Origin of the sequence: Shewanella sp. SR44-3, from assembly GCF_014163735.1 — a bacterium.
GTDB lineage: Bacteria > Pseudomonadota > Gammaproteobacteria > Enterobacterales > Shewanellaceae > Shewanella.
Genome location: NZ_JACJDV010000007.1, coordinates 1 through 115343, shown reverse-complemented (window position 1 = coordinate 115343; position 115343 = coordinate 1). Strand labels below are relative to the sequence as shown.

Below are 115343 nucleotides of genomic sequence, written 5' to 3'. Positions count from 1 at the left end.
TACCAATTTCACCACTCCCGCACAACACCTCAGTTTACATCTGAGTAGATGGAGAAATGGTAGCAATAGCGGGATTTGAACCTGCGACCCCAGCATTATGAGTGCTGTGCTCTAACCAACTGAGCTATATTGCCACTAATTTTTCTCTGTCCCTCTTGGCGAGGAACGGGGCGTATTATGCTTATTCGAAGTATCTAGGTCAACTGCTTTTTTCTGCTATTTTTCTATTAGTGGATCGTTCGCCTATAACTTCACCAAAATGTTTGCCGAATCGACAAATTCAGCTATTTTTGGCGACTCTTCAATAAAAAACGGGCCAGATGCTAATCATAACTAGGGCCTGTTGACCTTTGCCGGTTGAATTTTGTTCGAGATAAAACCGTTTTAATCGCGGCGAGTGAATTGCAGCCTAGTAATCTAAGAAAAATTCGCTTAACAAAGAGTAAAACGGTTTTAGCCGAACCCTTTGGGCAGCGTTTGTTGGTCATTTCTACTGCGTTATCGGCTTTTTATGTAGAATAACTACACCGCAAAGCCTCTGCCTTGTATAAATGACCAACAATTCGCTGCAAAACAACCTTGAAAGATCAACAGGCCCTAGCCACCCAAGCCCATTTTTCAACATCAAGGCTATAGGCTTAGCCTAGTTTGCAGCTTAATAGATTAAGCGACAACGGTTGCACTTATACGTTAAACAAGAAGTGCATCACATCGCCGTCTTTAACGATATAGGTTTTGCCTTCCACTTTAAGCTTGCCCGCATCTTTAGCGCCCGCTTCACCTTTGTAGGTAATGAAGTCGTCATAGGCCATTACTTGAGCACGAATAAAGCCGCGTTCAAAGTCAGTGTGGATAACGCCAGCAGCTTGTGGAGCACTAGCGCCGATGGGTACAGTCCAAGCGCGCACTTCTTTAACGCCTGCGGTAAAATAGGTTTGCAGGTTAAGCAATGAGTAACCGGCGCGGATAACTCGGTCAAGACCAGGCTCTTCTATGCCCAAATCAGCCATAAATTCATCACGCTCATCGGCCTCCATTTCGGCAAGCTCAGATTCGATAGCGGCGCATACGGCAACCACAACGGCATTCTCAGTCGCGGCAATGGCGCGAACAGCATCAAGATGTGGATTATTTTCAAATCCATCTTCAGCTACGTTGGCAATATACATGGTTGGCTTTAAGGTTAAGAAGTTAAGGTAGGCCACCGCCGCCAACTCTTCTTTGCTTAAGTCTAATGAACGCAGCATTTTCGCTTCATCCAAGGTTGGGCGCATTTTCTCAAGCACCTCAATTTCAAACTTAGCCTCTTTATCGCCACCTTTGGCTTTCTTTTGCTGTCTGAACACGGCGCGCTCAAGACTATCAAGATCCGCTAAGGCCAATTCTGTGTTGATCACTTCTATATCGCCTGCTGGATCAACCTTGTTCGCCACGTGAACAATATTGGGATCTTCAAAACAGCGAACCACGTGACCGATTGCATCAGTTTCACGGATGTTAGCGAGGAACTTATTACCAAGACCTTCACCTTTAGAGGCACCTGCCACTAAACCTGCGATGTCCACAAACTCCATCGAGGTGGGTAACACACGCTGCGGATTCACAATGGCAGCTAGCGCGTCTAAACGCGGATCCGGCACTGGCACTACGCCTGTATTTGGCTCAATAGTACAAAACGGAAAGTTTGCCGCCTCAATACCCGCTTGTGTCAGTGCATTAAACAGGGTCGACTTACCCACGTTTGGTAGACCAACAATGCCGCATTTAAAACCCATATCTGTACCTTTCTATAAAAGTGATTTACCAAATGATTCGGTAAAAGTGTCAATGTTTAATTAATGTTTAGTTAATGCCGAAGCTTTTGGCTTACGCAAGGCTATTCGGCTTTAAAACTGTGTAATCTGTTCATGGCTTTTACCATGTCTTGTTTAAATAATATTTCAGTGGCGCGCACGGCTTCATCAATTGCCGCATCGATTTTTTCTTGCTCACTGGCAGGTGCTTTACCTAGTACATAGCCGCTGACTTTATTCTTATCACCGGGATGGCCTATGCCAATGCGTAAACGGTGAAAGCCTTTATCATTGCCCATCTGGGCGATGATGTCTTTAAGGCCATTGTGCCCGCCATGACCACCGCCAAGTTTAAATTTGGCAACCCCGGGCTCCATGTCTAATTCATCGTGAGCCACTAAGATTTCTTCTGGCAAGATGCGAAAAAAATTGGCTAATGCCGCGACTGACTTGCCGCTTAAATTCATAAAGGTGGCTGGAATAAGCAAGCGCACATCGCGGCCATGCAGTGTCGCTCTAGCCGCCAGGCCATAATACTTACTCTCTGGCACTAAGGTCACATTGCAGACTCGGGCCAATTCATGCACATACCAAGCACCCGCATTATGGCGAGTCTGGGCGTATTCGGCGCCGGGATTAGCCAGTCCGACGATAAGTTTTATATTGCTCATTAGCACTCAAATCTAGTCATTAGGGCGGTATTATCAAAAACGCGGCATTTTAGCACTCAAAGGCCTTAGCAACAAATCGTCATTTTAGATAAAAGAAGATCTACAAACCTAAGGCATGCTTAAGCACTTGTCGTTTAATGGGAGAGTCAAGGTTCGCCACTTTCAATAAGCCGTTACGCAACAGTTTAAGCGGCAACAAATCATTGCTAAAGGCGCTGTAAAAGCCGTCCATCGCTGTCATCATCAAGCTATTTTCACCGCGCCTTGCTTGCTGGTATTTCGCCAACGTATCAAGCTGCCACCAAATTTTGCCATTACCTATAGCGCTAGCCACAGTGTTTAACAAGGCATCCACATCTTTAAAGCCGATATTAACACCCTGCCCCGCTAACGGGTTAATGGTATGGGCAGCATCACCTAAAATCACTAGATTGGCTTGGTAATAACACTGGGCGTGTCTGCGAGTAAGAGGGAAACTACCGCGGGCACTGACGCTAAACTCTGGCGCCAAACGGCTAGGAAAATGAGCTCTAATTTGTTCAGCGAGTTGTTCATGACTTAATTGCATTAATTGACTTATGCGGTTGGCATCATCGTACCAAACAAGCGAGGCATGGTTACCAGGCAGCGGCAGCAAGCTGCGTGGCCCTTGGGGAGTAAATTGTTGCCAAGTGATGTCTTGCTGGGAAGCCTCTGTGTCGATATTAATCAGCATCGCAGACTGAGCATAATCCCAACCAGTAACACCAATACCTGCCCACTGGCGCACTTGTGAGTTGGCCCCATCAGCGCCAACCAATAACTTAGCTTCAAGTTCAGTGCCATCATCGAGTGTGACAGCTATGCCATCGTCATGGCAGCGGCTAATTTGCTTAACCTTGTGCGGGCAATACAGCTTCACTTGGCTTAATTGCTCGATTTGCTGCCACAGAGACAACTGGATCAATCGATTTTCAAAGAAGTAGCCTAAATGGGGGACGTTAAGATCTTTTGCGTGAAAACGGGTGATGCACTCTGGCATCTCCCAAGTTTCAAGCCCAAGGTATGGGGCGTGGCGCCACTGCTTTAATTGATCCATGGCCCCTAAACGGCTAAGCAGTTGTTCTGAAGCGATATTGATAGCGCTGACTCTTAAGTCTAGCGCTTGACTGGGATCATAAGCCTCTGGTCTTTGAGACTCAATCAAGGCCACCTTAAGCCCAAGTTGACCCAGTCCAAGGGCTGTCGCTGCCCCCACCATGCCGCCGCCAACCACGATAACATCGACCACTTTATTCCCTAAAGCTTGGCCTTGTTCATCTTGCCCCTGCTCATCTTGCTGCATAGTGTTCTCCATCTAGCCGCGACCTGTATTTAAAGGTACCAAAACTGTGTCCAAAGGTAACCAAAACTGTGTTTAAACATGTCCAAAATCAGCCAAGCGTGAGCAAATGTAACCAATAGCACTTTTACTCACACTTACTTACAAGCCCATCAACAAGACAGAAAATAAGGCTCTTATACTCACTCCATGACAAATAAGCTCACTTGCTGAACAAGCCACTTTTTAATCTGATAGGCCAAAAAGAGAGAGAATAGTATGAATACCTTATCAAGCTCAAGTTCTACCTTTATTCGCGCCTGTAAAACCACAGCTTTTGCTCTTTCCATAGGCTTAACCGCTGCATTAAGCGCATTTTCTGCCAATGCCGATTTAGCCAGCGCTCAGGTGACTTCAGCCCCTGTAAGTGCAATGGAAAGAATCGCTGTGGGTAATCGCAGCCCTTTTGAATACGCACTTTACCTAAGAACCAATGAGATGTTGGCTAATTTCCACACTCAACTAGAGCAAAAGAATCTACAATATGTTCGCAGTCAAAATCAGGCCATGGCGAAAAAATTTAGCCGATTTACAGCCAGTTCCGCCACTTTGAGCGTCAGTAATAAACACTTAGATAAAAAGCGGGTATTGCAGGCCGCACAATAAAAGCCGAATAAAGCAGCATGAGTGCTAGCCAGCGCGCCGAACTGCAGTTAAAATATCGCGCTATTTTTACTGTGGTACTGGAACGGCGAACTGATGAGTAAAAAACTACATATTAAAACCTGGGGCTGCCAAATGAATGAGTATGACTCATCCAAAATGGCAGATTTGTTAGACGAATATCAAGGCTACACCTTGACCGACGATGCAACAGAAGCAGACGTACTGCTACTGAACACTTGCTCGATCCGCGAAAAGGCGCAAGAGAAGGTATTCCACCAGCTTGGTCGCTGGAAAACATTGAAAGATAAAAAGCCCGGTTTAATCATTGGTGTCGGTGGCTGCGTGGCGTCTCAAGAAGGCAAAGCCATTAAAGACCGTGCCCAGTGCGTAGATATCATCTTTGGCCCGCAAACCTTGCATCGTTTGCCCGAAATGATAGGCCAAGTCCAGCGCGGCGAAAAAGTCGTTATCGATGTCAGCTTCCCAGAGATCGAGAAGTTCGATCGCTTGCCGGAGCCACGCGCCGACGGCCCAACTGCGTTTGTGTCTATCATGGAAGGTTGCAGTAAATACTGCTCATTCTGTGTAGTGCCATATACCCGCGGTGAAGAAGTCAGCCGTCCTCAGGATGATATTATTCTTGAAATCGCGCAACTTGCCGAACAAGGCGTGCGTGAAGTCAACCTATTAGGTCAAAACGTTAACGCTTATCGCGGTGCAACCCATGACGACCAAATCTGTACTTTCGCCGAGTTATTGCGTCTAGTTGCCAGCATTGACGGTATCGACCGCATTCGTTTCACCACCAGTCACCCCATTGAATTTACCCAAGACATTATCGATGTCTACGAAGACACGCCAGAATTGGTGAGCTTCCTGCATTTACCGGTTCAATCAGGCTCAGACAGAATTCTGACCCAGATGAAGCGTGGCCACATGGCTATCGAATATAAATCGATTATCCGTCGCCTGCGTAAGGCCCGTGAAGGTATTCAAATCAGCTCAGACTTTATCATCGGCTTCCCAGGCGAAAGCGCTGAAGATTTTGCCGACACCATGAAACTGATTGAAGATGTGGCCTTTGATCATAGCTTTAGCTTTATCTATTCAGCACGCCCAGGTACGCCAGCTGCCGATTTACCTGATGATGTCAGCGATGAAGAGAAAAAGCAGCGCTTAGCCATTTTGCAAGACCGCATCACTCAACAAGCTATGCGTTATAGCCGCCAGATGTTAGGCACAGTGCAACGTATTCTGGTTGAAGGCCCTTCGGTGAAAAATCCGATGGAGCTACGCGGACGCACCGAAAACAATCGGGTGGTGAACTTTGAAGCCCCCCACACTCACATCGGCAGTTTTGTTGACGTAGAAATTGTCGACGTATACACCAATTCGCTACGTGGCATCTTTATCCGTGGTGAAGCTGAGATGGATTTACGTCGCAGTTTACGCCCAGCGGATATCTTAGCTAAACATAAGCAAGATGATGAGCTAGGTGTAACCCAGTTTAAGCCATAGGGTTATTGGCCTCTTGAGCCAAAGCGGAGCGGTTTAATGTGAAGGCGGCGTTGTCGCCTTTTCTTTTACACGCTGGTATGCACTTAGGGCACTGGTAATTCCCAGTAGACGAACGTACACTGTTTTTAATTGCTAATTAAACCCGTTTAGGAGCCTTATTTGTCCACCAAAGTCACCACGATGAACCTGTATCTTGAACCTTCTGATACCCGCCGCCTCGCCTCTTTATGTGGCCCATTTGATGATAATATCAAGCAGATTGAACGCCGCCTAGGTGTTGAAATCATACATAAAAACAATCACTTTACTATTGTTGGACTGCCTAGAAACGCCCTCAGCAGCAACAATTTACTAAAGCAATTGTATATCGAAACTCAGACGGTTAAAGGCAGCACCCCTGACTTAGCCCCTGAGATGGTGCATTTAGCCATTCAAGAAGCGGTTGCATTAGAAGCAGACAGCAGCATCGATGACTTAGGCTTACACATTAAGACTAAACGCGGGGTGATAAAGCCGCGCACCCCCAATCAAAGCCTGTATATGCACAACATCAGCCGCCATGACATTAGCTTTGGCATTGGCCCTGCCGGTACGGGTAAAACCTACCTTGCGGTTGCAGCCGCCGTGGATGCCTATGAGCGCCAAGAAGTACGCCGAATTTTGCTCACCCGCCCTGCGGTTGAAGCCGGTGAAAAGCTCGGCTTCCTGCCAGGGGATTTAAGCCAGAAGGTCGACCCCTATCTGCGTCCACTTTACGATGCGCTGTTTGAGATGATGGGCTTTGAAAAGGTCGAGAAACTTATCGAGCGCGGGGTGATTGAAGTGGCGCCATTGGCCTACATGCGTGGCCGCACCTTAAACGATGCCTTTATTATTCTTGATGAAAGCCAAAACACCACAGTTGAGCAGATGAAGATGTTTTTAACTCGCATCGGCTTTAACTCTCGCACTGTGATCACCGGCGACATCACCCAAATTGACTTGCCTCGCAGCCAAAAATCTGGCCTAAGACACGCCATTGAAGTCTTGAGTGAAGTGCCCGACATCAGCTTTAACTTCTTCGTTGCCCAAGATGTTGTCCGTCACCCTATCGTTGCTAAAATTGTCGAAGCCTACGAGGCGTTTGAACATCAAGAGCAAGTCATCAAAGCGGAAAAAGAAGCCAATTACAAATTTCAGCAACAAAGGTTGCAAGCCCAAACTCCTCAGGAAAGCCCAAATAATGAGTCTTGATCTGAACCTTGATTTACAAATTGCAGTAGAAAATAATCAACTGCCAAGCCAAGCTGATTTTGACACTTGGGTGAGAACGGCGCTGGGCAATACCTTAGACACCGCCGAACTCACCATACGCTTGGTAGAAATCGCCGAGAGCCAAGCATTAAATCTTGGCTACCGCGGTAAGGACAAACCCACCAATGTGTTGTCCTTCCCTTTTGAGGCGCCGCCAGGCATGGAACTGCCACTGCTAGGGGATCTGGTGATCTGTGTTGCCGTGGTAGAACAAGAGGCACTTGAGCAAAATAAACCTCTTCAAGCCCATTGGGCCCATATGGTTATTCACGGCTGCTTGCATTTGCTGGGCTATGACCATATTATCGACCAAGAAGCCGAAGAAATGGAGTCATTAGAGACTCAACTCATTGAAGGCTTAGGTTTTTCAAATCCCTATAAGGAAGCATAAATAAACAATGTTTTGCCTTAGGCAACACAGGTTTAGAAAATTACTATGAGCGATGACAACCCCCCGAGTACAAGCGCCTACAAGAAAAACTGGTTCGAACGTGTTGGTCAGTTATTTCAAGGCGAACCTCAAAACCGTGAAGATTTAGTCGACGTGATCGATGGTGCTGAAATGCGCGATCTCATCACAGAAGACACCCGAGAAATGATCAAAGGCGTGTTAGAAGTATCAGATCTTAGGGTTCGGGATATCATGATCCCCCGCTCGCAAATTGTGACTATACAAATCAACAGCAGCGTCGAAGAATTACTCGACATTGTTATCAACTCTGCCCATTCCCGCTTTCCCGTTGTTAATGAAGACAAAGATCATATCGAAGGCATATTGCTTGCTAAAGATTTGATTAAATACGGTTTTAATCATGCCGGCGAAGACTTCTCTATTGAGAAAGTGATCCGCCCTGCTGTGGTTGTCCCCGAAAGCAAGCGTGTTGATGTACTACTAAAAGAATTCCGCTCTCAGCGTTATCACATGGCCATCGTTGTCGATGAATACGGCGGTGTATCAGGTCTTGTGACCATCGAAGATATTCTTGAAGAAATCGTTGGTGAAATTGAAGATGAATTTGATCACAGCTCAGCTGAAGACACCGAAATCAAAAAAATCAGCAACACAGTGTTTATGGTCAAAGCCTTGACCCCCATTGATGATTTCAATGATGCCTGTGGCACTAAATTTAGCGATGAAGAATTTGATACCGTCGGTGGCTTTATTTCTCACGCCTTTGGCCATCTGCCAGAGCGCAATGAAATCATTGTCATTGACGACATAGAATTTAAAGTCACCAATGCTGATAATCGCCGTTTGATCCAGCTTAGGGTTAAACTGCCCGATCCCAATATTAATGAAGAACTCGATAATTAATCTGTGCAAACACTCTCAACTTTAGGCTCTAACAAGAGCCTGCTAAGACTGGTATCGGCTTTTGCAGCCGGTGCCAGCACAGCCTTATCTTTCGCCCCTTACGGCATCTGGATTATCTACCCTCTCGCTTTAGGTCTAAGCCTGTTATTGGCTAAAAACTTAAGCCCCAAGCAAGCCTTTAACCATTGGCTCAGTTTCGGCTTTGGCAGTTTTGTATTTGGCATTAGCTGGGTGCATGTCAGCATAGATACCTTCGGCGGTATGCCGCTTATCGTGTCCATGAGTTTAATGGCATTGCTGGCTTTATATTTGGCGCTTTATCCCGCCCTTGCCGGTTACCTCATGGCAAGGCTTACGAATCACAAAAACACCCGCATTGGCAAACTGAGTAACCTCGCGTTATTTCCCGCGCTATGGGTGCTCACAGAGTGGCTACGTGGCTGGGTGATGACTGGGTTTCCTTGGCTATGGGCAGGTTACAGCCAAACTCAAGGGCCATTGAGCGCCCTTGCCAGTGTGATTGGCGCTTTGGGCTTAAGCTTTGTGATTGCGCTGGTTGCCGCAAGCCTTGCTTATGCTTGCGCTCGACCTAAATCGTTAAGCCACTTATCACCCAGCATTATGATTCTGGCAGTGTTGGCAGTTTGCACTTGGCTTACCCCAAAGCTTGAGCAAGTCACTCCCAGCGGTGAAACCGTTAAGGTCGCCCTAGTGCAAGGTAATATTGCCCAGAGCATGAAATGGCAACCTGATGCATTGTGGCCCACCATGCTTAAATACATGGATTTGACCCGTAACAATTTTGATGCTGATATTATTATTTGGCCTGAAGCGGCTATTCCAGCACCTGAATCCATGGTGGGGGATTTTCTGGCTAATGCCAATAAAGTGGCCAACCTCAATGACAGCGCCATCATTACTGGCATTATCAGCCACAGGCAAGATGAGTTTTATAACTCACTGATAGTACTAGGAAACAGCAACGCTAAACAGCAAGATAGTGGTGACTACTTGGTCGCAAGGCATTTCGCTGATGCCAATGCTGAAACTGATGCAACCAAAGGTAGGAATGAATTTAGAAAGCATCATTTACTGCCCATAGGCGAATTTGTGCCCTTCGGTGATTTACTGCGCCCAATCGCGCCGCTGTTCAATTTGCCCATGTCTTCTTTTACCCGCGGCAATTATTTACAGCCCAATTTAAATGCTGTGGGTTATCAAATTAGCCCGGCAATTTGCTATGAAATCGTCTTCCCCGAACAGGTACGCGCCAACGTCAATGATGATACTGACATGCTGTTGACTGTGTCCAACGATGCCTGGTTTGGCAGTTCCAATGGGCCGTTGCAACACATGGAAATTGCCCAGATGCGCGCCATAGAAATGGGCAGACCGCTGCTTCGCGGCACCAACAATGGCGTTACCGCCGTGGTCGATCACCACGGAGTTATCCAAGCCAAACTGCCACAATTTGAAACTGGAGTATTACGGGCTGAAGTCGTCTTGGTCACAGGGCAAACTTGGTTCCAGCGTATCGGCCAAGCTCCATTACTGTGGCTGTGCGGCTTACTCGTTTTCGCGGCCGCGCTAATTCGCCGCCAGCAGTCAATAGTCACGACTCCCCTGTGATTGGAACCTGTGCAGTCGTCGATGATCTCAGTAATAAGGCCTAGCATTGAGCTAGGCCTTATTGTATTCAATGATGTTTCCATAAAGGCAATGTGTGCATATCCCCATTAGCCTTTATCTTGGTTGTTTTTTCTTGTACCCCAAATATCTTGATTGACGGGCTTATTACTCGCGGCGCTTGAGAATGCACCTGAGTTTGAGCGTCTTGGCGCTTTGTTTTTCACTGGCGTGCGAGCTTTAGTCGTGTGTCGCTCGCTCGTGCGCTCCTGATAGCCATCACGTTTTTGAGCGGGCACGAAACTTAAATCTGATGTTGGCAGTGGCTTGCTCGGCTCAAAACCTGCGATGACTCTGCGCTCTATCTCATGACCCAATAAACGCTCAATGGCGCAAAGATTTTTAAAATCATCTCTAGAGACAAAGCTAATAGCTTCACCCTGGGCACCTGCACGACCGGTTCGGCCAATGCGGTGAACATAATCTTCTGGCGGGAAGGGCAAATCGTAATTGACCACCCTAGCTAAATCATCAATATCTAAACCGCGAGAGGCGATACCTGTCGCCACAAGATATCGCACTTTGCCGCTTTTAAAGTCGGCTAACACTTGCTCACGAGAGGCTTGGCTGCGGCCACTGTGGATGGCTTCAGCTTGAATATCACGCTTTTCAAGTTGGCTTACAAGCTTGGCTGCACCATGTTTGGTTTCGATAAATATCAGTGCCTGTGGCCAATCATTTTCTTTGATAAGTTGGCTGATTAGCGCCGACTTCTTGTCTTTATCTACCGCCGTGAGCCACTGCTCAATCTTAGGCTTGCCTACCTTGGCCGAAATAGAGATTTCTTTGGCATGCTGAACCGCAGTTTTAGCAAGAAAACGCACCTGAGGTGACAAGGTGGCTGAAAACAGCAGGTTTTGCCTTTCTTGAGGCAATTTATCGATGATTTTATTGATGTCTTCAATAAAGCCCATGTCGAGCATTCTGTCGGCTTCATCTAACACAAGGTGAGTCAGCTCATCAAAATGCACTGCCCTTTGGGTATACATGTCCAGCAAACGCCCTGGCGTTGCCACCAGTATATCTACCCCATCGATTAAACGCTGTTTATGGGGCGCAGCATCTACGCCACCATAGATAGCAAGGGATGTTAGGGAAAGGTGTTTACTGTACTTTTCAATATTATCAGCAACCTGCACTGCAAGCTCGCGGGTTGGGGTTAAAATAAGCGCCCGAATACGCTTAGGCCGTACTTTGACAGTGTTATCTAGGCTGGTGCTATTTATCAGCTCAAGCAAAGGCAGCACAAAACTTGCCGTTTTACCTGTGCCGGTTTGCGCTGCGGCAATTAGGTTGTGGCCTTTTAAGATCACCGGAATGGCCTTTTCCTGAATAGGAGTCGGCGTTTGATAACCTAACTCATCTAAGGCTAATAAAATGGGTTGGCTCAATCCAAGTGTTGAAAAAGGCATGTTGGGTCTCAATTATTGAAATAAACGAAATAAATAGGGCAAAAGTGCGCTGCAGCGGCGATTATAGCAGGACTTAAGTCAGCGACAGACACTAAGTTTTACTTTATGCTAGCAATTGTCTTATTGGTTATCAGCATTACTGGAACTTATCTATGTTTATCAAATTACTAGCTAGCATGTCATCGCGACTGGGCGGCGGCAAACTCTGTTGGCCTTTGCTGTTGTGTTTGCCCTTAATTTTGCCCCTAAGTGGCTGCATCAGCTTAATTGCTCCCAAAGTTACCCCAGAGCTTGCAGCGCTTAAGCCTGGGCAATATAAGCTTGACCCAAATCATGCTTCATTAGTATTTAAAATCGAACATTTAGGTTTGTCGACTTATGTTGGGCGCTTTAATCAATTAAACGCCAATTTAGACTTCACGCCCGATAATATGGCGGCCGCCAAACTTGAAGCCGAAGTGGACATAGCCTCCATCGATGTGAATAACCTAAAACTTGAGCAAACCCTGCAAAACAGCACTTGGTTTGACAGTGAGCAATTTCCTAAAGCCTATTTTATCAGCGAGTCGGTAAGCGCCAGTGATAATGGGGAGTTTGTGTTTCATGGCAAGCTCACCCTGCATGGCATAACGAGGCCAGTCAGCTTTAACGCCCGCTTTCATGGCGGCGCCGATAATTGGATGACGGGTAAATACACCTTAGGCTTTAGTGCTTATGGCAGCATCAAACGCGCCGACTTTGATATGGCAAGTTACATCCCCATCGTCGGCAATGACGTTCAACTTGAGATCCACGCCGAATTCTTACGAGAATGAGTTGAGGGAATAAGTTAAGAGAATAACGTCATCGAGTCGCGCAACCCCATAAAAACCAGCAGCACTTTACCCGCTGAGCAACTATGGGTAACATGCCAGCAAGCGTTAACATCCTTTAATGAATACAACATCTACCATCCCAATGAGGTCCAAATGAAAGTATTACTCGCCGCAATAGTGATTGCCTGCGTGATTTTTTATTTTTACAGCAATGCCAATAATCAAAAGCTCGCCGCCGCTAACATAGAAGCGGGTAAAGTCTTTCTCGCCGACAATGCCAATAAAGAAGGGGTATTCACAACCCTTTCTGGGCTGCAGTTTATGGTACTCACCCAGGCCGACACTGCTGACACCCAAGAGGCTATCAAGCCTAAAGCCAGCGATACCGTCACAGTGCATTATCACGGCACCTTGATTGATGGCACTGTGTTTGACAGTTCAGTGGAGCGCGGTGAAAGTATTGCCTTCCCACTAAACCAAGTGATCAAAGGTTGGACTGAAGGGCTGCAATTGATGAGTGTAGGTGACAAATTCCGCTTCTTTATTCCAAGCCAACTTGCCTACGGTAATCGTTCAACCGGTAAAATCTCAGGCGGTTCAGTGTTGATATTTGATGTAGAACTACTTAAGATCAACTAAATGTCTGTTTTATAGATGAAAGCCTCCATTTTTGGAGGCTTATAAGTCCAAACAGTTGTTAACAAATTTCGACATCCTTTCTAACAGCTATAAGCCGCTAGCTAATCGCAACTTACACTCTAAAAAACATTTCAGTTTACTTATCACACAGTTATACTCACTAAAACACAAGGGAAGGTATACATCATGGATTTAGAGATATTAGAATTTGTAATTCAAAATGAACACAGGCATTTAGCCGAAGCAGTTGCACAATCCAGATCAAATTTAGATGCGGCAATAGGTGTTGCTAAGTTTTTACTCGGACATGGTGGTGATATATCGCAACTGAAAGGCGGCCAAATATACGTTTATGAACACTGCATAAAGCCAATTTTTAGTGTTCCATGTGAAGGTGTGTTTGGTGAAGACACATGCACAGGAAATGGTTTTGTCGATGAAGAATCACTTATGGGTTGTTACATTGAAGATGATTTTCAATGTCAATTTTGCCAACATGATGCAAGCAGAATGACACGAGACTAAAGGTAACGACTATGTTTTCTATGTTTAAAAGCAAGAGTAGAGCACAGAGAGTTCAAGAACGGCTTGAGAAATGCCTTGAGCCTTCAGCATTAGCAGTGACTGTAACAGGACGCATTACATCATCTCGGCATAATAAATTAATGAAATTTGCTGTTAATGAATACAACCAAGAGCATTCTAAGAAGGTATTCAGTGAGTAAGGAATACAATCAGGTATATGAAAAGCTTGTAAAAAATCAAAATGACTTTACGGGCATGATTGCGTATTGCATTTATAAACATGAAAAGCGTTTATGGATTTTGAAAGGTGAAGACGCAGAACAATTTGTTAAGCTAAAATTACAACCACACGAAATTAAAAAATATAAAACTCAAGCTGACAGTCTCTTAACAATAGCGTATCAAGCTAATGCTGATGAAGAAATTGAAAGAATCCAACAATCGTTAGCTCAAGAAATGATTAATTTTGCTAAAAAAACAAAGTTTGAAGGAAAATTTTCACGCTTATGTTCATGGCATAATAGTGGAACCTCCGGAATTGTAGGCAATTTTTATACTGGTGCTGTAGTAGCTGTCCTTGCTTGGATTTTTTCATCTCCAGAAGCATGGTCTAATGTAGTAGACAGTGCATTAGCCACTGTAAAACAATTCTGGCATGCCCTTTAAAAAACTGTTTATAACCAAATAACTAATCAGTTAAATTAAACTGTAGTTGTTATTACAACAGCACTTTAGTTGATGGCACAGTGTTTGACAGCTCAGTGGATCGCGGCGAAAGTATTGCCTTCCCTCTTAATCAAGTGATCAAAGGTTGGACTGAAGGGCTACAACTCATGAGTGTAGGCGACAACTCTCCTGAAAAACTGGGCGCTTCTTTATCCCAAGCCAACTCGCCTATGGCAATCGCTCAACGGGCAAAATTGAGGGTGGCTCAGTGCTGATTTTTGATGTAGAGCTACTTAAGATTAACTAGTTAACAATGATAGAAGCGTAAACATTAAACGTTAACCAAGTCATCGCAGGTTGGATCTAAGGGCTGCAACTCATGAGTGTTGGCGACAACTCTCCTGAAAAACTGGGCGCTTCTTTATCCCAAGCACCCTCGCCTATGGCAATCGCTCGATGGGTAAAATTACCGGCGGCTCAGTGCTGATTTTTGATGTAGAGCTACTTAAGATTAACTAAGAGTCTGCTCTATTATTAGATGAAAGCCTCCAGTCACCGCTGGAGGCTTTTTAATTGACTAAATGTGCGGGTTGGAACGGATAATCCATCAATTTTGTCTGTGCGATAAGTCACTTAGCACTTATTCATTTCACACAATTGTTGACACTGCTAGCCAACGATTCAAGAAGCATTCGAAGCTCTGAAGAAAGTGGATGAAACAACTAGAAAAAGCATTCTTGAACAACTTTTTATAATAAAGTGAAAGCCAATTATCCATCCATGCTTTGAATTTGATTTTGATTTTGATTTTGATTTTGATTTTTTAAAATCTTAAAAACTGCACAAAATTTAATAGTCGCATCAGGGTAGCTTGTGAGACGACCTTCTGAGACAGGACGTCGAAGAGAGCTATAGGGACATATTAACGCGTGTCGGCAAACAAATGCCATGATGGGACAGTGGGCTAAGCTAATATTATTGCTTGTACGTGTTAACAACTAAAATCTTTATAGGTAGTGAGTTAGTCATAATGGTTAACGATTAAACTCTTCATTAAAAAAGCCTCCAGATGGAGGCTTTTGCGTTTCTGCTATTAGCGCTGTGAGCAATTCAAAGCGGTACTAGCAAGCTAAGTCGAAAGGGTCGTCTATTAAGTGAGCAGGCTCTGTGAACCACTTAGGGCCAGTGCCTGTCATGTAGAAATGATCTTCGTGACGAATGCCAAATTCACCCGGTACGCACAGCATGGGCTCGTTACTAAAACACATACCCATCGCCAGTGGCGTCAAGTCATTGAGTACCAAGTAAGGCCATTCATGGATGTCTAAGCCTATGCCATGCCCCGTCCTGTGGGGCAGCCCTGGCACCGCATATCCTGGGCCAAAGCCTGCGGTTTCTAATACTTTTCGCGCTGCTAAATCCACTGACGCGCAAGATGCACCCAATTGCGCTGCATCGAAGGCGGCCAGCTGAGCCGCTTGCTCTAATTGCCACAGCTGGCGCTGACGAGGACTTGCGTCACCAAACACATAAGTGCGGGTAATATCTGAGTTATAACCTTGTAATTGACAACCTGTGTCTATCAATACTGTGTCATTACGCTCAAGTGATTTGGGCGACTTAACCCCATGAGGGTAAGCCGTGTCTTCACCAAAGAGTACTATGCAAAAATACGAGCCTTTAGGCGCGCCGACCGCGTAATGAGCGCGGTCGATAAAATCTTCAACCTCAGCAGTAGTTATTCCCTCAACCAAGATGCTAGCCGCAGCCTTATGCACCTCAAGGGTCATGTCCATGGCCCGCTGCATTAGCGCTATTTCGGTGGCTGATTTTATCATTCGACAGCCTGCAGTGACGGCCTTAGCGCTAACGCATTGAGCCGCTGGCAAGGCTTGAGCTATGCCATCTGTGATAAAGAAAGGTGTCGATTCATCCATGCCGAGTTTAAATTGAGCATTCACGCTTTGCTCTGTCTGTGCTGTTTCAAGCGGTATTTGGCCAACAATCTTTGCCACCAGCTCATAGGGGCTTTGATCTTCATGCCAAGTGTGAACAGGGCCTTTTATGGTCATATAACCTTGCAAGGTATCAAGCTCAAACGCGGGGGCGACATATTGAACCTCGCCTTTGGCTGGAATAATTGCCCCCACTAGACGTTCACTAGAAAACCATCGAGTACCGGTAAAGTAATATAAATTAGTGCCAGCATTAACATAAATCGCCCCAAGGCCCTGCTGCTGCATGAGTTGCTGCGCCCGTGCGATACGCTGTAAAAACTCCGCTTGCGTGACTGGCGCTATATCTTGCGTCATATCAGCCAGTTTGGCTAATGCTGCTTGCTGGCTCACGCCACCGACACCGATTGTCATAGTTTCTCCCTGCATTAATTTGAATGAATTATTTTGGTATTGTATACAATATCACGTTACCATTTACGCAATAACAGTCAGTAAGCATTGTTGCAGGGTCAATACCCGTTAATCTTTCGCCTCAATCTACTCGAGCAAGGTTAAATAAGTTAACAATAGAGAGCCCATTCATTCGTCGCCTTCCATGGAGTCAGCATGCCAAACCCAGCTAGCCAAGTGATCGCCGAGCGCTTAAGCGCCATACGTCGCCAACTCAAATCAGCCCAAGTCGATGCCTTTATTATTCCCCGTGCCGATGAATACCTTGGCGAATACGTGCCAGAACGGAATGAGCGCCTGTACTGGGCCACTAATTTCACCGGCTCTGCCGGCATGGCCATAGTACTAACGGATAACGTAGTTGCGGGCAAAGCCGCTATTTTTACCGACGGCCGTTATACAGTGCAAGTCCCCAAACAAGTGGATGCCAGCTTATATGAATATTTAAGCCTTACCGACACACCGCAAATTCAGTGGTTAATCGATACCTTAAGCCCAGGTGCCAAAATTGCTATAGACAGCCGTTTGCACACGCTAGCTTGGTTTGATAACGCCAAAGCCTTGCTTGAAAAGCATCAAATGAGCCTAGTGGAATTAGCAAGTAATCCTGTGGATGACAACTGGCATGACAGACCCGCACCTTCTAAAGCCATGATAACCTTGTTTAGCCATCAAGGCGCTGGCAGAGACAGTGTTGAAAAACGTCTGCAGGTAGGTCAACTCGTTAAAAAACAAGGCGCCGATGTGGCGCTGATTTCGGCGCTAGATTCGTTTTGCTGGCTGCTTAATATTCGCGGCGGTGATGTGCCGCGCTTACCCGTCACTTTAGGCTGCGCTTTACTTGCAAGCAACGGCGATATGAGTGTATTTGTCGATTTAGACAAGTTGCCAGAAGGTATACATGAGCATGTGGGTGCTGGCGTTATTTTTAGGCCTGAAACAGAGCTTGCCCAAGCATTAAGTGATTTAAACGGCGTTAAGTTACTTGCCGATCCTAACTCTGCCAATGCTTGGTCTCAACGTCTAGCCCTCAAGGGTGGCGCTAAATTAATTGCAGGCCTTGACCCTGTCGCCTTGCCTAAGGCGCAGAAAAACAGCGCTGAGCTTGCTGGCATGCGCGCAAGTCATGTGCGTGATGGGGTTGCGGTTAGCCGCTTTTTAGCTTGGCTGGATGCCGAGGTCGCTAACCATCAGTTATATGATGAAGCCGTGCTGGCGGACAAATTAGAGAGTTTTCGCCTAGAAGACCCGCTTTATCGTGAGCCAAGCTTTGATACCATTTCAGCCACAGGTGCTAATGCTGCCATGTGTCACTACAACCACGCGGATGGCACCCCAGCAACAATGACCATGGACAGCATCTACCTAGTGGATTCTGGCGCCCAGTACTTAGATGGCACCACGGATGTGACCCGCACTATCGCTATCGGCAAGGTTACTGACGAGCAGCGTAAAATGGTGACCTTAGTGCTTAAAGGCCATATTGCCTTAGATACCGCCCGCTTCCCTAAAGGCACTAGCGGTCAGCAGCTAGATGCCTTGGCGCGTCAATACCTATGGCAGCACGGGTTTGATTACGACCACGGTACAGGCCACGGGGTTGGGCATTTTTTAAATGTTCACGAAGGCCCCCAGCGCATAGGTAAAAATGTCAATAACGTGGCCTTATTGCCAGGTATGGTGCTCTCCAATGAGCCCGGCTATTACCGCGCTAACGAGTTTGGTATTCGCATCGAAAACTTAGTGGCCATCATTCCCTGTGAAGCTCTTAAGGGAGCCGAGCGTGAGATGTATCAATTTGATGCTTTAACCTTAATTCCTATTGATGTGCGCTTAATTGATAAAACCCTGCTGACAGAGTTTGAGCTCAACTGGCTCAATAACTATCACAGCCAAGTGTTCACCACCTTAGCACCCTTGATGCAAGGCGCTGAACTTGACTGGCTAAAACGGGTAACTAAAGCGATTTGACAGTGAGTTATCAATGACTTCATGCCAGAGGAATTCATTCCTTTGGTGTGTTGTTTAAGCGCTTTTGTTGCCCTTTAATTCCCCGCCCCGCTAGCATAATCGGCTAAACACTTCATTAGCCTGCCTTTGCTGTTAAAATAAGCTCTGACTCAGGCTAAAACTTTGCTATACTCCGCCGCCGCTTAACTGCAACAAATTGCGGCACTGCTTGGGGCCGTTATCTTGACCCAAAGCAGAGATTAGCCAGATTAACAGCCATCTTGATTTACTCTGTTGGCTGGCATATTCGAGACCGCACATTCGAAACAGATATATTCGAGAAATAGCCCTCGACCTTTTGCTCCATTTGACGTACATACAGGACCCACAAGATGAAATTCGAATCTTTTAGCTTCGCCCCAGAAATTTTACGCGCGATCGCTGAGTGCGGTTATCAGAATATGACGCCAGTGCAGCAACAAGCGATTCCAGCGATCCGCCGCGGTGAAGACGTATTAGCCAGCGCCCAAACCGGCACAGGCAAAACGGCTGCATTCGCCCTACCTATTCTGCAAAAAATGCATGAAAGGCCCATGACGGTGCAAAACTCTAATGCTCGCGTACTCATTTTAACCCCAACTCGCGAGCTCGCCGCCCAAGTTGCCGATAACATTACCGCCTACAGTAAGCACATGAACATCAGCGTGCTCACCATATATGGCGGCATGAAAATGGCCACCCAAGCGCAAAAGCTTAAGCAAGGCGCCGACATCATAGTGGCAACCCCAGGTCGATTACTCGAACACATAGTGGCCTGTAACTTAAGTTTGTCTAATGTCGAGTTTTTAGTGCTCGATGAAGCTGACCGCATGCTCGATATGGGTTTCAGCACAGATATCCAAAAAATTCTTCAAGCTGTGAATAAAAAGAGACAGAATCTATTATTCTCGGCCACCTTCTCAAGCTCAGTTAAAAAACTGGCTAACGATATGCTAGACAAGCCAAAAATTATCAGTGCCGACAAGCAAAACACCACAGCGGCCACCGTAAGCCAAGTGGTGTACCCGGTTGAGCAGCGCCGTAAGCGCGAATTATTGTCAGAACTTATTGGCACCAAAAATTGGCAACAAGTTTTGGTATTTACCGCCACCCGCGCCGATGCAGACAAATTAGTCACAGAGCTTAACTTAGATGGCATTCCCTCTGCCGTGGTGCATGGCGAGAAAGCCCAAGGCAGCCGCCGCCGCGCCCTACGTGAATTCATCGAAGGCAAGGTACGGGTCTTAGTGGCAACCGAAGTTGCCGCCCGTGGTCTAGACATTCAAAACCTAGAATACGTAGTCAACTATGACTTACCCTTCCTTGCTGAAGATTACGTACACCGTATTGGCCGTACCGGCCGCGCGGGTAAAACAGGGGTTGCCATCTCATTTGTCAGCCGCGAAGAAGAGCGCACCCTTGCCGACATAGAAAAGCTTATCGGCCAGAAAATTCGCCGTATTACCGTGCCAGGTTATGAAGTCAGCAGCCGCGAGCTACTGCTTAAAACCATAGAGAAGCGTCGCAGCTTTGCTAAAAAGCAAGAGCGCAGCGATAACGTCGGCGCTCAAGTTGTGGGCGAGAAAAACATGCAAGGTCGCCGCGTCAAAGTGGGTAAACCTACCAGCGCAGTGAAGTACAAAAAAATTAAGTAACCTCCCTTTGGGTGAGCACTTAGCTTAAATACCAACAAGGCGCCTCGGGCGCCTTTTTTATTGCCTTCCACCGTGTTTTTCATAACAAATTGAAGTGTACGGGTCTCATTCAACTCCAATTCTTCAAACTAAGGTCATTGCTAGATGAAATCGTTATTACGCGCCCTCACCCTAGGCACTGTTTGTACTCTGTTAAGTGTAAATTTAAGTGCCAAACCCATAGCCATGGGTGAGCTATCTGTCATGCCCTTGATGAATGGCCAAGTGTTGCCCGAGGTGACACTTAAAGATCTTGATGGCGCAGCGGTTAATTTAACTGAGCTTGTTGGCCAAAAACCGACTATTTTCTTTTTCTATCGCGGCGGCTGGTGCCCATTTTGCAATACTCAAATGGGCCAATTGAAAGCCATTGAACCTAAGCTTATCGACATGGGCTTTCAGTTAGTGGGGATTTCACCAGATACCCCAGCGCAATTAAAGACCTCTGTGAGAGATAATAAGTTGGATTATTTGCTGTTATCTGATGCGGATATGCTGGCATCACAAGCCTTTGGTTTAGCGTATTTTACCAGCCAAGAGGTCAGCCAAAGATACACCCAGAAAATGAAACTCACCAATCCGTTATGGCTAACCCCTGAAGGTGACAAGCGCTTAGTGCTGCCAGTACCTGCGGTGTATTTAATGGATAAAAGTGGTTTAGTGCATTTTCAATACGTTAATCCTAATTTTAGAGTCAGACCCGCGCCAGAGCTTATCTTGACTGCCGCAGAATTATTAAAGAAATAACGGCCAGATAGGAAAAACTGTCACGCTTTATTTCGCTTCTTGATACAATCACTTCGCCGCAACTTTTCCCTTTTCTTCGCGGCGGAGTGACTATGCCATCTGAAACCCAAGCGCTACCTGAAACAACAGTGCAATCTCAAACTTACAATCAAGCGATGCTGGCTTTAGCTCAGGCTGGGCTTGAGGCATTGGCGAACTCGGCTTCACAACATAAAGCCAAGCGCACCCCTGCACAAGAAAGCCATTTTCTGTGTAACTGGATGGTGGAGTCCCTAAAAGAGAAGCGTTTCTCAAAGCTTGTGGCCGAGGATCTCACCCAATGGATCCGCGCAGCCAGAAGCCAAGGCGCAGGCGCGCAGCTGCCCAATTTATTCAGCCGCATTGTGCGTCAATATCAAGTGGCCACCAGCAATACTCAAGGCTTAGGTAATGCACTATTACAACTTATAGAAGCCATGAAAGCCTTAGGTTGGTTGGTGATTACCGAGTCACAGATTGATACCAAGCTCAAGCTCGATGGCCAAGGCCAATCTAGCCTGATTATCAATGCCAAAGAGCTTACTGAGCACCTTGCCAATGGCGAACTTATCAAGCCGATTAGCTTGTATCTCAGAGGGGATGAAAATACACTTGCAGAGCAGGCTCTTGCTCAAGGATTGATCCTAAGCCAAGGTAACAAAAAGACCACACTTATCAAGCATCACAAGGCTTACATCTTAAAGCCTGGTAATAATTTAATTAAATTATGCTTACTCATAAATTAATCTTAAACTGATATTTTTTATTTGAACCTGAACAAGGCTTTGATTTTCCACTGGTATCTGATATACCTTTAATTCATTGTTTTATTATTTAGAGTAATTATCTTGCTGAGTTTTAGGCCTTTATTAGTTATCTCTTGGTGCATCTTCTCGCTCTTAACCGCGACTCCACTGGCGGCTAAGGCCGCCATGCCCGACGCTGAAGTTATACTAAATTACAACGTTAATGCCTCCAATAGCTGGTACCCCTATTACATAGCCCAAACACCTGAAGCACCGGGAGTATTAGGAGAAATAATCCCCAAAATATTGGCTCTGGCAAACATTAAATCTCGCAAACATAACTTCCCGCCTAAGCGTACCAATCAAGCTTTAGAAAAAGGCTTTCTCGATTTTGACGTGGTCAGCCCTAGCTGGTTTGAAGAGAAACAATTAGCCGATACCTTTGTTGCCTCAAATCCTATCATGCCCATTATGGAGAACATTGTGGTGCTGGAAAAAAATCAGCAGCGTTGGCAAAGATTAAGCCAAATAAAAGGCCGTAACATAGGTACTGTGCGCGGTTACCTCTACCATGATGACAATGAATTTACTCGAGTGGATTTTAAGTCTGAGCGTGAACTGATCCTAGCCTTACATAAAGGTCGAATTGAAGCGGCTATCTCAGGGGATTACCCTGCACTTTATTGGGCGAAAGAGCTCAACTTACCCATTAGTCTTGCTGCAGTGCATTCCAGTGGCGATTTAGTGATCCGTTTAAGAAAAGAACATATCGCGTTGCTTCCTGCTATTAATCAGGCGATTCAAACCCTCAAAGACAGCGGTGAGTTACAACAAATTATCGATAAATATACCCTGGCGACACCTTAGCCCCTTTGCCCCTAAATTGAAATCCATCCCCTACTTGAAGAAACCTTAAAGCTCATAGGAACCAGAGGTATCTTGGTGTGTAAGCTTTGGTTATAATAGCGCCTTTATATTAACAAGACTGTGGTTCACGTGCCGATACAACTGCGTCCAATCAAACTCAATGACTGGCCTGAAATCTTAGCCATTCAAGCTCAGTGCTATACTGAGCTGGAGCCAGAGTCTTTAGCTGTATTGCAAAATAAAGTGCAACTTGGCGCAAATACCTGCTTTGCCATCACCCATAAAAACTTACTGATTGGCTATTGCCTTGCCCATCCTTGGAAGAAAGGCCTCAGTATCGCCCTAAATAAGCAACTCTGTGGGCTAGACGAAACCGATTGCCTCTATTTACACGACATCGCATTGCTACCCAGCGCCCAAGGGTTAGGCATAGGAGAGCGAGTGCTTAATGCATTAATTGATGCAGCCCATCAGCTAGCCCTAGACAGTATTTGCTTAGTTGCAGTGCAAGGCGCCCAACATTATTGGCGCAGGCATGGCTTTAGCCCACAGCAAACCCAGACTCTTTTAGCTCACAAACAAACCCGCAGTAATACTTTAAGGGACGCTCAACTCATGAGCTACCCAAAAGATGCTTGTCCCATGAGTTTGTCATTAGACACAGTAAAAGAGTACCGACTATGAATCCTACGTTGACGACCATAGGGTTACTTTGTTTAAGCAATATTTTTATGACCTTTGCTTGGTACGGGCATTTAAAAACCCTTAATTCTAAACCTTGGATTATTGCCGCCTTGGTGAGCTGGGGAATTGCCTTTTTTGAATACCTATTACAAGTCCCTGCCAATCGCATTGGCTATACAGTGATGAATGTGGGTCAACTTAAAATTTTACAAGAAGTCATCACCTTAAGTTTATTCGTCCCCTTTGCCGTTTGGTACCTTAAAGAGCCGCTAAAGCTTGATTACCTTTGGGCTGGTTTGTGCATATTAGGGGCGGTATTTTTTATTTTCAGAAGTGAACTCTCGGCCTCTTAGGCCCTGAGTCCGTAATTAGTTAGGAGCCACAATGGCACGCACAGTTTCATACATCTTTAAAGGTAAAACCAAGACCATGGCATTTAGCTATGACAAGCACCATGACTTGTACGAAGCGGTTGCAGAAGCTGAAGGCATAGATCTTAAAGGCTTTCTCGCCATGGAACAGCAAATAGCCATGACGTCTCGTAAAGGGGCCAAAGCTGAGAAAGACTATCGTAAAACTGAGTTCATTCGCTTTGGTTTTAGTAATATTCATTTTGTCCGTGATGAGGATGAATAACCATGATAACGCCAGAACACGCCAATGCACCTAGAGCCAGCTTTATGCGCCGCCTTGGTGCTGCGGTGTATGACTTATTGCTCGCCGTCGCAGTGTACATGTGCGCTGGCGCCCTAGGTTTTGGGCTATTTTTGCTGCTCACCACAAGCGGCATGATCTCTATGGCTGGTCATGAGCATATCTCAGACTTATTGAATGCGACACCAATCTACCACGGCTTGTATCAGCTATGGCTTGTACTCTGTGTGGGAGGTTTTTATGCCATTTTTTGGAGCCGTGGAGGTCAGACGTTAGGAATGCGCGCTTGGCGTCTTAAGGTCCAGCACCCTAACGGGCAAAACTTAAGTTTTATTACCGCCTGCGCCCGAGTGGTGTGGTCATTATTAGGGATTGGTAATCTGTGGATTTTAATTAATCCAGATAAGCTAGCACTGCAAGACAGCCTAACTCGCTCTGAAGTCGTAGTGTTGAGCATAGAAGAAAACCAAATGCGCAACTGGCATGGAGCTTAAGTAACCCTGATTGAGCACTCGTTTGCCAATATATGCAGTTAAGCTTTAGCTGAACACCTAAAGCTTAACGGTATACTTAATGCTCCGACAGTTTTTCAGCAACCGCTAAACGCAGTTCATCAAGCTGGACCTCATCTATGTTTAAAAACGACATTAAGGGATCTTGTACCTTAAGCCATTCTTGTGAGTCATACTCACCGCACAATAAACCATCAACCGATGAGCGCGCCAATTTAACAATGGCTAGTAGATAAAGCGAAATATCCGATAATTCACCAGAAGTAAAAATCCCATCAGTATCATGTAAATAATAGATCACTTCGACCATAGGTTTTGGCAGCTCCCATTGTTGGGCTAATAAGGCTCCAAGTGTGGTATGGGTGGTTTTATATTCATGAAACTCCATGGCGGTAATGTTTTCCCAACCTTGATTCATCCCCAGTGCCAACACCCCTTGATATCCTGTAAAAGCCTGGAGCATCACAGGAACCCCAGCATTATGAAATAACCCCAACATGTAAGCATTGTCACTAAGGCTTGGTTTATCTAAAAGGCTTGCGTATAAGGTACAGGCGCTAGCTACTAGCGCTGAGGATTGCCAAAATTTGTTAAGTACTGGATTTTCAGGTAACGCCCCCTTAAGCGCAACGGCTTTAACCAAAGGGAATACTTTTTTTATCCCCAAAGTCATCACGGCTTGATGAATTGAAGATATTTCACTGTTTCGCCTAAATGCGACCGAATTAACCACTTGTAACATAGCCGCAGAAATTCCCACGTCTTGTGAAATCGCCTTAGCAATTTTTCGCACATCTGGGTATTCCTGCTTGGCTTCTCTGGCAATATCTAACAAAGCTTGAGGTCTTGGAGGAATAATGACCCCAGCCAAAATCTGTTTTTCTTCTGCGGTAATTGAAATTGCCATATCTATTTTTCCAATTAATGTCATTCATTATCAAGCCGTGGTAGTTAAGCTATGCCTATCAATATTTACTACGGTTAATACTGCGTAGGATCACTTGAGACGCATGAATATTTAGCCTAGTCAATATATCTAAGATCACCCAAGTATATTTTCTGCCCCTAGCTGCTTAATGATTTAAAATAGCGCATAGTAGTGTGATCTATATCCTAAACTTTACAACTTTACGTTTCCCGTAGTCATGCACCACAGGAAACCCATTAGCCCCCATGGGCACACAAGGAGTACTATGAAGCCGTTGTTTTCCCTTGTACTTGGCTTAAGCTTAGTCATCCCCCTATCGGGGCATGCCAAAGAGCCAACTACAGCAGTTAGTCAGCAAGAACAAATCAAGACTCAGCCACTTGATAAAGCCGCTATTGAAGCCAGTTTTATTGCAGATGCTGAGCTTATTCGTAACACTTATGAGCCCAAGCTGTATTCTTTCCCTGCCTATGTGATTGGCCATTACGGCTTAAGAATGTACCGTCAAACTTTAGATCCTAAATACGCCATGTCAGTATGGATGGACATGGCACGTTTGACGACTCGCTTAGATAAATTTGCCGCTGAAGTGAGCAGCCCAGAACAAATTCAAAAGTATATCGACAAGCGCATCGGGGGTTACGAAGCGGTTTATGGTAAGCGAGGGAAACGTGGCAAATTAAGATACAAGGTCACGAAAAAAATGCCTGAGTATCTGTTCGTTGCCTTAGACTTACTCAGCCCATTAGCTCGTGCCAATGAATACGGTTTAAAGCACAAAAATGATGCGAAGTTCCGTGAAATCTTACGCAGCTATGATTTTAAAAAGTATGCCACTGACAAAAATATGATCAGAGCCTGGGCAGCCCAACTTGCCAACCAAGTGTATTGGTTGCGACAAATGGGCGAACAAGATGTGGTCGATGATTTTATTAAGAAGTTTAGAAAGACTTATCCTGATAGCAAGGATAAAAAACTGTCTAAAAAGCAATATAGTAATAAAATTTATGGCATGACTCACATCATCTTTGCGGCCTCTGAATACTACAAAAAACCCGTTGCCGAGAAAGATTTTCAGTGGATTTATGACTATTATCGCAAGAATTTTGACTACATTGCCGAGCATTCGACTAAGGATGTGGTCGCTGAAGTGGGCATTAATTTTTTACTTGCGGGATTGGAAGACGATCCAATAGTGTTCAAGGCTCGCCAAACCATTCAAGCTTATATCAATAGAGAGCATGGTATGGTTCCTTCCCCTAGAGGCAATACCGACCTTATCAGCGGTGAGCACAGAAACACCTTATCGATAATGCTATTAGATTGGCGCGGCGTGCACGATGCTCCTACCTATCTTAACAATCCTAAAGTATTTAAAGAAATGCCTTATGGTTTACAACCACTTTAACGCCGTGAAGTACTGACGCGTTACCCATAAAAAAGACAGCCTAAGCTGTCTTTTTTAATCTCTAGGTTCGGTGATAAATTATTTTCGTATGTAATAGACGGCTGCAACGGTAAATAGCAAACTCGGTGCCATAGCGCCAACCACTGCGGGTAGCTCATACACTATGCTCATAGGGCCGAAGATTTGATTGCAAATATAAAAACTAAACCCAGCCACCACGCCTAATAATACTCGAGCGCCCATTGTCACTGTGCGTAAGGGACCAAATACAAAAGATAACGCCACTAGCATCATCACAGCAATAGTGACCGGCTGCATGATCTTACGCCATAAGGCCAAATTGTAGCGACTAGGGTCTTGTTGATTCACTTCTAAATAATCTAAATAATCCAGCAAACCTTGAATCGATAGCGCCTCAGGTTTAACCGATACCACCCCAAGTTTATCTGGGGTTAAGCTTGAGTCCCAACTCTGCAGCGCTTGTTCAACTAAAGTAATTTTATCATCGCTAAACCCTGTGATTTTTACTTGCTGCAACTGCCACAAATTATTTTTAAATTCAGCTTGTTCCGCATGTGTCACCTTAACCAACTTCATCTCGCCATTAAACTCATACAAGGTGATATTTTTTAAAGATTCAACGGTTTCGACTTCACCAATATTAACAAATAAGTCACCGTCTTTAGCCCAAATCCCTCGGTGAGATTTAATCAAACTGCCACCAGACAACTTAACCGCTTGCAGTTCTTTAGCACTGCGTTCGGCAACGGGGGCGCCCCATTCACCGAGCAACATCACCAAGATCATTAACGGCACAGCGGTTTTCATCGCCGACATGCTTATCTGCAATCGTGACATGCCAGAAGCTTGCATGACCACCAATTCAGAATTTGAGGCCAACATGCCCATGCCGATTAAAGCCCCTAAAAGCACCGCCATGGGAAAGAACATTTCAATATCTCGAGGAATAAGAAACAACACATAAATACCTGCATCAAGCATGGTATAAGCGCCGCGCCCCACAAGCCTTAACTGATCAACCCATTTAATAATGCCTGATAAGCCTGTAAGAATAAGCAAACACAGGGATGAGCTCGCTAAAATAGCCCTAGCAATATACAAATCTAAAATCATTATGCAGATACCTTATTCTTTTTTAGCGACACAGAGAGCCTTGAAAATAATGGCCGCTCTTTACCCAATAAGAATATCCCCATCAACAGGGCCGAGCAGTGGATCCACCACATACCCAAGTACTGAGGAATCACCTCATCCTCCAATGCTTTGCGCCCTGCTATCATTAAGCCAAAATAGCCCAAATAGAGTAAAATCGCGGGGAAAACCTTAGCAAACTTACCTTGGCGCACATTAACTCTAGCAAGGGGCACCGCAATTAACGTAAGTAGTGGAATAGATAACGGAATAGCAAAGCGCCATTGAAACTCAGCCGCTGCCTCTGGGCCTTGGGTGTCATTCAATTGCTCCATCGACAGTGCCGATAGCTTACGCCGGCGTTCATCAACCTCTTGCTCTTTAATTTCCATTCGGTAACCGCCGAACTCTATGACTTGATAGGCCAGCCCTTGGGGGCTACCTTGGTAGCGCACGCCACGCTCAAGTTGCAACTGCTGGCTACCTATGCTGTCTTCAATCACTCGCCCTTTTTGCGCTACAACCACATTGCTCATGCCTTCTTTATCACCAGGCTCTGGTAACTGAGCAACGAAAACTTTCCTTAATTGGTTGTCTTTACTTATTTTTTCAACAAACAATACCGCGCGGCCATTGGGACTTGCCTGAAACCGCCCTTGCACCAATGCTGCAAGCCCAGCTTCAGCCTGCGCTTTTTCTAATACTTGATTTTGTCTTTCTTCCGCCCATGGACTCACGTACATGGATAACACGCAAGTAAACACTAGGTTTGCAAGCGCCAGTAATAATGTCACTCGGGCGACATACCACTCGCTTACTCCAACACTGTGAAGTACCACCATTTCATTTTCGGCGTACATGCGGCCGTGAGCCAATAAAATTCCCAAAAAGAAACTTAATGGCAGTATGAGTAAGGTTAATTGCGGCAGGTTTAATCCCAATAAAGTCAGGACTAATGTAGCAGGAAACTCACCATTTGAGGCGTCAGCTAATACACGAACAAATTGTTGGCTAATAAAAATAGTTAACAGCACTAAAAGTACTGCAAATTGCGCCTTTAAAACTTCAGCTATCAGGTATCTAAATACAATCACAAGTGGGATCCGCTGGGTTAACTTATCTTTTTACTGGTATCAGAGTAACTTTCATGTAAACTGTGTTTTTTAGCAGTTTTTAAGAGTTTTCTGGCCAGTTCGTAGGTCTGTTGCAACGCTAAGTCTTTGGTTACAAAAGGCGGCGATATTCTAAGGTGTATCAACACGCATCCTCTTGCCGCAAAAATGTACTCAGACTCAGGTGCAAACACGTTACTCGACTATAATGAACCAACTCGTTGCCGCATCAGGATAACCCAATATAGGCGATATCTTGAAGCAACCTTTTGAAACAAGTTGTTGAGTCAATCAGTGTAAGGATTGCGACCTTAAGGTGGTTCTCTTGGCGTTAGCCGCCAAATGCTAACATTATCTAATAAATATAAAATTTTGTCTTTAAGAATCTAGGAGTGCTCATGGAGTTTAGCGTAAAGAGCGGCAGCCCAGAAAAGCAACGTTCAGCTTGTATCGTTGTTGGTGTCTACGAACCTCGCCGTCTGTCAGGTATCGCCGAGCAATTGGATAAGATCAGCGAAGGTTACATTAGTAACTTACTACGCCGCGGCGATCTCGAAGGAAAGCCTGGGCAGATGTTACTACTGCATCATGTTCCTAATGTATTGAGCGAACGCGTACTACTTGTGGGTTGCGGCAAAGAGCGTGAGCTCGATGAGCGCCAATACAAGCAAATCATCACTAAAACCATTAGCACCTTAAACGAAACGGGTTCTATGGAAGCTGTGTGTTTCTTGACAGAATTACATGTTAAGGGCCGCGACACTTACTGGAAAGTACGCCAAGCGGTTGAGACTACTCAGGCGAGCCTTTACAGTTTTGATGCCTTAAAAACCCGCAAGGGTGAAACCCGTCGTCCTTTACGTAAGATGGTATTCAACGTACCAACGCGCAAGGAACTGACAATTGGTGAACGCGCTGTTGAGCATGGTATGGCCGTGTCTGCGGGCATGCATTTATGCCGCGATGTTGCCAATATGCCACCAAACATCTGTAATCCAGCCTATTTAGCTTCTCAAGCTCGTCAAATGGCAGAGCACCATGACAAGCTAAAAGTCACCACCATAGGTGAAGAGCAAATGGCCAAATTGGGCATGAACTCCTACCTTGCTGTGGGCCGTGGCAGTAGCAACGAATCCATCATGACTGTGATGGAATATAACGGTGCTATCGACAGTGCAGACAAGCCGATTGTACTGGTAGGCAAAGGCTTAACCTTTGACTCAGGCGGTATTTCATTAAAACCAGGCGAAGCCATGGATGAAATGAAATATGACATGGGCGGCGCAGCAGGTGTTATTGGTACAATGAAAGCGTTGTGCGAAATGAACTTACCTATCAATGTGATAGGTGTACTTGCTGGCTGTGAAAACATGCCTGCTGGTAATGCTTATCGCCCAGGTGACATCTTAACCACTATGTCAGGTCAAACGGTTGAAGTGCTTAATACTGATGCTGAGGGACGTTTGGTGCTATGTGATGTATTAACTTACGTTGAGCGCTTCGAGCCAGAATTGGTTATCGACACCGCCACCTTAACTGGCGCTTGTGTGATTGCATTAGGCAAACATGCATCAGGGCTATTTAGCTCTCACAACCCACTGGCACATGAGCTATTAAATGCCGGTGAGCAAAGTGGTGACCGCGCATGGCGCATGCCATTGTGGGAAGAGTATCAAGATATGCTCGATAGCCCATTTGCTGACATGACTAACTTAGGTGGCCGCCCAGCAGGTTCGATCACTGCAGCTTGTTTCTTATCGCGTTTTGCCAAGAAATATAACTGGGCGCATTTAGATGTTGCTGGTACAGCTTGGAACAGCGGTGCTAACAAAGGCTCTACAGGTCGTCCTGTACCTATCTTAAGCCAGTTTTTGATCAACCGCTCAGGCGTTGAAATCAGCGAATAATCCGTTTTCGCCATTCAATATCGGCGTTAACAACAAAAGGGTGAAGCATAACTGCTTCACCCTTTTTTCATCACTCAAATAGCCATTATTCAATACGCGTAATCGTCAGCTTAATGCTGCCATGATTATTGTTATACAAAGACCAAACATCGTTAGCGAAAGCATAAAAGTAACCACTGTCTTGTACCTCAATGCCATGTTGCTCATGGGCAGGTAAAGCAAAATATTGATGCGGAGCTGGGCTACCATCATTGTTTACTGCCACAGCGGCGCCATTATCATTGGCAATGCAGCCTACGGCAATAAACCACTCTAGCGTCTCAACCCGCTTGGTTCCCCAAAAATCGGTAGACTTATTTCGGGTTATCTTCATAAATGCCCGCTCTGTAATCCCCCATAGGGATGAAGCTGCCCGTACTATATCCCCCCTAGTGAGATTACCGTCTTCTGTGCCTTTCCAATCACAGGTATCTTTACTGTCTTGCCATTGGCCCGTTGCACTAAAACAATATTTTTGACCTTTTTCCATATACAAATTAGCCGGGTTCCAATGTTTTTTAGCAAACACATCCACAGCCAAAGATTCTCCCACCGCCAGTGACTGAGTGGGCCAATAGGCGGGATAGGCTAATGGTGAGGAGGCTTGACGAGCAAAGACGCTGGAATGAAAATAAGCTTCATTATCAGGATGCACTGCTCGTATGTTTCGGGGTCTGGAACGTAATTTACTGAATACCCCTTTATAAGAGTTATGCAGCACCCCATTGGGATCAGGTTTTATTAGGGAGTCAATGGCGGGTCTAAAAGCCAACTTATGCTCTTGAGCATTTCCCTTGGCCGCTTCTTCAATCATCCAATGCAGGGCGATATCCGCAAGTCCGCTATCAGCATAGCCACCACCAACATCACTGTGCACACCGGGAAACCAGATTTCTTTGGCGTTGTGATGAACATCTACATTAGACCAACGAGTCACAGTGAAACTGCTGCGTTTTTCATCCAGAGCCATAGCATGGCGCGCGATGTTGACATTATCGCCTAGCACAGTGTCATGAAAACGCCAACGCTCTGGGTTATCAAACAGATTCAAAAACTCCAGATCATTAGGGATCCCCAAGGCACCAACAGTATCCCAAACGCCTAAAAAATGGATCTTAAAAGCCGCGGCATTATCGATAAAGAAACTCGGTGCCAGCGCCGCACCGACCCTTTTATAGTAGTCATATAAATCGTGCGTACGCTGCCATGACTCTTGCTCCGATAATCCAGATAAATCCAATAAGCCATGTTTTAGTAATCCGCATAAGCTGCGAGCGGTAAAAGCGCCACGGCTGAAGCCGAAAATGTACACCTTGTCATCGGAGTTATAATGAGTGGCAAGCCAGTGATAAGCACTGGAAATATGCCGCTTGATGCTGACCCCTAGGGCACCATCTATAATGGCATCTTTAAGCCCTGAGTCTTCACCACCTAAACCAGGGTGATAATAGATCAACTGAGGTTCACCGTTGGCATCCTTAGAAGCGATAGCATTAGCGAGTTTATAAACATTGGTTGGAGCGGGAACCCCATTATCCTCTTGCTGGGGATTATTCCAAGTTCCATCACAGCAAATAATTAAATTAGCCATTTTAGGCCTCCATGCAGAAAATGAGTAAACCCTTAAGTTATAGTCGAAGCTTGGATGCTGGTAAACATACTCCATGCTCACTGGATGCCAGCTACGACAGATTATTCCTTTCCTTGCTCAGCCTCAACGTTTAGCAAAGTACTTAACTGACAACCCATAGCAAAAAACGTCTCAAGGTCAATGGATTAAGTAACTCATACTTTTATTTAGATTAACAACCGCTTACTCACTATTTTGCAACAGCTTAACACTAAGGAACGCACCATCGATGGACATGCTAAATTAATTCGAGGGAAACACAGCTTGAATTAGGTATAATTAGCACCATATTAATATTCTATTCATGCTTAAGCTCAGAGAACCCAGATTATGCTAAATACCAGCTTCGATGATGTCATGGAGTTTCCTAACTCTTGCCCTTTTAAAGTCATAGGTGATGCGGACGATACCTTGGTTGACCGCGTGGTTGCCGTTGCTCAGCAATTAGCACCCGGTGACTATGCCCCAACAACTAAAGCGTCAAGTAAAGGCACTTACTACTCTATTACTATACGCATCACTGTCACCAGTAAAGAGCACATAGAAAAAGCTTATATGGACCTTGCAGCCATTGAAGGTGTAAAGAGAGTTTTATAGTCCGCACATTATCAGTATTGGCCTAGGACTTACATTTACTCAACTGGCGAGTATAATGAGCCAACTTTTTTACAAGGGAGAGGCCGTGTTGCTACCTCAAACGCTACATATCAGGCACCTTGGTCAGCAAGATTACCAAACCGTTTGGCATGCGATGCAAGCCTATACCGACAATCGTGATGCAGACAGCCAAGACGAGCTGTGGATTGTTGAGCACTTGCCAGTGTTCACCCAAGGTCAGGCAGGCAAGAGCGAGCACATACTTAACCCAGGTGACATTCCTGTTATTCAAGTCGATAGGGGCGGCCAAGTGACCTATCACGGTCCAGGGCAATTGGTAGCTTATCCTTTAATTGATATTAAGCGCGCCAAATTAGGTGTACGCCAGCTTGTGAACCATATCGAGCAGAGCATCGTTGATATGTTGGCCCCCTATGATATTAAAGCCTACGCTAAAGCAGACGCCCCAGGGGTATATGTGGACGAGCGAAAAATTGCCTCATTAGGCCTTAGAATTCGTAAAGGCTGCTCTTTTCACGGTTTGGCATTGAATGTCGACATGGATTTAGCCCCTTTTAGACGCATCAATCCGTGTGGCTACGCTGGCCTTGAGATGGTGCAATCAAAAGCATTAAATGGACCTGAGAGCGTTGTTGAAGCAGGCGATAAACTTATCGAAACCTTCAGTAAAATATTAGGTTACCAAGAAGTTATCCATCACCAAGGATTAGCAGAATAAAATGAATAGGCCTGAAAGATTACAACCTGGTGTCAAGCTGCGCGATGCAGAAAAAGTGGCACGTATTCCGATAAAGATTGTTCCTTCCGAACGCGAAACCATGTTGCGCAAGCCTGATTGGTTAAGGGTAAAGTTACCAGCGTCCAATCAACGTATCTTAGAAATTAAAGATGCCCTGCGTAAGAATGGCCTGCACTCAGTATGTGAAGAAGCCTCGTGCCCGAATCTCTCTGAATGTTTTAACCACGGCACGGCGACCTTTATGATCTTAGGTGCCATCTGTACCCGCCGCTGCCCATTTTGTGATGTCGCCCATGGCCGCCCGCTTAAGCCTGATGCCGAAGAGCCGGTCAAACTAGCGCAAACGATTCGCGATATGAAGCTTAAATACGTGGTAATCACCTCTGTAGATCGTGATGATTTACGTGATGGCGGCGCGCAACACTTTGCAGATTGTATTCGTGAAATACGTAAACTCAATCCAGAGATTAAAATCGAAACCTTGGTGCCAGATTTCCGCGGCCGCATTGATGCAGCCTTAGACATTCTCGCCACAGAGCCACCGGATGTGTTCAATCACAACCTAGAAACCGCTCCTGCTCATTATCGCAAAGCAAGACCGGGGGCTAACTATCAGTGGTCATTAGATTTACTTAAACGCTTTAAAGAGCGTCACCCACATATCCCGACTAAGTCGGGCTTAATGATGGGCTTAGGTGAAACCAATGAAGAAATCGCTGATGTACTGAGGGATTTAAGAACTCACAATGTGGAAATGCTGACTTTAGGTCAGTATTTACAGCCGTCTAAATTCCATTTACCAGTAGTACGTTACGTGCCACCAGCAGAATTTGATGAGTTAAAAGTGTTAGCCGACGAACTAGGATTTACTCACGCAGCTTGTGGTCCTATGGTGCGTTCAAGCTACCATGCTGACTTACAAGCTCAAGGTAAAGAAGTTAAATAGTTAACTTGTCCTCTGGGGCAATATATTCAGTTTGCTGAAAATAAATTAAAAATAGCGCCTTAGGCGCTATTTTTTTGTCAACTCAAGTACGCTTAAGTAATAGATAATAATCTCGCCGTTCAAAACCAATAAAATCCACCACCTGCATCTCTGCTTTAGCCGTATGCGCAGCAAATGAGCGGCTATTATCTTCAGCAATAAAAGTCAGCATATAGGGATATTTGTGCTTCACTGCATCATTAAGCTCAGCGACTAGCGGGACAAAAATCCCTTTACCTCGATAACTAGGACTTATCCAGATCGGGCCATATTGACAGCAATTTTTCACCGTTAGCTTAGGGCCTTCATGCTCGATTCTATCTAAGCGTTTAACCAAAGCTGAATATATGCCCTGCCCTGCAAAAAAATCCCAACCCGCAGCAATCACATAACCCACAATCTGCTGATTAACTTCGGCAAGTAACAAATAGTGCTGATTAATCAAAATAGTGAGCTCTTTGATGCTGAAACCTTGACCCGCTAACTGACCCACATCAGCCGCGGTCAGTTCATCACTGACGTGCTGAGCCTCCAGCTGGGCTAATCTAGGCACATCACTTAGGCTTGCTTTACGGTAGGTAAACATCAATGATTATCCATCTTAGTATTGCCTGCTCTAGTACTGCCTGTTTTAGAATCATCAATATCATCGCTGATATTTACAGCGATTTTATTCATGTCTTGCTGCTGTGCCCACTGCAGAAACTCTACTATGGGATAAGGACTCATCAACATCAAACCAACACCAATCAAACTTGAAAGCACCAGCATACCTGATAATTCAAGGCTCAATTGCGTAAAAAAATAACCGCATCCCCCAATAAGAAACATAGCTAATCCAATGAAATGTAATGCTTTAAATAGTGTTAACAACTTCATTATTATCACAATTATCCAGAAGGAATTATGCCGCTATGATAATCCAATGAGGTTATTCAAGGTAGTAATTCATGAGGTTATAATCCTTCATCAGCAGACAAGGTCATCCGATCGTTTGTATTAGTACTGCCACTGCCTAGCCAGTGATATTCAAGCTGTTTATGTGATAATTTAGCTAACACTCTCCATTATATAGGCTCACAATGAAAATAAGAAAAGGTCAACTCACTGATTTAAATGCCTTAGTTAACTTTAATCAAGCTATGGCGCTAGAGACGGAAAATCTGCAACTTAACAGCGACACCTTAACCTTAGGCGTTAGGACTTTATTAGCGCATCCAGACAAAGGCTGCTATCTCGTGGCTGATATCGATGGTGAAATTGCAGGATCGCTGATGGTAACGTTCGAGTGGAGTGACTGGCGAGCCAAAAACTATTTTTGGATCCAAAGTGTATATATCTTGCCTCAGTTTCGCCGCCAAGGGATATACGCCAAGCTCTATCAAGCCGTCAAAGATCTCGCTAAAGAACAAGGCGGCGCAGCCAGTTTCCGCCTTTATGTGGAAACTGAAAACAGTGCTGCACAGCGGACCTACGAAGCACTAGGAATGGAACAGAGCCATTATCTTATGTATGAAGAAACGGCGACCAAATAGCCTCTACTCAATAAAATCACAGATCTCACTTAAGGATTTTTTGCTTAATGCATGGGCCGGAATTGTTGCATCCTCGCTTGGATACCCAGCGATGATAAGCATATAAGGCCTTTCATTGTCATTATCTCGTTGGCATATTTTAGACAAAAAACTCATAGGCTTAGGTGTGTGGGTTAAAGTGCCAAGCCCTGCATTGTGCAAGGCTTGTATAAGAAACCCTGTCGCGATTCCTACAGACTCATGAACGTAGTAATTACTCTTCTCCTGACCTTCTTCTTGTAAGCGTTTTTGACTAAAAACCGCAATTAACCACGGCGCGTGCTCAAGATAAGCTTTATCGGCATTGGTCCCTAATGGTTTTAACGCATCGAGCCACTCCTCCCCGGCGCGTCCGGCATAAAAAGCTTGTTCTAATGCTTCTGCTTGCTGGCGAATTTGCGCTTTAACTTGTGGTTGACTAATGGCCACAAAATGCCAAGGCTGATGATTCGCGCCATTTGGTGCCGTACCCGCGGCTAAAATACACTGGGCAATAATATCTTTCGGCACTGGGCGGTCAGAAAACTGACGAATCGAATGGCGGCGTTTAATATCCATATAATGGGCATTAGCGCGGCTTAACATCTCATCTTGTGGATATTCAACAAAATCTGTTAGCGGCAGATGTTCTTGATTCATATCAATTCCTTAATCTAGTGTTTCTATTAGCCAAATAACAATAAAGATATAGCCACAGCTTTGATTTAACATTAATCTAACAACAGTGAAATCTAAGGGCAAGCTGCGCAGTCAGCAGTCATGACTTTGGATCAAATCGCCACTTCGCACCTAAGGTTTAATGCCTAAGATGCCAGTTAACCCAAATTGCGGTTAATTACCACACACTATGACTCATTACAGCCGATGAAATCAAATTTCGAGGAAACACCTATGTCCACCATTATTAGTCACACACCCACATGGGTTTTTGTGTTGTTTTTTGTGTTGATTTTTTTTGGTCTAAAACAAACCAAGCCGCGACAAATCAATTTACTTCAAGCGCTATTACTCCCCTTTTTAATGATCGTTTTGTCACTGGCGGCTGTTATCACAAGCTTTGAATTCAATAGTACCAGCCTTATTCTATGGCTGACAGGTGGGCTGTTAAGCCTGCTATTAACGACTCGATGGAGCTTACTGGGCGAAGTCAATTACGATGCCCAGAGTAAGCATTTCTCTCTAGCCCCGAGCTGGCTACCATTTATAGCTATCATGCTTATTTTCTTTATAAAATACGCTGTTGCCATCGCCCTAGCTCGAGAACTTCCTTTTACTCTGGATATGGACTTTATGATCATAATCAGTGTCATTTATGGACTGTTTTGTGGTTTTTTTGCTGCACGCTTAATCTGTGTATTTCAGGCAATAAAAGCCTAACAATAAATGAGGATATCAGTCATTCGATTTAAATTGGCACTACTTATCATTAAGCGGTTCAAGGAATGAGAATTTGCGCCGATAAACTGTTATTCACGGCAAGATAAGCATATTATGCTTGGCTTTAGATGGACAGTCACACAGTTAAAGAGGGAGCTCCATGGAAATTTCAGGCGCAAAAATGGCTTTAGGTAGCCAGAGCCCACTCAAAGTTCAGGTACGCACTCAAGGTGCAGACGGTGCTCCAAGTGTCGCCTCTGTTTCTCCTCAAAGTGAGCAAGATAAGGTGTCGATTTCCCAAGCGGGTAAAAATGCACTGGCTGCTTCTACAGGTGCAGTCTTACATGCACAAGGGGCCTCTGATAGTGGCTCAGCAGAAGAAGCTGATGGCGGTAAAGCTCTATCTCCGGTAGAAAAGCAGATTAAAGACCTTGAAGAAAAAGTTAAAGAACTCAAAGAACAATTGAGTGAATTAAAAGGTGACAACTCTGAAGAAGCTGTTGAGAAAAGAAAGCAATTACAACAACAAATAATGATATATAGCGGCATGATAGCCACATTCACCAAACAGCTTGAAAAACAAAACGCAGAATCCTCTTCCAAAGGTTAATTATATCCGCGGCATTGAGTTTAAATAATTCATTATTTAGATTAAGTCTGAGCTAGTACAGATTAGGAATGAAACCAACAAATATCGGCTTCATTCCTAATTAAATTCAACTTTTCAGTCTCAACTAAAGCTGATATTGAACCAAGATTTGCTCTAAGTCTTTGGAGGCTTTTTGTAAATTACTAGCCAGTAGCTCGGCGTTTTGAGCATTGGCAAGTATGGTGTCTGATTGCAGGCGGATTTCGGTGATTTGTCCCGACACATCTCGTGATGACATGCTTTGCTGCTCCGCTGAAGCAGCTATCTGAGTGCTCATATCAAATACGGCATTGATGGATTCAGCCATTCTAGCCACGTCATCACCTACACCGCTGATGCTATTACGTCCCTCTTCTGCTTGCTCAACAATCATATTGGTAATGCCACTGAGCTTAATTGAACCAGCTTGCAACCCTTCAATCATTTTCTGAATTTCAACTGTTGCTTGTTGGGTACGCCCTGCTAGGGTGCGCACCTCATCTGCCACAACCGCAAAACCTCGACCTTGCTCGCCAGCACGTGCCGCTTCGATAGCAGCGTTCAAAGCTAATAAATTAGTTTGCTCTGAGATGCCATTAATTGTGGTCACCACATCATTAATTTGAGTGGCATCTTTAGATAATTTCTCCACCGATGAAAATACTTCACCGATGCGCTGTGATAGATTACTGATGCTTTTTACCGAACCGCTGATCTGCACTAAACTTGAATCCACTTGCTTGGCACTGTCTTTAGTGCGCGATGAAGTGTCACTGGCATTGTGGGATACATCTGAGATGGCCGCTGTCATTTGCTCCATCGCGTGGGAAACTGAATCAAGGGAGTGGTGTTGCTGGCTGATGAGCTTGCCGTTAGTGTTCGCCTGATTATTAAACTCTGCAGACGCCACTTCTAATGTATGGGCGTTGCTGCGAATGGCTTTGACCATTTCACTCATGTTATCAGCGCTGCGATCAATTTCCTTGGCAATCATACTAAAGTCATCGGTGCCGAAAAAATTTAATCGACAGCTTAGATCGCCGTCTGCTAGGCGCTTGATGGCAATATACATGTCCCATAGACCGCCGCCTAAGGAGGTCGAAATCCAGTAGCTTAATTGAAATAGTGGCAATAGTCCGATAAACGCCAGCCATAAGAGTAGCTGTGTGTCACTGCGGGCATCTTGCTCCCAAGCCGTCACTATCTGAGTTTGCTCTAAATATTGATTTCCAGCCGCAGCACTAGCAGTCACGGTATCGCCCTGTCTGCGATTAATGTTTTGTGAAGATAACTGTAAATTATTCTTCTGAGCAAATGCCTGTAAACTGGTATCGGAGAGGTTTTGCCTATTAGCTACCGCGGCTACAGCTTCTACACTGGCAGTCACTTTGGCCATGGATTGAGCTTCAATTAATTGCGTTGCGTGTTGAAAGTTCATCAAGGCAACGGCACTTGTTATTGCTGCAACCATGGAACAAACAATCCAAAATTTACCATTCAAGCTAAATTTAATGAGTATCGCATCGATTTTTCTAAATTGTATTTGCTTCATACTTTATGTTCCTAAAATAGCGGATACTGTGACCCCAGCTCCGTTGCACCATTTAAAATCAGCGTTACATCTGTATAAGATAGCCGTTATTCAGTGCCAACTTGATATCGAACTCCCTATGGCGATACAAATTAAAGCGCCCAAACTTAAGTGCTGTATCCGTATTCCATCAACATTAGCTGAAGATTTTCAATTAGCACAATGTCGTTATAAGCTTAGCGGCTTTTCGTCATAATGCTTTTGAACATTATATCCTTGAGCTAAATTAAAACCCATGCCTTTATCACCCTTTGCTCAACTCATTTAATTTCAATTCCACCAATTCTATCCTGCCCTATAAGCAAAACTAAAACTAAGCTAGCGGATATTTGCGAGTCAGTGCAAAATTATTGATTCATTATGGATCTTAGATCTAAAAACTCATATTCCTTAGACTCTATCTTCAGGTAATCCGCTTTACTTCAGATGCAGCTTTATAGGTATGGTTAAGTATTACTCCCCCTTCTGGGTTATACTGCAAAATCGCTGTCCGTCATAAGCTTACATCTTGGAAATTACATGGATAAGTCGTTAGAAAAGTCATTAACCCTGTGGCTTAAACAGCAACAGACTGTCTGTGCTGGCTACCTCAAACTTACGGTCTTATTTGGCATTCTCACCGGTCTATGTTTACTGGCTCAAGCATATACCTTGGCTAGCGTGTTAGACGGCCTGATTATGCAACAATTGTCACTGCTGACTTTTTATCCTGAACTCATCGCCCTGCTATCACTCACCATATTTCGCGCTTTACTTGCCTATGCCAAGGAGAGTTCTGGATTCATTGCTGGGAAAAAGTTAAGAGCCCAAGTGCGGCAAACCGTACTCAATAAGCTGATTTCATTAGGCCCAAGCTTTATTAACACTAAGCCTGCTGGCACTTGGGCAAATATCGTGCTGGAGCAAATCGAAGATCTGCACGACTTTTACGCGAAATACTTGCCAGCTATGATGCTCGCGGGATTTATACCACTGATTATTCTCGCAGCAATTGTGCCGATTAACTGGCTAAGCGCTATGATTTTGTTGGTAACAGCGCCGCTCATCCCACTATTTATGGTATTAGTCGGTATGGGCGCCGCCGAAGCTAATCGTAAAAACTTCTCGGCTTTGCAGCAATTAAACGGCCACTTTCTCGACAGCCTTCGAGGCCTAAGAACATTAATTTTATTTCATCGTCAGCAAGCCGAAATTGACAAAATCGCTAATGTGTCAAATGACGTTAAGCAGCGCACCATGTCAGTGCTGAGCCTCGCCTTTTTGAGTTCGGCTGTATTGGAGTTTTTCGCCGCCATTTCCATCGCCATATTGGCAGTCTACTTTGGCTTTAGTTTTTTAGGCCATTTAGAATGGGGCAGTTTTAGCCTACTCCCCCCCACTGAACATCGCTTAAGCCTGTTTAGCGGCTTATTTGTCTTGTTACTGGCCCCTGAGTTTTATCAGCCTCTCAAAGATCTCGGTACGCATTATCATGCTAAAGCAAAAGCCATTGGTGCCGCAGAAAGCCTTGTCACCTTGCTTAACATCCAAGACTCAAGCCTAACGAGTCATATCACTACATCTCTCATTGCATCATCCAAGGCATCACACACTAAGATTGACTTAAAGACTTGGGAGTTAGAAGCTAATAATCTTAAGGTGTTCACTCATGATGGGGAATGCCTTTTAGGACCCATTAGCTTTACCATTAGTGGTCAGCAGAAGCTGGCTGTCGTTGGTGCCAGTGGCTCAGGAAAAACCACCTTAGTGAATCTGCTACTGGGCTTTTTACCATACGAAGGCTCGCTAAAAATTCAGGGCATTGAGTTTAATCAACTGGATTTGAGTCATTGGCGTAATAATCTAGCTTGGCTCGGACAAGAGCCGCAATTGTTTCACGGTACCTTGATGGACAATTTACGCCTTGGCAATCAAACCTTAAGTACTGAAAAAGCTTGGGAGTTACTTGCTAAAGCCAACATTGATGACTTTGTTAGCCAGCACCCTTTGGGGCTTAAATTAAGCATTGGTGAGCAGGCTGCAGGCATTTCAGTGGGTCAAGCCCAACGTATCGCACTTGCCAGAGCTTTAAGTCGCGATGCTAACGTGTTTATTCTTGATGAACCCACAGCGAGCTTAGATAGCGCCAGTGCCGATGCGATTACTCAAAGCTTAACTAAAGAAACCACAGCCAAATGCCTACTTATCGTGACTCATAAACTCAGCCAACTAGGCGCAATGGACACCATTTTAGTGCTTGAAAAAGGCCAACTAAATAGCAGCGGCAGCTATGATGAGCTAATGGCACAAAACGGGCTTTTCTGCCAACTTAATGCTCAAACTGCGTATGACATCGACTTACAGACAAGCTTGGGGCTAAATTCATGAAAGATTTACTGCCCTATTTACGACTTTTTAAACAGCATTTATTGATGATGAGTGTAGGATTCACCCTTACCCTCATAAGCTTACTGGCCGCCATGGGGTTATTGGCATTATCAGGCTGGTTCATTTCAGCTTCTGCGGTGGCTGGACTGACTGCGGCCAGCGCCGCTGCATTTAATTTTTTTACGCCTGCTGCGGGCGTTAGGTTTTTCTCCATTTTACGGACCGTTAGCCGCTATGGTGAGCGAATGGCGACTCATCAAGCCACCTTTAGTCTACTTGCAGATCTTAGAGTATGGGTGTGGAAAAGGTTACTGCCTCTTAGCAGTAAAGAGCTAAGCACCATACGCCAAGGGGATTTACTTAACCGCTTAATTGCTGATATCGACACTTTAGATCATCTCTATTTACGGCTGATCACCCCCATGTTCGCTGCATTAGTGATGATCTTAAGCCTGTACTTTTTTGTGGCTTGGTTTAACTTAGGCATAGCCTTAGTTTTGGTGGTTTTTTTACTGACTACATGGCTTGTCCTACCTTGGTTTTTTTATCATCTGGGCAGTAAAGCTGGCACTGCACTGCCGCAAACGAAACAAGCCGTTCGCGTGCAGCTGATAGATATCCTTCAAGGTCAAGCTGAACTCAGTCTATTTGAAGCCAACAACCGATACTTACAGGATTTTTATCAGGCGGAAGCTCGCCTGTATGCCAACCAAGAGTCCCTTGCCAAAGTCGCAGGTTTAAGCCAAGGCGTTATCATTCTTTGTCACGGTTTTGCGGTAATTAGCGTGTTGTTGATGGCTGGCATTGCCATGGACGCTGCAATAAACCCATCCCACTCAGTTTCAGGTGTTTCGCAACTGGAATTTATTACCCGCGAGCCTATTACCGGCGCTGTACTAGCCTTACTGGTATTTACCGCCATGGCTTGCATAGAAACCCTGCAGCCAATCAGCCTAGCTTTTAATCAGCTGGCCACTAGCATAGCGTCAGCAAAGCGCTTAAATACCTTAGTCAATCAAACTCCCAGCATTCAATTTGCTGAGTCTGCCTTAGACTCCTCTGCGAGCACTGCGGCTCTAACGACAATCAACGGAGTGGACAAAGCCCCCCCAAGCTTAAGCTTAACTGGAATAAACTTTGGCTACACTCAGACACAGCCGTTATTTCAGCAGCTTGAGCTTATTATCCCCAAGGGCGAGAAAGTGGCTTTATTGGGCCCAACGGGCTGCGGGAAATCCAGTTTATTGTCACTGATTAGCCGTGAATACCTGCCAGACTCAGGCGATATACAGATCAACGGACAGCAGATCACCGCCCTCCCAGAGGACCATCTACGAAGCAGCATGAGTATTGTCAGCCAAAGAGTCGATATATTTAGCGCAAGCCTAAGGGACAATTTGAGCATAGCAATTAATGCTGAGTCACTGAACGATAAAGACATTGATGCACGTATTATTCAGACCTTACAGCACGTCGGGCTTGAGTATTTAGCTAACACCACCCAAGGCTTATCACTCTGGCTAGGTGAAGGTGGGCGCACACTATCAGGGGGAGAGCGCAGACGCATTGGCATTGCCAGAGTGTTACTTCACGATGCCCAGTTATTATTGCTCGATGAACCCACCGAAGGGTTAGACAGCAAAACCGAAATGGAAATATTAAATTTGCTGTTCGAGTTTGCCAAAGATAAAAGCCTTCTCATGATAAGTCACAAACTTACTGGGATGGATAGAATGGATAAAATCTATCGACTCCAAGCAGGAAAAGCCGTGCAATTAAACATAGAAACGGTAACCAAAAAATGATGATTGTCAGAATTATGATGGCTAGCAAGACTCCATGGATCACCTGCTAACACTCGTTACACCATAAAAAACGGCTTATGTGCAAACATAAGCCGTTTTAGCTTGTGATTAGTCAAAGCCGCTAACGTATTTTAAGTGTAATTGAGCCTACATTTAGCCTAATTTTTTCGAAAACGATAGATAACGCAAAACTTCAGATTCTGGGAATGTGAGCACATCTCCCTCTAGCTTGCTGCTAAGTAAGTTCTCTCTCGCATAACGCTTGATAGTAGCAGGGCTTTTATCCAGAACTTTACAGACTTCTTCCAAAGTTAAATATTTGTCGCTCATTATTGTCTCCTAATGACAAGGTATTGCTAAAGGCTAAACACAGCTTAGTAGATATTTTGACAAATATGCTAAGAAATATATTCTCATAAAACCACGCTGTTTTTGCTAATCATCAGCGAGTAATTGCGCCTGAGTAGGGTTTTTGAGTATAATACTCCGTTATTTAAAATACTGAGGTAAGTCGTCGTGCAGAGCACGGAATTAAAAGCATTTGTTGTCGATAAAATCGATGATCTAAAAGCCAAAGACGTTGTTGTTTTAGACGTTACCAATCAATCAAACATTACCGACTACATGGTGATCTGCACTGGCACATCGAAAACCCATGTACGCGCTATTGCTGAAAACTTAGTTGTTGAAGCAAAAGCTGCTGGTATTCCACCACTAGGTGTTGAAGGCCGTGATAGCAGTGAGTGGGTATTAGTCGATTTAGGCGATGTGATCTTGCATGTAATGCAAGAAAGCAATCGTGAATATTACCAGCTCGAAAAGCTTTGGTCAGAACACAACGCTTAATGAAGTTACAAATTATCGCCGTTGGCACCAAAATGCCCGATTGGGTCACCCGAGGTTTCGAAGAATATCAGCGCCGTTTTCCACGGGACATGGCACTTGAACTCATAGAGATCCCTGCTGGTAAGCGCGGGAAAAATGCAGATATCCCCCGAATTTTACAGAAGGAAGGGGATCTCATGCTAGCGGCGGTGGCTAAAGGTAATCATATCGTTAGCTTAGATCTTCCCGGTAAGAACTGGACAACTCCAGACCTTGCCGAGCAGCTCAGTAAATGGCAGCTCGATGGACGAGATGTCAGCTTACTGATTGGTGGGCCTGAAGGTCTATCACCTGCTTGCAAAGAGGCCGCGAGTCAAAGTTGGTGCTTATCCGCATTAACCTTGCCGCATCCTTTAGTACGAGTGTTACTAGCCGAAAGCTTGTATCGTGCTTGGAGCATCAATAACAATCACCCCTATCACAGAGAGTAGCCCTGAGCGGTAAATTAACCCTGAGCGATTAATTAGCCCTGAGCTTATTCTGCTGACATGGACTTGTTTATAGCACTTTGCTATAAACAAGTAATAATTAAGCCGGAGAAAGCATAAGTGTCGCCAAAGAAGCGCATAACCATGCATGACCATGCCGCTGAGGCATCACTATTTAAGCGTCGTGCTCTATTTACGTTTGTCTGCGTCTTTGGGCTATTAACACTGTTATTGTCAAACTTGTATCAATTGCAAGTGGTGTCCTTTACCGACTATGAAACTCGCTCCAATGATAACCGCATCCGTGTCGTACCTATTGCACCCAGCCGCGGGCTTATTTTAGATCGAAATGGTCAGTTGTTAGCTGAAAACCTGCCCTTTCATTCCCTCGAACTTATTCCTGAAAAAGTCGCAAATATCAATGAAGCCTTAGATAGCCTCAATGAAATTTTACCCATCAGTGAAGAAGAACGAGAAACCATTAGTGAAACCCTTAAGTATCATCGCCGATTCAAGCCTCTGACCATTAAAAATAAGCTCTCCGAAGAACAAGTGGCAATATTTACCGTCAATCAACACAAGTTCCCCGGCATTTACGTCGATGCGGGTCTTAAACGCCATTATCCGTACGATGGTTTAATGACTCACGTACTAGGTTACGTCGGCAAAATTAATACCAAAGACAGAGCCTCATTAGAAGCGAGTAATCTCTGGGCTAATTATGCCGCCACTAAAGATATGGGTAAGCAAGGGATAGAGAAATTCTATGAAAACTTACTCCACGGTCAGCCTGGGCATTCAGAAGAAGAAGTGAACAACCGTGGCCGAGTTATCCGCACACTTAAGGTCACTCAGCCTACACCGGGGCAAGATATCTACCTCACACTCGACCTCAGATTACAGCAAAAAGCCGTTGAATTACTCTCTGGCAGAAAAGGCTCAATTGTCGCTATCGACCCCAAAGATGGCGGAATTTTAGCTATGGTGTCTAGCCCTAGTTACGATCCCAATCAATTTGTCCACGGGATCAGCAGCAAAGCTTATAGCCAATTACTTAACGATAAGTCTCGCCCCTTGATTAACCGAGCAACCCAGGGACAATACTCTCCAGCCTCGACCGTTAAGCCATTTATTGCTTTGCTGGGCTTGGATGAACAGATCATTAATGAGCGAACTCGAGTATGGGATCCAGGCTTTTGGCAAATTCCGGGGGTTGAGCGTAAATACCGAGACTGGAAAAAATGGGGCCATGGCTGGGTTGATGTCTATCATGCCATTATTGATTCTTGCGATATTTTCTTCTACGACTTGGCCTATAAAGTCGGCGTGAATAAGCTGGCTAATTTTATGGACCAGTTTAGTTTCGGCCAAAATACTGGCATAGATATTTTCGAAGAAGCCACAGGCAATATGCCCTCCAAAGAATGGAAGCGGCTTAAATACAATCAATCTTGGTATATTGGTGACACCATTTCTGTGGGCATTGGTCAAGGCTATTGGACAGCGACGCCATTACAACTTGCCAGCGCCACTGCCATGATGGCAAATAAAGGCAAGCGTTTTACCCCGCATTTATTAAAAGCTTTTAAAGACCGCACAGTACTGATTGATGCCCCTATCGATGAACAGCCGCCTATCGAACTGAACAACCCACGTAATTGGGACATCATCAATGAAGCCATGCGCCAAACTGCTGATAAATCTCGCTTTACCGATGCACGCTATACCGCAGCAATGAAAACAGGTACCGCGCAAATTATTGGCATCGCCCAAGATGCAAAGTACGATGCCAGCAAAGTGGCTGAGCACTTAAGGGATAATGCCCTTATCGTGGCTTATGCCCCCTATGAAAACCCTAAAATTGTGATTGCCTTAGTGCTGGAAAATGCTGGCTGGGGCGGCGCTAATGCGGGGCCAGTGGCCAGAGAATTATTTGATGAATACCTACTTAGGGATGAATGGATGACTGCACCATGAGAATGCAATCCCACAGACAAACTCTTTGGCAGCGCTTGCATTTAGATGTCCCCTTATTACTTGGCCTATTAGCGCTGATGTGTTTTGGCTTATTTGTTATCTATTCTGCCAGTGGTGAAGATCTAGGCATGATGGAGCGCCAATTGGTGCGCATGGGATTATCCCTTGGGATCATGTTTGTTTTTGCCCAGATAAATCCAGAACTCTTACGCCGTTGGGCCTTGCCTATTTATATTACAGGGATTGTATTGCTCCTTGGGGTGCACTTTTTTGGCACCATAAATAAAGGCGCGCAGCGCTGGTTAAACCTAGGGTTTATGGAGTTTCAACCTTCAGAGCTTATAAAACTTGCCTTCCCCATCACCATGGCTTGGTATATCAGCAAGTTTCCTCTGCCACCAAAAAAACGCTATCTCGCAGGCGGCGCAGTCATCTTGTTGATCCCAACGTTGCTTATCGCTAAACAACCTGATTTGGGCACCTCGATTTTGGTAGCTGCATCTGGGGTGTTTGTGCTGTTTTTATCCGGCATGAGCTGGTTTATCGTCATAGGTTGCGGCGCCGCACTATTGGCCTTTTTACCTGTGCTTTGGTACTTCCTCATGCATGATTACCAACGTACCCGAGTACTGACATTATTTAACCCCGAGCAAGACCCTTTAGGTGCTGGCTATCATATTATTCAGTCTAAAATTGGCATTGGCTCAGGGGGAATGTGGGGCAAAGGTTGGTTGCAGGGCACCCAATCTCAATTAGAATTTTTACCAGAACGTCATACCGACTTTATTTTCGCTGTCATTGGTGAAGAATTTGGCCTCATGGGCAGCTTATTTTTACTCTGTATGTATTTATTTGTGATTGGTCGAGGCTTATACATTGCCTCAGCGGCCCAAACAAGCTTTGCTCGCCTGCTGGCTGGTAGTATTACTCTGACATTCTTCGTCTATATTTTTGTGAATATTGGCATGGTTTCAGGTATCTTACCGGTTGTTGGCGTGCCTCTGCCGTTAATAAGCTACGGCGGCACCTCCATGATGACCTTAATGACAGGGTTTGGAATATTAATGAGTATTCATACCCACAGACGTTTTATCGATAGATAGGATGATTTAATGCGTTTAAACAATAAATTACTGACCGTAGTAGCATTTACTATTGGGCTTTTAAGCCCATTAGCGCAGGCTGAGCAACCCGAAGATAGTCACGCTGTAACAGAGTTAAAACAGGCGTTTATCAAAGAACAAGTCAGTAAAGGCGCAACGCGGGCACAAGCCCAAGCATACCTCGATGGAGCAAGCTATAACCAAGCTGTCATAGACGCAATGACTAAACCTTGGGAAGCCAAACCCTGGCATCAATATTTTCCAATATTTCTCACAGAAAAACGGCTTCAAGCTGGATTAACCTTTTGGAAAACCCACCAAAAAACCATTCAACGGGCGGCAGATAAATTTAATGTCGACCCACAGATCATCGTCGCCATTATCGGCATAGAAACCTTCTACGGCGGCTACATGGGTAACTATGCGCCTCAGGATGCACTCTATACCTTAGGTTTCTATTACCCGCCGCGAGCCACATTTTTCAGAAGTGAATTTGGCCATTTAATGGCGCTGATAAAAGAAGAGCAGCTCGATGCAGCAAGCCTTAAAGCCTCCTATGCGGGCGCCATGGGATTTGGTCAGTTTATTCCTTCGAGTTATCGCCATTATGCAGTGGATTTTGATGGTGATGGCCGCCGTGACTTGCTCACCAGCCCAGTGGATGCCATTGGCAGTGTTGCTAATTATTTCCATCAACATGGCTGGCAACGTAATGCTGATGTTGCATTACCATTGACTAACACTATGGCAAGTCCACCTCTAGCGAAAGTTTGGAGCGGTGAAAAGCTTGGCTATAAAGTGTCAGATATTCTGAGCCCGAATTTAAGCTTAACTCAGGCTAAAGATATCGATGCCAGCCAAAGCGCATTGTTGGTTGCACTTGAGCAAGTGGACAACACAGAATATTGGTTAGGTCTTAAAAACTTTTACGTAATAACCCGTTATAACCGTAGCCCTTTATATGCCATGGCGGTTTACCAATTTAGCCAACAACTAAAAGCTCATTACAATGCAAAATAACGCTTATTTAGGTTCAAGACTGACAATATTAACGTCCAGAAGCTTAAGCGTCTTAGTTTGTTGCCTTATTTTTGCAGCTTGCTCAAGCTCATCAAACAGCAGCAAAGGCGGCAATAAAGACAGCCAAAGCGGCCGTTATCAGATGGCAAACGATAGAGCCCCCGCAAATGCGCCAGATGTGAGCAAAGTGCCTAATGCCGTGCCAAAATATGAACCCTACAGCCGCCAAGGTAATAGGGACTATAAAGTGCTAGGTAAAAATTATTCGGTATTAAGCCATGGCAAAGATTTCCGCCAGCGCGGCATCGCCTCTTGGTATGGATCTAAGTTTCATGGCCACCTGACTTCAAACGGTGAAGTGTACGACATGTATACCATGTCGGCAGCTCACAAAACCTTACCTATACCTAGTTATGTCAAAGTGAGAAATGAAGATAATAATAGAGAAATTATCGTCAGAGTGAACGATCGCGGCCCCTTCCATGAAGGGCGAGTCATAGATTTATCTTACGCTGCAGCTTACAAACTCGGCGTGCTCAGCACAGGTACAGCAAGAGTGAATCTTGAGGCCATTTATTTCCCAACCCCCTCTTCAAGAGCTTTAGCTGAACTTGCCGATCCTCATGTGAATTTTATTCAAATCACAGCCTCAAGGGATAAAGTCAGGATTAACCACTTAGCCCAGCAACTTGAATCTAAGTATGGCGTCTCATCCAAAATTGAATCGGTAAACGGCTTTTATCGCCTCAGACTAGGTCCAATTGGTCAGCGACAGCTTGCCGATAAATTGCTGCAAAACCTAAAGCGTGACGGTTTTCCGGATAGTTTTATGGTCGAGCAAGCCAAACGATGATCAATTAGCAGAAAAACAGCCCAATTAAGCAAGCTTAATGTTTTTTCACTACCGACTAATGATATATTAACCGCCATTAACGCGTTTTAAGCTGGGCTTAGGTTCAGCTTATGCATCCATTTTCCTTCGACTAACCAGAGACGTGCTACTTTCATGATAAATTCAGTCAATACACAGGTTAATTCTTTGCTGCTTCTTTCTTTTGTTTCGCTCTCAAGCATTGCAGCCCCAGGCGTACCTCAAGCAGATCAATCCACACTACCGCAAGCTAATCGCGCTCCACAAGCCAACCGCGCCCCTATGGTCATTCCAGATGCCCCTAGCGTTGCAGCCAAAGCCTATGTCTTGATGGATTACAATTCTGGTCAGGTCATTGCTGAAGCCAATTCCTATGAAAGCCTAAACCCAGCAAGCTTAACTAAGATGATGACAAGCTATGTCATCGGCCATGAGCTCAAAGTAGGTAATATCAGCTTAGAAGACGATGTGACCATCACCAAAAATGCCTGGTCAAAGAACTTTCCTGATTCATCTAAAATGTTTATCGAAGTGGGTAAAACCGTCAAAGTTGACGACCTAAATCGCGGCATCATCATCCAATCAGGCAACGATGCTTGTGTCGCTATGGCAGAGCACATTGCCGGCACCGAAGGCGCGTTCGTCGACCTAATGAACTCTTGGTCCAAGCAGCTTGGCATGAATGACAGCTACTTTGAAAACTCACACGGCCTTGATTCTGAAAACCACAAGACTACCGCCTATGATATGGCAATCTTGGGCGCGGCACTTATTCGTGACGTACCGCAGGAATACCGTGTTTATGCTGAGAAATCATTTACCTATAACGGCATCAAGCAATATAACCGCAACGGTTTATTGTGGGATAACAGCTTAAATGTTGATGGTATCAAAACAGGCCATACATCTGGTGCTGGTTATAACTTAGTGGCATCGGCCACCAGCGATGGCATGCGCCTTATCTCTGTAGTGTTAGGCACCAGCAGCGAATCTGCTCGTAAAGCTGAAAGCAAGAAGCTACTTAACTATGGCTTCCGTTTCTTTGAAACCATCACCCCTTATAAAGCGGGCGACACTTTCACTAGCCAAGCGATTTGGTACGGCGATAAAGACACAGTAAACTTAGGCGTGACAACAGATACCCCTATCACCTTAGGCCGAGGTAAAGCCAAAGACTTGCAAGCTAACTTTGAGTTAACCAAGCCATTAGCCGCCCCGTTAGCCAAAGGTGAAGTTGTTGGCCGAGTATTCTTCCAGCTTGAAGGTAAAGACATCGCTCAGTACCCACTAGTCACCCTAGAAGAAATCAACGAAGGCAGTTGGTTCAGCCAATTAATGGATTATTTCAAGCAGATGATCGCAGGCTGGGTAAGCTAATCTCAAAATACACATAAAAAAGCGGCCCTCAATGGGCCGTTTTTTTTACTCTGCAGTCCGCCATGGAATGGCCGTCTCGCAACACCTCATGGAGAAACGCCATAGCTCGCCTTTTTAGCTTTTTTGTTTGCTGTTAATTTAAAAGCATAAAGCCAAAATTTTAAGCTAGGTGGCATCGTTAACCATTATAAATTACAGAATCTGTTACACCTTCTAGGCACTAACGAAGGCATTAATTTAAGCTAAGGTGTAACTGTAATTTCGTGTTGCACGTTATTGCCCTTTTCATCTACAAATCTTGTTTTAAATTTTGACTCTTCCCCTGTGACATATATTGTATATATTGAATTTTTCTCTCCTTTCACACCATTAAATATAGTTGTTCCAATACGCGATCCATTCTTATAAGTAAGCACTATAAAATTCTCCTCATTCGGAAATAGCAATGCATCTGAATGGCGGTTATTGATATGTGATGCTGCTATTTTTTGAGCAGGATTAGCGCTTCTTTTGTATGCGTATACATTTGAGAATCCCGAACCATCGTGAACTACTTTTACGACTGGCCAATCTTCTTTTCCAACATTATTGTTACTATTAAAAGTTGGGACGAAATTTAAGGCATTCGAAATAGTAGAACAACCCACAATAAAGACTGTAAAAAATACAATCATCGCACGAATTTTCATTTAATTTTCCTATTCTAAAATTTTAGTTCGAGTAGTTATAACATTTTAGAGAAATAAATCTGAAGAAATAAATCTAGCTGGCTAGCCATTATATCATTATCCTAAACTAGGATTTCAATATACAAGCTTGCCATGGTAAGCCGGTATGCTAGAGTTTCAATTAACTTGTTTATGCTCATGGTTATACCAATCACATTAATGATGTGATCTATCAGAGCACCTCAAGCTTTTCAATTCAAGGCGCATTAATGCAGTAAGGGTTATTCCCTTTCAAACCTCATTCTTACACAAGAATGCAACGATGAAGTGGAATGCTTGAGACGCTCCCACTCTGAATGACCAGATAATTAATACGATCGGTATTATATATCCATTACATGGCCCCCAGAAACAATAAAACCCCAAGACGCGCTAGCTTCTTGGGGTTTTATTTTTAGATCTTAGCTGTACTCGCTCAGGCTATATCAAGATTATAAAAGCCAGGCGCGGTAGCTGCGGCCCTTAAGCTTACCCTTGTTCAGTTTATTCAGCGCTTGATTAGACACATTGCGCTTTACTGCCACATAGGCGCGAATATCCGTTACCTTGATTTTACCGATATCGTTGGCATCTAAACCATTATCACCAGTAAGGGCACCGACTATGTCGCCTGGGCGAATTTTCTGCTTCTTGCCGCCTTCGATTTGAATGGTCACCATGTTGGCTTCCAGCGGGGTTTTGTTTAGCACGTTCAAGCCTGGCAAGGCTTCGGTGACGATTTCAATATTTAACATTTCTTCAATCATGGCAACTTTATAGCCGTCATCGTGCCCGATAAAACTGTAGGCGGCACCGGTACTGCCAGCACGGCCAGTACGACCGATGCGGTGAAGATGCACTTCGGCATCATAGGCGAGATGAAAATTAAATACCGCATCTAAGGCATCGATATCTAAGCCGCGAGCCGCCACATCGGTAGCCACTAATACTCGTGCGCTCTGGTTGGCAAATTGCAGTAGCATTTGATCGCGATCCCTTTGCTCCAGATCCCCATGCAGTGCCAATACGCTAAAGCCAAACTCAGCGAGTTCGTCTGCCACCTGCTGAGTCTCACGCTTAGTATTGCAAAATACCACTGCGCTTTCTGGTTGCTCGCTAAGCAGCAATAAACGCAGCGCTTCTAGGCGTGATTTGTTGTCTTCAAGCTGATAGAAATGTTGATCTATGCTGACAGCATCATGGGTCGATTCAACTTTCACCATCACAGGCTTGTACATTATCTCATCGGCAATGGATTTAATTTGATCTGGGAAGGTGGCGCTAAATAGCAGCGTCTGACGCTCACGGGGAGTTTGCTCAATAATGGCATCGATATGATCTTGAAAGCCCATCTCTAGCATGCGATCCGCTTCATCGAGCACTAGCATGTTCACATTGCTTAAATCTAAACGGTTGCGATCTAAATGATCTATTATGCGCCCAGGGGTGCCAACAATGATGTGCGCGCCATGTTCAAGAGAGCCCACCTGCGGCCCCATAGGCACGCCGCCACACAAGGTTAATACTTTAATATTGTGAATGCCGCGAGCTAAAGTGCGAATTTCTTTGGCGACTTGGTCGGCCAATTCGCGGGTTGGGCACATCACTAAGGTCTGAATGCGAAAACGCTTCACGTCCAATTTATTTAACAAACCTAAGCCAAAGGCTGCGGTCTTACCTGAACCGGTTTTACCCTGACCAATCACGTCATCACCGGCCAAAATTGGCGGTAAGCTCTGGGCTTGGATTTGAGTCATGGATTCATAACCCATGGTCTTGAGGTTCTCAAGCAGTTCAGTTTTAAGGGTTAGCGATGAAAAAGCCGTGTTGGCGGCTGTCTGGCTGTTTGAGTTACTCAAGGTTATATCCTGTATGGCAGAAAACAAAGGGCCAAAACATCGAATGAATGCTCTGGCCTGATGCCGCCTATTGTAGCAACCTTAGTGGCATTTTGCTGCTTTATCTTTGCTGTGCTTTTAGGCTATTTGACCAAACTTGCCTTGCTGATAATCACTGATCGCTTGGTTGATTTCAGCTTGGGTATTCATCACAAACGGGCCATGGTGGACTATTTTCTCAGAAATTTTAGTCCCAGCGAGTAACAGGAATCCCGCCCCTGCTGTGGTGGCCTTAAGGGTTAGCAAGGTTTGGCTGTCCAAAATAAGTAATTGCCCCGCAGTGGCTAACGTCTCTTTACCCGCTTTATCTTGATAGCTAAGCTCTCCTTGATACAGATAAAGATTAACCGTTTGATGCTGCGACAGTGCTAATTCAGCCACACCTTGTGACGCTAGGGTCACATCGGCAATGGCGCCATTGGCGGCCAAATCAGGTAATAGACCATCTACATATTCCGCATGTTCTGCAAAAGTCCATTGACCCGCTAAGGCCTTTAATACGGCGCCTGTGCTATTTTCAATTTGCGGGACTGCCTTGCCTGCGGTGTCTTGATACTGGGCGGGACGCATCTTGTCTTTAGCGGGCATGTTTATCCAAATCTGGAATCCATGCAGGCCCTCGTTGTTATCTGTAAGTGGCATTTCTGAATGAATCACCCCGCTGCCTGTACTCATCCACTGGGCATCGCCGCTGCGAATGGCTTTGATATTTCCCAGCTGGTCTTTGTGCTCAAAACCGCCTTTTAAAATATAAGTGAAAGTTTCTATGCCCCTGTGGGGATGCGGCGGGAAACCACCGATAAAATCTTGCTCATCATTAGATTTAAGCTCGTCGATCATCAAGTAAGGATCAAAGCGCTGTAAATTAAAATCAGCAACTCGGCGAATATTAACCCCATCTCCATCCATAGCAGGACGGGCGTTGAAACTGTGAGTGACGTTCATGGATTATCCCCTTAAGTGTGAATGACGGCTTGAGCCAAAATAATTGAGCCATAGCGATTAAAGCACGGCTTCAAGCTATAGCCTCAGATTAACACCCACTTAAACGAATAAAAATCGCAATAAATATCAGTTTTACATCTAAAAAATCGAACTATAGGTGGCAAAAATAAAAATGCCCTAAAGGTTAACTTAGGGCATTGAGTGCAAATGCGAAATACTCTCTATGGATGATTAAGTTGTAGCAGAAAGACTTACAAGCCGACTTCAGTGCCATCGAGTTTACGAATAACCACAGTCGCCGCCCTTGGGCGCACGCTAGTGCCTGCTGGGGTAATTTCGGCGGCGTTATCTGAGTAGGGCCAGTTATCAGGGTGCTGAATATTGGCAAATATGCTGGTGTAGTCGGGTGTAATAGCAAAGCCTGTCACTTCACAGCCATTGGGGCCCACAAAGAAGCGCTTAAGCTCGGCTTGATTATCGGCATTTAGCACTTGCTGCTTGTCACTGCTGTCTCGAAGGCGCGATGGCACTATAGCGAGCATTTGATCGTTAGTATCTTCTTCGACTTCATCGGCGCCGTTATCGGTTTGTACCCACAAGATGCCGCGGTTATCAAAAGCTAAGCCATCAGGACTGGCAAACTGATTTAAGTCGGTAAGCCCAGAGATATTCGTTTGCGCATCAGCATCGGCAGGCGCGCCAAACACGAAAATATCCCAGCTAAACTCTGTGGCTTTATCGCCTTCATCCCAGCGAATAATGTGGCCGAAGTTATTTTTAAGCCTTGGATTAGCGGCATTGGTTTCGGTGCGCTTAGAATTATTGGTCAGGGTTAGGTATACACTGCCTGTGAAAGGGTCTACGGTGCACCACTCGGGTCTATCCATGGGGGTGGCGCCAACAAGATCTGCAGCCCCTGCGGTATTTAAGATAATAGCGGCTAAAGTATCAAAGCTCGCCGCCAAGGTGCTTCCCTCTGTGGTTGGGCTTTCTAAGGTCAAAGGCAGCCATTCACCCACCCCTTCTTCAGAGAATTTAGCCACATAAAGCGTGCCATCATTCATGTACTTGTCGCCTGTGATTAAGCGATTAGCCGAGTTGGCATCGGCTTCATCCCACACAGCATTTGAGACGTATTTATACAAGTATTCAAAGCGTGAATCATGGCCTGAATAAAACACCACAGGTTTACCCACAGCAAGCTTGCCAAAGGTGCAGCCTTCATGACGAAAACGCCCTAGAGCGGTGCGTTTAACGGCGCGAGAATTGGGGTTGTACGGGTCAATTTCGACAATATAGCCATGACCGTTGGCTTCATTGCGATAATCGCCGCTGGCATTACTGGCTGTTGGCGTCACATCGAAGCGAGCAAATTCATCGAGACGCTCATCGTCATTACCGGCTAAATCATCCCAGCCGTAACGGGTGCTGGATGTGGAAATGCCAATGCGCTGCTGATCTTGACTCAAGGCGCCTTTATTTACAAAGTAGCCCGGCCAGTTTTCTTCACAGGTTAAATAGGTGCCCCAAGGGGTACTGCCATTACCGCAATTATTGAGTGTGCCGCGGGCTTGGCTGCCATCGGGGGAATAGCGGGTTTCAAGGTAGCTGCTGTAAGCCATGGGACCTGCTATATCCATGACGCTAGCCCCGGTAAAGCGGCGATTATGCTTATCGTTGGCTTGTACTTGCCAGCGATTATTGATGAATTTAATTCGCAACACAGATACGCCATGAGCATTGATTTCTTTACGTATTTCATCAATTTCGGTGCGAAGCCCTGTGATGCTATCAAAGGTTGAACCACTGGGATGCAGCGCATCTTGGTCGATATATTCATGGTTAATGCACAGCAGGCCATCATCTTTAGCATCATTAAGCGGGAAAAAATGCATACCATCATGATGCATGCCAACGGCGTTGGCTTGGTCTTCCGCGCTATTAGTGCCATCGGCTTTCCAAGGCGCCGCTTTATTGTTTAACGGTGTGCCCCAAGGCGCTAATACATAGGCGCTGTAACCTGCGGGAATGGCAACGGCATCCAGTTTTGAGCCAGTAATAGAATCAAACCCTAGCACAGCAGCGCTTTTATTGGCTGGTGCTGGCGTTGGTGTCGGAGCTGGAGTGGGAGTCACGGCGGTGTTATTATCTGAGCCACAGCCAACCAGACCCGCGCCCGCAAAGGCAGTCATGGCGCTCAAGCCTAGGCCACTTTTAACAAAGTTACGTCTAGAAAGTTGTTTGTCTAATACTTGGCTGAAGGTTTCATTTTGGCTGTTGTTATAACGGGTTGGATCGAAAGTGGCCTTGCTCATAAATAAATTGTCCTTAGTCACACTCTGGTTATTAGCCGGGAGTTATCAGTTCATTGTTATTGGCTTTTTAGGGTTATTCGCTTTTTCCTAGCAGCGATTTCCGAACTTAGCCTAATGACTGTTTGTGACAATAAGGACGTAATTAGATGACAATAATACCGCGTTTTAATGACAAGTTAACGTTTGGCTTTACCGAGGGCTTTGCGTCTTGCTTGTTGCTTCTGCCCCGCCTTGGTGTGCTTGCGACTTAAAGTCACTTCTTTGGTTAAGTCAGGCTCAAAGCCTGGATACCACTGCTGAGGTAAGCGCCTATCTAGCAAGGTTTCTAGACTCATCAATTTTGCTGTGTCTTCAATGGCAAACAAGGTCACTGCAACGCCATCTTTTCCCGCTCGCCCCGTGCGGCCAATGCGGTGAATGTAATCCTCACTCACATGAGGTAATTCATAGTTCACTACATAATTAAGGTCTTCAATATCAAGGCCTCTGGCCGCGACATCGGTTGCCACCAATACCTGCACATTAGACAAAGAGAAATCTTTCAGCACATTTTCGCGCATGCTTTGAGTCAAGTCGCCATGAAAAGCCAGGGCGGCGATGCCGTTTTGTTGCATCTTCGTCGTTAGACTATCAGCACCTTGCTTAGTGCGAGAAAAAACCAGCACTTGCTGCCAGTTCTCTTGACTTATTAAATGGCACAACAGGCTCAATTTACGGTTTTCATCGACGCAATATACTCGCTCGATAATTTTAGCGACTTTGGCATTAGCTTTAGCAACTTCAATGACTTTAGGCTGATTAAGCAAATTCCTACTAAAACTGAAAATACTGTCGTTCAATGTGGCTGAAAACAATAAGGTCTGTCGCTGCTTTGGCAATTGCCTTAATAAATCACGAATTTCATCCTTAAAGCCCATATCTAACATACGATCGGCTTCATCAAACACTAAGTATTCCACTTGCTTAAGCGACACAACTTTATGGCGTAAATGATCCAGCAGCCTGCCTGGCGTCGCCACTAAAATATCCACCCCGTCTTTAAAGCTGCGCACTTGCTCACCAATACTGGCGCCGCCATAGGCAATCGCACTTTTAAGGTCAGTACCTTGAGTTAGCCCATCGATATTGCTTTGCACTTGCAAAGCAAGCTCACGGGTAGGAGTGAGAATAAGTGCTTTAATCACCTTAAGTGGTGGGGTTTTACTGGGCGCTAATTCATCTGTTTGAGATAACAGTTCATCGGCTTGAGTGAGTAACTTATGCACTAACGGAATAGCAAAAGCCGCCGTTTTACCTGTGCCCGTTTGCGCGCCCACTAATAAATCTTGCCCAGCAGTAATTTCAGGAATAGCTTGCTGCTGCACTGGAGTAGGTTCGGCATACTTTTGCGCTGCAATAGTAGCTTGAAGCTTAGGGTGTAAGTTAAATGCTGAAAAGGACATAGGATAATTATTCGAACTCAAGCTGTGGAGTATTCAATAAAAAACGCCCTAAAGAGCGCTATTTGCATAGCGCTTACTATAGCAAAATCTATTCATTAGGGCCTAGGTTCTTTCACTCAGGTGTTGCCCGATATTTCACTCAATACATTGCTACAATGTCTTGCTGCAATGTTAGCTAAGGTAAAATATTAAGCCGCCCTAGGCAGCGGGATATGTTGAGCCCCCCCTTAATAATGATACCGAATAATAGCCCCATTACCATCCCCTCAGCTGTGAACCAAAAAGGAGACTGCAATAACCCATCAATGCCGAAGATGTTTTGCATCAACGCTAACAGCTGATCAAAGGCAAAAAAGCTCATCACAAAGTTAAGCCAAGCCCCCATAACGCCAGTTGTTAACCAAACCGGTAGCTTACACTTCAATATTGGGTGATAACTAATTTGCACGCATAAACCGATAACTGCGCCAAAGGTGATATACCAGAGTAAGATCCCCCAGCGAAACAAAGCCCCAGTTTCTGGGAAGCAGTATTTAAGCATCAAGAATCCAGCCAAACCTGCAAATAGCCCGAGTAACTTTCCAAGGGCAATTTGTTGCATTAACAGGTATTGGGTAGGATCGCGGTTTTCCGTAGCAGGTATTTCATCAGTCATCGCTCCCTCCTTAATAATCCTTAATCCTTAATCCTTAAATGCTTAAATGCTTAAATGCACGCCTCAGATTCTTCTATCCTAGGACTTGGTGTTGTGATCTGCACCACAATTACACTATTTATACGACACCACAACTCATCTTGAGCCAAAGCCACTTGACGCTTTTCTTAAGTGGGAATAGCATTCATTCAAACAGGCATTATTAAAGCATGTTTATTTATACATGCTTAATTATCACGAACACATCCCAGTTTTGCTTATTACTTTTTAGAGGTCACTGCATGAACAATCCAATCAATAAGCTCTTCCAAGCGTTTAAGAAAGATGAAGTTAAAAGCCAATTTGTTGATGCCGCAGAAGCTAACGCAGCATCGACTTACAATCCTGTGACGAGTGAAGCTGATACTGAAGTCAGCGCACAAACGGCGTCAAGTGAGCCGAAAAAGCACTCATGTTGTGGTGGTTGTGGCGGTGGTCACTAAAAATTAACGGCAACATTAACCGCTGCAATATTGCCGGCAGATTTTAATAATCTCAATATGTGCAGCGCCTACCCTCTCACGACTTTCTCACCCTGTATGTCACAGGTTTTAACAATTTTTATAAAGAGTGCTGCTATATAACGGCTATTTCATAGCATCCGCAGCCACAAGCCGAAATTCTAATGGCCAACTAAATTTGTCACATTAAACACACTGCGACTTTTATGCTCTAACTCTCATTGGTTGAGAAGCAATAATCAAAGGCTAAAATCCTTAATAGGTTCCAGTGACTTAGCAACTCACTTTTAAAATTCCCGTCTATACTCAGAGCGTTGGTTACTTCACTTTGGATCCAGTTGTGAGCTGTCTTTAAGAAGCAGTAATGCCAAGAAAGAGTAGCTTAACAAACAGTGGCGGACGCCTTTACTTTTTAGGAGATATTATGAAACTCAATTACGCCCTTATCGGCTTGATGCTTGCCTTCACAGGCTCCTCTGTCAACGCAGAAACCGTCCATTTAAGCTCGTTAGATTGGGCACCTTACTCAGGTAAAAGCTTAGCAGACCAAGGCGCTTCAGTGGTAGTCGCAAAAGCGGCTTTTAAAGCCATGGGTCATGAGTTAGTGGTTGATTTCTTTCCTTGGAGCCGCGCGGTTAAGCTCGCTTCAGAGTCGGGTTCAAAATATGCGGGCTATTTTCCTGAATATTTATATGAATCCAGTGAGTTCACTTTTTCAGCCTCCATGGGACAAGGCCCTCTTGGCTTAGTAGAAAATAAATCAAGCCCCATAACTTGGTCTCAGGTGGCTGATTTAGCCAACTTTAAGTTAGGAGTAGTGCAAGACTATGTTAATACCGAAGAGCTCGATGCCTTAATAGCAAGCGGTAGCATTAAGCCTCAAACTGTGACATCTGATGAAATCAACGTACAAAAAGTCGCAGGAGGACGTATTGATATAGCAGTCATTGATGCCAATGTCCTTAGCTATATGTTAGCCAATAACAATAAGCTTGCTAGCGCCAAGGAAAAGGTGCAAATGAACACTAAACTACTGACAAATAAAGACCTTTACATTGCCTTTAGAAACGATGCTGATGGCAAAAAATGGCAAGCAATTTACAATGAAGGTCTAGGTAAAATCGATATTAATGCATTAATGTCTGCTCACTTAAAATAAGCGCAGTCTCCTATGGAGCACTGCCGTCGGGCCGTCGAGATTACTATTGCTTACTCTAATTCACTAGAGACATTAACCACCAGCATTAGCTATCGACGGCACGATGAACACATTGTACTAAGCGGACTTAATTGCTTTTTTGATCCCAAGTTAATATGAGTACTATTTATGACTCTGATGAAATCAATTTCATTTAAGCTGATCATGGCGGCCCTAGTTACTGTGACTATTTTGGTGGTGGTATTTGGGGTTTATGATTACATTGTTCAAAGTGAGAAACTCCAGCACAAGCAAGATGCACAGCTAACCTTGGTAGCATCTCGGCTACAACTCAGCCTTCCCAGCGCAGTCTGGAACTACGAAGAGTCACAAATAGTCCGCATTCTAAACTCTGAGCAGCAGTCTGATGACGTGTTATTTTTAAGCCTGCATAATGACAAAGGCGAGCAAGTGTCAAAATCAGAAGGAGAGGTCGGTAGTCACTTTAAAGAAGTGAAATTACAATATGTGGAAGATGATACAGCCACGGAAATTGGTACAGTAAAAATCTATATTGATGATACGAGCATCAAAGAAGAACTCTCAAACTTGGCCTTTAGATCCATTCTTAAAGGGTTATTACTGGATTTTTTCTTAGTAACAGCGCTGAGCTTACTGTTTAGTCGAATGGTTACTCGCCCTCTAACCCATGTTGCCAATGCCTTAGAAAATATTGCCAGTGGCGAAGGCGACCTTACTCGAAGACTTAATGCCAGCCGCGATGATGAGATAGGTCGGGTCTCTAATTCGTTTAATGTTTTTGTGGCTAAAATTCAAACCTTAGTGCAATCAATACAAGTTTCTGTAGATGATGTTTTTCGTGAAGCACGCAATGTTCATACTGGGGCTGAAGCCAGTCGTGGTCATGTTCATGATCAACAAATGGAAACGGATCAAGTGGCTGCGGCCATCACCCAAATGTCAGCCTCAGCAAAAGAAATCGCTAGCAGCGTGCAATTATCTGCTGATTCTGCCCAGCAAGCTAATTTAGATGCAAAAGAAGTTTCAAAAATCATCAACCAATCAATTGACTCTATTCATGATTTATCCAATCAGCTTACCGATGCAGCCTCTGTTGTTAACTCACTAGAGCAAAATGTGGTAGGGATTGTGTCTGTGCTTGATGTTATTCGCGCAATTGCCGAGCAAACTAATTTACTTGCATTAAATGCGGCTATTGAGGCAGCTCGCGCGGGAGAGCAAGGTCGAGGTTTTGCGGTCGTGGCAGATGAAGTGCGGGCACTGGCAAGCCGAACTCAGCAAAGCACTGCTGAAATCCAGCTGAGCATCACCAACCTTCAAGCAGGCGCAAAATCTGCGGTTAAAGTGATGCTAGAAAGCCAAGTAAAAAGTGAAGCTTCAGTTAAAAATGCCCAGAGTTCAGGCACTGCAATCAACAGTATCTTAGTGTCAACAGAACGCATTACCGATATGGCAAGTCACATTGCCACCGCTGTCGAGCAGCAAAGTGCGGTATCGGAAGACTTAACCCATAACATCAACCGAATAGTCACTTCAGGACAAGATAATCTAGGTCAACTTGATGATATGAATAGAAATTCAGAGAGTTTAGAGACCACATCAAAAACATTAAAACAATTAACCAGTCAATTTAAAGCATAGTGGTGTCCCATAGCTGCACCATTGACCTTAGCAAGTTGATATAAGTCTGCTGCAATAAGATTTTGATAGACTAAAGTGTCAATAGGGTGGCAATCGCTATGATACTCTATCAAGATTTTTATCTCATTATGACCTATAGATAACTGCTTTAGGACTGAGAAGATTTCCGTTACACTCTTGTCATTCTCCTTTCCTGTTTTAAGGACTAAAAATGTCAGTTTCCATTCAGCCTATGGCTGATTTCTATCCCGCATCTGAAATTAATGCCGCCAGCTTATCTCACTTTGGACTTATCGAAATCACAGGTGAGCAAGCTAAAACCTTCATTAATGGTCAAGTGACTACCGATATTTTAACCATGACCCAGGAGCAATGGCGCTGGGGAGCCCACTGCGATCCTAAAGGTAAGATGATTGCCAGTTTTAGGACTTTCTTACTTGGCGAGCGTCTATTTATGCTAATGCCAAAAACTACCTTAGGGTTAGATTTGCCCCAACTCAAAAAATACGCGGTTTTTAGCAAAGCAGAGCTTACTGATGTAACTGATAACTGGAAGATTTTAGGTTTATATGGCGAAAAAGCAGCCGAACTTGTTACCAAACACTTTGGTGAGTTAAGCCACGAATTAAGCGTCATAGACCAAGGTGCGATTCTAAAACACAGCTTTGGGTTTATGGTTATTCTGCCTCTATCGCAAGCACAGAATTTTATTGAACAAGCAGCACTTGAGCCATTAGATAACGCAGTATGGCAAGCCCTAGAAATTAATGCTGGCTACCCTAACATAGACAGCCAACACAGTGGCCAATACGTGCCACAAATGTGTAATCTGCAGGCCATCAATGGCATTAGCTTTACCAAGGGCTGTTATATGGGCCAAGAAACCATCGCTAGGATGAAATACCGAGGCGGCAACAAACGCGCCTTATACATACTTGAAGGCACGACAAAGCTAACCTTAAGCACTGAGAGCCAAGTCGAGATCCAACTTGAAGACGGATACCGCAAAGTCGGTAATGTCATCGAAGTGGTGCAGCAAGGTGAAAGAGTACTAATGACAGCTGTACTCGCTAATGATACTCAAGCTGATGCTGTGCTTCGTATCGCTGACGATGAAACCTCAAGCTTAACCGTCAAAGCCCTGCCTTACTCTTTAATTGAAGATTAATAGCCATCGTCTTGCGTGTTCAGGTAAATTATCCAAATAGCGAGCTTAGGCTCGCTTTTTTGTTTCTAAAAATCACCACATCTCTTGCTATTAGACTCATAATATTAATTGTCTGGGCGTTTAGCGGGCATAAAAAAACCGCTGCCTAGGCAACGGTTTTTATAAGCTATGAGTTAAGAATTACTTCTTAGCTTCAGCAGCTTTACGTTCTTTAACTTGAGTAACAACTTTCTCAGAAACGCTGTTAGGACAAGCTGCGTAGTGAGCGAATTCCATAGAGAATTGGCCACGACCAGAAGTCATAGTACGTAGTGAACCGATGTAACCGAACATTTCTGATAACGGTACGTCAGCCTTGATACGAACACCAGTCACACCAGCATTTTGGTCTTTGATCATGCCACGACGACGGTTCAAGTCACCAATAACATCACCCACGTTGTCATCTGGGCTGAACACGTCAACTTTCATGATAGGCTCAAGAAGTTGTGGCTTAGCTTTAGCGATAGACTGACGGAACGCGCCTTTAGCAGCGATTTCGAACGCGATAGCTGACGAGTCAACTGCGTGGAATGCACCATCTGTAAGTTCGAATTCAACGTCTAACACTGGGAAGCCAGCGATAGTACCTGTGTTCATCATGCTACCAAAACCTTTCTGAACCGCAGGCCAGAATTCTTTTGGTACGTTACCACCAACAACTGAAGACTTGAACACAAAACCTGTGTTTGCTTCGCCAGGACGGATCTTATAATCGATCTTACCGAACTGACCAGAACCACCAGATTGTTTCTTGTGCGTGTAGCTATCTTCAACTTCTGCTGTGATAGTTTCACGGTAAGCAACTTGTGGCTCACCAACGATTAGTTCAACACCGTAAGTACGCTTAAGAATATCTACCTTAATGTCTAAGTGAAGCTCACCCATACCTTTAAGGATGGTTTCACCTGAATCTTCGTCAGTTTCTACGCGGAAAGATGGATCTTCTGCGATCATCTTACCGATAGCGATACCCATTTTCTCACTGCCGCCTTTATCTTTTGGCGCAACAGCGATAGAGATAACTGGCTCTGGGAACACCATGGCTTCTAGTGTGCATGGGTGCTTAGGATCACATAGCGTGTGACCAGTTTGCACGTTCTTCATGCCTACGATAGCGATAATGTCACCAGCTTGAGCCGAATCAATTTCGATACGGTCATCAGCGTACATTTCAACCATACGACCAACACGCTCAGTTTTACCTGTAGCAGAGTTAAGTATGGTGTCACCTTTCTTGATACGACCTGAGTAGATACGTACGAATGTTAATGCGCCAAAACGGTCATCCATGATCTTGAATGCCAATGCTTTTAAAGGTGCATCTGGATCAACGATTGCGAATTCGCCGTTTTCATTACCTTCTTCGTCAGTAAGTGGCTGTGGCTCAACTTCAACTGGATCAGGTAAGAAATCAACAACAGCATCTAACAATAACTGCATACCTTTGTTTTTAAAGGCGCTACCACAGTATGTTGGGAAGAATGCTAGTGTACGAGTACCAGTACGAATACAACGCTTAATGTCTTCAATAGATGGCTCAACGCCTTCCATGTAAGCTTCCATTAAGTCATCGTCTTGCTCTACTGCAGCTTCGATTAGCATTTCACGGTATTCTTCTACCATGTCTACCATGTCAGCTGGAACGTCTTGGATTTCGAAGTTTTCTGGTAAACCAGAATCATCCCAAACGTGTGCTTTACGAGTTAATAGGTCAACAACGCCTGTGAACTGGTCTTCGATACCGATAGGTAGAACCATAACAAGTGGGTTAGCCGCTAACACGTCTTTAGTTTGCTTAACAACACGTAGGAAGTCAGCACCCATACGGTCTAACTTGTTTACGAAGATGATACGCGAAACTTCAGAATCGTTAGCATAACGCCAGTTAGTTTCTGATTGTGGCTCAACACCACCAGAACCACAGAATACACCGATACCACCGTCAAGCACTTTAAGAGAACGATATACTTCAACAGTGAAGTCAACGTGTCCGGGGGTGTCGATTACGTTAAAACGGTGCTCATTCCAGAAACAGCTTACCGCTGCTGACTGAATAGTAATACCGCGCTCAGCTTCCTGTACCATGAAGTCAGTCGTTGACTCACCATCGTGAACTTCACCGATCTTGTGGATCTTACCGGTTAGCTTAAGGATACGCTCGGTGGTCGTGGTTTTACCCGCGTCAACGTGAGCGAAGATACCAATGTTTCTGTATTTGGATAATTCGGTCATGATTCAACTTTAATGATTAGTTTAAGAAGTAGACGGAGCATGTAAAAAAAACGACACACCGCACATCAGGTTATTTAAGGCGCATATTGTAAATTGGAACCTTGCTGGGCGCAAACAGCTCTTGCATTATTTATCAGTTTTTAATGAAAAAAATACATAAAACCGGCATTTAATCTAAATAAAACAATAAAATAAAAATAATTGATTATTTTTTACTCAGATTAACTTTATGAATTTTTTTAGCGCTTTTACGGCTCTACTGTGAACATCACAGCTAGATTTGGTGATTAATCCAGCTAAAGTTCAAAATTCAACCACATGGGTATCGGTACAAATTTGGTTTCTACCAGCGACTTTAGCTCGATATAAGGCTTTATCCGCTCGCTCAAGGCACGCAAGTATAGGCTCTCCCGAGGTCAGTTTAGCAATGCCGTAACTGCAGGTAATGTTAATTCCTGCTCCAAAATCAGTTTGTTGAAGCTTAGCGGCTAATCGCTGACATAAAGCATAGGCTTCATCAAGTTCAACATTAGGGCACACGATAATAAATTCCTCCCCACCCCATCTCGCGACAACATCAGAGTTATGCACTGTGGTTTTGAGCAGCTGCGCTAATACCGAAAGTACATGGTCACCAACGCTATGGCCAAAGTTATCATTAATTAACTTAAAATGATCGGCATCCATAATGATAAGACTCGTTGGGCTGTCATCTAAATTTTCACTCGCATTGTCTACAAAATGAGAATGAAAATAATGACGATTGTAAAGCTGAGTCAAAGGGTCGTGCTTAGCAAGGAAATCCAGCTGATGGTTTTTTTGCTCTAAGCTCAACCTCAATGCATCGAGCTGTTTATTATGCTGTTCCAATTCGATGGAGTATTGATTGATACAATAATTACGATAAAGCAGCAGAAAAATACACCCTCCAAGTAATAGCAGTACTCTAGCTGCCATCTCATAATCAATATCCTCAATAATGGAAACGTTATGCCACTTATTATAAATATTGATCCTTTGGGTTTCAGTTATATCAGCTAACGCTTGGTTGATAAGCGGCAATAAATACGCAGCCTCATTGGTAAAACCAAACCTTAGCTCATCAGCGGGTCCTCCCCACCCCGCAATTTTAAGCTCGGTTAAGTCTGTTTGCTGTATATAGGCATTCACTGAAAACATAGATCCCACAAATACATCAGCTTCACCTCGAGCAACGCTTTCTAAGCCTGCTTTCTCGCTGCTTGCCAGCTTGAGATTAAGCTTGGGGTAATGACGTTGAACGTATTCAACTAATCGATATCCTGATGGGATGGCCAACACCCTATCGCCAATATTGCCAAAGCCTTGTAAAAATGGCTCTGACTTTAATGATACCAGCACATTGGGCGCTTCAAAGTAAATGTCACTAAACTGTAAAAATAACTCTCTATCCGGTGTAATATTCAAAAAAGGCGTCATCATGCACAGCCCTTGCTTTAGATAAGCCAAAGACTCAGACCAGCTTTGGGTTGGCACTAGCGTGAATGTGTAGCCGGTACTTTGAGAAATCAGTTGCAAGTAATCCGATGAAATCCCTACATGCTTACCTTCAACAATAGCCTCATAAGGCAACCAGTCAGGGTCGACACAGTAACTTATATCTACGGGTTTGGAATTGGGTTCGAGGAGTTGGGGTTCTATATTGGAATAGGGAAAAGCCCCTGCTTTGGGCACAAAAACGCTAATGCAGAGCATCAACACGAGACCAAAATAGCAATAAAAATCTAACCTGCAGCGGAATATATTCACTGGCGTCCTAGGTAACCTCTGCTCGGGATAATAAACGCATATCAAACAATCCTTTGCACCGCTAACGGCGTTGATTTTACTTGCAATCGATTCGCTATTGACGCGTATTCTTTGCATGAGAAAGTGCCTTGCTATCAGCGCAAAGTTCAAGTTTGAATACAACAAAATATTGAATTTAAGCTATTACAACACAATTTATTCATCTCTTAACTCGAGTTAAGCTTATGTAACCTCTGTTCTGACTCAAGCAAAGCGAAGGTCAATTGTATAAAAAGAATACACCCAGTGACTGAAAAAGCAATGTTATACCAGGCGTATTAATTATCTGGTCATTCAACAGAAACAAAAATGCCCATCTAAATAGATGGGCATTTTTTCAATTAGCCTTTAATAGGTTAATCTTTAGTTTTCAATAGGTGAAATAACAAACAGTAAATCACCTTGTGAGACTTGCTGACCATTACTATTGAGAATACGCTCAATACGATATTGCTGATCTTCTGGGTAAAGCACTGCACCTTGACGGTTAAAGCCTGCGAGATTAACCTGTGAGAACATCTTCATGGCTTCTGTTAACGCCAATGTCTGTTCAACGGTAACGACATCGCCTTCTTTAACAAAATCAGCTTCACCTGGCGCTGGTGAGGTATAGAAAATACCCGCACCTTGTGCCAAGACTTTCAGCTCATTACTTTCACCCACACGTAGGGACTCAGTATCTACCGCTTCGGTATCTGCAGCAGCTTCCATTTCAGCAATAAGCGCTGGAATATCAAGCTCAGCCATCAAACGAGGTAGGTAGTTAGTATCGTAGACACCTTCATTGAAGGTGGCATCACTTAAAATAAGCTTCAACAATGGAATGTTAGTTGCAATTCCACGGATAACCACAGTATCCAAGTAGTCATACATTTTCTTGACCACATCGGCACGGTCTTTACCACGTATGATGATTTGTGCAATTAAGCTGTCGTAATAAGGTGATACTTCTTTACCTGAATCTGCGATAGAGATAATTTCCACATCGTCGCGTTTAGGCATCACACATTCAGTGATTTTCCCCGGGTTTGGCAATAACTGCAGTACGCCATGGCTATCAAGCGCTGCTTTTTCAGCCGTGACTCGCACTTCCATCGCATAACCTTGCTCGATAGGCTCAAGTTTCTCAATTGAGCGACCTGCGGCAATATCAAACTGTGCACTGACGATATCAATCCCAGAGGTAGCCTCTGTTACTGGATGCTCAACCTGAAGACGAGTGTTCATTTCCATGAAGTAGACTTCGTTCGCATCTAAGTTATAGATAAACTCTACGGTGCCAGCGCCCATGTAATCAGTGGCATCACCTAATGCACGAGTGTACTCAAGCACTAATTGCTTAAGCTCTTCAGGCAACATGGTAGAGCCAGATTCTTCAATCACTTTCTGGTTATTACGCTGCACTGAACAATCGCGAATACCCAATACTTTAGTATTACCAAATTTATCACGCAGTAACTGCACTTCGATATGGCGCAATGACGTTACATATTTTTCTAAGTACAAATCACCATTACCAAAGGCGGCAGCCGCTTCGGTGGCCGTCTTTTGGAATAGACCAATCATATCCTCAGGACGTTTAACCACCTGAATACCTTTGCCACCACCACCTTGTACTGCTTTAAGTAGTACAGGGTAGCCAATTTCAGTGGCCACATTCACAGCTTGCTCAGCATTGGTTAAGATGCCGTGACTACCTGGAACCACAGGAACATTGTGCGCTTGTGATGTATGAATAGCATTTGACTTGTTACCCATGGTCGTCATCGAGTGAACACTAGGGCCGACGAAGTTAACGCCATTATTCACACAAAGTGCAGCAAACTGCGGGCTTTCAGAAAGGAAACCAATACCTGGGTGCAGGGCGTCAACATTTTCGTATTCAGCCACTTTTAGCACAGAGTAAGCATTTAAATAACTTTCATCTGAGGTATTGCCCCCTAAACAAACCAGCTTATCGCCCTCTTTAAGCATATCTGCAGGTACGGCTGTCATATCAGGATCTGAGGCCACTAACACCACATTAATCCCGTTATCATGGGCCTTACGGATAAGCTTAACCGCAGTACAACCACGGGCGTGGATCAGCACCTTTTTAATCGGCTTCATCAAAGCACGAGGATCGTCTTGAACTATCTCGTCAGTTTCCTCAATCACATCAGCGGCTAAACTAGATAATGATTTAGTGATCACATCCTCAACTTTAAGGTTAGTAATCGGCATTAATGGATCAATACCCGCTAATAATGAATCTAAGTTAGCGCTAAATGGATTCACCACTAGACCTGCCATAGCCCCTGGCACTTTAGATAAATAGTTAGATAAGGTCGCTGTTGATGGCAAGTATGCTGGAACCACCATTTGCCCTGCAAACGGCATGTTAGTACCAGACAAATAATAAGTTTGCACTAATGGGTGAGTCACAAAACTCGCCTGTGCACCACCGGTACAATCACCAAAGCCAAACATCAATACAGGCAATTCATTATCACGAATAAATCGAGTGATACGGTCATTCACTACTGCCATTGAAAATAGTGCTGCTGCACCTTCTTTGGTTTGCATGCCACCTGAACTGATAAAGCAAATCACAGGTAATCTGCGCTTAGCACATTCGATTAGCAAGGCGCTGAACTTCTCGGCACTGGCCATATCAAAGGCCCCCGCTTGGAAAGCAGTATTTGATACCGCAACACCAACGCGCAGTTTATTCCCTTCATGGGTAAAGTCAGCAAGACCAGTTATCAAACCGCAGGGACGGATCTTTTTATCTATGGCATCTTCAATCGATAAACGGAAGCCTGGGAAGTTAAGCAAGTTGGCCGACATTTTATCGCCATCAATCTCATCGAAATGAGTAAAGAATTTACCAATGATATTTTCCCAACCCATGGCACCTTTTTTCTTCTCATCCCGTAACACCTTTTGGATCAACAAATCTTGATAACCCATGGTTAAACGGTTCCAGAAGTCTTTACGGCGGCCGATGCGCACAGGGTTAATTGTCCCGGTGTACTTATCGAGCTCATCTTCACTGTCAAAGTATTCTGGTAATAAGCGTTCAAAGAAATAGGTTAAGATAACGAATAAACTATCGTTTAACTGTGGGAAACCGACACTCTTCCATTGTTCAACACGTGTTAATAAATCAGCACGGTTTGACTGTGACATAAAGTATTTCAGCCACTTGTAGAATTTACTCTTATCACTCGTCTGGTTCTGAGTCGACAAAGCATTGTCAATCGACTTATGCAGCAGCTTATCTACTGAAGCCCGAGACAGGCTTTTGGTCATCATGGCTTCTTTAGAAATAGAGGCTAAATCAGCCACTACGCTGTCATACAATTCATTGAAAATGAGAATATTATGACATTGCCAAATGAAGTCTTCACGCAACTCATCATTAACAATGACATCAAGTACTGTTAATTGGTTTAGTTCAGGCCAAGGTGCTTTTGTCTTCGAACTTGGCAATGACTCAAGGTGTGCTATCAGCCCCTTAAAGTTATTGCCCGCATTGCTCTTCCATCTGTGATACAGAGACCAACTGACGTTAAATAGCAGCGCCTTACGCGCTTTTTTATAGTTTTCTTTAGGCTCACCTAAAATAAAACGAGTAATGACGTTACGTTCTGTGGATATTTCACTGCGCTTAGCGGCAAATTGCACCCAGAGTTTATTTAACTCTTCGTCATAAACGAGTTTATCTGGGTTTGACAGCCATGCGTGGAACACACGTTCTTGCTCTTGCTTGATACGCTCAAGCAAATCGCCTTCAGGTACGCTTACTTTTGAAAGGCGGCCATACTGCTCTTGAGAGATAGAATGGATCCGGCTTCTTAAGGTTAAGTAACGCAAATAACGATAGGCGCTACCAAATAAATTGTGATGCGCCGTTGGGCTATCTGCGACGGCTAAACCAGAGCTATTCTCTAGATTTAACAATCCCTTAGATGGATTTAAAAAACGTTCTAAACTGCGATCATAATGCTCACGTAAATCACTAGATTCACGAACAAAATTAATTGCAGCTTTTTCAACAGCTTCAATACTGCTAACGATAGCACGACGTAGATTATGCTGACGCTCATCGCGATCCGATGGAGAAAAATCGATAATACCGTCGATGCAACCTGAGTGATAAAGCTCTTCTGGAGAGACACCCACAGACTTAGCGCATTCCTGCCAAGACAAGTTGTACTTACGGGCAATACTCTGTAATCCCTGTGGTTGAATAGTATTAAAAATACCATCGCGCAAAGATAACAAGATATTTGCTGCCGCTAATGGGATTGCGCCGCCAGAATAACCCGCACCAATAACTATGCCCACTGTAGGCATATCTACGTTAGCAGATTCTGCAATGGCTTTTGAAATTGAATGAGCCTGATTTTGGCTATTAGCTATCTCACCTGCATCCGCTCCTGGTGTATCGATAAGATACACTATAGGCATAGATAATTCGGCAAAGTGACGAATGGCTTTACAGCATGCGATATGATGCTCTGGCATCCAAGCACCATTAGCCGTGGTACGCTCTTGAGCAATAAAACCGACCCTGCGAGTACGTGAACCAAAGTTAAGTTCTATTTCAGCGCGATAAAAAGGGCCTAAATGAATTTCACTTATTAGCTTACCTTTTAAATCGGCGATAATACGTTTGGCACCAGGACGATTTTTATCTAGTGTCGGCTGGATGACTTTATTGACATAACCATCTACATCTAATGCTGCTAAACTTTTTAAGTTTACTTGGATAGCATCATCAGATAACAAACCTTTAATTTCTTCTGCCAAACCTTGCTTGCTGTGAGCAGGAAACAAAGAGAAATCTTTTGCCAGATGCTCAGCTTGTAAAAATAGCGGGTCTGGGCTTTGTACTTGAGTCATATGTTTGGGCTGCTTTTTGCTGGTCATCAGTTGATCCTCTGCGTCGATAGCCTCTGAAATTTTTAGTCGGTAAATATAACTTTGTTAATAGTCTAATTACCATTAAACTAGCTTGGACGCTATGTTCCATAAATGAGACAGTGAGAACAAAATGCCCGATTTGAACGGTATGATGCTGTTTGCAGCGGTAGTAAGAGCTAAGGGTTTCTCTCAAGCAGCAAGAGAGGTCGGACAACCCAAGTCGACAATTAGCCGAAAAGTTGCTCAACTTGAAGAGCAACTAGGGGTCAGATTACTGCAAAGAGATACCAGAAATATCAGCTTAACTCAGGTTGGAGCACTGTTTTTTCAGCACTGTGACTCTATAAGCCAGGAAATTGAAGCAGCTAAAGCCACCATTGAAAACACTCACAGTGATATTTCAGGCGCACTTAGAGTTGCCATTCCGGTATCCTTTTCCCAAGACGTTATAGGCAGTTTGTGCAGTAATTTTATGCGCCTTTATCCCAATATCGAACTTGATGTACAGTTTACAGATAACGATGTCGGCTTAGTGGGTGAAGGCTACGATATCGCTATCAAATACGGGCCGCTACAATCCTCTGATTTGGTCGCTAAATTGCTATTTGAACGCCAGCCTATTTTAGTCGCCAGCCCAAGCTACATTAAAAATCACGGAACACCAGCTACCCCACATGAATTAGCACAGCACAAAGGCATCCTTCTTGGTACCACACTCTCAGCACCTATTTGGCCGCTGGGGAAAGGCAACCGTAAAACCATGGCAACCTTTAACCGGAAAGTCAGGGTTAATAGTGCCAGCATGGTGAAAAGGTTGGCCATAGACGCATACGGCATTGCCATGTTGTCAAATACCAGCTGCAAACAAGAATTAGCCTCTGGTGCGCTAGTGCCCATATTGCAGGAATGGCCAATGGAGCCTTTTAAGGTTTACGGGGTGTATTCCAGTCGAAGGCAACTTGCCACTAACATCAGTGCATTTTTAGAATTTTTTGCTAAGCGCTACGGCAGCCAAGAGTCACTGCAATCTATGATGAATTAGGAAATAGAATAATTTATCATGTGTTCGATTATGCGATCGCTAATAAAAAACCACTCGTCAGAGTGGTCTTAAAGTGTTGAGTCGTTGACTATTTATCAAATCTGATAAACTGCATTCCCTGTAATTCACAATTAAAATCGATACGGGAAACGTAAGCTAATTTGATAATCCGGTGAATCTTCAGTTAAGCCAGCACCGATGGAGGTTACCATGGACAAGTTTTCAGATAAGGCTATGGTTGCGCCGATCCCCAGACTTGCTGTATTGGTATCGGTACGAGGAATTTTTTCCCAAGGACCGCCTAATGGTTGCTGCTTAGTTTTGGTATAAAATCTTTGGTTGAAGCTCATAGCAAGGCTCATTCTTTCAGATACCGCAAATGCTAAACCTAAGCTGTAATCTAAGTAATCACCTAAGTCTATTTTACCCGGACTAAGCCCAGGATTACCGGATAAATCATCAAACTCTTCTTCGCGAGTCCAGCCATAATTAAGATTAAAAAATACAATGGCAGGATCAAAGGTTTTTGCCAAACTAAATCCCGTTGAAGCACCCCAAACCCCTGAACCTGTAGCAACTTCAGTAGGATAGGTTAAATTACCAAACTCTGAAGTTTCCAGATCTATCCCAAAAGGGTCGTTCCCCGTTGGCGCTCTTAGACGCACATTCCACACCCAGTCTGGCCAGTCAGTAGATTCTGCATTAATGCGATAATACACGGCCGCACTCATATCACCTATGCCACCGCCATCGACTTGAGCTGTTTCATAGCGTTGGCTAGAGTTACCCTCACCCACTGAATCATATTGAGTCCAGCGGAACATATAAGGCACACCAATTTCAAACTGCCAATCTTGATTTAATGTATAGCGGGTGGTGAGGTCTAATTGAGTGGTATTGGTTCTAACGCGATCTAAGTTTAAATTGCCTAGGAAAATAGCATCTAGTGCTAAAAAGCCTCTTAAAATAAGATCCTTTCGACTGTAATAACTGTAGGTAAAAGAAGGTTCTATGGTGAGTTTTCGGGTAAATACATTATGGGTTTCTTGCAATAAATCATCCGTACTACGCCCTCTATCAGGGGCTTTCTTTCTCGTTTCTTGAGTTGATGCAATCTGTGGCGCTGGCGTTTTGGCAGCCATTGACGTTTTTCTTTCAATATTATCGTTTGAGTTAACAGCAACGGCTTGCTTAGCTGGCTGCCTCCCCGAGACAGATTGTAGATATGCTTCTTGTTTTAATACTTGCTGCGCCATTTGGTTAATCGTTTGTTGCTGTATTTTAAGCTGTTTATTTAAGATAATAAGTTTTTGCTTTAACGCATTTAGCTCCTGCCCTGAGGTTTGGTTTAGTAATTGTTGCTCTGTTTGTGTCTGCCGCTGGCTTGCTGGCTCACTCGTTTTCGTTTGGGTTTCAGCAGCTACTGTGTGCAAAACAAGCATTCCCGGCAGTAATGCTGCTGTTGCTGAGGTCCATTTTATATTCATAAACACAGGTCCTTGAACGTTAGAATCCAATGGTTCTTAAATCACTGATTTGCCTGCCAAGTAAACTCGAACTTAAGGTCCCCACAGACATCCCATCGTACCTAATTGTAGACTGATTTATGACACCGTGATTAATTCCTTCAATTGCAATGCTTTGTAATAACTGACCATTTCCTTGGCCATAATTCACCCCTTGAGTTGCTTGCCCCGACGCTAAGTTAACTTGATAACCTAAAGAACCAGTATTAGCAGAGAACACGCTAGTGCCGTTGCTGCTAATCAGGCTAGTCCCTAATGACAAATTTACCCCGTTAGTCAGAGAGTCCAACCTACCTTGTGACATAGTTAAATCGTTCACCGCTAGATTAGTCTCTCCAGCAATTTGGATCCTTTGTTGAAGCCCAACTGACTGCCCTAAAGTATCTAATACAAGCGATTGCGAATTATCAATCTGTCCAGCTTCGCTAACACTAATGACCACCGAAGCTTGGCTGTTAATGCCAATAAACTCGACCTGCATACTCACTTGATCTTGAACGCCATTATCTTGAATAAATTGAGTTTGCATCTGTAAGCCAAAATAATAGTCTTGGCCATTATCGGTGAATTTGCCTTTCATCGAATCAAGCTCGATATCACTGAGAACCTGACTGCTTTGTAATGCAAATAAAGTGGGGGGCTCTGCCATTACAGGCGTTGCCAAGCCTATTAGAAGTACAATGCTAAATTTCATTTCTTTCCTCCTAGAGCATATCCGAATATGAAAAACCAAATTCCAATAACTCAGCGTCTGTCATGGGAGCAAAAGGAGCTAGGGCGCGATAGCTTAATTTAGCTCGCGGATGCAAAAGTGCGTTTTCTCTTTGATAATCATTGCCAATAACAACAAACACCACACCATTCCATTTGGCCATAAAATCTTCCATAGTAATGATTCTATTGCCTAACGCTGGATCGCCTAAATAAACGTCTCCAGCTTCTTGACGACGAAACACCACAAAATGGCTATAACCGCCATCATCAAGCAGTACAATGGCGGGTATTTTGAGTAAAGATATCTCTGCTTCACCGACTTTGTATCCTCGGCTCCTATAACCATTGGCCTGTAAATAACGCTTCATATTAAGAAGCGAAAAGCCTTGCTCTTTAACTAGATTGATATTGGCATGCTCAAGCATACCGATTAGCACTTGCTGCTCTGTTATATCATTTTGACCGTAAGCATACTTAAGCACGCTTGCTAAGCTCGCAGCACCACAGGAAAAATCTGTTTTTTGCTCAATAACATGTTCAAACTTTCGCTCTCGTATGCTCTGAATTGATTTAATATAAGTCCCCATTCCTGGCACAACGCCAGTAAGTGACACTTCTGCAGCGGTTACCCACAAGCTAAGAACACAGAGAAAAACACACAATATAAGTCTCATATAATGAAATCAGGGGGTTGCCCCCCTGCCTTATGTTGCGAAAATACAACAATAGTAGAGCACTATTCTGGAGTAATAACTTCAGATGCAGCAGTAATGCTGGTCAGTGCTAAATTATTAGACTGTAAGTTACCTGTACCACTTGCCATATTCACCCCAATATTACCCGATGAATTTTGGAAAGCCGTACCCGCAAGCAAGGTTGAATTGTTAGTTTTTTGAGTGACGGTTTGAATAAAGAATGGCAGTGAACCACTGACTGTCCCAGCTAAATCCAACTCTCCAGCCTCATTAAATGTCATGACTTGGCTACCCGTTGGGTTTTCCGTATCATAATCAATATGCCCCTGCACTAGGCCATCTCCAGTGCCATGACTGCCATCACCTTCTAAAATAACCTGTGGGTAATAAGGCTCTGCTAAACCTGAACTTCCTTCGTAACCACCAGTACCTGAAAATGCAAATTCCACATTTACGCTCTCAGCACGATCTTCTACCACACTCATGTTCATCGTGCCGTTATGCCCAGTTTGTTGTACATTTGACACGCTCGCTTCGCCCAAGGCACCACTATAAGAAGATGCAGCCATGTTATTAGCTTGCAAGTTGTTATTGCCTGCCGCAATATTTACACCAATATTACCACTGGCATTCATGAAGGAAGCACCATCGATTGTCGCCGTATTAGTTGATGCTTCATTCAAGACGCCATTAAAGCCGCCAACTTGAGTGCTGAAAATTTCAGCATCACCGGATCCAAATGCAAAACCGGCATCAATTGAAGCTAAAGCCGCTGAGTTAGTTTGAGCATTAAAGTCACCTGAAGCTTGGTTAACGCCAATATTACCACTGGCATTTTCAAATGCATTTTCAGTAATTTGAGCACTATTATCATGATAATAATTACCCACTTCATTCATGCTCGACTCTTGTACATTTTCAACTACGGCCATACCTAAGCCAGCAACGTTAATGCTGCCATTAATTGCCACAGTTCCTTCATAAGTTAAATCTTTGGTCACCTTAACCTTTTTGTCTAAATCGACACTGCTGTCTGACTCTGTCATTCCATCTGCATATGCTGAACTACTCATAATTGCTGCGATACTTAGCGCTAGAGTGAGTTTTTTCATTTTCCATTCCTCCGTCGGATGATTATAAATTCCCGCTGGGAAGTTGTAGCGAGAATTGATTTACGGCGATGTTGCCATCACCAGAAATTTGATTAATTTGCATCACACCTTGAGCATCCAAAAAACTATCTGGTGCTATCTCTGCATGATATTGGGATGTTTGAAATGAGGGGGGCTGCTGACTAGATACTTGAGTTAAAGCAGTGTCACTAAGGCCTAAGCCTACGATGGAGTCTAATGCAACACTGCCTAAGTTTGTTTGAATGTTATTCTGGCCACTGACCTGATTAATACTTGCTAGACCTTGGAAATTTGCAAAAGCTTGGCTGTCGATAAATGACACATGTAATTCGTCCTCATCGAGCATAGCTTGCAAGTCCCAAACATTAGAGATTGGTGCTAAAGGCTGTAAGTCATTTTGTTGAATGGACTCTATTGAAGTGCTTTTACCAAAGGCATGGCTATTAGATTGGATATTATGATCGCCCGATGCTTGGTTAACCGCAGCTCTTCCAGCACCCTGCATAAGCTTAGTGCTTATCACGCTCGTTTGATCTGCTGCAAGCATCATAGGTGCAACCAAAACGCTCAATATAAAGGCATGCAATATCCGCGCTGTGCCAAGCCTTTTGGTAAACATTTGAGTTGCAATATCCATAACATAATCCATTTCGTAATTGACACTAGGTAATAGCAACACCTGTGCCAAAAAAGAAAAGTTTATATCTTCAACTAGATAGATAAATGCAATCTTTTAAATGTCTTAACTTTGAGACAACAACTCCGTAATCAACTGAAAAACAAGGTTATTTATACCTAACCGTTTTCTTATTTTTAAGATAGGCCAAAGCTCCCATTAATGACAACCAAAAAAACACTTATAGTGTGATGATATTCAAAGCTGCAAACCATGCTTATCCATCAATCTGTATAAGGTCGCACGAGAGATTTTAAGTTGACTAGCCACTTGTTCAGCTTGCCCACCAGCCACAAGTATCGCCGACTGAATAGCTTGCTTCTCCACATCATCCTTCAAACGTCTAAGTGACATAACATTTTGAGCCGAGTCTTGTTTTTGAGTCAGCTCTAAATTAGACGCATTTATTTGTCCCCCGTCACTGAGCACCACAGCACGTCTAATACGGTTGATAAGCTCCCGCACATTTCCTGGCCACGAGTAATTGAGCACCGCTTGCTTGGCATCCGCCGATAACTGCTTATTGGGCAATTCATATTCAGATAAATAGGTAGAGATAAACTCTTCGGCTAAAGGCAAAATATCATCTCTTCGCTCCCTTAGGGGCGGCGTTTCCAAGGTGATCCCATTCAAGCGATAAAATAAATCTAATCTAAACTCGCCATCATCTATGGCTTGCTCGAGATCCACATGGGTTGCAGCAATAATTCTTACATCTGCAGACTTGCCACCACTACCTCCTACCGTATCGAACATCCCCTCTTGCAAGAAACGCAGTAAATTAACTTGTAGCTCTAAAGGTAAATCACCTATTTCATCTAAAAATAAGCTACCGCCATGGGCCTGAGTTATCTTACCTTTATGAGCATGGGCAGCGCCTGTAAACGCGCCTTTTTCATGGCCGAATAACTCAGACTGCACTAAGCCTGCAGCCATAGCACCACAATTTACTGCGATAAAAGGTCCTTTACTGCGGCTAGATAGCGCATGTAATTTCTTTGCGATCAGCTCTTTACCTGTTCCGCTTTCACCTCTAATTAGTACCGGAATATCCGTGGGAGCCACACGCTCAACTTGATGAAACAGTACCTGCATGACTTGTGATTCACAGGTTCGCTGATGATTTGAAGGATTATCCAGTGAAGGTACACATTGGCGCTTTAATCTAGCAAGACCCATTCCATGCCCTAGGCACTTCTCTAGCCTTTCAGGATGAATTGGGCTGGTACAGTAGTCCCAAGCAAACTGGGCAATGAAGGTTGTAATTTCATCTGAATCTAACTGAGGTTTATTGATAAGTACTATGACATGCACGCAAGAGTTTAACTCCCTGACCAGATAATTGGCCTCGGCCATAAAGCTCTCACATCTAAGATCCACTAAGCACAAGTGACAATTTACAGGTAGCGTTTTGTAGTCTTTATTTTTAGTATGAAAAAGTTGGTAACCTAAACGAGAAAGCACTTCACTGAGTTCATCACACTCAAAGCCTGCCATTAATAATGGTTCCATGATCACATCCTTTCGGTTGCAGGAAACACCTATCCAAATTATTGGCGAAATTTCACACTAACCGATTATTTAACTTTGAAATAAATTTATCCATGCTGTTTGTATTGATGTCGACATCCAACTTGTCAACCAAATCGGTTGTGTCGCAGTTATTATCTGAGTGTGAGTTTATAAAGTTATTCACTCAGCTGGCTAAACCGATTTAATTAAGAGCAGCCCTAAAGCACTACTCAATTCAGAAGCCTTCACTTCTTAACCTACGAGTATGGCTCAAAACTGAAATTCAAACATAAAAAGAGCAGAATAGAATCGATTATATCGCTCAAAACTTTAGCCTATTGGCTATAATTTTTTATAAATCAGTAATCTGCAGCATCCTTTAACACTGTATATTTATTAGTTTAACCTCCGCTCGGATTAAGAGATGAATAAACGATATTAAAATAACAAAAATTCAATAGCTTAAACTTGGACTTTACGCTGATAACAAGGTACTTTCTCACGCAAACAATACGCGTCAATAGCTAGGTTATTGACGCGGTGCAGAGAGCTGTTTGATAGGCATTTATTATCCCGAGATGAGGTTAGCTTAACTTCCTAGGCACAAGCACCGAGGTTTACACCATGAGCATATTTTATTACTCCAAACAACGGGTTCTACTCGCGATTTTTGTCAGCGCATTATCGCTAACAACCATAGAAGCCTTAGCAGACTCGAGGTTAACATTTACCCCCAGTGCCGAAGAATCAAGACTGGCTAAGGCTCTTCAGGTGATACCAAGTACTGTTGAGCGTTATCAAGGGATATATCAGGATTTTAGCCAACATTATCAGCAAGAAAATAACGAATTAGCACTCTCTGCACATAGCGCTTCTTACGGTACCCAACTATGGCAGCAGGCTGTGCGCGATGTGCAGTCAGGATTCTATGATGATAGGCCCTTATATTGGGGCCGTCTGATGATGCAAAACCAGCTGACTCAACAAAAGGCTGGCTTTGCTGTTGCTGACTGGCAAAAAAATATTTTGCAAAAGACCATAGAGAAAACCTCACGAGGGCTCAGTGATATCCAATTTTCGCCCACTAATGACATCAATATTTTACTCACAGGGTTTGACCCTTTCTTTCTCGATAAAGACATAAGCCAAAGCAATCCTTCAGGACTTGTGGCACTCTCCCTTGATGGCTATCGATTTTCAGTTAATGGCAAAAAAGCACAAATTGAAACAGCCATGATCCCGGTGCGTTTTAAAGATTTTGACCAAGGGCTTATTGAGTCACTATTAACCCCTTGGTATAGAACCCAAAAGCTCCACATGGTACTGACGGTAAGCATGGGCAGAGATAACTTTGATTTAGAAAGGTTTCCTGGGCTTAACCGCAGCGCCAAAGCACCTGATAATCTGAATGTTTTTACTTATGCCACCAAAGAGCAGCCCAAAGCACCTCTATTTAATGGACATAAGTTAATGGGTCCTGAATTTGTCGAATTCTCACTTCCAGCATCAGTAATGACGGCAGTAAAAGGGCCTTGGAAAATCACAGATAATCGCCAAGTCACCACACTGTCTAAGGGGCAATTCATGGCAACTTCTTTAGCTGAACTTAAATCAAGCATCTCAGTTGAAGGCTCGGGTGGCGGCTACCTTTCAAATGAAATATCCTATCGCAGCCTGTTACTGAAACAGCAACTTGACCTAACTATCCCAGTTGGGCATATTCACACCCCCAAAGTCAGTGGCCATGATCCACTTAATGAAGCTAAAATGGTCGAGCAAATCCGCGCCATGATTGAGGCGGCTGCCAGTACAATTAACTGACTCACGACCGATCCACACCTTGAACACTAAAAATGTTCAGCTAACACTTTGATCGTCTAACACAGGATCAATTGCGCCGCGAAACGTATACTAATAGCGCCAGTGGATGACTCTCGCTGGCTTTACACTTAAGAGCCAAGATACTCACTATGTTTTCATCTTTGTTTAATCGCCGTAGCAACATAAATAAACCCGCAAGCCAAGTAGCAAAATCAACAGCTATGCGTAAGCCGGCGAGAAAAAACACCGTGGCCTTAACCCCTTTGCAGTCACAAATTATTGAACGTGTAGAGCAAGACTATCTCCAAGCAGAAGCTTTCTTTAAACAGCCTTTTTCACGCCCAGAGGTGCTTTTTAGTCTAAGAGGGAAAAGTGCTGGCACAGCTCATTTACAGCTCAATAAAATTCGCTTCAATCCTGTTTTATTAGCAGAAAATCCACAGGTTTTTCTGTCGCAAGTCGTCAGTCACGAAATTGCCCACCTACTCTGTCATCAGCTCTATGGCCGGGTAAAACCCCATGGTCAACAATGGCAAGCGATCATGGTGCAGGTTTTTAATCTCGCGCCGTCCACCACCCATCAACTCAATACCCAATCAGTGCTTGGCCAGCAATTTGAGTATCTGTGTGATTGCGGCTCAATCAATTTATCGATTCGACGTCATAACCGTGTTCAGCGTGGGCAAAACCAATATCGATGTAAAGTCTGCATGCAAACTCTAAAACCAGCCAAGGTTTATCCCTCTTAAAGTCACAGCTTAAATCACGATTAAACCATTGCCTAGCAAGCCAGATTCACCTAGTATCGCCATGGACTGCATCACTGCCACCCCTTAGATTTGGATACACAATTGCATCGATTAATTCTTAACTATTTCTATCTACTACTATGCCTTTGTTGCACCCTGATTACCTTTCAAAGCCACAGTGCTGAGCATGCCAGTAGCTTCAGGCAAGCTAAAAAACTAGCGCAACACATTTACCTTACAGACTTGCCATTGGCGAGCTTTTACTGTGGCTGTGACATCAAAGTTGATGGCAAGAAATGGCAACCACTCTTTAAAAATTGTGGATTCAAAGTACGTAAACAACTTAAAAGAGCCCAGCGCATTGAATGGGAGCATGTCGTTCCTGCTTGGGAATTTGGTCATCAAATGCAATGTTGGCAACAGGGTGGCCGTAAATTTTGCAGTAAAAATAATAAAGAATTTAATAAAATGGAAGCCGACTTGCATAACTTAGTTCCCGCCATTGGTGAAGTGAATGGCGATCGCAGTAACTATCGTTTCAGTGAATGGAATGGCAGAGCCAATCAATATGGCCGCTGTGACATGTTAGTGAATTTTAAAGACCGAAAAGTGCAGCCCCCTAGCAATACTCGCGGCGCGATTGCCAGATCTTATTTCTATATGCAACAACGCTATGGCATGCGCATCTCTAGCAGCCAAGCAAAGTTATTTACCGCTTGGGACAAACAATATGCGGTCAATAGTATAGAATGCAAACGTGATCGTTTAATTGCCCAATCTCAGGGGAATCACAATGAATTTGTTCGTCAATCCTGCCTCAAACTCGGCTTAATAAATTAAAGGTTAGACTGTTATGAGAGTCCCACGCATTTACCAATCCATAGCGCAACTTCAAATAGGCCAAGCCTATTCTCTTGATGAAGACGGTGTAGCTCATATAGGTAGAGTCCTTCGTATGGGCGAAGGCGAGCAGATAATGCTATTTAACGGCGATGGTAAAGATTATTTAGCAGACATCACCAACGCCAGTAAAAAAAATATCACAGTCACCATCATCAGCATGGAAGAAAATCACAGCGAATCGGGTCTTCATTTGCACTTAGGCCAGGTCATTTCCCGTGGCGATAGAATGGAGTTCACCATTCAAAAATCGGTGGAATTAGGGGTTAACACTATTACCCCTTTATTTTCAGAGCGCTGCGGTGTAAAACTAACCGGTGAGCGATTAGAAAAGAAAATCAATCAGTGGCAGAAAATTGTGATCAGCGCTTGCGAGCAGTCTGGTCGCAGCCAAATACCACAAATTCGCCCAGCAATGGATTTAGCTGCTTGGTGCCAAGAGCCAAGCCAGGCGTTGAAGCTCAATTTACACCCAAGAGCCAAGCATGGAATTAAAGGGCTTACCCTTGCAAACCCAAGAGTTCGATTACTCATAGGTCCAGAGGGTGGGCTGTCTAGTGAAGAAATTCTAATGACAGAGCAATGTGACTTTACCGATGTATTACTCGGCCCTAGAGTCCTAAGGACTGAAACCGCCTCATTGACGGCGATCACGGCTTTGCAATTAACTTTTGGCGATCTCGGCTAAGCTCGCCCACACAATATCCGTCTAGAAGGAAAGATCATGCTTAAGCTAGGTATAGTGATGGACCCAATCAGTGCCATCAACATTAAGAAAGATTCCAGTTTCGCCATGCTATTGGCTGCGCAATCTCGTGGTTACCAATTGTTTTATATGGAAATGCAAGACCTTGCCATGGTAAACGGTAAGGCAATGGCCAAAATGCGCGCCCTGAAGGTCAAGCAAGACCCTGCTCAATGGTATGAGTTAGCAGAGAGTATTGATACTCCGCTTTCTGAGCTTGATGTGGTACTGATGCGAAAAGATCCTCCCTTTGACACCGAATACATATACGCCACTTATATGTTGGAACGTGCAGAAGAAGAAGGCGTACTCATAGTCAACAAGCCACAAAGCCTGCGTGATGCTAATGAAAAGTTATTTACCGCTTGGTTTAGCGAGTTCACTCCAGAAACCATAGTAACTCGAGATGCGGCGCGAATTCGTGAATTTCACAAACAAAAACAAGATATTATATTAAAACCTTTAGATGGCATGGGCGGCACGTCTATTTTCCGCGTTAAAAAGGACGATCCTAACGTCGGCGTTATCATAGAAACCTTAACCAGCTATGGCCAGCAGTATGCCATGGCCCAAGCCTTTATTCCTGAAATCACTCAGGGCGATAAACGTATTTTAGTGGTCGATGGTGAACCGGTGCCTTATTCATTAGCACGAGTCCCCATGAAAGGTGAAACCCGCGGTAACCTAGCAGCAGGCGGCAGTGGTGTCCCACAAGCGTTATCAGAAAGCGATTGGCACATTGCTCGCTCTATCGGTCCTGAACTTAAAAAGCGTGGCTTAATATTTGTAGGACTCGATGTCATCGGTGACAAGCTCACCGAGATCAACGTCACTAGCCCCACCTGCATTCGTGAAATTGAAGCAGCGTTCGATGTGGATATTACTGGCATGCTGATGGACGCCATTGAACGCCGAATCAAGCAAAAAACTCAAGGATAATTATGAGCCTTAAATCCCTATTCGGCCTAGTCACCGGCCTTGCAATCATCAGCTTAACGCTTGCTATAACACCTGCCAGTGCTCAGGAAATGTTTGCCGCTTCCGAGTCCAATGTACCAAATGCAGGACCTGCACGGCCCAAGAATATCATTATCATGATTGGCGATGGTATGGGTCCCGCTTACCCTACAGCTTATCGGTATTTTAACGATAATCCTGACACTCAAGAAATTGAGCAAACCGTGTTTGACCGCCTTTTAGTCGGCATGGCCAGCACTTATCCTGATAGAGGCAGCGGTTATGTCACAGACTCAGCCGCAGCAGCAACGGCGTTAGCCACCGGCTTTAAAAGCTACAATGGTGCCATTTCAGTGGACATTAATAAGCAACCACTGACCACCCTAATGGAGCGCGCTAAAATCTCAGGGCTAGCAACAGGTATTGCTGTCACAAGCCAAGTAAACCATGCTACTCCAGCGGCATTCTTAACCCATAATGACAGCCGCAAAAACTACCTAGATATTGCTCAGTCCTACCTAGCTACTGATGCTGACGTTATTTTAGGTGGCGGACAGGATTATTTCTCCGAAGACTTATTGGCACAATTTGTCGCTAAAGGTTATGAGTACGCCACAGATAAAAAAAGTTTAAGCAAAATCAAAAACGGTAAAGTTATCGGCTTATTCGCACCAGTGCAATTACCTTGGGCAGTCAATAGTAAAGGTAGCTTGCAACTGAGTCAGCTGACTCAAAAAGCACTGAGCTTACTCTCACAACAAGAGCAAGGTTTTGTATTATTGGTTGAGGGCAGTCTTATAGACTGGGCTGGGCACAGTAATGATATCGTCTCTGCCATGGGTGAAATGCAAGAGTTTGCCGCCAGTATCGAAGTGGCCGAGCAATTTGCAAGGCAGAATAAAGATACCTTGGTGATAATCACAGCCGATCACAACACTGGCGGGCTTTCAATTGGCGCCAACGGCGAGTATGTATGGCATCCTGAGGTCATCAAAAATGTTAAAGCGAGCCCAGATGTTATCGCGAAACAATTGATAGACACCGAAGCTTGGTTAAGTTCATTCACACAACTTGTGGGTTTTGAACCGGTTGATTCTGAATGGTCATTATTATTAAAAGCCAAAGAAAAAGGCTTAGATGATTTTACCTTAGCCATCAGCCGCCTTATTGATAAACGCTCTGGCACAGGCTGGACGACATTTGGCCATACCGCCTTAGATGTTCCTGTTTATGCCACAGGACCTGGCGCAAAATTATTTTTTGGTTTTCAAGATAACACTGATATTGCCAATAAAATTTTTAGCCTACTTCCTGAGCCCCAAACAATAACACCTCAAGATAAAGCTGACAGCGGCGCCCCCATAACAGAACTTTAGTTGAGCTTTAGCGACTCAGTATAAGTTACTGAATCTTATTCTTATCCATTAATTTAGGGAGCCAAGGCTCCCTAAATTTTTACTGCGTGCCACTAACTCGTTATAATCAAGCCACTCACCTAATAATTGGCCAGCACAGTGCTCAGTAATTCATCTCAAGTTATCCTGCGTAATAGCGATTATTTTCAACACCAAAATGTGCTAATCCTCAATTATGAGGCTGATACTTTAGGCTTGAGCCTATTAGCACATGCTAAATCAGTCACAGCATTAGCTCTTGATTTTAATCATCATTTACAGTTATCCGAAAAGCACAACCCTAATTTAGCCTGCTTTTTCGGCCACACCTTGCCAAGCTCATTCGCGGGAAAAACCTTCGATTGTGTGATCATTTATTTCCCTAAAGCCAAAACTTTAGCGCCTTACTTATTTGAAATTGCAGCAAACCACCTCGCCATTGATGGGCAGTTGGTGATTGTCGGTGACAATAAAGGTGGAATAAAATCAGTAGCAAAGCTGACCCCTGAGTGTTTTAGTGCGCCCGTCAAGCGAGATAATGCCAGACATTGCTTGCTTTACACTTGCCAGCTTGAACAACAAGCAAGGGGGTTTAAACTTGAAAACTGGCTAAGTCGCTACAGTTTAAGCACGCCTCAGGGTGAAATTAGTATTTGCAATCTGGTGGGGGTTTTTAGTGAGAAGCGCTTAGATCTCGGTACAGAACTATTACTATCACATCTGCCTAAGCTCAATGGCCGTGTACTGGATTTTGGCTGCGGTGCGGGGGTTATTACGGTTGCCTTACTCAAAGCCATGCCTGAGCTTAAACTTGAATGCATAGATATTAATGCCATGGCATTGGCATCTTGTGAATTGACCTTACAAGCCAATCACATGCAAGCTAAAGTCTACCCCTCAGATGGCTTAGCTCAAGTCACGGGCACATTCGATGCCATAATCTCAAATCCTCCCTTTCACGATGGCCTAACCAGCACTACAGATATCGCCACTCAATTTGTCACCATGAGCGCGATTAATTTGAAATCAAATGGGATTTTTCAGATTGTTGCCAACCGTCACTTACCCTACGCAGATACCATAGCCCAAGCGTTTGGGGCATTTGATGTGCCCGCAGAAAATAATAAGTTTAAACTCTATGCTTGCCATAAAAAGTAATCCTCAGTTTATTAACCATTCCCTTGTCTGATATTCGTGAACCGTCAGCCAAACATCCTTTGGCTGACTTGTATCACAAGCGCTGGGTTTATTTGAGATTTAGGCTGGAGTTCATCAATGAATTCAGTTAGATTCGTAATGATAACAAGATGGATTTCAGACGATAAAACGCGGAATAATAAAATTACAAAGGGATATTATGCTCGAGCCAAGTTTAGCGTCATTTAGCGAAGATAAAAAACAAGTTGAACTACGTATCATTCCTAGCACTCATGGCCCTGTGAGCGAGGATGATATTAAGCAGCTATTGACTCAAACTGACTTCGCTATGCTATATCCTCTTCAGACTAATATCGAAAAAGCCTGCAATGAAGTGAACACCTTGTGCAATCAAGATGCGGGAAAAAATGAGCTTTTTTTCATTATTGGTGAACGCCGTGACGGCAAAGCAGAAGTAACTGTCTTCGCTGATAAAATGAATGCTAGCATGAAGATAACGGCTGCCTGGGGTGGTAAAGAAATCAGTCTGGCAGATGTACTTAATTGCCTTAAAAGCAACAAAATTAAAATGGGACTGAGCAAACCCAAAATCCAAGCCTTACTCGCCCAATTAACCTTCCTTCCTCCTGGTGAAAGCTGTCAAAACGATATCGCTCACGGTAAAGCCCCCGTTCATGGCAGTAATGCCAGCATTGAGCGTAAAGTATCCTTAGCTCGAGAGCGCTTGTTACAACCTCAAGAAAGAGAAGACGGCACGGTAGATATGCGTAATTTAGGCGCGATGATCATGGTCAAGCCTAAAGATGTATTAATGGTCAAAAAGCCTGCTACCGCAGGGACTCCTGGCTACACAGTTCACGGTGACGCTATTTTACAGAAGCCTGGGCAGGACGTGAACATGGTTCCAGGGGATGGCACTGAGCTTGACCCAAAAGATCCAAACCGGCTTATTGCCACTGTTGCCGGGCAACCTGTTGAAACCAAAACCGGCATGCAAGTGGATGATGTATTACAGATTAAAGATGTAGACGTACGCTACGGTCATGTGGATTTCAAAGGCAGTATCTTGATAAGCGGCGATGTTCATGAAGGCATGGTGGTAAAAAGCAGTGGGGATATTACTGTCATGGGCTTTGTCGACTCGGCAAGCTTAAACGCTGCGGGGGACGTGATTGTCAGTAAAGGAATTATCGGTCGCCAAATAAAAGCTAATGAACTCAGCACAAAAATTATGGCAAAAGGGCAAATTTGTGCTCAATTCGTACAATACTCAGAACTCAAAGCTAAGGGTGACATCCTAGTTACTAAGCAACTGCTACATAGTCACACCACCTCTGATCTTGTTATCACGGTAAGCGATAAGACTGGTCGTAGGGGAGATTTGATCGGCGGACAAGCTACAGCTGGTCATGGGATCCATGCGGTTATTATAGGCGCCAAAGTAGGCACCAAAACTGAGTTATTCTGCGCAATGGATCAATCAAAACTAAAAAATGAGCTCAAAACATTAGATGATAGCGTTAAATCCATGGTCACCGCCGCCTTAGACATAGAAGCTCGGCTCAATCGCTTACCCCCCAAAAGTGAGTGGCAAAATGATGCTGGCATGATAGAACAAGTTAAGATGATGCTTGATCAAAAAAACCTTATCATTGAAGAAAGATTCAAAGAAGAAACCCAATATAGTATTTTACAAACTGAGGTTGAAGACTATTACGATAAATATTTTATCAAGGCAACCAAACAAGTATTCAACAATGTAGAAATCAATATTGGTCCTGCGTTTAATCGTACCCAAAGAGAGCACGGCCCCTGCACCATCAAAAATGTGAGCCATGAAGTGACCTTTAACTACACAGGTCGCTAACGACACAGCAGCTACCAGCAGCTACCAGCAGCTTTACATTGCACATTTAAATATTACGTGTTTATAGCATGGCATTCTTTACGCTTTGATATACTTTCATTTAATAAACCCAACCCGATAAGATGGATATTCCATGATGCCAACAAGCGATGTCATTTGGCCAGCCATCATCAAGCTTCAGCAAACTGAAGAGCTAGTCTACCTAGCATGCAAATCAGCTTGGATAGACTATGTCTTACTGGAGCAGCATGTGATGGATCCGCAAGATGAACTAATTGATAGCCAAGGTTGGGTGTATGCCTTAAAAAGCCCCGATCAATTGACTATGCAATCTTGTCCAGGGCAGAAAACACAGCTTGTTAAGCAACTCCCAAGCATTGTCGCAACCGAGCAACAGATGACTAGCCTGCAGCTTATCCCACTGGTGCGCCAATATGCGGCATTTTTAGAGCAATGCTGCAGTGCAAAATTAGCATTTAATCGCATCTCCGAGGGCATAGAGATAATTGCAGCGCTAGAACAAAACAGTTAATGCTTTAATTTAGCCCCCAGCTTGAGAACTGCTAGTGGCTCTGGCAAAATGCCTGCAATATTATCTTTATCTTGCTCAGGTCAACGCCTTATGGAACTTTTAAACATTGAATGCCTTGGAAAACGCTTGCGTCTTGAAGCTTCGATGGCCGGTTGGCAACAGCTATTCTGGGATAATCAATTAGTCTCTCAGCTCCCAGCAAGTCCTGATAGGCAAGCCTTTAATATTCATTTATTTGAACTCAGCCCAACTCCTCTGTCAGCTGAGAATCTCTCAGAGCCTGCGGCGAATTCGGATACCCAAAATGATTCAGCCAGCTCAATAACACCACAGATTAAGCCTATTACAGTGCGTTTAGAGGCTGATGTGGTGTGGCAGCCATTTAACTTAAACTACTGTTTATTAATCGATGATGAGCAAATTGCTCAAGGGCAAAGAAGCACAAAAGATATTGAGTCACAGCAAGCAGAAATTCCACCGCCAAAGAAGGTGAATTTCAGTTTGGTGGGTTTAGCATCTCTTGGTTTTAAACTATTAAAGAGTGCTAAAGTCATCAAAGTATTGCTAGCCAGTGCCAGTATCGCTGCTTATTCTTGGCTATTCTCCATTGAATTTGCCCTCGCCCTTATTGGCTGCTTGGTGTTTCATGAATATGGCCATATCCGAGCCATGAAATACTTTGGCATGAAAACCAAAGGCATTTACCTTATTCCCTTTGTTGGCGGCCTTGCACTCACTGATGAGCGCATTAATACTCGCTGGCAAGATGTGGTGATTTCCATCATGGGGCCCAGCTTTGGCTTATTGCTATCTGTTGGCTCATTAGTGCTTTATTGGGTAACGGGCAATGTGTTCTTCGCAGGGCTTGCAAGCTTTAACGCATTACTCAACTTGTTTAATTTATTGCCTATTTTACCCTTAGATGGTGGGCATATTTTAAAAAGCATCAGCTTTTCCATGAACAGCATCACAGGCTTAGTGGCTTGTATTCTAGGCGCGGCAGTCGGGGTTTATATCAGTTACAGCTTAGGCTTAGCCTTATTAGGCTTTCTATTGTTAATCGGCAGTCTTGAGATCGTATTTGAGTGGCGCAGCCGTCATCAAAGCCATTTATTACCGCTGGACAGATACGGACAAGTATTTTCTACCATCTGGTATTTTCTAACTGTAGGCCTGCTTATCGGGATTATTTGGTACCTCGCCCACAGCAGTGACAGCATATTGGCTTTGCCGCTGGAAATTTTAAAGAGTTAACCGAAACAATAATGCCCCAGTTTGGGGCATTATTGTTTGTATCAACTAATCATGAGCATCTTGTCTCACCTTGTTATTCAAACAAATCTCTATGTAACGCCTGGACAACAGCGGATGCATCCGCCGCCGACACCAAAACACATAAGTTGTGGGGACTAGCGCCTTGGCAAATCATCCTCACATTAAAATCCACTAATACATTAAATACCCGAGCACAAATCCCTGCCGTAGAGGCAATTTTATTTCCAATAATCGCGACTAAGGCTAGCTCGTGTTCCACTTTTACGCGGCAATGCTCAGATAAATCCGCCAGTAAAGCTTCAGTCAACAAACCCTGGCCACTGGAGTCAGAGCCGGTTTTATCTAAAGTCAGCGACACATTCACTTCAGAGGTGGTAATAAGGTCAACCGAGATCTTGTGCTTAGCTAAGGTGGCAAAGGTTTCAGCGAGAAAGCCTTGGGTATGCAACATTTGCAAACTGTGTAGATTCAATAGGGTTTGATCTTTTCGCAGCGCTACAGCGCGAAATACTGGTGAGTCTTCAGTTTGATGACGTATCCAAGTACCGCCTTCTTCGGGGGCCTTACTCGAGCCGACAAACACTTTAATTTGCTGCCTAACCGCAGGTAATATAGTTGCAGGATGCAATACTTTAGCGCCAAAGGTGGCCATCTCCGCCGCCTCATTAAAGCTGATTTCCTTCAAAGGCCGTGCATTAGGCGCAAGACGTGGATCTGTAGTGTAAATGCCTGCCACATCAGTCCAAATTTCTACCGCACTGGCTTTTAACGCTTCAGCCAATAATGCCGCTGAATAATCACTACCGCCACGGCCAAGAGTAGTGGTGTTACCATCAACATCTGCGCCCACAAAACCTTGGGTAACGATCACTTGCGATCGAAGCAAAGGCGCAAGCTGAGTTTGAACTAAGTCAGCAATGAGGGCAATTTGAGGCTCAGCTCGACCAAAATGACTATCGGTTCTTAACACTTGGCGCACATCAAAAGCTTGGGCCCTTGTGCCTTGTTCCCTAAGTACGGCAGCAAAGAGTATGGCCGAACATTGCTCACCTGTGGCCAGCATTTCATCCATCAATGCCTTGCTTCTATCCAGAACTAAAGCTTCGCTAAGGTGCGCAATCCGGCTTAAAATTGCATCAATTAAAGGCAAGACTTCAGCCTTATGTGTGAGCTTGTCACAAATTCCGTATTGAATGGCGGCGATATCAGTTAATAATTTTTGCCGCTGGAGATCGTTAATATTGCTCTGAGTTAATTCAACTAAGCAATTTGTCACCCCGCTTGAGGCGCTTACAACAACCAGGCGTGTATCTGGTGCATTGATAATGATCTGCGCGCAGCGCAACATTGAAGCATGGCAAGCCACTGAGGTGCCGCCAAATTTTGCAACCACTAAATTCATAATGCCACCTGCTTTGTGCAAGCATAAGACTTACGACGAGTCAGTGCGTCGAGATTGAAGGCTTGAATAGCCAAATTAAAATGATAAGAAATTACAGCCTGAAACAACATATACACACTCCGAACTAAGGTCGTTCGAAGAGCCTGGTGCAAGGATAACGCACCCCAGAAGGGAAACAGCGATCGTCACCAGAAGCTCTCCACCATAAAAAGGTGACAATCGTTAGGATTCAGCCTAACCGACCGACAGCAATACCACCACGCATGCTGCCTCGGCGTTAATCTCCCTCATAAGTCATCAAAGAATGGGGTATTCTCCGACTTACTACCTAGTTAACGCGCCTCTTCTGCTCCTCCTTAAATAAAGAAGGAATTTGAAAATACCAATAAACACGAGTTTAAGTCAATCGGCAAATCAATTATTTGAACAATTCTCTCATCGGTTAAGTTCTGGCAATTCGTTAACCAATTTAAGTCGTTTATAGAATGGTCCTAGACTGACTTGTCTTTGAGGTTCAACACAACTAACCAGACTTAACTCACCTGCCTGTACATGGTAAATCGCCAATTGCTGGAATGCTTGTCCCAGTAGTAGTGCTTCATCTTGCTCAAGAAAGAAAATGGCCCAACTTTTTTCCATGTGGGTTAGCTGCTCAGAAGTGGTGACCATAGCGCGATAGGGCTGCTTGAAACTGTGGATTTTGGCTTGAAGTTGCTTATCTAATAAACGGTTTTGACTGGGAGAAAGTTCAACACCGAGTGGATTATGAGCGGTAATAATTGAAAGGCTCAACCTAGGTGACAGTGGCTGAGTCAGTAAAAACTGGCAACTTTGATAGCTACGCCAGAGATCATCCATTATATTTTTCATCGTAAAGGCATCGGTAATTAAACTCGATTTAGTGTAACAGAGCTTCAACCTTCGCCAAACAAGTGAAAACAGTAAAATCTGTTAATTATTTAATATCACTTAAAAACAGCAAGATAAGCAAGAACAGCACTGAAAAAATCTGCTGTTGAAAAATTTGTTAACAATTCATTTGTTAACAAATACCTAAAACGAGTACAATGGCGCCCATTAGTTAATTTATTTATCTAAAGCGTCCAGTTATTACAGTAATTTACTCGTGTGGATGTTTTTTGTACGACTCAGGTTTACAGTCAAAGACAAACTGTTCTACATTTTAGTAAACAGTGAAACATATGAAATAAATCAATTGTGAAGGAACTTAACTTAACAATTGCATCTCATAGTTTTATATCAAGAGTCTTGGGAATAGGTAAGCTCAGCGTACAACTAGTCATAGCCTAACGACTTGCTTCTGATTTCAATGCGTATTCTACTTTACCTGAAGTACAGAGAGTTATTGGTATTAACCATAGTAAAGTCATGATTAGTAAGATATTTATGTGTTTTGTTCAGGGCAGACGACCATAATACCAAGGTAGGCACATATTTTACCAGCGCACATATCGCGTATTAAGCCCTAGCAGCACAAGGCTAGAATCGAATTGTTTTTAATTTTAGGTACATAACATGCAAAACCCGCATATTCTGATTGTTGAAGATGAAGCTGTCACCCGTAATACATTAAGAAGTATTTTTGAAGCCGAAGGCTATGTTGTTACAGAAGCAAATGACGGCGCAGAGATGCACAAAGCAATGCAAGATAATAAGATTAATCTTGTTGTTATGGATATTAACCTGCCAGGTAAAAATGGTCTGTTACTCGCTCGTGAATTGAGAGAGATTAACAACATAGGCCTTATTTTCTTAACAGGTCGCGACAATGAAGTCGACAAAATCTTAGGTCTTGAAATTGGTGCTGATGACTATATCACTAAACCATTTAACCCACGTGAATTAACTATTCGCGCTCGTAACTTGTTAACTCGCGTTAATAGTGCAGTGCAAGAAGTGGAAGAAAAAGGCTCAGTTGAGCATTACCGCTTTAATGGTTGGAGTTTAGAAATCAACAGCCGTTCACTGGTTAACCCTAAAGGTGAATCATACAAGCTGCCACGTAGCGAATTCCGCGCTATGCTGCACTTTGTTGAAAACCCAGGTAAAATCCTTACTCGTGCTGATTTATTGATGAAGATGACTGGCCGCGAATTAAAGGCTCATGACAGAACTGTTGATGTGACCATTCGCCGCATTCGTAAGCATTTTGAAAGCTTAGCCGACACCCCAGAAATCATCGCCACTATTCACGGTGAAGGCTATCGTTTCTGCGGTCAATTAGACGCTTAAGTTACTGCCCCGCTTGATGCATCAACAGCGGAACAAAAAATACCAGACCTAAAGTCTGGTATTTTTTTGGCTAATTTTTACTACTCTATTTGCCTGCCATCACTGCAATTCTCGCTCAAGAAAGTTAGCTAAAGACTTATATAAGTGCACTCTTACTTTTTCGCCGCGCATAGAATGCTTAGAGCCTGGATAATCTATCATCTGAAACAATTTCCCCTCATCCTGCAATGCTTTATAAACACGGGTACTATTTTCAAACAGCACGTTGTCATCAGCCATGCCGTGGTACATCAGCAGTCCCGATTGATACTGCTTCACGTAAGGAAACACACAGCTGGCTTCATATCCTTTAGGATTGCTTTCAGGGTGCCCCATATATCGCTCAGTGTAATGAGTATCATAAAGGAGCCAGTCGCTGACTGGCGCGCCGGATATGGCCGCTTTAAAGTAGTCTGGTGCTTTAAATTGGCTCATCAATGCCATATAGCCGCCATAACTGTGGCCATAAATCGCCACCTTTTCGCCATCGATAAAGGGCAAGCTTCTTAAGTAATCCACGCCTACCTTTTGATCGCGCACCTCGGCGTCTCCCATGTTCTTGTAAATCACATGTTCAAATTTTGTGCCTCTAAATGCTGAGCCGCGATTATCTAGCTGAAACACCGCAAAACCTTGCTGCAACAAGTATTGCGTGAAGTAATCGGCATCTTTCCAGCTATTAACCACCATTTGCGCATGGGGACCGCCATAAACTCGCACTACCACAGGGTATTTCTTATCGGCATCAAAAGGGACTGGCTTAAATAAGCGATAATGCAGAGCTTGACCATCATCAGCCTTTAACTCCCCAAATTCAGGGACTTGCCATAAGCCTGCAAACGGATACAGTGGATGCTGTGCATCGATTGTATTTTCTTCAACCCAAGCCAGCTGTTTACCGGTTCCATCATGTAAGCTCACCTGCGGCGGGCGAGCTAAACTGCTGAAGTTATCTAGATAAATGCTCTTATTGGCTGCAAACACACTGTAGTGGCTACCTGGTTTGTGGCTAAGTTTCTCTATACTTTTAGCACCTTCGCTAAGTTTTACCCGATAAAGATGACGCTCGGTAACCTTGTCTTTACGGCCAGAGAAATACACCCAACCTGCTTTTTCATCAACAAACTCAAGCCCATCAACAACCCAATCCCCTTGGGTCAATTGACGAATGAGTTTACCTTGAAGATCGAACAAATAAAGGTGATTAAAGCCGTCTCGCTCCGAGCCCCAAATAAAGGCTTGTTGTTGCTTTAAAAAGTGCAAATCATTATTCAAATTAACCCAAGCTGAACTTGTCTCCGTGATAAGCGTAGCAATTGATTGCGACTCAAGTGCAGCAACTCGCAATGCTAGCTGCTGCTGGTCGCGGCTTTGCCACTGAAAAGACACATGCTTACTGTTTGGTAGCCAATCAACCCTAGGCAAATACATGTCCTTTTCGGCGCCAAGATCGATCCATTTGATCTGCTTGTCAGCCAGATTAACCACTCCAAGTTCAATGGTGACATTGCTCTTACCCGCAGCTGGATAGCGCTGCTCGGTGAGTTTAATGCCATCGGCGTATATTTCATTTCGAGTCACCAACTCAACCCCTGATTCATCGATGCGGGTAAAGGCGATGGCCGTCTCATCTGGCGCCCACCAGTAACCTGTCATGCGATCCATTTCTTCCTGAGCCACAAATTCAGCCATAGCGTTTTTAATTGGCCCTTTTCCATCAGTGGTCAACGCCTGCAACTTATTACTGCGTAAATCCAGTATCCATAAGTTTTGCTGCCGCACAAAAGACACATAATTGCCTTTAGGTGACAAGCGGGCATCGGTTGCAAAACCCGCTCCGATTTCAAGCTCAGCGACGCTTTGCTTAGCGAGATTGAATAAATACAACTGCCCCGCCGCTGGAATGAGTATCGACTTGCTGTCATCGGCCCAGAAATACTCCATTATGCCTTGGCCATAGACGCGCTGGCGTTCGCGGCGAGCTTTTTCTTCATCGGAAAGCTCACCACCGGCAAGCTTATCGGCATCGAGTAACAAACTACGTTTGCCGCTCTCGATATCCATCTGCCATAAATCGTAAAAATCTTGGTTATTGGCGCGGCTCACTAAGTAAGTCACTAGAGTGCCATCGGGAGACAAGCTCAGGCCCGTAGGGCTCGCGCCCTCCAGTGCTGGAGAGGCAAAAATTCGCTCTATGGTTAATGGCGTCTGCTCACCCATTAACGTCTTAGCTTGCGCCATAGCTTGGTTTGTTTGAGTCATCGCCACTCCTTTGGAATTTGTCATCGCAACTAGCTCGCTGGCATTTGTCGCCATCATGCTCATATTTGCGCACACTAACACAGGCAAAACCCATGTCAGCGCCTTAGGTTTCCATCTTAGCTTCATTCTTGTTCCTTATTGCTATCAATGCTGTATCACTTAGGGGGTCTATTTATAGGGCTTAACTTTATGCTCTAAGCTTTATGAGGCTTAATTTTCTGGGCTCATTCTGCCTTAATTTCACTGAAAACAAAAACTCAGCCTCCAGAATAACAGCCAGCTTAGCTGCTGAATTAGGCCACAATTCCTGCTATCATGTTGCGGTTATTGGATTAATACCAATCACATTAATTATGTGGTCTATCAGAGCGCCTCAAACTTTTCAATTCAAGGCGCATTAATGCAGTAAGGGTTATTCCCTTTCAAATTAATGCAACGATGAAGAGGAACGCTTGAAACGCTCCCAAAGGACGGGTTTCAAAGGGCATTTCTCTGCGTTGAAGACTTTTGACATAGCACCACTATGCCTTCAAGCCTCCGCCTTGATTAATCCCCTTTGAATTCCCGCTGAATGACCAGATAATTAATACGATTGATATAAACCTTCATATTCGCGCCTTCATATTTGCGCCGTCATATTCGCGCCGTCATAGGAAATACCATGCAAACTCTGGCTCAAACCCTTGCTTCTTCTAAGATTAATGATTCTCTGGCTCAACTCATACTCACCTTAGCCGATACCTCAAAAGCCATCAGCTTAGCAGTTCGCCACGGAGCGCTTGCAGGTGTGTTAGGCGCAACCGAGCAAGAAAATGTGCAAGGCGAAACCCAAAAGAAACTCGATGTTATCACCAATGATATGCTTAAAGATGCGCTAACAGCCGCGGGCGATGTGCGTGGCCTCGCATCAGAAGAAGAGGATTTTGTGGTTGAAGTCAGCAAACAAGGTGAATTCCTCGTGTGTTTCGACCCCTTAGATGGCTCATCTAACATAGACATCAACTCACTAGTTGGCACCATTTTCTCAGTGCTGCCCGCACCTACTGGCCCATTGACTGAGCAAAGCTTTTTACAATCAGGGCGTCAACAACTTGCCGCGGGTTATGTGCTTTATGGCCCATCCACCATGCTTGCTCTCACCACAGGTCAAGGGACTCAGCTATTTACCTTAAACCCAGACACCCAAGAGTTTTTGCTCACAGATGCCGCCATGGCAATTAGCCCAGATACTGGTGAGTTTGCGATTAATATGTCTAATCAGCGCTTCTGGGAAGCGCCGATGCAGACCTATATCGCCGATTTATTACTGGGAGAAATTGGCCCTCGCGAGAAGCCATTTAACATGCGCTGGATAGCCGCCATGGTCGGCGATGTTCACCGCGTACTGTCAAGAGGCGGTATTTTTACCTACCCTGCCGACAATAAAAACCCTAACAAGCCTTACAAATTACGCTTAATGTATGAAGCGAATCCCATGGCCTTCTTAGTCGAGCAAGCGGGTGGCAAGGCCTCTACTGGCTATGAAACCATTTTAGACATTACCCCATCTGAAATTCATCAAAGAGTGGCAGTGATATTGGGCAGTGCTAACGAAGTCGACGCTTGCCTGAGCTACCACGGCATAGATTACAGTGAAGAGCCTGAACTTGGTTAATCATGACAACTAATTAACACCGCAGAACATAAATAGCCCGACCCAGTGGTGGGCTATTTTTTTCACGGTTAATATTTCACTTACAACTTGAACATATCGAACACAACTTTGGTATGATTTTCAATCACTAATCATACTCTTTCGACCAATTGAATCCTGTTATTCAACCCCGTAAGTTATTGATGCCTAATGGCTAGGCTTAAATAATCGATAGCGATAACACTTGGGAGAATACTAACATTTGTGCTAATGCTTTTTATTATGGAGATGGCATCTTCCCACTCGCTGCAGGTGAGGAAAACCTAAACGAGTAACGAGTTCCTTAAGCTGTAACCAATGAAAAAGGGTTAAGCTAAGCTTAACCCTTGTTTCTATTGATAATGAGAAATTTGAAGCTTACACTTTCTCAGCGGTTAACTCTTCTTGCTGATGCTTCTTCTCGGTTTGATCTACTATGGTCAGTACTGCAGTATCGCCCACCACATTGCAAGATGTCAGCACCATGTCTATGATGCGATCTAGGGCTGCAACGATGGCGAACGCTTCAACTGGCAGGCCCATCTGATAAATTAGCACCCCTATCATGACCATACCGCCCCCTGGCACGCCACCGGCGCCCACTGAAAGTAAGAACACGCTAAATAGCAGCGATGGAATTTGATCGTTACTGATAGGCATGCCAAAGGCGTTAGCCACGAAAAATATGGCGATAGTGATGTAAATCGACACTCCGCCCATGTTCATGGTCGCCCCGAGCGGCACCCCAAAACCTGCCACCGAGCGGCTCACCCCAAGCTTGTCCGTTAAGGTACGCATGGTCACTGGAATAGTGGCGTTCGAGCTTGCAGTGGTGAGTGAGAATAAAATCTGCTCTTGGATTTTTGCACGAAAAGTCTTAGCCGAAATAGGGGTAAATAAGCTCACCGCAAAAGGATAAACCACAAATATCCATAACAGTAATAGCGCAAGAATAATCAATAAATATTGAGCCACGCTGATAAACACATCTGGCTCTAAGGTGGCCGCTAGCTTAAACATCAGCGCAAATACCCCCAATGGCGCTAAGCTCATCACCACAGAGATAAGGCGCATCATGATTTTATTAGCAGTTTGAAACCCTTGAACCGCGCCGCTCATTGCAGGTCCCATGGATTTAATCACCCCGCCCATCAGCAAGGCCATAAAGATCACCTGCAGCATATTGCCTGAAGTAAAGGCCGAAAACGGATTGCTGGGCACTATGCTGACCACAAGTGACATTAAATCAGGGAGTTCTGTGGCCGTAATGGCTAAGCCATCGCTGCTACTCATGTCCACACCTTTACCTGGCTCGATGACCATGGCCACGGCAAAAGCGGCTAAAATCGCGATAACTGTGTTGATAATGTAAAAACCGAAGGTCTTGCCGCCGAGGCGACCAAAGCTTTTTAAATCATCTAGCTCACACACGCCGCAGATGATGCTAACAAACACTAACGGCACCACTAACATCATGATCATATTAACGAACATTGTGCCAAGGCCCGAGGCAAGATTAACCAGAGTGCCTGAAAAAAAGCTCACATCGGCTAGGGCAAACTGCACAAAACTGCCCAATAGCACCCCAGCAAATAAGCCGATAAAAATTCTTGTTGATAATGACTTAACCATAATTCCCTCTTATCACTGCAAGCGATGGTTACCGCATGCAGTATTTATTATTTTAATCTTCTAATATTGCGTCAAAACCTAGTGAGTACCAATAAAAGGCTCCCCCAAAAAGCTAAGCAATAGTGGGACAAAGAAAAATGAAATTCAATCTTAATCGTCTTAATGAACTTGTGACGGTTGAAAAGCATACGGTTACAGCTCGATTGAAGTAGAAATACTATGCTGAGATTAAACTCAGTTTGATGTTATGGGCTAAGAAGTGTTGCTGCTTGATACTTATTCTATGTTGCTTAAGCCAATCTGCAATACCTTGCCATGCGCCTAAATCGGCATTATTCAAATAAGCTTGTTGCCTAAATTGTTTGTCAAAATCATCAACATCATTGATTTGCTTGATGGCAAGTAAATTGCCTGCACAGCTTTGCAACCAGCTAGGAGCAATCAGTCCGCGACAGCCCTTAAGCAGATGAGCAATTTGCAAGCCTGCGGGATCTAAGTCAGTAAAAGCGATGACCTTAAGTTTTTGGCTTAACTGCGAGTCATCTGACACTAACCTAAGCAAGCGTTTACAACCTGCGGGAGAGTGAGCGCCGCTGCCGCGATAAACCACAGCGCTATTCAATAGCAAAGCTTTTAGCTCAGCATCAAAGTTCATCTGGGCTATGGCATCAAAACTATCTAAGTTTTCCACCACGATAAGCTGAGTTAAGGATAATTGTGCGCACAAGCTCAAGGCTTGCTCCACTGTGATGCGCACAGCAGGCATTGGGCCTAAGCCTGTTTCAATAAAAGGGGATTGCGGCGTTAAAGGTAGCTTGATTAACACATGATTGGCTTCAGGCCGGATGTTGGCTAATTTCTCTTTATGGCTGTGTTTGGCAAAATCTGAGCGATTAAGCTCAAAATCGACCGTGAGTAAATCAAAACCCAGCTCAACTTGCACCATTTCCCTGAGTAAATCATGATCGCCCACTTGGAAATGTAAATGTTTAAACGCACCATCTGGTTCACCAATATCATATTTTCTGTGAATGGCTTGCCAATTAGCATTGAAGCTTACCCGCGGTGAGCGTTTCTCCACCGCGGTTCGCAGCAGCTTAATTTGCATCTCGCTTAAGCTAGCCATAGCTCGACGTCATGAATGATAAAGTTGCCGTTATACACAGGATGTGGCTTACCAATAGGTGCCAGTTCAAAGTATTCTTTATGCTCCATTGGCAACCCCTCATAGCCGCAGATCACTTGATATAACCAGCTTTCGGCGTCCCAGTCGAGCTGCTTCTCGGTCAAATAGCTTAGCGCCGATTGGCGCGCCCCCGAATCAATCACGGCGCAGAAATATTCATCCACTGCCAGTTTGAGTGGGTTATCTGGGATATCAAAATCTTCACTGACGCTAACTTCGAAGGTGGCATCTTGCACTCGGCTTGGGGTTAACACCAGATCGCGACTGATGGCTTTGATTTGCGCCACCATCGCCATTAACTCCAGCTCATGGTGCGGATTTGTAACATCCACGCTGGCGGGCACTAACATGCCTTCGGCGCAGTTAAATAAATTCGGCACTTTATTATGGGCCACGTGATTAGCTGGCTCATAATCTGGGTGCAAGTCAGTGTGCAGCAGCCAGCCTTTGAGTAAGCGGGTGCGGCCCTGAATTTGCCTAAAGCGCCCCAGTAGCTCAAGTAAACGCCCTTGGACTATGCTGAGCTCCTGAGTGCAGTGACTCAAGGTTTCTTGCAAGCTGGTCACCAATAAGCGGCGCAGCTCACGAATATCACCGGCAATTTCGCCTAATTCGCTGAACTGAAACATCTCAAGGCCATTAAGCAATTCAGTTACTTGGCTTTGAGCTAACTCATTCTCACGAATTTTGGCATTGATGCTGCCTACATAACCAAACTCGTTATTAATACGGCCCCATAATACGCGGATGGAATAACGCAGGCTGTCGGTGAAGCTAAACACATGCTCACTTAAGTCTGCAAGGTAAGCCTCGGCGGCGCTATAATCCACGTTAAAGCGGGCTTCTTTATAGTGATCCGCCAAGGTTTTAATACTGGCTAAGGCCGAGCCCACATTGGCATCAATTTGCCGATTACGCTCATCACTTAAGGCTTCTTCAAGCAGGGCGCGCACCGAACGTTTAAGCCGCAGCTCTTGATCTGGCTCTGGGCGCCATAAAATGCCGCTTTTCTTAAGCTTTTCAATCACGGCGCCATCGTGGCTGACATCACTGATAGACCCCGCTAAGTAAGCGTCCATCACCACATCGGCGTGGCGTCCTAACTGCTTAAGCAGCTTGACCCCGGCCTGGTGTAAGTTGCTGCTCATATCAGCTCCCTTTGGGTGGCAGTTTCTGCCTGCGCCTCCAAGCTTAAGCCTTCGGTTTCATCAATAAAGCGAATAACTTCATAGAGATAATCTATCTTGCCGGTGGCAATATAAATCTGCTTCTCACTGTTGGGCTTAGATAAATAACCTAGCTCCACCAAGCGTTTAAACACTAGCTTAATTTGACCATCGACATTGCTACTGCTAGAGCCAAATAAGCGGTACTGACTGAGTTTATTCAGCTGCTCCCTAAACGCTGGAGTATCTTCGATGCGGCCTTGTAAGTCGGTCAATCTGATGGGCGCGCCTTCGCTTAGTGGCGCATCTTGGCCGCTCGCCTCTTGTACTAGCACCAGCCACTCCACCAGAGGTATAAGCGCCGAGCAAATATCTTTAAATTGGGCCGAAATCACTTTGCGCTCGGCATCGCCTAACTGCAAATAACCACAGAAGAACACCTCCCCTTCACCCGCGCTGGCAATGGTGCGGTTGATTTGATTAAGGTAAGTTTCGACCCTATCACGGGTGGCGCTATTTTTAAGGGCGCGCCAGCCATCTTCGTTGGTAATTCGGCAAATAAACTCGCCTTTTAGCAGTTGTTCTATCAAGGCGCCGGTGCCAACTAAGCTACTGAATTCAGACATTAGATGGTCTCCTTAATGGCGTCTTGTTTAGATTGTTTCTGCTTTAACAACTCGGCTAGCGGGTTCGCCTTAGGCTTAACCACTTGCAGTTTACGGGTCTGTTTATTGATGATGTAACGGTTGACGAATAGGTTTAATACCTCAGACTCTGGATTAGGAAACGCCCCTAACACACTGATGTTATTGTTTTCACAGGCATCGAATATCTTCTTCACGTTGGTGTGATGCAAGGTGCCTAACTCATCGATGGGCCAATGTATGGTCACATCTGCCTTGCCGCGCAGCAAACGGGTGAAGGCCAGTAAGAATTTACACAAAATAAGGTAAGCCATGCCGTGACTTGACGACTCATTGAGCTGCCTGTCGGTGCGGATAATCAAATCGCTATTGCCTTCTTTCAGCCTAAGCTCAATTTCCAGCAATTTGGCTACCCCGCCAGTCAAGGCCGCCTTGCCTATGATATCCAGCGCCCGGCGCATGCTGTTAGTGTAATGCTCATCTGGAAGCTGGCTAAAGCCATCGGCTTTCCACTGTTTAAAGGCCTTAACGAACACTTCAAGTTCAGGCCAGAACTCTAATTCACTGATCCGCGAGCGAATACGCACCGCAGATTCAGACACGCCATCCAAAAACAACTCTTCGCCCACTTCACGGGTGATGCGTGCGCTTTGAGAGGCAATGCGTCTGTCGATATCGGCAAGCACATCATAAAAAGCGGTTAAATCGACGCCAAAGATGCGCCCTTGCTCGCGTATCGCCATCAAGGATTGCGGCACCATCACATTGAGTAACTGCTCAAGCTGTGGCACGAGTTTGCGGTAATCCAGTAGACGTATGCCCTTGTCGCTGACAAAGCTTGACTCTTCACGGGCGCGCTCCCAAAACTCGGCTAAGCTCGAGCCGGATTTACTGGCGATAACCGTATCAAAATGCTCCACATACTGCTTAACGCTGCCCATCAAATAGTCACGCTTTAGCAGTAAATCTTCACCTTGGCGCAGGCGCTCACCTATGCTGCCAAGGGCTTCTTCCGCATTGGGTGCAAGCTTAAGCTCGGCCAGCTTTCGCATCACGGCGCGCAGCTTAGTGAGGTTCTCAGAAGCTTCAATTTGAACGCTGTCGCTTTGCTTACGTAAGGCCTCTAGCTCTTGACGCCTGTGCTTAATCTCGTTGGTCTTAGCTTTTAACTGCTGCTCAAACTCGAGCGTTGCCCGTTTCACCTCAGCAAGTTGACTCTGAAGCTTAGGTTTACGGCTAAGCCAGGTATGTTGATACCAGTCTTCAAAGCGTAATACTTCGCTGCGGCGCTGCTCGGCTAGGCTTATTTTGCTCTCTAAGGCTTTGATTTCACGCTTAAGAGATAAAATGGCTTCCTCATCGACGCCGCGAGATTTAAGCTCATTCTTGTACCAGGTTTCACAGGCTTTCTGCTCGGCTTTGGCATTATTGCGGCGCTGCTCAATGTTGGCTTTAATTTGCCCTAATTGATTATCAAGCGCGCCGACCACATCTTGCCAATAGGCATTTTTCTCCATCCTGGCTTCTAGGGCCTGTTCTTTTTGCTCACTGAGCCACTCTAGGTGCTGATTTTTAAGCTGCTTTTGCTCATTGTCTAATTGGATTAAGCGCTTGTTAGATTCCGTTTTTCTGTCTGCCAAGGCTTGGTTTATCTTGGCTTGTTCACTGCGCTTCTCATCCAATAAACGCCGCAGGTCTTCACGGCTATTTTTATAGGCGGTGCGGGCAAAGGTGAGCTCACGATTTATGCCATCTAGGGCATCATTGATGCTAATAAGCATATCTTCATGCTCGCTTTGCAGCTCTTTAGCACTCTTAAGTGCTTCTTCTGCCTTGGCGAGCGCAATGCGTAAATCAGGTTCAGAGCTGGCGTGCTCGGGCACCTTGATGGCCGCTAAATCCAACTGCACCCCAAATAGGCTGTCGCCACCATTGGCGTCAATACTTGGGTGTAAGTCGCTGCGATGAAGCAGCTCAGGGGCAATAACCTTGCCAAAACTTGCCTCCCAGCCAGGGGATTCTTTACGGAGAAACTCAAGCAAGGTATGAGACTGCGGGAACAGCATATGGTGCAATTCTTCACGCTCTTGCTCACGCTCATTGACCCTAAGGCTTGCCATACGCAGGGCTTCATTGGCTTGATCTCGCTTAGCCCTTTGCTTACGCTCCTCAAGTGTTAAGCGCTCTACTTTTTGATTACAGTGCTCTTGCTCTTCGTCGGCTAGGCTTATGCGCTCATCAAAAACCGCTAGGCTGAGTTTTTCCTCTTCGGTGTAACTCACCCCATCCACTTGATGCTTAAGCTCGGCGGCGGTCAGTTTAAGTTGGTACTCTTGCTCGACAAATTTTGCCTTGCCTGCATCGGTTTGCTCACGCCACAGGGCCTCTAACTTAGCTAAGTCCTCATTTGCCAGCTCACGCTGCTTGTCTCTGGCTTCGCGGCCAGCCTCTTGCTCAGTGTGTAAACTTTCAAGCTCGCTGTGCAGTTGCTCGGCAATTTTGCTGCGCCTAGCATTGAAGGCAGCTTCTATGTCTTGGTGTTTTTCGGTTTGCAGCTTGTGGCGCTCATTGAGGTTTTCAACATCACTGCGCCAATTGGCGAGACTGTCTAAATCCGCCTTGGCTTGCTCAATATCGGCATCTAAATACGCCCCATGCTGAGCTTCGATGGCATCGAGTTCATACTCATATTTATCCACATCGCCCTTGGCGGCGCTGAGCTCTTGGTTAAGCTCGTCGCGCACCTCTTTCCATTCTTCATCGAGCAGGCGTAACTGCAGATTATGCTCTTTAGACAAGGTCTCGTTGAGATCTTTACGCTCGGCCTCTAAGGTTTCATCGTGCTGATAGCCACGCGATAAGCTAGCGAGGCGATGCTCGGCGCTTTGTAGCTGGTTAAACTCTTGCTCTAACTTGTCAAATTCGGGGCGAATTTGCTCAAAACCTTGCACTAACTGGCTTTCACGGATCCAAGACTCCACTCGCTGAGGGTTTAATCTCGATGTGGGCGGGTTCACACCATCTTCTTCAAGAATGGCGGCAATCATGGATTTCACCGTCTCCATCTTGCCTTCTTTAGAATGTACGGCTTTGGCCAGTTTCTCTATGTGGCGCAGGCTATGATCGCCCTCACACAGGGAGAACTGACGGGCGTAGCTGCGAAGCTCCACTCTATTGCTACCTGTGCTCAGTAAGCTGCGATCGTTTTGAATAATGGCGCGAAACTCACGGGTATTAAGTAAGTTAGTGTGGGCTATACCTTCACGCTTCACTTCACGGCCAAGCTCAGCCATGGAGTGACAAATAATGGTGTCGCCATTGCGAGATTTTACGTAATGTTCAAGCTCAAAACCCCGGGCGATAAAGCGGTAATTGACCCCTTTACCGTCACCCGCCGATGCCAATAATGCCTGGTTTAAGCTGCCATCTTGTTTTTCATATTCGTAGATGATGTAGCTCGAATCATGGGGCAGGTACCAACGCTCGAAACTGTCACGGGTCGACGGTACAACTCGGCTTGGGTATTCGCCATAAAACACCGGCACTAGACGCTGCAGTGTTGTTTTTCCCGAGGCGTTAGTACCACAAATGTTAGTGTGACCGTCGAGATTGAGTTCCACCACTCCAGGAAGATGAGTGTTAATTAACACGATTCGTTTCAAGCTTGGCATTGGGATCCTTTCAAGCTGCCCTCTGGGCAAAAGCTTCTATTTAACAATGGATTAAATTTTTCATCATCTGCGTTTGATTCAATTTGGCTGTCATGACTAAAAAACGAGTGTTCGAAGGGCCTGTGCCACAACAGCTGAACCTTGGCTAAAGTAAATCAAAGCGGTTTGGGAATCAATCTTGATGGTATAACACAGAGATAAAGCGGGTGTTTGAGGATAAAAATTAAACTAACAATCAAAAATAACAAGAATTATGTCCACTTATACTGACATTAACCTTGGATAGTCACCTAACCAAGGTTATATCTGTCACATTAAGCATAGTTAAAGTTTAAATTGCGAAGTGGCGTTTTTCAGGTTGTCGGCGAGACCAAGTAATCCTTCTGAGACCTCCCTCACTTCGGACAGAATTTGCAGAGTTTGATCGAACGAGGCATTCATTTCCACCACGTTATTGCCAACTTGGGTTGCCGCGTCGGACTGCTGCTCAGTCGTCGTTGCGATATGAGTGTTCATCTTATTAATACTTACAATTTTTTCTTGGATAGATTTAAGTACATTACCAGTGTCTTGAGCATATTTCTCATTATTTGACGCTTTAGTAATTGCACCGCCCATGGTGCTCACTGACGATTCCGCCGCCGTTTTCAAGCGTTCAAGCACTTCGCGAATTTCCTTGGTGGCATCGGCAGTTTTTGATGCCAAGGCTCTCACTTCATCAGCAACCACAGCAAAGCCTCGCCCTTGTTCACCAGCGCGCGCGGCTTCAATTGCGGCGTTTAAAGCCAGTAAGTTAGTTTGCTCCGCGATGGAGGTAATCACATTCAAAATAGAGCCCACGCTGACGGTATCTTTAGCCAATTCATTGATTGAATTTGACGCAAGCTCAATACCAGCATTGAGTTCTTGAGAGATATTAATGGTGCGCTGCACGACGGCCAAGCCATCTGTGGCCTCTTGCTCTGCAACGTGGGCGGCTTCAGCTGCCTGCTGAGCACTGTGGGAAATATCAATAACACTATTTCGCATTTCTTCCATCGATGCCTGAACATTTTTAGCATCACGGCTTTGCTGCTGGGTGGCTTTTGTGGCCACCAACATACGCTCCTTAAGGGTATGCGCGCTTTCAAACAAGGGGCTGGTGACATTGACCACTTTTTCAATAGAGCCTGCCAGTAAACGCAAAAAACGATTGAAATTAGTGGAAACTTGACCCAGTTCATCGGTGCCGCGAACCTCTAATTGATGGCGTAAATTACCTTTACCATCCGCCAACTCGCCAAGAGAATGGGCGACATTTTTAGCTGAGCCACTAATAGATTTTGCAATCGACATAGTAGTGGCGGCCATCAAGATCAATAAGCCTAAACCAATGTAGAGACTTAAATAAAGGCTGTGATCAGAACGATCGCCAGCTTCTTTAATTGTCATGCTGAACTCATTAACCTTAGCTTTTTTGTATTCTTGGATCCCTTGGGTTAACCCAGTGTAGACCTTGGCTTTGGTCTGGCTAATTTCACCAATCCTTGACATATCAGCGGTGCCATCAAGCATGCTCTGTGCAAGGTTTAGGGTCATAGTATTATACTGCTCTAACTGCTGTCCTAAGCTCGATAGACTCGAACTTTGCTCTAGGTCTAAAGTATTTAACTGTGCCAAATTATCTTTAAGTGCCGTATGGGCTTTTTTAGCACTTTTGATCAAATCTTCATCGGCAAATGATACCGCTTGAGTATAAAGCTCATCTAGCCTTTGTACATAGATCACGTTTTGATTAGCAAGCTCAAGCCTTTGATTTACTTTGTTTTCCATGAAGTTCATGGTGTCACGATTTTTATTAATAGCCACTATGCTGATCCCTAAATTTACTGAGAAAATAATCACAGATAAAATAAAAATCAAGGCTACTTTTTTGAAAATTGAGATTTGACTAAGCCAATTCATGTTCCGCCCCCAAGCGATACAAAGCTAAGATTAAGCCTGTGCTTAATCCGTTAATAACAAACAACCACTGTGGTTAGGTTAGCCAACCAAAGCCTGATAGAGTAATCCAATGCTTGTCTGTCATTTATTCTAGACGCTATTATTTAAATGCGCAGAGTCTCAACAAAAAAATTCGTAAATACTTTCAGGCCGATAGAAAAAGCCAGCACTAGGCTGGCTTATGTTTAATCGGGTCAATATTTGGGGTTTATCTGGCTTGTGCAATCCATTACTTAGGTAAGGTTGACAGCTATTTCCGCTTCCTAACTTTGCTCGATAGCGAGCTCATCAGTATGACGAATAAGATAATCAAATGCCCCAAGGGATGCGGTCGCACCACTGCCCATGGCAATAATAATCTGCTTAAAAGGCGAGTTAGTAGCATCTCCAGCAGCAAATACGCCGGGAATAGAAGTCTGGCCTTTAGCATCGACAATAATTTCACCTCTTGGCGTTAGCTCCACCACACCTCTTAACCATTCGGTATTGGGCACTAGGCCTATTTGTACGAAAATACCCGCAAGTGTCACCTCATGGCTCTGGCCACTCTTTCTATCTGTATAGCTAAGGCCTGTTACTCGCGTGCCATCACCTAATACTTGAGTTGTTAACGCTTGGGTTATAATGGTGATATTTCCCATAGACTTAGCTTTACGCTGCAACACTTCATCGGCTCGAAGGCTCACATCAAACTCAAGCACAGTAACGTGTTCAACTATGTTAGCTAAATCGATAGCGGCTTCAATACCTGAGTTACCGCCGCCAATCACAGCCACTCGCTTACCTTTAAATAAGGGGCCGTCACAATGGGGGCAATAGGCCACGCCTTTGCCGCGGTACTCTTGCTCACCGGGGACATTCATTTCACGCCATCTTGCGCCCGTTGCCAGCAAAATGGTTTTACTGCTTAGGCTGGCGCCGCTTTCAAGGCCTAGCTTAAATAGACCTTCTTTAACCAAAGTATTGGCTTTTTGATTGGCCATGATATCTACATCATAGTCATGCACGTGTGATTCAAGGTTAGCCACAAGCTTTGGGCCTTCTGTTTTAGATACCGAAATAAAGTTTTCAATACCTACGGTTTCTGCCACTTGACCGCCAAACTTATCGGCGACTATCCCTGTGACTAACCCTTTACGGGCCGCGTAAATTGCCGCAGCAGCGCCTGCAGGCCCGCCGCCCACAACCAGCACGTCAAAAGCTGATTTTTGGCTTAAAGCTTCGGCTTTACGGCTGGCAGCCCCTGTATCTAATTTATTTAAAATCTCTACCACACTGATAGCGCCTACAGAGAACGGCTCACCATTAAGGTACACAGCTGGGACTGATAAAATATTACGCTGTGCCACTTCATCTTGAAATAATGCGCCATCTATCATGACATTAGTAATGTTAGGGTTTATCGCAGCCATCATATTCAATGCTTGGATAACTTCGGGGCAAGTCTGGCAACTTAAGGACACATAGGTTTCAAATTGAAACTTACCCGATAACTGTTTAATTTGTTCAATCACATCGGCGTCGAGCTTTAATGGATGGCCACCGCTGTGCAGTAGTGCCAATACTAACGAGGTAAACTCATGACCCATAGGCAGACCTGCAAAGGTAATCTGGCTATTATTGTCAGGATTTATCACCGCCATACTTGGTGTGCGCGCGCCTTGTACTTTGCTTAAGGTTACCAAGGCTGAGCTGTCGACTATGTCTTGGGCTAAGCTTGCTAACTCTTGAGATTTTTTCGAGTCATCTGCAGACACGACAAGTTCAACTGGGCGCTTGAGGTTTTGCAGGTAGGTTTTCAGTTGATTTTTTACATTCGCATCTAACATAACAACTCCTAAATTTTACCTGATTCACATTGGCAATCAGCGAAATTTTGATAACAGTTTGCTGAAAATAAAGTTGCCTAAGTTATCAGCTGTGAGTCATTGACAATCTATGTCTTAATAACACAGCTGCAGGGGGAGCTTAAGCAACTTGCAAGATAGCTTAGGGATGGCAAGGGCATAAATTACCCTTGCCTAAAGCCTCTGTATTAGATCTTACCGACTAGGTCGATTGATGGGGCAAGTGTTTCTTCACCTGGCTGCCATTTTGCAGGGCAGACTTCACCGTCGTGTGAAGCAACATACTGAGCTGCTTGAATTTTACGCACTAATTCTTGCGCGCTACGGCCTATGCCTAGGTCATGGATTTCAGCAACTTTCACTTGGCCTTCAGGGTTAATAACAAAGGTGCCGCGCAGTGCTAAGCCATCTTCTTCGATCATCACGCCAAAATTACGTGTAATAGTGCCTGTTGGGTCGCCAATCATAGGGTAAGTAATTTTACCGATAGTGTCTGAGCTTGCATGCCATGCTTTGTGGGTAAAGTGAGTGTCAGTTGATACTGAGTACACTTCAACGCCCATAGCTTGTAGCTTCTCGTAATGGTCAGCCATGTCGCCCAATTCAGTTGGACATACAAAGGTAAAGTCAGCTGGGTAAAAAAAGACTACCGACCATTTGCCTAATAAATCTTGCTCGGTGACGTCAACAAATGCGCCGTTGTGAAATGCAGTGGCTTTGAATGGCTTGATAGTGCTATTGATAATTGATTGAGTCATGTCGTGCTCCGTTATAATTAACTTCAAAATGCTTAGGTTAGAATGTCTATTTTCAACACCAAAAACGCCTCGTTCTTGGTTGATGCAGACATAGTAACTACAAATATAAATTATATATAACGGATAAAAACTATCACCTTAATCGGAATTTTGAATTACAAGCTTCACATAAGCTCACATAAGGTCATGTATGTGGCATGCGCAACCATAATCGGTAGCAACAGGCTCAAACCATATGATGCAAAGGTGTCAGAATGAGCCTATCGATCCCTTTATTACAATAAATGCGATGCAGCAGTAAAGCTAGGGGTGACAACTATCCTGACACTGGGGGTGACGTTAGCTCAATGGCCGAAATCAACTATTGAGCATAATCAAAACACCTTTAAGCAGCTATTCGATATAGAGTTTGTGCAAAATGGCGAAACTTACAAAAGCTGGTCAGTGAAACTCCAGCATTAAGGCTTGCCATGGCCCATTTCTTTCTTAGAAAGTCTCACCGACACGCGTGCTCTTGATTTAAATCAAAAGCGTCCCTGTAGCTCGCTTCGACGTCCCTTCTCCTAAACAAAGAGTAGACGGTCGTCTCGCCTTTCTCGTGGTTAAGAGTCATGGTTCACCTTCTTAGCAGTTGTGTATCTGTTAGCCTTAAAAGATGACCAACCTGACTTTAGCGATCGATAAGCATCCACCGCGATCAGATTTAACACGTTTTTGGACAGAGGGTGTGTCAGAAATTAGTGCGGGATGCAGCCTAAGTACTACATATCAAAAAGCCTTAGATCTATGGTATAGCCGCACCATGGTATTCACTCACCGACACGCGCAAGTATATCCCTATAGCTCGGCCGACCCGTCCATGGGTCGGACGGTCGGCTCGCAAGCACTCATGGTTCACCTTCTTAGCAGTTGTGTATCTGTTAGCCTAAAAGATGACCAGCCCAACTTTAGGTATCGATAAGCATCCACCGCGATCAGATTTAGCACGTTTTTGGACAAAAATGAGCTAAAAAACTCACACTGAAAGTGCCTCAAAAGCCCAGTCGTTGATATTCCTGCATACAGGCTTGCCATGGCATTCGCGCTACGACACGCAGCAAGTCCATCCTTGGATGCTCGAACATCCCGTCCATGGGATGGACGGTCGTCTCGCAAACACTCATGGTTCACCTTTTAAGCAGTTGTGTATCTGTTAGCCTTAAAAGATGACCCACCTGACTTTAGCGTTCGATAAGCATCCACCTCGATCAGGTTTAACACGTTTTTTGGACAAAACTGAGTTACGAAAGTAATGAGGCGAGATTACTTTAAGATTAGAAAATCTATGGGTAGCGCTGAACTGAGATTACTCTTACCTCGCCCAATATCTTTTTAGGTTACCATGCCCACGAAACTTATAACTATCGAAACACATGCTATTACAGCACTAAACAATGCAATATTTTTAGAACTTTTAGCTATACGCAAGCTATCTATTTCACGTAGTGCTTCGCTCTCTATCATTGCATCCTCTTCTTTTGAAAGCCATTGTTTAACAAAGGTTTGTTCAAAATCTTTGTAATTACTTGATTCCCATTTTTTTTGAACTAAAGAATATCCTTCAGTCTTTAGCTGCTCAAAAAAAGAACATTTAAATTCCTTAATAGCTTCCTCTTCTACACTTGTATCTTTAACGGAAATAGATCCATTTTTAATTCTTCTTAGAATTCCAGGATGTATTTTTAAAGCCATCCACTGGCAAATAGCTAGCGGATTTTCACCATTCTTAATGGTGATTTCTCCCTCAGATGTTGCTACAGTTGCCGCGTCTTCTTTATAAATTATAGTAACTATCATCAGATACCATCCTCTAATATTTTTAAGATTTGATTATCTCCTGAGCTTTCATAGCTTGCGTCTGTAATTTCTATTAGCATTAACAGAGTGTTGAAATTAGGTATCAGTGGGCTCAATTCGCCTTTTTCTAGATAATAGCTATCGACTAAGGCTTGTACACTCGGCCTAGCCGCTTCCTTTCCTGAGTTGAAGAACACTGCTGATATGCTGTTCATATATCTCTCAAATTTTTCTTCAAACTCCTTAATGTAGTGCTTGCTCGCATGCTCATTCATTATCAACTCCTTTATAAATATAATCTTTGATTTGCTGGAGTATAAGATACTCCAGAAAAGTGTTAAGCACAAACAGTTGCTAACCGTAAGTTACTGAACAATAACGCAATAGTGTGTTATCGTTTATCCTGACACGTATTGGTTAGGGCATATATTGCTTGAAGATCACATCTAAGTTCAGGGTTGATTACAGGTGTGAGTAAAGTGGTCTCTAGATATGGCGATTAACATTAGCTGAGGTAGGGCTTAACCTAGCTAGGCAGAATGCAGCTGAGCATGTGTCTTAAATGATTTTGGGGCAAAAACGTGCTAACTCTTAATCATCATGCATATACACAAACATGCTGATTTTTTTATCTAAATGGCAACACTGAGGCTAATGAGAGGGTGTTGGACTAAATGGCTCGAGTGCGTGAGCA

96 protein-coding genes, 2 tRNA genes, 2 pseudogenes and 1 riboswitch (1 of these 101 running past the window's edge) are annotated in these 115343 nt (G+C 44.4%); of the genes and pseudogenes, 56 read left to right on the top strand and 44 right to left on the bottom strand.

The window, feature by feature from the left end:
- The 5 genes from H5073_RS06255 to H5073_RS06235 all read right to left on the bottom strand — a co-directional run.
- Window positions 1-21: transfer RNA gene (locus tag H5073_RS06255), tRNA-Leu, on the bottom strand (it extends 64 nt beyond the left edge of the window).
- 36 nt (window positions 22-57) lie between these two features.
- Window positions 58-134 (bottom strand) — tRNA-Met (locus tag H5073_RS06250).
- Window positions 135-683: 549 nt separating this feature from the next.
- The gene (gene ychF / locus H5073_RS06245; protein ID WP_182678026.1) at window positions 684-1775 is read right to left on the bottom strand and encodes a redox-regulated ATPase YchF; all 1092 of its coding nucleotides are present in this window, start codon (window positions 1773-1775) and stop codon (window positions 684-686) included.
- Window positions 1776-1876: 101 nt separating this feature from the next.
- The gene (gene pth, locus H5073_RS06240; protein ID WP_182678024.1) at window positions 1877-2464 is read right to left on the bottom strand and encodes an aminoacyl-tRNA hydrolase; all 588 of its coding nucleotides are present in this window, start codon (window positions 2462-2464) and stop codon (window positions 1877-1879) included.
- Between the two features lie 100 nt (window positions 2465-2564).
- The gene (locus tag H5073_RS06235; protein ID WP_182678022.1) at window positions 2565-3788 is read right to left on the bottom strand and encodes an FAD-dependent oxidoreductase; all 1224 of its coding nucleotides are present in this window, start codon (window positions 3786-3788) and stop codon (window positions 2565-2567) included.
- Window positions 3789-4043: 255 nt separating this feature from the next.
- Here H5073_RS06235 and H5073_RS06230 point away from each other — a divergent pair, with 255 nt between their 5' ends.
- The 6 genes from H5073_RS06230 (at window position 4044) to lnt (ending at window position 10185) form a co-directional block, all read left to right on the top strand.
- Window positions 4044-4430, top strand: a complete 387-nt coding sequence (locus H5073_RS06230) for a hypothetical protein (RefSeq protein ID WP_182678021.1) — start codon at window positions 4044-4046, stop codon at window positions 4428-4430.
- A 93-nt stretch (window positions 4431-4523) separates the two neighbouring features.
- A complete protein-coding gene (gene miaB, locus H5073_RS06225; RefSeq protein WP_182678019.1) occupies window positions 4524-5948 on the top strand; it encodes a tRNA (N6-isopentenyl adenosine(37)-C2)-methylthiotransferase MiaB in 1425 nt (474 codons plus the stop codon).
- Window positions 5949-6107: 159 nt separating this feature from the next.
- Window positions 6108-7181, top strand: coding sequence for a PhoH family protein (locus tag H5073_RS06220; RefSeq protein WP_182678017.1), 1074 nt, complete (start codon window positions 6108-6110; stop codon window positions 7179-7181).
- Window positions 7171-7632, top strand: coding sequence for an rRNA maturation RNase YbeY (gene ybeY, locus H5073_RS06215; protein ID WP_182678015.1), 462 nt, complete (start codon window positions 7171-7173; stop codon window positions 7630-7632). Before H5073_RS06220 ends, ybeY begins: the two co-directional genes overlap by 11 nt.
- A 45-nt stretch (window positions 7633-7677) precedes the next feature.
- Window positions 7678-8556 (top strand): CNNM family magnesium/cobalt transport protein CorC, encoded by an 879-nt coding sequence (gene corC / locus H5073_RS06210; protein ID WP_182678012.1) that lies wholly within the window; start codon window positions 7678-7680, stop codon window positions 8554-8556.
- A gap of 3 nt (window positions 8557-8559) precedes the next feature.
- Window positions 8560-10185 (top strand): apolipoprotein N-acyltransferase, encoded by a 1626-nt coding sequence (gene lnt, locus H5073_RS06205; protein ID WP_182678010.1) that lies wholly within the window; start codon window positions 8560-8562, stop codon window positions 10183-10185.
- A 107-nt stretch (window positions 10186-10292) separates the two neighbouring features.
- Here lnt and H5073_RS06200 read toward each other — a convergent pair whose 3' ends face one another.
- Window positions 10293-11654: a DEAD/DEAH box helicase gene (locus tag H5073_RS06200; protein ID WP_182678008.1), complete on the bottom strand. Its 1362-nt coding sequence runs from the start codon at window positions 11652-11654 to the stop codon at window positions 10293-10295.
- A 152-nt stretch (window positions 11655-11806) separates the two neighbouring features.
- On the opposite strand from H5073_RS06200, the gene H5073_RS06195 reads away from it, so the two are divergent.
- From H5073_RS06195 to H5073_RS18600, 6 genes and pseudogenes are all read left to right on the top strand, one after another.
- Complete coding sequence (locus tag H5073_RS06195; protein ID WP_182678006.1) at window positions 11807-12469, top strand: YceI family protein; 663 nt, start codon at window positions 11807-11809, stop codon at window positions 12467-12469.
- A gap of 153 nt (window positions 12470-12622) precedes the next feature.
- Window positions 12623-13108 carry an FKBP-type peptidyl-prolyl cis-trans isomerase gene (locus H5073_RS06190; protein WP_182678003.1) on the top strand — a complete coding sequence of 162 codons (486 nt, stop codon included), beginning with the start codon at window positions 12623-12625 and terminating at the stop codon, window positions 13106-13108.
- Between the two features lie 186 nt (window positions 13109-13294).
- Complete coding sequence (locus H5073_RS06185; RefSeq protein WP_182678001.1) at window positions 13295-13633, top strand: hypothetical protein; 339 nt, start codon at window positions 13295-13297, stop codon at window positions 13631-13633.
- Window positions 13634-13825: 192 nt separating this feature from the next.
- On the top strand, window positions 13826-14299 hold the full coding sequence (locus tag H5073_RS06180; RefSeq protein WP_182677999.1) for a hypothetical protein: 474 nt from the start codon (window positions 13826-13828) through the stop codon (window positions 14297-14299).
- Between the two features lie 50 nt (window positions 14300-14349).
- A pseudogene (locus tag H5073_RS06175) lies at window positions 14350-14606 on the top strand (FKBP-type peptidyl-prolyl cis-trans isomerase); the annotation flags it as partial.
- A 30-nt stretch (window positions 14607-14636) separates the two neighbouring features.
- A pseudogene (locus H5073_RS18600) lies at window positions 14637-14818 on the top strand (FKBP-type peptidyl-prolyl cis-trans isomerase); the annotation flags it as partial.
- Between the two features lie 602 nt (window positions 14819-15420).
- Here H5073_RS18600 and H5073_RS06165 read toward each other — a convergent pair.
- Entirely contained in the window at window positions 15421-16668 is a 1248-nt protein-coding gene (locus H5073_RS06165; RefSeq protein WP_182677997.1) for a Xaa-Pro peptidase family protein, read from the bottom strand.
- A gap of 195 nt (window positions 16669-16863) precedes the next feature.
- On the opposite strand from H5073_RS06165, the gene H5073_RS06160 reads away from it, so the two are divergent.
- From H5073_RS06160 to H5073_RS06120, 9 genes are all read left to right on the top strand, one after another.
- Window positions 16864-18678 carry an aminopeptidase P family protein gene (locus H5073_RS06160; protein ID WP_182677995.1) on the top strand — a complete coding sequence of 605 codons (1815 nt, stop codon included), beginning with the start codon at window positions 16864-16866 and terminating at the stop codon, window positions 18676-18678.
- Between the two features lie 371 nt (window positions 18679-19049).
- Window positions 19050-20351: a DEAD/DEAH box helicase gene (locus H5073_RS06155; protein ID WP_182677994.1), complete on the top strand. Its 1302-nt coding sequence runs from the start codon at window positions 19050-19052 to the stop codon at window positions 20349-20351.
- Between the two features lie 144 nt (window positions 20352-20495).
- Window positions 20496-21137 carry a peroxiredoxin-like family protein gene (locus tag H5073_RS06150; protein WP_182677992.1) on the top strand — a complete coding sequence of 214 codons (642 nt, stop codon included), beginning with the start codon at window positions 20496-20498 and terminating at the stop codon, window positions 21135-21137.
- A gap of 128 nt (window positions 21138-21265) precedes the next feature.
- Window positions 21266-21901, top strand: a complete 636-nt coding sequence (locus H5073_RS06145; protein ID WP_182678133.1) for a DUF2913 family protein — start codon at window positions 21266-21268, stop codon at window positions 21899-21901.
- Between the two features lie 102 nt (window positions 21902-22003).
- A complete protein-coding gene (locus H5073_RS06140) occupies window positions 22004-22768 on the top strand; it encodes a transporter substrate-binding domain-containing protein (RefSeq protein WP_310734232.1) in 765 nt (254 codons plus the stop codon).
- Between the two features lie 129 nt (window positions 22769-22897).
- A complete protein-coding gene (locus tag H5073_RS06135) occupies window positions 22898-23452 on the top strand; it encodes a GNAT family N-acetyltransferase (protein ID WP_310734231.1) in 555 nt (184 codons plus the stop codon).
- A complete protein-coding gene (locus tag H5073_RS06130; protein ID WP_182677990.1) occupies window positions 23449-23805 on the top strand; it encodes a DMT family protein in 357 nt (118 codons plus the stop codon). Before H5073_RS06135 ends, H5073_RS06130 begins: the two co-directional genes overlap by 4 nt.
- 31 nt (window positions 23806-23836) lie before the next feature.
- A complete protein-coding gene (locus H5073_RS06125; RefSeq protein ID WP_182677988.1) occupies window positions 23837-24088 on the top strand; it encodes a DUF2960 domain-containing protein in 252 nt (83 codons plus the stop codon).
- 2 nt (window positions 24089-24090) lie between these two features.
- On the top strand, window positions 24091-24600 hold the full coding sequence (locus H5073_RS06120) for an RDD family protein (RefSeq protein WP_182677986.1): 510 nt from the start codon (window positions 24091-24093) through the stop codon (window positions 24598-24600).
- Window positions 24601-24676: 76 nt separating this feature from the next.
- On the opposite strand, the gene H5073_RS06115 is transcribed toward H5073_RS06120, so the two are convergent.
- Complete coding sequence (locus tag H5073_RS06115) at window positions 24677-25525, bottom strand: HDOD domain-containing protein (RefSeq protein ID WP_182677984.1); 849 nt, start codon at window positions 25523-25525, stop codon at window positions 24677-24679.
- Between the two features lie 286 nt (window positions 25526-25811).
- On the opposite strand from H5073_RS06115, the gene H5073_RS06110 reads away from it, so the two are divergent.
- Complete coding sequence (locus H5073_RS06110) at window positions 25812-26954, top strand: DUF3541 domain-containing protein (protein ID WP_182677982.1); 1143 nt, start codon at window positions 25812-25814, stop codon at window positions 26952-26954.
- Window positions 26955-27032: 78 nt separating this feature from the next.
- Here H5073_RS06110 and lptG read toward each other — a convergent pair whose 3' ends face one another.
- Both lptG and lptF read right to left on the bottom strand, forming a co-directional pair.
- The gene (gene lptG, locus H5073_RS06105; protein ID WP_182678127.1) at window positions 27033-28091 is read right to left on the bottom strand and encodes an LPS export ABC transporter permease LptG; all 1059 of its coding nucleotides are present in this window, start codon (window positions 28089-28091) and stop codon (window positions 27033-27035) included.
- Window positions 28088-29200, bottom strand: a complete 1113-nt coding sequence (lptF, locus tag H5073_RS06100; protein WP_182677980.1) for an LPS export ABC transporter permease LptF — start codon at window positions 29198-29200, stop codon at window positions 28088-28090. The genes lptG and lptF overlap by 4 nt, the downstream gene beginning before the upstream one ends.
- A gap of 416 nt (window positions 29201-29616) precedes the next feature.
- On the opposite strand from lptF, the gene pepA reads away from it, so the two are divergent.
- Window positions 29617-31125, top strand: coding sequence for a leucyl aminopeptidase (pepA, locus tag H5073_RS06095; RefSeq protein ID WP_182677978.1), 1509 nt, complete (start codon window positions 29617-29619; stop codon window positions 31123-31125).
- A gap of 85 nt (window positions 31126-31210) precedes the next feature.
- Here pepA and H5073_RS06090 read toward each other — a convergent pair whose 3' ends face one another.
- Window positions 31211-32755 (bottom strand): DUF2235 domain-containing protein, encoded by a 1545-nt coding sequence (locus H5073_RS06090; RefSeq protein WP_182677976.1) that lies wholly within the window; start codon window positions 32753-32755, stop codon window positions 31211-31213.
- A 369-nt stretch (window positions 32756-33124) separates the two neighbouring features.
- Between H5073_RS06090 and ybeD the strand changes: the two genes are divergently transcribed.
- From ybeD to lipA, 3 genes are all read left to right on the top strand, one after another.
- The gene (gene ybeD, locus H5073_RS06085; RefSeq protein ID WP_182677974.1) at window positions 33125-33391 is read left to right on the top strand and encodes a DUF493 family protein YbeD; all 267 of its coding nucleotides are present in this window, start codon (window positions 33125-33127) and stop codon (window positions 33389-33391) included.
- An 88-nt stretch (window positions 33392-33479) separates the two neighbouring features.
- Window positions 33480-34130 (top strand): lipoyl(octanoyl) transferase LipB, encoded by a 651-nt coding sequence (gene lipB, locus H5073_RS06080; protein ID WP_182678125.1) that lies wholly within the window; start codon window positions 33480-33482, stop codon window positions 34128-34130.
- A gap of 1 nt (window position 34131) precedes the next feature.
- Entirely contained in the window at window positions 34132-35097 is a 966-nt protein-coding gene (lipA, locus tag H5073_RS06075; RefSeq protein ID WP_182677972.1) for a lipoyl synthase, read from the top strand.
- A gap of 82 nt (window positions 35098-35179) precedes the next feature.
- On the opposite strand, the gene H5073_RS06070 is transcribed toward lipA, so the two are convergent.
- Window positions 35180-35722 carry a GNAT family N-acetyltransferase gene (locus tag H5073_RS06070; protein ID WP_182677970.1) on the bottom strand — a complete coding sequence of 181 codons (543 nt, stop codon included), beginning with the start codon at window positions 35720-35722 and terminating at the stop codon, window positions 35180-35182.
- Window positions 35722-36015: a hypothetical protein gene (locus tag H5073_RS06065; protein WP_310734230.1), complete on the bottom strand. Its 294-nt coding sequence runs from the start codon at window positions 36013-36015 to the stop codon at window positions 35722-35724. The genes H5073_RS06070 and H5073_RS06065 overlap by 1 nt, the downstream gene beginning before the upstream one ends.
- 203 nt (window positions 36016-36218) lie before the next feature.
- On the opposite strand from H5073_RS06065, the gene H5073_RS06060 reads away from it, so the two are divergent.
- Window positions 36219-36671: a GNAT family N-acetyltransferase gene (locus tag H5073_RS06060; protein ID WP_182677968.1), complete on the top strand. Its 453-nt coding sequence runs from the start codon at window positions 36219-36221 to the stop codon at window positions 36669-36671.
- Window positions 36672-36674: 3 nt separating this feature from the next.
- Here H5073_RS06060 and H5073_RS06055 read toward each other — a convergent pair whose 3' ends face one another.
- Window positions 36675-37349 (bottom strand): nitroreductase family protein, encoded by a 675-nt coding sequence (locus H5073_RS06055; protein ID WP_182677966.1) that lies wholly within the window; start codon window positions 37347-37349, stop codon window positions 36675-36677.
- A 252-nt stretch (window positions 37350-37601) separates the two neighbouring features.
- On the opposite strand from H5073_RS06055, the gene H5073_RS06050 reads away from it, so the two are divergent.
- Together H5073_RS06050 and H5073_RS06045 are read left to right on the top strand one after the other, a co-directional pair.
- Complete coding sequence (locus H5073_RS06050) at window positions 37602-38087, top strand: DUF6622 family protein (RefSeq protein WP_182677964.1); 486 nt, start codon at window positions 37602-37604, stop codon at window positions 38085-38087.
- A gap of 160 nt (window positions 38088-38247) precedes the next feature.
- Window positions 38248-38697: a FlxA-like family protein gene (locus H5073_RS06045; protein ID WP_182677962.1), complete on the top strand. Its 450-nt coding sequence runs from the start codon at window positions 38248-38250 to the stop codon at window positions 38695-38697.
- A 124-nt stretch (window positions 38698-38821) separates the two neighbouring features.
- Here the strand turns inward: H5073_RS06045 and H5073_RS06040 are convergent, their stop codons facing one another.
- Window positions 38822-40267, bottom strand: a complete 1446-nt coding sequence (locus tag H5073_RS06040) for a methyl-accepting chemotaxis protein (RefSeq protein WP_182677960.1) — start codon at window positions 40265-40267, stop codon at window positions 38822-38824.
- Window positions 40268-40295: 28 nt separating this feature from the next.
- On the opposite strand from H5073_RS06040, the gene H5073_RS06035 reads away from it, so the two are divergent.
- The 3 genes from H5073_RS06035 (at window position 40296) to H5073_RS06025 (ending at window position 44478) form a co-directional block, all read left to right on the top strand.
- Complete coding sequence (locus H5073_RS06035) at window positions 40296-40502, top strand: hypothetical protein (RefSeq protein ID WP_182677958.1); 207 nt, start codon at window positions 40296-40298, stop codon at window positions 40500-40502.
- A 323-nt stretch (window positions 40503-40825) separates the two neighbouring features.
- Window positions 40826-42673 carry a heme ABC transporter permease/ATP-binding protein CydD gene (locus H5073_RS06030; RefSeq protein ID WP_182677956.1) on the top strand — a complete coding sequence of 616 codons (1848 nt, stop codon included), beginning with the start codon at window positions 40826-40828 and terminating at the stop codon, window positions 42671-42673.
- Window positions 42670-44478: a heme ABC transporter ATP-binding protein/permease CydC gene (locus H5073_RS06025; RefSeq protein ID WP_182677954.1), complete on the top strand. Its 1809-nt coding sequence runs from the start codon at window positions 42670-42672 to the stop codon at window positions 44476-44478. Before H5073_RS06030 ends, H5073_RS06025 begins: the two co-directional genes overlap by 4 nt.
- A gap of 153 nt (window positions 44479-44631) precedes the next feature.
- Here H5073_RS06025 and H5073_RS06020 read toward each other — a convergent pair whose 3' ends face one another.
- Window positions 44632-44808: a helix-turn-helix domain-containing protein gene (locus H5073_RS06020; RefSeq protein ID WP_182677952.1), complete on the bottom strand. Its 177-nt coding sequence runs from the start codon at window positions 44806-44808 to the stop codon at window positions 44632-44634.
- A gap of 186 nt (window positions 44809-44994) precedes the next feature.
- On the opposite strand from H5073_RS06020, the gene rsfS reads away from it, so the two are divergent.
- The 7 genes from rsfS to H5073_RS05985 all read left to right on the top strand — a co-directional run bounded on the left by rsfS (window position 44995) and on the right by H5073_RS05985 (window position 52139).
- Window positions 44995-45324, top strand: a complete 330-nt coding sequence (gene rsfS, locus H5073_RS06015; RefSeq protein WP_182677950.1) for a ribosome silencing factor — start codon at window positions 44995-44997, stop codon at window positions 45322-45324.
- The gene (rlmH, locus tag H5073_RS06010; protein ID WP_182677948.1) at window positions 45324-45794 is read left to right on the top strand and encodes a 23S rRNA (pseudouridine(1915)-N(3))-methyltransferase RlmH; all 471 of its coding nucleotides are present in this window, start codon (window positions 45324-45326) and stop codon (window positions 45792-45794) included. The genes rsfS and rlmH overlap by 1 nt, the downstream gene beginning before the upstream one ends.
- A 117-nt stretch (window positions 45795-45911) precedes the next feature.
- Complete coding sequence (gene mrdA / locus H5073_RS06005) at window positions 45912-47768, top strand: penicillin-binding protein 2 (protein ID WP_182677946.1); 1857 nt, start codon at window positions 45912-45914, stop codon at window positions 47766-47768.
- Window positions 47769-47770: 2 nt separating this feature from the next.
- Window positions 47771-48871 (top strand): rod shape-determining protein RodA, encoded by a 1101-nt coding sequence (gene rodA, locus H5073_RS06000; protein WP_404948380.1) that lies wholly within the window; start codon window positions 47771-47773, stop codon window positions 48869-48871.
- Between the two features lie 9 nt (window positions 48872-48880).
- On the top strand, window positions 48881-49891 hold the full coding sequence (gene mltB / locus H5073_RS05995; protein ID WP_182677942.1) for a lytic murein transglycosylase B: 1011 nt from the start codon (window positions 48881-48883) through the stop codon (window positions 49889-49891).
- A complete protein-coding gene (locus H5073_RS05990) occupies window positions 49881-50744 on the top strand; it encodes a septal ring lytic transglycosylase RlpA family protein (protein WP_182677940.1) in 864 nt (287 codons plus the stop codon). Before mltB ends, H5073_RS05990 begins: the two co-directional genes overlap by 11 nt.
- A gap of 153 nt (window positions 50745-50897) precedes the next feature.
- Window positions 50898-52139 (top strand): serine hydrolase, encoded by a 1242-nt coding sequence (locus tag H5073_RS05985; RefSeq protein ID WP_182677938.1) that lies wholly within the window; start codon window positions 50898-50900, stop codon window positions 52137-52139.
- A gap of 242 nt (window positions 52140-52381) precedes the next feature.
- On the opposite strand, the gene H5073_RS05980 is transcribed toward H5073_RS05985, so the two are convergent.
- The 6 genes from H5073_RS05980 to H5073_RS05955 all read right to left on the bottom strand — a co-directional run bounded on the left by H5073_RS05980 (window position 52382) and on the right by H5073_RS05955 (window position 60101).
- A complete protein-coding gene (locus H5073_RS05980) occupies window positions 52382-52828 on the bottom strand; it encodes a hypothetical protein (protein ID WP_182677936.1) in 447 nt (148 codons plus the stop codon).
- A gap of 470 nt (window positions 52829-53298) precedes the next feature.
- Window positions 53299-54705, bottom strand: a complete 1407-nt coding sequence (gene dbpA / locus H5073_RS05975) for an ATP-dependent RNA helicase DbpA (RefSeq protein ID WP_182677934.1) — start codon at window positions 54703-54705, stop codon at window positions 53299-53301.
- 117 nt (window positions 54706-54822) lie between these two features.
- Entirely contained in the window at window positions 54823-55689 is an 867-nt protein-coding gene (locus tag H5073_RS05970; protein ID WP_182677932.1) for a pirin family protein, read from the bottom strand.
- 251 nt (window positions 55690-55940) lie between these two features.
- Window positions 55941-58004: a PhoX family phosphatase gene (locus tag H5073_RS05965; protein ID WP_182677930.1), complete on the bottom strand. Its 2064-nt coding sequence runs from the start codon at window positions 58002-58004 to the stop codon at window positions 55941-55943.
- Between the two features lie 176 nt (window positions 58005-58180).
- Complete coding sequence (locus tag H5073_RS05960; RefSeq protein WP_182677928.1) at window positions 58181-59446, bottom strand: DEAD/DEAH box helicase; 1266 nt, start codon at window positions 59444-59446, stop codon at window positions 58181-58183.
- A 175-nt stretch (window positions 59447-59621) separates the two neighbouring features.
- Window positions 59622-60101, bottom strand: a complete 480-nt coding sequence (locus H5073_RS05955; protein ID WP_182677926.1) for a hypothetical protein — start codon at window positions 60099-60101, stop codon at window positions 59622-59624.
- A gap of 281 nt (window positions 60102-60382) precedes the next feature.
- Here H5073_RS05955 and H5073_RS05950 point away from each other — a divergent pair, with 281 nt between their 5' ends.
- The 4 genes from H5073_RS05950 to ygfZ all read left to right on the top strand — a co-directional run bounded on the left by H5073_RS05950 (window position 60383) and on the right by ygfZ (window position 64590).
- The gene (locus H5073_RS05950) at window positions 60383-60583 is read left to right on the top strand and encodes a hypothetical protein (protein ID WP_182677924.1); all 201 of its coding nucleotides are present in this window, start codon (window positions 60383-60385) and stop codon (window positions 60581-60583) included.
- A 442-nt stretch (window positions 60584-61025) separates the two neighbouring features.
- Window positions 61026-61760, top strand: coding sequence for an ABC transporter substrate-binding protein (locus H5073_RS05945; protein ID WP_182677921.1), 735 nt, complete (start codon window positions 61026-61028; stop codon window positions 61758-61760).
- A gap of 168 nt (window positions 61761-61928) precedes the next feature.
- Window positions 61929-63422, top strand: coding sequence for a methyl-accepting chemotaxis protein (locus H5073_RS05940; protein ID WP_182677919.1), 1494 nt, complete (start codon window positions 61929-61931; stop codon window positions 63420-63422).
- A gap of 211 nt (window positions 63423-63633) precedes the next feature.
- On the top strand, window positions 63634-64590 hold the full coding sequence (gene ygfZ / locus H5073_RS05935) for a tRNA-modifying protein YgfZ (RefSeq protein ID WP_182677917.1): 957 nt from the start codon (window positions 63634-63636) through the stop codon (window positions 64588-64590).
- A gap of 180 nt (window positions 64591-64770) precedes the next feature.
- On the opposite strand, the gene fusA is transcribed toward ygfZ, so the two are convergent.
- The 3 genes from fusA to H5073_RS05920 all read right to left on the bottom strand — a co-directional run bounded on the left by fusA (window position 64771) and on the right by H5073_RS05920 (window position 73608).
- A complete protein-coding gene (gene fusA / locus H5073_RS05930; protein WP_182677915.1) occupies window positions 64771-66864 on the bottom strand; it encodes an elongation factor G in 2094 nt (697 codons plus the stop codon).
- 303 nt (window positions 66865-67167) lie between these two features.
- A complete protein-coding gene (locus H5073_RS05925; RefSeq protein ID WP_310734229.1) occupies window positions 67168-68577 on the bottom strand; it encodes a diguanylate cyclase domain-containing protein in 1410 nt (469 codons plus the stop codon).
- A gap of 477 nt (window positions 68578-69054) precedes the next feature.
- Window positions 69055-73608, bottom strand: coding sequence for a biotin carboxylase N-terminal domain-containing protein (locus H5073_RS05920; protein WP_182677911.1), 4554 nt, complete (start codon window positions 73606-73608; stop codon window positions 69055-69057).
- Between the two features lie 124 nt (window positions 73609-73732).
- Here H5073_RS05920 and H5073_RS05915 point away from each other — a divergent pair, with 124 nt between their 5' ends.
- Window positions 73733-74644 (top strand): LysR family transcriptional regulator, encoded by a 912-nt coding sequence (locus H5073_RS05915; RefSeq protein WP_182677908.1) that lies wholly within the window; start codon window positions 73733-73735, stop codon window positions 74642-74644.
- Between the two features lie 131 nt (window positions 74645-74775).
- Here the strand turns inward: H5073_RS05915 and H5073_RS05910 are convergent, their stop codons facing one another.
- From H5073_RS05910 to H5073_RS05885, 6 genes are all read right to left on the bottom strand, one after another.
- On the bottom strand, window positions 74776-76131 hold the full coding sequence (locus H5073_RS05910) for a transporter (RefSeq protein WP_182677906.1): 1356 nt from the start codon (window positions 76129-76131) through the stop codon (window positions 74776-74778).
- Window positions 76132-76150: 19 nt separating this feature from the next.
- Entirely contained in the window at window positions 76151-76864 is a 714-nt protein-coding gene (locus tag H5073_RS05905) for a hypothetical protein (protein ID WP_182677905.1), read from the bottom strand.
- Window positions 76865-76874: 10 nt separating this feature from the next.
- Complete coding sequence (locus tag H5073_RS05900) at window positions 76875-77519, bottom strand: C39 family peptidase (RefSeq protein WP_259394834.1); 645 nt, start codon at window positions 77517-77519, stop codon at window positions 76875-76877.
- Window positions 77520-77620: 101 nt separating this feature from the next.
- A complete protein-coding gene (locus H5073_RS05895) occupies window positions 77621-78691 on the bottom strand; it encodes a hypothetical protein (protein WP_182677901.1) in 1071 nt (356 codons plus the stop codon).
- A gap of 22 nt (window positions 78692-78713) precedes the next feature.
- On the bottom strand, window positions 78714-79349 hold the full coding sequence (locus H5073_RS05890; RefSeq protein WP_182677899.1) for a hypothetical protein: 636 nt from the start codon (window positions 79347-79349) through the stop codon (window positions 78714-78716).
- 237 nt (window positions 79350-79586) lie between these two features.
- Window positions 79587-80900 carry a sigma-54 dependent transcriptional regulator gene (locus tag H5073_RS05885; protein ID WP_182677897.1) on the bottom strand — a complete coding sequence of 438 codons (1314 nt, stop codon included), beginning with the start codon at window positions 80898-80900 and terminating at the stop codon, window positions 79587-79589.
- A gap of 624 nt (window positions 80901-81524) precedes the next feature.
- On the opposite strand from H5073_RS05885, the gene H5073_RS05880 reads away from it, so the two are divergent.
- From H5073_RS05880 to H5073_RS05835, 10 genes are all read left to right on the top strand, one after another.
- Window positions 81525-82721 (top strand): hypothetical protein, encoded by a 1197-nt coding sequence (locus H5073_RS05880; RefSeq protein WP_220487968.1) that lies wholly within the window; start codon window positions 81525-81527, stop codon window positions 82719-82721.
- Window positions 82722-82870: 149 nt separating this feature from the next.
- Window positions 82871-83470 (top strand): SprT family zinc-dependent metalloprotease, encoded by a 600-nt coding sequence (locus H5073_RS05875; protein WP_182677895.1) that lies wholly within the window; start codon window positions 82871-82873, stop codon window positions 83468-83470.
- Window positions 83471-83572: 102 nt separating this feature from the next.
- Entirely contained in the window at window positions 83573-84310 is a 738-nt protein-coding gene (locus H5073_RS05870) for an endonuclease (RefSeq protein WP_404948379.1), read from the top strand.
- Window positions 84311-84323: 13 nt separating this feature from the next.
- Window positions 84324-85058: a 16S rRNA (uracil(1498)-N(3))-methyltransferase gene (gene rsmE, locus H5073_RS05865; RefSeq protein WP_182677893.1), complete on the top strand. Its 735-nt coding sequence runs from the start codon at window positions 84324-84326 to the stop codon at window positions 85056-85058.
- Between the two features lie 36 nt (window positions 85059-85094).
- Window positions 85095-86054: a glutathione synthase gene (gshB, locus tag H5073_RS05860; protein ID WP_182677891.1), complete on the top strand. Its 960-nt coding sequence runs from the start codon at window positions 85095-85097 to the stop codon at window positions 86052-86054.
- Window positions 86055-86056: 2 nt separating this feature from the next.
- Window positions 86057-87448, top strand: coding sequence for an alkaline phosphatase (locus H5073_RS05855; protein ID WP_182677889.1), 1392 nt, complete (start codon window positions 86057-86059; stop codon window positions 87446-87448).
- Window positions 87449-87586: 138 nt separating this feature from the next.
- Window positions 87587-88624, top strand: a complete 1038-nt coding sequence (locus tag H5073_RS05850) for a methyltransferase (RefSeq protein WP_182677887.1) — start codon at window positions 87587-87589, stop codon at window positions 88622-88624.
- A 199-nt stretch (window positions 88625-88823) separates the two neighbouring features.
- The gene (locus H5073_RS05845) at window positions 88824-90491 is read left to right on the top strand and encodes a DUF342 domain-containing protein (protein WP_182677886.1); all 1668 of its coding nucleotides are present in this window, start codon (window positions 88824-88826) and stop codon (window positions 90489-90491) included.
- Between the two features lie 133 nt (window positions 90492-90624).
- Window positions 90625-91023: a DUF4144 family protein gene (locus H5073_RS05840; protein WP_182677884.1), complete on the top strand. Its 399-nt coding sequence runs from the start codon at window positions 90625-90627 to the stop codon at window positions 91021-91023.
- A gap of 90 nt (window positions 91024-91113) precedes the next feature.
- Window positions 91114-92277 (top strand): site-2 protease family protein, encoded by a 1164-nt coding sequence (locus tag H5073_RS05835; protein WP_182677882.1) that lies wholly within the window; start codon window positions 91114-91116, stop codon window positions 92275-92277.
- A gap of 73 nt (window positions 92278-92350) precedes the next feature.
- On the opposite strand, the gene lysC is transcribed toward H5073_RS05835, so the two are convergent.
- Together lysC and H5073_RS05825 are read right to left on the bottom strand one after the other, a co-directional pair.
- The gene (gene lysC / locus H5073_RS05830; protein ID WP_182677880.1) at window positions 92351-93700 is read right to left on the bottom strand and encodes a lysine-sensitive aspartokinase 3; all 1350 of its coding nucleotides are present in this window, start codon (window positions 93698-93700) and stop codon (window positions 92351-92353) included.
- Window positions 93701-93884: 184 nt separating this feature from the next.
- Window positions 93885-94054, bottom strand: a riboswitch (Lysine riboswitch).
- 81 nt (window positions 94055-94135) lie between these two features.
- Window positions 94136-94570, bottom strand: a complete 435-nt coding sequence (locus H5073_RS05825; protein WP_182677878.1) for a DUF3293 domain-containing protein — start codon at window positions 94568-94570, stop codon at window positions 94136-94138.
- A gap of 666 nt (window positions 94571-95236) precedes the next feature.
- Between H5073_RS05825 and arcA the strand changes: the two genes are divergently transcribed.
- Window positions 95237-95953, top strand: a complete 717-nt coding sequence (gene arcA, locus H5073_RS05820) for a two-component system response regulator ArcA (protein WP_182677876.1) — start codon at window positions 95237-95239, stop codon at window positions 95951-95953.
- Between the two features lie 99 nt (window positions 95954-96052).
- Here arcA and H5073_RS05815 read toward each other — a convergent pair whose 3' ends face one another.
- Complete coding sequence (locus H5073_RS05815) at window positions 96053-98380, bottom strand: S9 family peptidase (RefSeq protein WP_404948378.1); 2328 nt, start codon at window positions 98378-98380, stop codon at window positions 96053-96055.
- A 535-nt stretch (window positions 98381-98915) separates the two neighbouring features.
- On the opposite strand from H5073_RS05815, the gene H5073_RS05810 reads away from it, so the two are divergent.
- Window positions 98916-99908 carry a class 1 fructose-bisphosphatase gene (locus H5073_RS05810; RefSeq protein ID WP_182677874.1) on the top strand — a complete coding sequence of 331 codons (993 nt, stop codon included), beginning with the start codon at window positions 98916-98918 and terminating at the stop codon, window positions 99906-99908.
- 396 nt (window positions 99909-100304) lie between these two features.
- On the opposite strand, the gene H5073_RS05805 is transcribed toward H5073_RS05810, so the two are convergent.
- The 10 genes from H5073_RS05805 to H5073_RS05760 form a co-directional block, all read right to left on the bottom strand.
- The gene (locus H5073_RS05805; protein ID WP_182677872.1) at window positions 100305-101558 is read right to left on the bottom strand and encodes a dicarboxylate/amino acid:cation symporter; all 1254 of its coding nucleotides are present in this window, start codon (window positions 101556-101558) and stop codon (window positions 100305-100307) included.
- 217 nt (window positions 101559-101775) lie between these two features.
- Window positions 101776-102684 carry a hypothetical protein gene (locus H5073_RS05800; protein ID WP_182677869.1) on the bottom strand — a complete coding sequence of 303 codons (909 nt, stop codon included), beginning with the start codon at window positions 102682-102684 and terminating at the stop codon, window positions 101776-101778.
- Window positions 102672-103892: a phosphoenolpyruvate carboxylase gene (locus H5073_RS05795; RefSeq protein ID WP_182677867.1), complete on the bottom strand. Its 1221-nt coding sequence runs from the start codon at window positions 103890-103892 to the stop codon at window positions 102672-102674. Before H5073_RS05795 ends, H5073_RS05800 begins: the two co-directional genes overlap by 13 nt.
- Window positions 103889-104536 (bottom strand): hypothetical protein, encoded by a 648-nt coding sequence (locus H5073_RS05790; protein ID WP_182677865.1) that lies wholly within the window; start codon window positions 104534-104536, stop codon window positions 103889-103891. Before H5073_RS05790 ends, H5073_RS05795 begins: the two co-directional genes overlap by 4 nt.
- Complete coding sequence (locus tag H5073_RS05785; protein ID WP_182677863.1) at window positions 104536-108225, bottom strand: ATP-binding protein; 3690 nt, start codon at window positions 108223-108225, stop codon at window positions 104536-104538. Before H5073_RS05785 ends, H5073_RS05790 begins: the two co-directional genes overlap by 1 nt.
- Window positions 108226-108549: 324 nt before the next feature.
- Complete coding sequence (locus H5073_RS05780) at window positions 108550-110169, bottom strand: methyl-accepting chemotaxis protein (protein WP_182677861.1); 1620 nt, start codon at window positions 110167-110169, stop codon at window positions 108550-108552.
- Between the two features lie 302 nt (window positions 110170-110471).
- Window positions 110472-112037, bottom strand: a complete 1566-nt coding sequence (ahpF, locus tag H5073_RS05775) for an alkyl hydroperoxide reductase subunit F (RefSeq protein ID WP_182677859.1) — start codon at window positions 112035-112037, stop codon at window positions 110472-110474.
- A gap of 206 nt (window positions 112038-112243) precedes the next feature.
- Window positions 112244-112813 carry an alkyl hydroperoxide reductase subunit C gene (gene ahpC, locus H5073_RS05770; RefSeq protein WP_011497438.1) on the bottom strand — a complete coding sequence of 190 codons (570 nt, stop codon included), beginning with the start codon at window positions 112811-112813 and terminating at the stop codon, window positions 112244-112246.
- A gap of 1371 nt (window positions 112814-114184) precedes the next feature.
- A complete protein-coding gene (locus tag H5073_RS05765; RefSeq protein ID WP_182677857.1) occupies window positions 114185-114649 on the bottom strand; it encodes a hypothetical protein in 465 nt (154 codons plus the stop codon).
- Window positions 114649-114924 (bottom strand): hypothetical protein, encoded by a 276-nt coding sequence (locus H5073_RS05760; protein ID WP_182677855.1) that lies wholly within the window; start codon window positions 114922-114924, stop codon window positions 114649-114651. Before H5073_RS05760 ends, H5073_RS05765 begins: the two co-directional genes overlap by 1 nt.
- Between the last annotated feature and the right edge of the window lie 419 nt (window positions 114925-115343).

Coding starts and splice junctions, on each gene's coding strand:
- ychF (WP_182678026.1), bottom strand. CDS start 1,775: ATGGGTTTTAAATGCGGCATTGTTGGTCTACCAAACGTGGGTAAGTCG.
- pth (WP_182678024.1), bottom strand. CDS start 2,464: ATGAGCAATATAAAACTTATCGTCGGACTGGCTAATCCCGGCGCCGAA.
- H5073_RS06235 (WP_182678022.1), bottom strand. CDS start 3,788: ATGCAGCAAGATGAGCAGGGGCAAGATGAACAAGGCCAAGCTTTAGGG.
- H5073_RS06230 (WP_182678021.1), top strand. CDS start 4,044: ATGAATACCTTATCAAGCTCAAGTTCTACCTTTATTCGCGCCTGTAAA.
- miaB (WP_182678019.1), top strand. CDS start 4,524: ATGAGTAAAAAACTACATATTAAAACCTGGGGCTGCCAAATGAATGAG.
- ybeY (WP_182678015.1), top strand. CDS start 7,171: ATGAGTCTTGATCTGAACCTTGATTTACAAATTGCAGTAGAAAATAAT.
- corC (WP_182678012.1), top strand. CDS start 7,678: ATGAGCGATGACAACCCCCCGAGTACAAGCGCCTACAAGAAAAACTGG.
- H5073_RS06200 (WP_182678008.1), bottom strand. CDS start 11,654: ATGCCTTTTTCAACACTTGGATTGAGCCAACCCATTTTATTAGCCTTA.
- H5073_RS06195 (WP_182678006.1), top strand. CDS start 11,807: ATGTTTATCAAATTACTAGCTAGCATGTCATCGCGACTGGGCGGCGGC.
- H5073_RS06190 (WP_182678003.1), top strand. CDS start 12,623: ATGAAAGTATTACTCGCCGCAATAGTGATTGCCTGCGTGATTTTTTAT.
- H5073_RS06185 (WP_182678001.1), top strand. CDS start 13,295: ATGGATTTAGAGATATTAGAATTTGTAATTCAAAATGAACACAGGCAT.
- H5073_RS06165 (WP_182677997.1), bottom strand. CDS start 16,668: ATGACAATCGGTGTCGGTGGCGTGAGCCAGCAAGCAGCATTAGCCAAA.
- H5073_RS06160 (WP_182677995.1), top strand. CDS start 16,864: ATGCCAAACCCAGCTAGCCAAGTGATCGCCGAGCGCTTAAGCGCCATA.
- H5073_RS06155 (WP_182677994.1), top strand. CDS start 19,050: ATGAAATTCGAATCTTTTAGCTTCGCCCCAGAAATTTTACGCGCGATC.
- H5073_RS06150 (WP_182677992.1), top strand. CDS start 20,496: ATGAAATCGTTATTACGCGCCCTCACCCTAGGCACTGTTTGTACTCTG.
- H5073_RS06130 (WP_182677990.1), top strand. CDS start 23,449: ATGAATCCTACGTTGACGACCATAGGGTTACTTTGTTTAAGCAATATT.
- H5073_RS06125 (WP_182677988.1), top strand. CDS start 23,837: ATGGCACGCACAGTTTCATACATCTTTAAAGGTAAAACCAAGACCATG.
- H5073_RS06120 (WP_182677986.1), top strand. CDS start 24,091: ATGATAACGCCAGAACACGCCAATGCACCTAGAGCCAGCTTTATGCGC.
- H5073_RS06115 (WP_182677984.1), bottom strand. CDS start 25,525: ATGGCAATTTCAATTACCGCAGAAGAAAAACAGATTTTGGCTGGGGTC.
- H5073_RS06110 (WP_182677982.1), top strand. CDS start 25,812: ATGAAGCCGTTGTTTTCCCTTGTACTTGGCTTAAGCTTAGTCATCCCC.
- pepA (WP_182677978.1), top strand. CDS start 29,617: ATGGAGTTTAGCGTAAAGAGCGGCAGCCCAGAAAAGCAACGTTCAGCT.
- H5073_RS06090 (WP_182677976.1), bottom strand. CDS start 32,755: ATGGCTAATTTAATTATTTGCTGTGATGGAACTTGGAATAATCCCCAG.
- ybeD (WP_182677974.1), top strand. CDS start 33,125: ATGCTAAATACCAGCTTCGATGATGTCATGGAGTTTCCTAACTCTTGC.
- lipA (WP_182677972.1), top strand. CDS start 34,132: ATGAATAGGCCTGAAAGATTACAACCTGGTGTCAAGCTGCGCGATGCA.
- H5073_RS06070 (WP_182677970.1), bottom strand. CDS start 35,722: ATGTTTACCTACCGTAAAGCAAGCCTAAGTGATGTGCCTAGATTAGCC.
- H5073_RS06065 (WP_310734230.1), bottom strand. CDS start 36,015: ATGAAGTTGTTAACACTATTTAAAGCATTACATTTCATTGGATTAGCT.
- H5073_RS06060 (WP_182677968.1), top strand. CDS start 36,219: ATGAAAATAAGAAAAGGTCAACTCACTGATTTAAATGCCTTAGTTAAC.
- H5073_RS06055 (WP_182677966.1), bottom strand. CDS start 37,349: ATGAATCAAGAACATCTGCCGCTAACAGATTTTGTTGAATATCCACAA.
- H5073_RS06050 (WP_182677964.1), top strand. CDS start 37,602: ATGTCCACCATTATTAGTCACACACCCACATGGGTTTTTGTGTTGTTT.
- H5073_RS06045 (WP_182677962.1), top strand. CDS start 38,248: ATGGAAATTTCAGGCGCAAAAATGGCTTTAGGTAGCCAGAGCCCACTC.
- H5073_RS06040 (WP_182677960.1), bottom strand. CDS start 40,267: ATGAAGCAAATACAATTTAGAAAAATCGATGCGATACTCATTAAATTT.
- H5073_RS06030 (WP_182677956.1), top strand. CDS start 40,826: ATGGATAAGTCGTTAGAAAAGTCATTAACCCTGTGGCTTAAACAGCAA.
- H5073_RS06025 (WP_182677954.1), top strand. CDS start 42,670: ATGAAAGATTTACTGCCCTATTTACGACTTTTTAAACAGCATTTATTG.
- H5073_RS06020 (WP_182677952.1), bottom strand. CDS start 44,808: ATGAGCGACAAATATTTAACTTTGGAAGAAGTCTGTAAAGTTCTGGAT.
- rlmH (WP_182677948.1), top strand. CDS start 45,324: ATGAAGTTACAAATTATCGCCGTTGGCACCAAAATGCCCGATTGGGTC.
- rodA (WP_404948380.1), top strand. CDS start 47,771: ATGCAATCCCACAGACAAACTCTTTGGCAGCGCTTGCATTTAGATGTC.
- mltB (WP_182677942.1), top strand. CDS start 48,881: ATGCGTTTAAACAATAAATTACTGACCGTAGTAGCATTTACTATTGGG.
- H5073_RS05990 (WP_182677940.1), top strand. CDS start 49,881: ATGCAAAATAACGCTTATTTAGGTTCAAGACTGACAATATTAACGTCC.
- H5073_RS05985 (WP_182677938.1), top strand. CDS start 50,898: ATGATAAATTCAGTCAATACACAGGTTAATTCTTTGCTGCTTCTTTCT.
- H5073_RS05980 (WP_182677936.1), bottom strand. CDS start 52,828: ATGAAAATTCGTGCGATGATTGTATTTTTTACAGTCTTTATTGTGGGT.
- H5073_RS05970 (WP_182677932.1), bottom strand. CDS start 55,689: ATGAACGTCACTCACAGTTTCAACGCCCGTCCTGCTATGGATGGAGAT.
- H5073_RS05965 (WP_182677930.1), bottom strand. CDS start 58,004: ATGAGCAAGGCCACTTTCGATCCAACCCGTTATAACAACAGCCAAAAT.
- H5073_RS05960 (WP_182677928.1), bottom strand. CDS start 59,446: ATGTCCTTTTCAGCATTTAACTTACACCCTAAGCTTCAAGCTACTATT.
- H5073_RS05955 (WP_182677926.1), bottom strand. CDS start 60,101: ATGACTGATGAAATACCTGCTACGGAAAACCGCGATCCTACCCAATAC.
- H5073_RS05950 (WP_182677924.1), top strand. CDS start 60,383: ATGAACAATCCAATCAATAAGCTCTTCCAAGCGTTTAAGAAAGATGAA.
- H5073_RS05945 (WP_182677921.1), top strand. CDS start 61,026: ATGAAACTCAATTACGCCCTTATCGGCTTGATGCTTGCCTTCACAGGC.
- H5073_RS05940 (WP_182677919.1), top strand. CDS start 61,929: ATGACTCTGATGAAATCAATTTCATTTAAGCTGATCATGGCGGCCCTA.
- ygfZ (WP_182677917.1), top strand. CDS start 63,634: ATGTCAGTTTCCATTCAGCCTATGGCTGATTTCTATCCCGCATCTGAA.
- fusA (WP_182677915.1), bottom strand. CDS start 66,864: ATGACCGAATTATCCAAATACAGAAACATTGGTATCTTCGCTCACGTT.
- H5073_RS05920 (WP_182677911.1), bottom strand. CDS start 73,608: ATGACCAGCAAAAAGCAGCCCAAACATATGACTCAAGTACAAAGCCCA.
- H5073_RS05915 (WP_182677908.1), top strand. CDS start 73,733: ATGCCCGATTTGAACGGTATGATGCTGTTTGCAGCGGTAGTAAGAGCT.
- H5073_RS05910 (WP_182677906.1), bottom strand. CDS start 76,131: ATGAATATAAAATGGACCTCAGCAACAGCAGCATTACTGCCGGGAATG.
- H5073_RS05905 (WP_182677905.1), bottom strand. CDS start 76,864: ATGAAATTTAGCATTGTACTTCTAATAGGCTTGGCAACGCCTGTAATG.
- H5073_RS05895 (WP_182677901.1), bottom strand. CDS start 78,691: ATGAAAAAACTCACTCTAGCGCTAAGTATCGCAGCAATTATGAGTAGT.
- H5073_RS05890 (WP_182677899.1), bottom strand. CDS start 79,349: ATGGATATTGCAACTCAAATGTTTACCAAAAGGCTTGGCACAGCGCGG.
- H5073_RS05885 (WP_182677897.1), bottom strand. CDS start 80,900: ATGGAACCATTATTAATGGCAGGCTTTGAGTGTGATGAACTCAGTGAA.
- H5073_RS05880 (WP_220487968.1), top strand. CDS start 81,525: ATGAGCATATTTTATTACTCCAAACAACGGGTTCTACTCGCGATTTTT.
- H5073_RS05875 (WP_182677895.1), top strand. CDS start 82,871: ATGTTTTCATCTTTGTTTAATCGCCGTAGCAACATAAATAAACCCGCA.
- rsmE (WP_182677893.1), top strand. CDS start 84,324: ATGAGAGTCCCACGCATTTACCAATCCATAGCGCAACTTCAAATAGGC.
- gshB (WP_182677891.1), top strand. CDS start 85,095: ATGCTTAAGCTAGGTATAGTGATGGACCCAATCAGTGCCATCAACATT.
- H5073_RS05855 (WP_182677889.1), top strand. CDS start 86,057: ATGAGCCTTAAATCCCTATTCGGCCTAGTCACCGGCCTTGCAATCATC.
- H5073_RS05845 (WP_182677886.1), top strand. CDS start 88,824: ATGCTCGAGCCAAGTTTAGCGTCATTTAGCGAAGATAAAAAACAAGTT.
- H5073_RS05840 (WP_182677884.1), top strand. CDS start 90,625: ATGATGCCAACAAGCGATGTCATTTGGCCAGCCATCATCAAGCTTCAG.
- H5073_RS05835 (WP_182677882.1), top strand. CDS start 91,114: ATGGAACTTTTAAACATTGAATGCCTTGGAAAACGCTTGCGTCTTGAA.
- lysC (WP_182677880.1), bottom strand. CDS start 93,700: ATGAATTTAGTGGTTGCAAAATTTGGCGGCACCTCAGTGGCTTGCCAT.
- H5073_RS05825 (WP_182677878.1), bottom strand. CDS start 94,570: ATGAAAAATATAATGGATGATCTCTGGCGTAGCTATCAAAGTTGCCAG.
- arcA (WP_182677876.1), top strand. CDS start 95,237: ATGCAAAACCCGCATATTCTGATTGTTGAAGATGAAGCTGTCACCCGT.
- H5073_RS05815 (WP_404948378.1), bottom strand. CDS start 98,380: ATGAAGCTAAGATGGAAACCTAAGGCGCTGACATGGGTTTTGCCTGTG.
- H5073_RS05810 (WP_182677874.1), top strand. CDS start 98,916: ATGCAAACTCTGGCTCAAACCCTTGCTTCTTCTAAGATTAATGATTCT.
- H5073_RS05805 (WP_182677872.1), bottom strand. CDS start 101,558: ATGGTTAAGTCATTATCAACAAGAATTTTTATCGGCTTATTTGCTGGG.
- H5073_RS05800 (WP_182677869.1), bottom strand. CDS start 102,684: ATGGCTAGCTTAAGCGAGATGCAAATTAAGCTGCTGCGAACCGCGGTG.
- H5073_RS05795 (WP_182677867.1), bottom strand. CDS start 103,892: ATGAGCAGCAACTTACACCAGGCCGGGGTCAAGCTGCTTAAGCAGTTA.
- H5073_RS05790 (WP_182677865.1), bottom strand. CDS start 104,536: ATGTCTGAATTCAGTAGCTTAGTTGGCACCGGCGCCTTGATAGAACAA.
- H5073_RS05785 (WP_182677863.1), bottom strand. CDS start 108,225: ATGCCAAGCTTGAAACGAATCGTGTTAATTAACACTCATCTTCCTGGA.
- H5073_RS05780 (WP_182677861.1), bottom strand. CDS start 110,169: ATGAATTGGCTTAGTCAAATCTCAATTTTCAAAAAAGTAGCCTTGATT.
- ahpF (WP_182677859.1), bottom strand. CDS start 112,037: ATGTTAGATGCGAATGTAAAAAATCAACTGAAAACCTACCTGCAAAAC.
- ahpC (WP_011497438.1), bottom strand. CDS start 112,813: ATGACTCAATCAATTATCAATAGCACTATCAAGCCATTCAAAGCCACT.
- H5073_RS05765 (WP_182677857.1), bottom strand. CDS start 114,649: ATGATAGTTACTATAATTTATAAAGAAGACGCGGCAACTGTAGCAACA.
- H5073_RS05760 (WP_182677855.1), bottom strand. CDS start 114,924: ATGAATGAGCATGCGAGCAAGCACTACATTAAGGAGTTTGAAGAAAAA.